This window comes from Pseudomonas sp. NPDC087615 (genome assembly GCF_044743445.1).
In the GTDB taxonomy this organism is placed as follows: domain Bacteria; phylum Pseudomonadota; class Gammaproteobacteria; order Pseudomonadales; family Pseudomonadaceae; genus Aquipseudomonas; species Aquipseudomonas baetica_A.
In genome coordinates, this window is sequence record NZ_JBIUWM010000017.1 from 1 (window position 1) to 94,797 (window position 94,797).

The 94,797-nt window shown below is 58.5% G+C and carries 91 protein-coding genes, 1 tRNA gene and 2 pseudogenes; 48 read left to right on the top strand and 46 right to left on the bottom strand.

Going from position 1 to position 94,797, the window contains the following annotated elements; genetic code table 11:
• Positions 1 to 161: 161 nt before the first annotated feature.
• Positions 162 to 851 carry a crotonase/enoyl-CoA hydratase family protein gene (locus ACIOU6_RS10700; protein ID WP_221733898.1) on the bottom strand — a complete coding sequence of 230 codons (690 nt, stop codon included), beginning with the start codon at positions 849 to 851 and terminating at the stop codon, positions 162 to 164.
• Between the two features lie 309 nt (positions 852 to 1,160).
• On the opposite strand from ACIOU6_RS10700, the gene ACIOU6_RS10705 reads away from it, so the two are divergent.
• Both ACIOU6_RS10705 and ACIOU6_RS10710 read left to right on the top strand, forming a co-directional pair.
• Positions 1,161 to 1,250 (top strand) — tRNA-Ser (locus ACIOU6_RS10705).
• Between the two features lie 196 nt (positions 1,251 to 1,446).
• Positions 1,447 to 1,665 carry a hypothetical protein gene (locus ACIOU6_RS10710; RefSeq protein WP_401135991.1) on the top strand — a complete coding sequence of 73 codons (219 nt, stop codon included), beginning with the start codon at positions 1,447 to 1,449 and terminating at the stop codon, positions 1,663 to 1,665.
• Between the two features lie 168 nt (positions 1,666 to 1,833).
• Here ACIOU6_RS10710 and ACIOU6_RS10715 read toward each other — a convergent pair whose 3' ends face one another.
• A complete protein-coding gene (locus ACIOU6_RS10715; RefSeq protein ID WP_401135993.1) occupies positions 1,834 to 3,828 on the bottom strand; it encodes a hypothetical protein in 1,995 nt (664 codons plus the stop codon).
• A gap of 269 nt (positions 3,829 to 4,097) precedes the next feature.
• Between ACIOU6_RS10715 and ACIOU6_RS10720 the strand changes: the two genes are divergently transcribed.
• Together ACIOU6_RS10720 and ACIOU6_RS10725 are read left to right on the top strand one after the other, a co-directional pair.
• Positions 4,098 to 4,337 carry a hypothetical protein gene (locus ACIOU6_RS10720; protein ID WP_401135996.1) on the top strand — a complete coding sequence of 80 codons (240 nt, stop codon included), beginning with the start codon at positions 4,098 to 4,100 and terminating at the stop codon, positions 4,335 to 4,337.
• Positions 4,334 to 4,582 (top strand): hypothetical protein, encoded by a 249-nt coding sequence (locus ACIOU6_RS10725; RefSeq protein ID WP_401135998.1) that lies wholly within the window; start codon positions 4,334 to 4,336, stop codon positions 4,580 to 4,582. Before ACIOU6_RS10720 ends, ACIOU6_RS10725 begins: the two co-directional genes overlap by 4 nt.
• Here the strand turns inward: ACIOU6_RS10725 and ACIOU6_RS10730 are convergent.
• From ACIOU6_RS10730 to ACIOU6_RS10765, 8 genes are all read right to left on the bottom strand, one after another.
• The gene (locus ACIOU6_RS10730) at positions 4,566 to 5,750 is read right to left on the bottom strand and encodes an Arm DNA-binding domain-containing protein (protein WP_401136000.1); all 1,185 of its coding nucleotides are present in this window, start codon (positions 5,748 to 5,750) and stop codon (positions 4,566 to 4,568) included. The genes ACIOU6_RS10725 and ACIOU6_RS10730 overlap by 17 nt on opposite strands.
• A gap of 266 nt (positions 5,751 to 6,016) precedes the next feature.
• The gene (locus ACIOU6_RS10735; RefSeq protein ID WP_401136003.1) at positions 6,017 to 6,268 is read right to left on the bottom strand and encodes a hypothetical protein; all 252 of its coding nucleotides are present in this window, start codon (positions 6,266 to 6,268) and stop codon (positions 6,017 to 6,019) included.
• Between the two features lie 65 nt (positions 6,269 to 6,333).
• Positions 6,334 to 6,627 carry a hypothetical protein gene (locus ACIOU6_RS10740; protein WP_122594901.1) on the bottom strand — a complete coding sequence of 98 codons (294 nt, stop codon included), beginning with the start codon at positions 6,625 to 6,627 and terminating at the stop codon, positions 6,334 to 6,336.
• 15 nt (positions 6,628 to 6,642) lie between these two features.
• Positions 6,643 to 9,441: a toprim domain-containing protein gene (locus tag ACIOU6_RS10745; RefSeq protein WP_401136005.1), complete on the bottom strand. Its 2,799-nt coding sequence runs from the start codon at positions 9,439 to 9,441 to the stop codon at positions 6,643 to 6,645.
• Between the two features lie 2 nt (positions 9,442 to 9,443).
• Positions 9,444 to 9,677, bottom strand: a complete 234-nt coding sequence (locus ACIOU6_RS10750) for a hypothetical protein (protein ID WP_150730524.1) — start codon at positions 9,675 to 9,677, stop codon at positions 9,444 to 9,446.
• Positions 9,678 to 9,751: 74 nt separating this feature from the next.
• Positions 9,752 to 10,117: a hypothetical protein gene (locus ACIOU6_RS10755; protein WP_401136008.1), complete on the bottom strand. Its 366-nt coding sequence runs from the start codon at positions 10,115 to 10,117 to the stop codon at positions 9,752 to 9,754.
• Entirely contained in the window at positions 10,114 to 10,593 is a 480-nt protein-coding gene (locus ACIOU6_RS10760) for a YmfL family putative regulatory protein (protein ID WP_401136010.1), read from the bottom strand. Before ACIOU6_RS10760 ends, ACIOU6_RS10755 begins: the two co-directional genes overlap by 4 nt.
• A gap of 29 nt (positions 10,594 to 10,622) precedes the next feature.
• On the bottom strand, positions 10,623 to 10,823 hold the full coding sequence (locus tag ACIOU6_RS10765) for a DNA-binding protein (protein WP_123533214.1): 201 nt from the start codon (positions 10,821 to 10,823) through the stop codon (positions 10,623 to 10,625).
• A gap of 92 nt (positions 10,824 to 10,915) precedes the next feature.
• Here ACIOU6_RS10765 and ACIOU6_RS10770 point away from each other — a divergent pair, with 92 nt between their 5' ends.
• Positions 10,916 to 11,263 carry a helix-turn-helix domain-containing protein gene (locus ACIOU6_RS10770; RefSeq protein ID WP_185037020.1) on the top strand — a complete coding sequence of 116 codons (348 nt, stop codon included), beginning with the start codon at positions 10,916 to 10,918 and terminating at the stop codon, positions 11,261 to 11,263.
• A gap of 101 nt (positions 11,264 to 11,364) precedes the next feature.
• A complete protein-coding gene (locus ACIOU6_RS10775) occupies positions 11,365 to 11,550 on the top strand; it encodes a hypothetical protein (protein ID WP_401136012.1) in 186 nt (61 codons plus the stop codon).
• 52 nt (positions 11,551 to 11,602) lie between these two features.
• Here the strand turns inward: ACIOU6_RS10775 and ACIOU6_RS10780 are convergent, their stop codons facing one another.
• The 3 genes from ACIOU6_RS10780 to ACIOU6_RS10790 all read right to left on the bottom strand — a co-directional run bounded on the left by ACIOU6_RS10780 (position 11,603) and on the right by ACIOU6_RS10790 (position 14,770).
• Positions 11,603 to 11,860 (bottom strand): ogr/Delta-like zinc finger family protein, encoded by a 258-nt coding sequence (locus ACIOU6_RS10780; RefSeq protein ID WP_008084736.1) that lies wholly within the window; start codon positions 11,858 to 11,860, stop codon positions 11,603 to 11,605.
• A gap of 65 nt (positions 11,861 to 11,925) precedes the next feature.
• Entirely contained in the window at positions 11,926 to 12,777 is an 852-nt protein-coding gene (locus ACIOU6_RS10785) for a phage portal protein (protein WP_401136171.1), read from the bottom strand.
• Positions 12,716 to 14,770 carry a terminase large subunit domain-containing protein gene (locus ACIOU6_RS10790; RefSeq protein WP_401136014.1) on the bottom strand — a complete coding sequence of 685 codons (2,055 nt, stop codon included), beginning with the start codon at positions 14,768 to 14,770 and terminating at the stop codon, positions 12,716 to 12,718. Before ACIOU6_RS10790 ends, ACIOU6_RS10785 begins: the two co-directional genes overlap by 62 nt.
• Before the next feature lie 163 nt (positions 14,771 to 14,933).
• On the opposite strand from ACIOU6_RS10790, the gene ACIOU6_RS10795 reads away from it, so the two are divergent.
• The 24 genes from ACIOU6_RS10795 (at position 14,934) to ACIOU6_RS10910 (ending at position 32,182) form a co-directional block, all read left to right on the top strand.
• The gene (locus tag ACIOU6_RS10795; protein ID WP_401136017.1) at positions 14,934 to 15,851 is read left to right on the top strand and encodes a GPO family capsid scaffolding protein; all 918 of its coding nucleotides are present in this window, start codon (positions 14,934 to 14,936) and stop codon (positions 15,849 to 15,851) included.
• Position 15,852: 1 nt separating this feature from the next.
• Positions 15,853 to 16,872: a phage major capsid protein, P2 family gene (locus ACIOU6_RS10800; RefSeq protein WP_401136019.1), complete on the top strand. Its 1,020-nt coding sequence runs from the start codon at positions 15,853 to 15,855 to the stop codon at positions 16,870 to 16,872.
• Positions 16,869 to 17,594 carry a phage terminase small subunit gene (gene gpM / locus ACIOU6_RS10805; RefSeq protein ID WP_401136021.1) on the top strand — a complete coding sequence of 242 codons (726 nt, stop codon included), beginning with the start codon at positions 16,869 to 16,871 and terminating at the stop codon, positions 17,592 to 17,594. The genes ACIOU6_RS10800 and gpM overlap by 4 nt, the downstream gene beginning before the upstream one ends.
• A gap of 98 nt (positions 17,595 to 17,692) precedes the next feature.
• On the top strand, positions 17,693 to 18,154 hold the full coding sequence (locus tag ACIOU6_RS10810; RefSeq protein ID WP_401136174.1) for a head completion/stabilization protein: 462 nt from the start codon (positions 17,693 to 17,695) through the stop codon (positions 18,152 to 18,154).
• On the top strand, positions 18,151 to 18,597 hold the full coding sequence (locus tag ACIOU6_RS10815; protein WP_401136023.1) for a phage tail protein: 447 nt from the start codon (positions 18,151 to 18,153) through the stop codon (positions 18,595 to 18,597). The genes ACIOU6_RS10810 and ACIOU6_RS10815 overlap by 4 nt, the downstream gene beginning before the upstream one ends.
• Positions 18,584 to 19,267, top strand: coding sequence for a phage virion morphogenesis protein (locus ACIOU6_RS10820; protein ID WP_401136026.1), 684 nt, complete (start codon positions 18,584 to 18,586; stop codon positions 19,265 to 19,267). Before ACIOU6_RS10815 ends, ACIOU6_RS10820 begins: the two co-directional genes overlap by 14 nt.
• A gap of 11 nt (positions 19,268 to 19,278) precedes the next feature.
• Positions 19,279 to 20,394 carry a DUF2586 domain-containing protein gene (locus ACIOU6_RS10825; protein WP_401136029.1) on the top strand — a complete coding sequence of 372 codons (1,116 nt, stop codon included), beginning with the start codon at positions 19,279 to 19,281 and terminating at the stop codon, positions 20,392 to 20,394.
• A gap of 5 nt (positions 20,395 to 20,399) precedes the next feature.
• Complete coding sequence (locus ACIOU6_RS10830; protein WP_064392733.1) at positions 20,400 to 20,849, top strand: phage protein; 450 nt, start codon at positions 20,400 to 20,402, stop codon at positions 20,847 to 20,849.
• The gene (locus ACIOU6_RS10835; RefSeq protein WP_401136032.1) at positions 20,849 to 21,061 is read left to right on the top strand and encodes a TraR/DksA family transcriptional regulator; all 213 of its coding nucleotides are present in this window, start codon (positions 20,849 to 20,851) and stop codon (positions 21,059 to 21,061) included. Before ACIOU6_RS10830 ends, ACIOU6_RS10835 begins: the two co-directional genes overlap by 1 nt.
• Positions 21,058 to 21,264 carry a hypothetical protein gene (locus tag ACIOU6_RS10840; protein WP_064392730.1) on the top strand — a complete coding sequence of 69 codons (207 nt, stop codon included), beginning with the start codon at positions 21,058 to 21,060 and terminating at the stop codon, positions 21,262 to 21,264. The genes ACIOU6_RS10835 and ACIOU6_RS10840 overlap by 4 nt, the downstream gene beginning before the upstream one ends.
• A complete protein-coding gene (locus tag ACIOU6_RS10845) occupies positions 21,261 to 21,794 on the top strand; it encodes a lysozyme (protein WP_401136035.1) in 534 nt (177 codons plus the stop codon). The genes ACIOU6_RS10840 and ACIOU6_RS10845 overlap by 4 nt, the downstream gene beginning before the upstream one ends.
• Positions 21,794 to 22,249: a lysis protein gene (locus ACIOU6_RS10850; RefSeq protein WP_401136038.1), complete on the top strand. Its 456-nt coding sequence runs from the start codon at positions 21,794 to 21,796 to the stop codon at positions 22,247 to 22,249. Before ACIOU6_RS10845 ends, ACIOU6_RS10850 begins: the two co-directional genes overlap by 1 nt.
• A 43-nt stretch (positions 22,250 to 22,292) precedes the next feature.
• Complete coding sequence (locus ACIOU6_RS10855) at positions 22,293 to 22,586, top strand: putative phage tail assembly chaperone (protein ID WP_064392723.1); 294 nt, start codon at positions 22,293 to 22,295, stop codon at positions 22,584 to 22,586.
• A 23-nt stretch (positions 22,587 to 22,609) separates the two neighbouring features.
• The gene (locus ACIOU6_RS10860) at positions 22,610 to 22,750 is read left to right on the top strand and encodes a DUF6890 family protein (RefSeq protein ID WP_163005298.1); all 141 of its coding nucleotides are present in this window, start codon (positions 22,610 to 22,612) and stop codon (positions 22,748 to 22,750) included.
• 7 nt (positions 22,751 to 22,757) lie between these two features.
• Positions 22,758 to 24,743, top strand: a complete 1,986-nt coding sequence (locus ACIOU6_RS10865) for a phage tail tape measure protein (protein WP_401136042.1) — start codon at positions 22,758 to 22,760, stop codon at positions 24,741 to 24,743.
• Positions 24,740 to 25,057 carry a DUF2590 family protein gene (locus ACIOU6_RS10870; RefSeq protein WP_401136045.1) on the top strand — a complete coding sequence of 106 codons (318 nt, stop codon included), beginning with the start codon at positions 24,740 to 24,742 and terminating at the stop codon, positions 25,055 to 25,057. The genes ACIOU6_RS10865 and ACIOU6_RS10870 overlap by 4 nt, the downstream gene beginning before the upstream one ends.
• Entirely contained in the window at positions 25,054 to 26,229 is a 1,176-nt protein-coding gene (locus tag ACIOU6_RS10875; protein WP_401136048.1) for a baseplate J/gp47 family protein, read from the top strand. Before ACIOU6_RS10870 ends, ACIOU6_RS10875 begins: the two co-directional genes overlap by 4 nt.
• Positions 26,222 to 26,746: a phage tail protein gene (locus ACIOU6_RS10880; RefSeq protein WP_401136051.1), complete on the top strand. Its 525-nt coding sequence runs from the start codon at positions 26,222 to 26,224 to the stop codon at positions 26,744 to 26,746. The genes ACIOU6_RS10875 and ACIOU6_RS10880 overlap by 8 nt, the downstream gene beginning before the upstream one ends.
• Positions 26,747 to 26,754: 8 nt before the next feature.
• On the top strand, positions 26,755 to 28,344 hold the full coding sequence (locus tag ACIOU6_RS10885) for a phage tail protein (RefSeq protein WP_401136053.1): 1,590 nt from the start codon (positions 26,755 to 26,757) through the stop codon (positions 28,342 to 28,344).
• Between the two features lie 8 nt (positions 28,345 to 28,352).
• On the top strand, positions 28,353 to 29,060 hold the full coding sequence (locus ACIOU6_RS10890; protein WP_401136056.1) for a hypothetical protein: 708 nt from the start codon (positions 28,353 to 28,355) through the stop codon (positions 29,058 to 29,060).
• Positions 29,057 to 29,980 carry a hypothetical protein gene (locus ACIOU6_RS10895; protein WP_401136059.1) on the top strand — a complete coding sequence of 308 codons (924 nt, stop codon included), beginning with the start codon at positions 29,057 to 29,059 and terminating at the stop codon, positions 29,978 to 29,980. Before ACIOU6_RS10890 ends, ACIOU6_RS10895 begins: the two co-directional genes overlap by 4 nt.
• Positions 29,977 to 30,531, top strand: coding sequence for a DNA-binding protein (locus ACIOU6_RS10900; RefSeq protein WP_401136062.1), 555 nt, complete (start codon positions 29,977 to 29,979; stop codon positions 30,529 to 30,531). Before ACIOU6_RS10895 ends, ACIOU6_RS10900 begins: the two co-directional genes overlap by 4 nt.
• Entirely contained in the window at positions 30,528 to 31,220 is a 693-nt protein-coding gene (locus ACIOU6_RS10905; RefSeq protein ID WP_401136064.1) for a hypothetical protein, read from the top strand. Before ACIOU6_RS10900 ends, ACIOU6_RS10905 begins: the two co-directional genes overlap by 4 nt.
• Positions 31,205 to 32,182, top strand: a complete 978-nt coding sequence (locus ACIOU6_RS10910; protein ID WP_401136066.1) for a hypothetical protein — start codon at positions 31,205 to 31,207, stop codon at positions 32,180 to 32,182. Before ACIOU6_RS10905 ends, ACIOU6_RS10910 begins: the two co-directional genes overlap by 16 nt.
• A gap of 17 nt (positions 32,183 to 32,199) precedes the next feature.
• Here the strand turns inward: ACIOU6_RS10910 and ACIOU6_RS10915 are convergent, their stop codons facing one another.
• The 3 genes from ACIOU6_RS10915 to ACIOU6_RS10925 form a co-directional block, all read right to left on the bottom strand.
• Positions 32,200 to 33,162, bottom strand: a complete 963-nt coding sequence (locus ACIOU6_RS10915) for a DUF4238 domain-containing protein (protein WP_401136177.1) — start codon at positions 33,160 to 33,162, stop codon at positions 32,200 to 32,202.
• Between the two features lie 65 nt (positions 33,163 to 33,227).
• Positions 33,228 to 33,524, bottom strand: a complete 297-nt coding sequence (locus ACIOU6_RS10920; RefSeq protein WP_401136069.1) for a hypothetical protein — start codon at positions 33,522 to 33,524, stop codon at positions 33,228 to 33,230.
• Positions 33,525 to 33,532: 8 nt separating this feature from the next.
• Complete coding sequence (locus tag ACIOU6_RS10925; RefSeq protein WP_401136071.1) at positions 33,533 to 33,721, bottom strand: hypothetical protein; 189 nt, start codon at positions 33,719 to 33,721, stop codon at positions 33,533 to 33,535.
• Between the two features lie 1,643 nt (positions 33,722 to 35,364).
• Between ACIOU6_RS10925 and ACIOU6_RS10930 the strand changes: the two genes are divergently transcribed.
• Entirely contained in the window at positions 35,365 to 35,640 is a 276-nt protein-coding gene (locus ACIOU6_RS10930; protein WP_401136074.1) for a hypothetical protein, read from the top strand.
• Here the strand turns inward: ACIOU6_RS10930 and ACIOU6_RS10935 are convergent.
• Both ACIOU6_RS10935 and ACIOU6_RS10940 read right to left on the bottom strand, forming a co-directional pair.
• On the bottom strand, positions 35,627 to 35,926 hold the full coding sequence (locus tag ACIOU6_RS10935; RefSeq protein ID WP_401136077.1) for a hypothetical protein: 300 nt from the start codon (positions 35,924 to 35,926) through the stop codon (positions 35,627 to 35,629). The genes ACIOU6_RS10930 and ACIOU6_RS10935 overlap by 14 nt on opposite strands.
• A pseudogene (locus ACIOU6_RS10940) lies at positions 35,923 to 36,344 on the bottom strand (phage tail protein). The gene ACIOU6_RS10935 and the pseudogene ACIOU6_RS10940 overlap by 4 nt, the downstream one beginning before the upstream one ends.
• A gap of 598 nt (positions 36,345 to 36,942) precedes the next feature.
• On the opposite strand from ACIOU6_RS10940, the pseudogene ACIOU6_RS10945 reads away from it, so the two are divergent.
• From ACIOU6_RS10945 to ACIOU6_RS10955, 3 genes and pseudogenes are all read left to right on the top strand, one after another.
• Positions 36,943 to 38,019: pseudogene (locus tag ACIOU6_RS10945) on the top strand (methyl-accepting chemotaxis protein); the annotation flags it as partial.
• A gap of 78 nt (positions 38,020 to 38,097) precedes the next feature.
• Complete coding sequence (locus ACIOU6_RS10950) at positions 38,098 to 38,877, top strand: methyl-accepting chemotaxis protein (RefSeq protein ID WP_401136180.1); 780 nt, start codon at positions 38,098 to 38,100, stop codon at positions 38,875 to 38,877.
• 145 nt (positions 38,878 to 39,022) lie between these two features.
• Entirely contained in the window at positions 39,023 to 39,802 is a 780-nt protein-coding gene (locus tag ACIOU6_RS10955) for an EAL domain-containing protein (protein WP_221733857.1), read from the top strand.
• 6 nt (positions 39,803 to 39,808) lie between these two features.
• Here ACIOU6_RS10955 and pseH read toward each other — a convergent pair whose 3' ends face one another.
• Positions 39,809 to 40,360, bottom strand: coding sequence for a UDP-4-amino-4,6-dideoxy-N-acetyl-beta-L-altrosamine N-acetyltransferase (pseH, locus tag ACIOU6_RS10960; RefSeq protein WP_401136079.1), 552 nt, complete (start codon positions 40,358 to 40,360; stop codon positions 39,809 to 39,811).
• 133 nt (positions 40,361 to 40,493) lie between these two features.
• On the opposite strand from pseH, the gene ACIOU6_RS10965 reads away from it, so the two are divergent.
• Positions 40,494 to 40,703, top strand: a complete 210-nt coding sequence (locus ACIOU6_RS10965) for a hypothetical protein (protein ID WP_221733855.1) — start codon at positions 40,494 to 40,496, stop codon at positions 40,701 to 40,703.
• Between the two features lie 3 nt (positions 40,704 to 40,706).
• Here ACIOU6_RS10965 and ACIOU6_RS10970 read toward each other — a convergent pair whose 3' ends face one another.
• The 6 genes from ACIOU6_RS10970 to ACIOU6_RS10995 all read right to left on the bottom strand — a co-directional run bounded on the left by ACIOU6_RS10970 (position 40,707) and on the right by ACIOU6_RS10995 (position 46,023).
• Complete coding sequence (locus ACIOU6_RS10970; protein ID WP_221733854.1) at positions 40,707 to 41,498, bottom strand: transporter substrate-binding domain-containing protein; 792 nt, start codon at positions 41,496 to 41,498, stop codon at positions 40,707 to 40,709.
• Between the two features lie 58 nt (positions 41,499 to 41,556).
• On the bottom strand, positions 41,557 to 42,426 hold the full coding sequence (gene copD / locus ACIOU6_RS10975; RefSeq protein WP_401136082.1) for a copper homeostasis membrane protein CopD: 870 nt from the start codon (positions 42,424 to 42,426) through the stop codon (positions 41,557 to 41,559).
• 3 nt (positions 42,427 to 42,429) lie between these two features.
• Entirely contained in the window at positions 42,430 to 42,804 is a 375-nt protein-coding gene (gene copC, locus ACIOU6_RS10980; protein WP_221733852.1) for a copper homeostasis periplasmic binding protein CopC, read from the bottom strand.
• Positions 42,805 to 42,859: 55 nt separating this feature from the next.
• Positions 42,860 to 43,729, bottom strand: a complete 870-nt coding sequence (locus tag ACIOU6_RS10985; RefSeq protein ID WP_221733851.1) for a copper resistance protein B — start codon at positions 43,727 to 43,729, stop codon at positions 42,860 to 42,862.
• A gap of 11 nt (positions 43,730 to 43,740) precedes the next feature.
• On the bottom strand, positions 43,741 to 45,438 hold the full coding sequence (locus ACIOU6_RS10990) for a copper resistance system multicopper oxidase (RefSeq protein ID WP_221733850.1): 1,698 nt from the start codon (positions 45,436 to 45,438) through the stop codon (positions 43,741 to 43,743).
• Between the two features lie 102 nt (positions 45,439 to 45,540).
• The gene (locus tag ACIOU6_RS10995) at positions 45,541 to 46,023 is read right to left on the bottom strand and encodes a hypothetical protein (protein WP_401136087.1); all 483 of its coding nucleotides are present in this window, start codon (positions 46,021 to 46,023) and stop codon (positions 45,541 to 45,543) included.
• Positions 46,024 to 46,188: 165 nt separating this feature from the next.
• On the opposite strand from ACIOU6_RS10995, the gene ACIOU6_RS11000 reads away from it, so the two are divergent.
• The 3 genes from ACIOU6_RS11000 (at position 46,189) to ACIOU6_RS11010 (ending at position 49,355) form a co-directional block, all read left to right on the top strand.
• Positions 46,189 to 46,854, top strand: a complete 666-nt coding sequence (locus ACIOU6_RS11000) for a ribonuclease T2 (RefSeq protein ID WP_221733848.1) — start codon at positions 46,189 to 46,191, stop codon at positions 46,852 to 46,854.
• A gap of 358 nt (positions 46,855 to 47,212) precedes the next feature.
• Positions 47,213 to 48,781 (top strand): diguanylate cyclase, encoded by a 1,569-nt coding sequence (locus ACIOU6_RS11005; protein WP_401136090.1) that lies wholly within the window; start codon positions 47,213 to 47,215, stop codon positions 48,779 to 48,781.
• A gap of 133 nt (positions 48,782 to 48,914) precedes the next feature.
• Positions 48,915 to 49,355 carry a carboxymuconolactone decarboxylase family protein gene (locus ACIOU6_RS11010; RefSeq protein ID WP_221733846.1) on the top strand — a complete coding sequence of 147 codons (441 nt, stop codon included), beginning with the start codon at positions 48,915 to 48,917 and terminating at the stop codon, positions 49,353 to 49,355.
• A 62-nt stretch (positions 49,356 to 49,417) separates the two neighbouring features.
• Here the strand turns inward: ACIOU6_RS11010 and ACIOU6_RS11015 are convergent, their stop codons facing one another.
• Positions 49,418 to 50,185, bottom strand: a complete 768-nt coding sequence (locus ACIOU6_RS11015; protein WP_401136093.1) for an AraC family transcriptional regulator — start codon at positions 50,183 to 50,185, stop codon at positions 49,418 to 49,420.
• 101 nt (positions 50,186 to 50,286) lie between these two features.
• Between ACIOU6_RS11015 and ACIOU6_RS11020 the strand changes: the two genes are divergently transcribed.
• The 3 genes from ACIOU6_RS11020 (at position 50,287) to ACIOU6_RS11030 (ending at position 57,834) form a co-directional block, all read left to right on the top strand.
• Entirely contained in the window at positions 50,287 to 51,420 is a 1,134-nt protein-coding gene (locus ACIOU6_RS11020; protein WP_401136096.1) for an MFS transporter, read from the top strand.
• A 108-nt stretch (positions 51,421 to 51,528) separates the two neighbouring features.
• Positions 51,529 to 53,256, top strand: coding sequence for a ShlB/FhaC/HecB family hemolysin secretion/activation protein (locus ACIOU6_RS11025; RefSeq protein WP_401136099.1), 1,728 nt, complete (start codon positions 51,529 to 51,531; stop codon positions 53,254 to 53,256).
• Positions 53,257 to 53,367: 111 nt separating this feature from the next.
• Entirely contained in the window at positions 53,368 to 57,834 is a 4,467-nt protein-coding gene (locus ACIOU6_RS11030) for a hemagglutinin repeat-containing protein (RefSeq protein WP_401136102.1), read from the top strand.
• Between the two features lie 80 nt (positions 57,835 to 57,914).
• On the opposite strand, the gene ACIOU6_RS11035 is transcribed toward ACIOU6_RS11030, so the two are convergent.
• Positions 57,915 to 61,808 carry an amino acid adenylation domain-containing protein gene (locus ACIOU6_RS11035; RefSeq protein WP_401136105.1) on the bottom strand — a complete coding sequence of 1,298 codons (3,894 nt, stop codon included), beginning with the start codon at positions 61,806 to 61,808 and terminating at the stop codon, positions 57,915 to 57,917.
• A gap of 378 nt (positions 61,809 to 62,186) precedes the next feature.
• A complete protein-coding gene (locus tag ACIOU6_RS11040; RefSeq protein WP_401136108.1) occupies positions 62,187 to 63,338 on the bottom strand; it encodes an MFS transporter in 1,152 nt (383 codons plus the stop codon).
• A gap of 167 nt (positions 63,339 to 63,505) precedes the next feature.
• On the opposite strand from ACIOU6_RS11040, the gene ACIOU6_RS11045 reads away from it, so the two are divergent.
• Entirely contained in the window at positions 63,506 to 64,486 is a 981-nt protein-coding gene (locus tag ACIOU6_RS11045) for a diaminopimelate epimerase (RefSeq protein ID WP_401136111.1), read from the top strand.
• A 34-nt stretch (positions 64,487 to 64,520) separates the two neighbouring features.
• Here the strand turns inward: ACIOU6_RS11045 and ACIOU6_RS11050 are convergent, their stop codons facing one another.
• The 8 genes from ACIOU6_RS11050 to ACIOU6_RS11085 form a co-directional block, all read right to left on the bottom strand.
• Positions 64,521 to 65,627: a hypothetical protein gene (locus tag ACIOU6_RS11050; RefSeq protein ID WP_401136114.1), complete on the bottom strand. Its 1,107-nt coding sequence runs from the start codon at positions 65,625 to 65,627 to the stop codon at positions 64,521 to 64,523.
• 31 nt (positions 65,628 to 65,658) lie between these two features.
• Positions 65,659 to 66,768, bottom strand: coding sequence for a hypothetical protein (locus ACIOU6_RS11055; RefSeq protein WP_401136116.1), 1,110 nt, complete (start codon positions 66,766 to 66,768; stop codon positions 65,659 to 65,661).
• 125 nt (positions 66,769 to 66,893) lie between these two features.
• Positions 66,894 to 68,003 (bottom strand): hypothetical protein, encoded by a 1,110-nt coding sequence (locus ACIOU6_RS11060; protein WP_401136118.1) that lies wholly within the window; start codon positions 68,001 to 68,003, stop codon positions 66,894 to 66,896.
• Positions 68,000 to 71,245: a phospholipase D-like domain-containing protein gene (locus ACIOU6_RS11065; protein WP_401136121.1), complete on the bottom strand. Its 3,246-nt coding sequence runs from the start codon at positions 71,243 to 71,245 to the stop codon at positions 68,000 to 68,002. The genes ACIOU6_RS11060 and ACIOU6_RS11065 overlap by 4 nt, the downstream gene beginning before the upstream one ends.
• Before the next feature lie 2 nt (positions 71,246 to 71,247).
• Complete coding sequence (locus ACIOU6_RS11070) at positions 71,248 to 73,665, bottom strand: type VI secretion system tip protein VgrG (RefSeq protein ID WP_401136124.1); 2,418 nt, start codon at positions 73,663 to 73,665, stop codon at positions 71,248 to 71,250.
• 240 nt (positions 73,666 to 73,905) lie between these two features.
• Entirely contained in the window at positions 73,906 to 75,144 is a 1,239-nt protein-coding gene (gene codA / locus ACIOU6_RS11075; RefSeq protein WP_221733272.1) for a cytosine deaminase, read from the bottom strand.
• A gap of 13 nt (positions 75,145 to 75,157) precedes the next feature.
• Positions 75,158 to 76,429: a cytosine permease gene (gene codB / locus ACIOU6_RS11080; RefSeq protein WP_401136129.1), complete on the bottom strand. Its 1,272-nt coding sequence runs from the start codon at positions 76,427 to 76,429 to the stop codon at positions 75,158 to 75,160.
• A 230-nt stretch (positions 76,430 to 76,659) separates the two neighbouring features.
• Positions 76,660 to 77,409 carry an ABC transporter substrate-binding protein gene (locus ACIOU6_RS11085; RefSeq protein WP_221733311.1) on the bottom strand — a complete coding sequence of 250 codons (750 nt, stop codon included), beginning with the start codon at positions 77,407 to 77,409 and terminating at the stop codon, positions 76,660 to 76,662.
• Between the two features lie 146 nt (positions 77,410 to 77,555).
• Here ACIOU6_RS11085 and dnaX point away from each other — a divergent pair, with 146 nt between their 5' ends.
• From dnaX to ACIOU6_RS11110, 5 genes are all read left to right on the top strand, one after another.
• Positions 77,556 to 79,673, top strand: a complete 2,118-nt coding sequence (gene dnaX, locus ACIOU6_RS11090) for a DNA polymerase III subunit gamma/tau (RefSeq protein WP_401136132.1) — start codon at positions 77,556 to 77,558, stop codon at positions 79,671 to 79,673.
• A gap of 67 nt (positions 79,674 to 79,740) precedes the next feature.
• Positions 79,741 to 80,079, top strand: coding sequence for a YbaB/EbfC family nucleoid-associated protein (locus ACIOU6_RS11095; protein ID WP_042558527.1), 339 nt, complete (start codon positions 79,741 to 79,743; stop codon positions 80,077 to 80,079).
• A 264-nt stretch (positions 80,080 to 80,343) separates the two neighbouring features.
• Positions 80,344 to 81,378, top strand: a complete 1,035-nt coding sequence (locus ACIOU6_RS11100; protein WP_401136135.1) for an NADP-dependent oxidoreductase — start codon at positions 80,344 to 80,346, stop codon at positions 81,376 to 81,378.
• Between the two features lie 66 nt (positions 81,379 to 81,444).
• Entirely contained in the window at positions 81,445 to 82,047 is a 603-nt protein-coding gene (gene recR / locus ACIOU6_RS11105; protein ID WP_221733276.1) for a recombination mediator RecR, read from the top strand.
• 193 nt (positions 82,048 to 82,240) lie between these two features.
• Positions 82,241 to 83,389, top strand: a complete 1,149-nt coding sequence (locus tag ACIOU6_RS11110; protein WP_221733277.1) for an acyl-CoA dehydrogenase family protein — start codon at positions 82,241 to 82,243, stop codon at positions 83,387 to 83,389.
• A gap of 135 nt (positions 83,390 to 83,524) precedes the next feature.
• Here ACIOU6_RS11110 and ACIOU6_RS11115 read toward each other — a convergent pair whose 3' ends face one another.
• From ACIOU6_RS11115 to ACIOU6_RS11155, 9 genes are all read right to left on the bottom strand, one after another.
• Entirely contained in the window at positions 83,525 to 84,073 is a 549-nt protein-coding gene (locus tag ACIOU6_RS11115) for an adenine phosphoribosyltransferase (protein WP_221733278.1), read from the bottom strand.
• Between the two features lie 78 nt (positions 84,074 to 84,151).
• Positions 84,152 to 84,886: a fumarate/nitrate reduction transcriptional regulator Fnr gene (fnr, locus tag ACIOU6_RS11120; protein ID WP_221733279.1), complete on the bottom strand. Its 735-nt coding sequence runs from the start codon at positions 84,884 to 84,886 to the stop codon at positions 84,152 to 84,154.
• Positions 84,887 to 85,067: 181 nt separating this feature from the next.
• A complete protein-coding gene (gene hemN, locus ACIOU6_RS11125) occupies positions 85,068 to 86,450 on the bottom strand; it encodes an oxygen-independent coproporphyrinogen III oxidase (RefSeq protein ID WP_221733280.1) in 1,383 nt (460 codons plus the stop codon).
• Positions 86,451 to 86,582: 132 nt separating this feature from the next.
• On the bottom strand, positions 86,583 to 87,266 hold the full coding sequence (locus ACIOU6_RS11130; protein WP_221733281.1) for a sulfite exporter TauE/SafE family protein: 684 nt from the start codon (positions 87,264 to 87,266) through the stop codon (positions 86,583 to 86,585).
• The gene (gene ccoS, locus ACIOU6_RS11135; protein ID WP_221733282.1) at positions 87,259 to 87,471 is read right to left on the bottom strand and encodes a cbb3-type cytochrome oxidase assembly protein CcoS; all 213 of its coding nucleotides are present in this window, start codon (positions 87,469 to 87,471) and stop codon (positions 87,259 to 87,261) included. The genes ACIOU6_RS11130 and ccoS overlap by 8 nt, the downstream gene beginning before the upstream one ends.
• A 27-nt stretch (positions 87,472 to 87,498) precedes the next feature.
• A complete protein-coding gene (locus tag ACIOU6_RS11140; RefSeq protein ID WP_401136142.1) occupies positions 87,499 to 89,949 on the bottom strand; it encodes a heavy metal translocating P-type ATPase in 2,451 nt (816 codons plus the stop codon).
• Between the two features lie 128 nt (positions 89,950 to 90,077).
• The gene (locus ACIOU6_RS11145) at positions 90,078 to 90,617 is read right to left on the bottom strand and encodes a FixH family protein (RefSeq protein ID WP_401136145.1); all 540 of its coding nucleotides are present in this window, start codon (positions 90,615 to 90,617) and stop codon (positions 90,078 to 90,080) included.
• A gap of 11 nt (positions 90,618 to 90,628) precedes the next feature.
• A complete protein-coding gene (gene ccoG / locus ACIOU6_RS11150) occupies positions 90,629 to 92,044 on the bottom strand; it encodes a cytochrome c oxidase accessory protein CcoG (RefSeq protein WP_221733285.1) in 1,416 nt (471 codons plus the stop codon).
• A 256-nt stretch (positions 92,045 to 92,300) separates the two neighbouring features.
• Positions 92,301 to 92,477, bottom strand: a complete 177-nt coding sequence (locus tag ACIOU6_RS11155; protein ID WP_221733286.1) for a hypothetical protein — start codon at positions 92,475 to 92,477, stop codon at positions 92,301 to 92,303.
• A gap of 327 nt (positions 92,478 to 92,804) precedes the next feature.
• Between ACIOU6_RS11155 and ACIOU6_RS11160 the strand changes: the two genes are divergently transcribed.
• Entirely contained in the window at positions 92,805 to 93,809 is a 1,005-nt protein-coding gene (locus ACIOU6_RS11160; protein WP_401136149.1) for a metallophosphoesterase family protein, read from the top strand.
• 55 nt (positions 93,810 to 93,864) lie between these two features.
• Here the strand turns inward: ACIOU6_RS11160 and ccoP are convergent.
• Positions 93,865 to 94,797, bottom strand: a 933-nt coding sequence (ccoP, locus tag ACIOU6_RS11165) for a cytochrome-c oxidase, cbb3-type subunit III (RefSeq protein WP_401136152.1), incomplete at its 5' end; no start/stop codon positions are given.

Here is a 94,797-nt window from a genome sequence, read left to right on the forward strand (position 1 = left end):
AAAAGTCAGCGTGTAATCGCGCTGACTACGTTTTGCGCCCGTATCCATTGCACCCTCCTGATAAGAAGCCAGAAGGTGTAAACCTTATTCAGGACTAGACAGCTTGCAGGAAAAAGCCCGACACGACGGTCGGGCTTTTCTTCAATGCTGGAACCGGGTGATTAACCCAGATGCTCCTGATCCTGGATGATGGCGTTATCCAGGGTTTCCAGCAGAGCCTTACGCACCTTCAGCTTGGTGTTTTTGTGCGCAGTCATGTTGATCTTCTTCAACTGACGCGCGGCAGCGAGTGCGGCACCTTGCAACTCCTCGGCGCAAACCACCTTGTCGAGGAAACCGGCATCCACAGCGCTTTTCGGATCAAACATCTCACCGTTGATCACCGAACGGTGGAATGCCGAACGACGCAGTCGATCACGGGCCAGTTCGATACCGGCGTGGTGCATGGTCATGCCGATCTGCACTTCGTTCAGGCCAATGCTGAACGGGCCATCGACGCCGATGCGGTAGTCGGCGGACAATAGAATGAAGGCACCCTTGGCCACGGCATGACCCGGGCAAGCGACGATCACCGGGAACGGGTGAGAGAGCAGACGGCGAGCCAGCGTCGAACCTGCGGTCACCAGCGACACGGCTTCTTTAGGGCCAGCGGTCATCACCTTCAGGTCATAACCACCCGACAGAATGCCCGGCTGACCGGTAATGATCACGATGGCACGATCAGTCACAGCCTGATCCAGCGCCGCATTGAACGCCGCAATCACGTCCGGGGAAATGGCATTGACCTTGCCGTTGCTCAAGGTCAGGGTCGCGATACCGTCTTCGAGGTGGTAGGAAATCAACTCACTCATGACGCTATTCCTTGTAAGAAAGATAGGCAGACGTTACTCACCGACGTAAGCCAGGTAAAGCGCCGTGACTGACCCGCCAGTCACCGTTTCCCGGCTTGCCCAGCGTAGCGCGCCAGATGGCTGACGCTTCGCCTTCTATATAGAAAGGCCGCGCCCACCGAAGATTGGCCGGTTTGCCATGGCCTGTCGGAGCGTGGAAACGACTTCTTCTCTTAACCGCATGAAAATTCTGAAAAAAAAGTTTGCCATCGGAAAAGCTTTCGACTACATTAGCGCGCCTCGACAGACAGAACATGTTTGAAGAGATACGGTGAAGTGTCCGAGTGGCTTAAGGAGCACGCCTGGAAAGTGTGTATACAGGAAACTGTATCGAGAGTTCGAATCTCTCCTTCACCGCCACATTCAGTAAACGCAAACCCCTGATTTTCCTAGAGAAAGTCGGGGGTTTGTGGTTTTTGGCGTCTGAAAAAAGGTCATATGGGACTGAGATGGGACTGGGGCACTGTTTCGGTGCATAGATGAAGCCTTATGATTGGGTACCCGGTACGGTCGCACGGACTAATCTTTCCATACCCTTCACTCCAGGACGTATTCCATGCCAAACAACTCAGACTCTAATATCGCTACGGCAGATGCGCTGACTCTGCTTCTGCACAACCAACATGCTCTGGGGGCGGCAATTGAAGAGGTAACGAAATGGCTTTCAGAGAGTGGTGCAGCGAGCGTTGCAGATAATGCTCTCGCAGCTATGGAAACCTTGGACAAAAATGCGCGAGCGATTACAGATGCAATCATACATCTCCGGCGATCCTAGGGAATTGCCACAACGGGGAGCAAGGCTAAGGCGCGCGTACGCAGGTCGATCTGAATAATACGCGGCGATTAAGGTTCGATTGGGATAAGAGTTTTAACGTTGTAGGCTGAGGAGTTCAGCCTACAACGACATCGATTGTTATTTGGGGGAAGGGAAAAAGCGCGCTAACTATTCTGCTAGCAATGTATCAAGTTTATTGAAGTGAAGGCGCAGTTGTGTGAACTCGTCTTTTGAAAGGTTTTTAGCATGAGCTTCAGGTCGCCCAAAGAGATTTATTTCTTCCAGCATTAACACTAGCTTGGTTTTTTCAATTTCCAGAGATTTATCAAAGATTGCCCACTCGCGCTTAATGAGATTTATTAGTTCGAGGAAGAAAAGTGGGGATTTGTCTCGGTCAAGAAGTGAGTTTATGTTTGCTCCGGCAAACGCTGTCCTACGAGTTTCTGGTAATGCAGATAGGACCGTGGTGGCTGCTTTTACTGGGCCGTAAGTGATTTTCAATACATTGCGCGCAAGAGTTCTTAAGTTTTTTTCTAATAAATTTCGGCGAACCGAAACCTCTTGTACCATTTCTTCGTTTGTGAGGTTTATTTTTTCATTACTATGTTTCGTTTTTAAAAGCTCGGAGATCGCTTCAAGATTGAATGCATAACCATCAGCTCCCTTCTGGATTAATCCATATCCAATTAAGTGGCGGGTTAGGCTGGCATTATCAAATGCAAAGTTCTCGAAACTTTCTTGATCGCCTTGCGCAAGAAAGCGAAGCATTTCATACTCGTCCGGATACCACTCACTTAAAACTTGGAGCATCATTTCCAGATAGTCTTTGGAGTGAAGCTTGAATTCTTCTTTGGCTTTGTTGTAGATGACTTTGTCAATTATGACGGGGCGATTGATTCCGGCCATTTTATGGATGCAGCTGCACATTTGGCGAATCAGAAAAGGATGACCGCCGAAGTCATCGGTAAGCTTTGCAGCTATGAGATCATCAAATTTTAAGCCCATATAGTCGCCCAGTCTGACGACCATTTGCTTAACTTGTTCTACTGAAAAAGAAGGAACGTATTGACTCGGTATCGAAGCATATATCGGGTTGTCATGTCCTACGACAGTAGCGGATTCGACACAGCTAGGGTTTGTGCCGACAAGCATGTAGCAGAAAACCTCAGGGTTTTTTTGATAGAAACCACGAAGTGTTTGCCAAAAATAGAGAAAATCTGTGTTACTGCGCCAGTGATCTGAAGAGGCTGTGCCAGGAGATATACGTTCGATTTCGTCGAAAATAAACAACATGCTTGAGGGTTTTTTAGACTCAAAGATCCTCATCATGTCAGTTTCAAAACTATCAGCAGCATCCTTTTCTGCGTAGCGATCCTTTGTGTCGACTTTGATCTTTGTCTGCTTTGCCTTTGCGTATAGATTGACGAGCTTTTCTAGTAGTTCGTTCCACCGACAAAGATGGATGGAAGGACTTTCGCAATCTAAAAGTAGAGCATGTTGGCCTAGTGAGGCTAGCTTGCGTTCTATAGCATAAACGATAGATGTTTTACCGCTTTTACGTAGTCCGAATAAGCTTGTATGTTCGCCGGACTGGTAGCGGTTAATTAGTTCGGCTATAAGGTTTGAACGACCGAAAAAGTAGATGTCCTTTTTGAGTGGTGATAAAAAGCTGAAAAGATCGCGAGAGTAAAAATGCTTTCTGAATTTATTTTCTAAGATTCTTATGCAGTCGTGGTTTAGTAACTCTTGATAAGTTGCTGGAATAACTATTGAGTGTTCGGGATCGGACTTTAGAAGACGTTCGACTTTTTCCTCAACAACATTGGCACGACTGATCAATAATCCGCAAACTGTCTCTGTGCGCATTTTTGGTAATGATTGAAGTACTTTGTCGAAAATGTCAAAGCTTCGCGGCTCAAAATATTCATAGTCGCTAAAAACGCAAATTATTTCGCGTTCTATGTTAAACATCTCCGAAGTTCTTTGGCTGGGCTTCATTAAGAAGTAAGAGTAGCGCGATTGGGCTACGCGGATTTCTTGACCGGAATTGGTTAAGTACCAATCCTTGGATAAATTCAGAAGAATCTTCCTTTCGTCTTCTGAGTAATTCTCCATTAGAAATTGTTTGTGAATCCCTGGGTTTGTTATTGATTTGTCAATCATTGCGCTTAGTCCTTCAAATCCAAAAATCCAATGTCCCGAAAGCTATTTTAATCAGGGATGATGTATTTTTGCCATCACTCGAAGGAGTCTTTTTTAAGAAAACGGGTGCAGGAACTTCAACTGTTCCCTCAATTCCGGCCTATGTTCAATCGGCCCCCACACCTGACCCAGGTGTGGGGGCCTTTTTTTGTGGCCGTGGAAACCAGTCCCCCCAGGGCTGGTCTACCATTCCCTTATTGTCTGGCTGATGTCTGAACGTGGGAGTGAGCATGACTGATACCTTGGCGGCACTGAACCTGCCGCACGCGGTGGAGATTCAAACTCTGAAACTGCTGCAGCAAATTGCCCTGGCGCACACGGCGGACGATCTGTTTCGCGCCAGTGACCGCGCCGACGGTTTTGTGCTGGGTTTGGAGACGGTCAAGGTACTGAACGCGGCGAGCATCGAAGGCTTATATAAAACCTTTGAGGCGGCCGCCACGGCGCGGCGTCAGGAGCACGAACAGTGATCGGCGAAGGCATTCACGAAGAGGTGTTGCGCGCCCTGGTTGAACAACACGCGGTGCGTGAATGCCTGGTGGCCAGGATCGACGGCGGTCCCGACTGGGGCCTGTCGATTCGCCTGGGCGGCAGCGGGGCGCGCTGGGTGCCGGTGCGCTCGCGCCGTGAGTCGCTGCGCACCTGGGCCAGTTTGACCGCCGTAGGACGTTTTGCCGAAGGCGTGGGCCTCAATGGATTCAGTGTAGAGCTGTAACAGGTGACAGCTTCAAGGCCATTTGCAGCATGCCCACCACGTCCGGTCCGTCTTCATTGATCCACGTCCCGTAGTGCTGGCGGATCATGTTGCCGTTGGTGTGGCCCATCTGTTCGGCGATCCAGTCGATCGACGCCACACCGGTGGTCAGCAGCTGACTGGCGTAGGTGTGCCGGCATTGCCCGGGTCCCCGATAGCGCACGCCGGCGGCCAGCAAGTGGGCTTTGAAGAAACGATCGCGCACCACGAAGTCATTGGCGTGCGGCAACCCGCTTTTGCTGTTGAGGAACACAAAGTGCAGCTTGTGTGGCCGCACCGTCTTGTTGTCCCGCTCGACGATCTCCACGGTTTCCGCCTTGCGTTTGCGCGTCAGCGCATCGATCTTGCGCAGGGCGTCCCACGCCGGGGCCAGCAGGCGCACCCGGCGCATCGATCGGCGGGTTTTCGTCACCCGGTAGGCGCCGCGCACCTTGGAGCGGCGAAAGGTCACCGTGCCTTGCGCTAGGTCGACATCCTCCCAGGCCAGGGCGATCGTCTCCGACACACGCGGGCCTGCCCATAACATGAACTGCACCATCAGCAGTTCGTGTGTGCGGTGGGTGGGCGTGTCGAGGATCTGTTTGATTTCCGCCCGGGTGAACGGATCCGGGGCTTCCGGATCGGGCAGGCGCACCATCAAGCCCTCGGTCGGGTCGTGCGCGACTTTCATCCGCGTGCGGTACAAGCGAAACACCTGGCGCACGTTGCTGATGATGTCGCGGATGGTCTTGTTCTTCAGGGTTTTCGACAGCGTGTCCTGAATCCATACCTGCAGGTCGAGGTGATCGATCTGGTTGATCGGGATCTTGCCCCAGCGTGGCCGCACATGCACTTCGGCCTTGTTGGCGTAACCCCGGTAGCTCGAGGCCGCGACGCTGTTGGCTTTGATCTTCAACCACAGATCCAGGTAATGGCCAAAGGTGTTTTCCACCAGGCGCGGCGAGTTTGGAAAGTGCCGGGCGTAATCAAAGGTGCCGGTCTGGATCTCGTATTCTATGATGTCGGCCAGGCGCTTGGCCTGGGCCACGGTAGCCGGTGTGTTGGCGCCCGGGACCGTTTCCCGGCATTTCTCTCCGTTGTATTGAAAATAGATTCTCACGGACTTGCCGCGAGCTTCGACCCCACTCATGTAAACCCCTAACGCTGTACTCGTATGTCGACAGTCTGACGATCGGAAACAAAAAGGCCCGTTTCCGGGCCAAGTATCTGCAAGCGCGTTTTCTGGTGGACGCGGTTTATGGTTTGGGCCTGTGCGGGCGCAGATGGGCGTTCAGCCGCTGGCGCCGGCGACTGCAGGCCTGGTGATTGCCTTGGGCGCGCCACTTGCCGCACTGGTCGCACACGCTGGTGAGATCAATGTTCCAGGGAAAACGCCGAGTCGGTGTCGCGGCGGGGTCATTGGTCATGGCGGGACGCCCCCCGTGCGGCGGGGCGGGCGAGCAGTTGGTTGATCACGGCGGCATCCGTGTCGCTCAGGTCGCCCAGAGTGCTGGCCATCTGACTGAGGCTTTCCAGGCGGGTGCGGGACTCGGGGGTTTTGTGCACCAGGTAGCCGATGACGGCGGCGCCGATGATCGCGGTGGCGACCAGGTGCCGCGCCGGTGTGGTAGCCTTCGCGCCGCTGCTGCTGTAGTTCTGTGCTTGCATGGTATAGCCCTCGGTAGTGGTTCGGTGTCGAGGAGCTGCAACTCCTCGGCACTGTTTTTTTACGATCAGTCCTTGCGTGCCAGGTGAATCACCAGGCCGTCAAAATCCGGCTCATGTTCCACACATGATTGCCATTCCAGTACCCGCAGGATCTGTTGCCGGCTGCAGTCGTCCACCAGGATCTCGCGCTGGCCAGCGGCCACCCGCACTTCCAGAATCTGCAGCAAGCCTTCCTCCCCGTAAGCACCGGCCTGAATGATCGGTCCGCTTTGCCCGGTAAATTCCAGACGGCTTTGCACCCATTGGAGCTTGCTGGTTTTGCCGTCGCCGGCATTGCCCATCAACACTTGGATCTGCATCGGTCTTGCTCTCCTTTACGCCTTGAATGTCCAGCACTTGACCGTGGTCGGTCGGGGTTGTGAAACCGGGTTGCGGTGGTTGAACGCGGCGCGCACGGCGCTGTGCACAGCCTTGTTGCTGTCGAGGAATTTGCGCGAGCGCGACTCCTTGAGTAGGTCGCGCAACGTGGCCACGTCGGCCAGCTTCTGTTTGTGTTCGGCGGCGCGTTCGCAGAATTCGTTGAGGTTGATGGCGATAACGCCCGGGTCACTGCTGTGGTCGACCACCGGATCTTCACTGAGCGATTCGAGGTAGTCGTAAACCTCCCAAAATTCCGCCACGGCCGGGTGGTCGGAACTGATCGACGCTTGGCGCTCGATGGCCATTCGCACGATCTGCCGCTGAGTGGCGGCAACTTGTGGATCATTCAGTTTCAGGACCAGGCGCAGGCCATCCAGCAGCGAGAGCAGCTGTGCGTGGTTCTTGCTGATGCGCTCGACACGGATGTAGCCGCGCAGGTCATAACCGCAGCTGCTGCAGTTACCCTGGTCGCTGATATAAGCCGTGCTGCAGGCAAAACAATGGGTGTGCAGGCGGCGCAGCTTGGCTTCATGTTCCGGCATGCGCTGGGCGAACAGATCGAGCACGGCGGATTCTTTGCCCACCGCTTTCAGCAGAAAATGACTGAGGGTGCCGCCATCCAGCGCGTTCAACTGATCAGCGGCCGCACGGCTTTCCGGGGTGACGGTCGGACGCACAAAGTGCAGTTTGACGATGCGCGTCATGATCGCTTCGTGAGCCACCACGGCAGCGTTCTGGCTGATGGCGATCGTTCCGCGAAAGGGCGGTTCGTAGGTCTCGTTGCCGGCAGTTTTCACGCCTTTGGTGGCCAGGGTGCCGCCGCCGTAGAAGTCTTTGAGCTCGTCCCATTCGAAGGTTTTCGCGTGTGCCCGATCGTCACTGTGGCGATCGGCCTCGAGGAACACCACCGGCATGCCGGAGACCTGGCCCATCAGGCGCGAGCGACCCGCCTTGGTCGACTTCATCGGATCGAAACCTTCATAACCTTCGCGGCCCAGCAATTTCCACAGCAGGTTGAGGAGGGTGGTCTTGCCGGCACCGGCCTCACCGGTGGCTTCCAGAAACGGGAAGGACTGGTAACGCGCGCGGATCTGTTCGCAGAACAGCGAGCCGAAAAAGAACACTAGGGCGACGAATCCCTGGGCGCCGAAGCAGGTCCAGAGCAGCTTTACCCACTGCTCGTTGAAGTCCTTGCCGTCACGTTGCAGCTTGATCGGCACACCTTTCTGCAGGGTTTTCAGGCGCAGCTTGCCGAACTCGAAATAGTCTTCGCTGTTGACCTTGTAGGTGCTGCCGTCCTTGATCGCGATGTCGCCGTAGACGTAGCAGGCGTATTCCTTGCTGTAGCCCACGTAGTCGATCGTCGACACGGTTTTGATGCCGAACAGTTGATCCTTCATCAGCTTGTCGAGCTGCTGGCCGCTGCCGGTAAACATGGCGCCGGCGGCCATGCCGAGCAGGCGCTTTTTGAATTCACTGGCGGCGGAAAGTTGGCCACTGGTGAAAGTGTTTTTCACGCTTTCGGAGTCGTGAGGGAAGTCCACGCGTAGGTAATACCAGGACTCGTCGGTGACTTCGTTGCGCTGAAAGTACAAGGCTTGCGGGTAGCAGTTGGCAATCTCTACGACGCTACCGGACTGCTGCAGTGCCTTCTCGCGCTGTTGCGCCTGGTTGAGCAACTGGTCGTCGTGGTTCTCGCTGTCCTCGATGTCGGACATGGCCCGGTTGAATTTCTCCATGTCTAGCTTGAACCAGTACAGACGGCTGCCAAAACCCAGGTGAAATTCCCCGCGCTTGTTCCAGTCGTACATGAGCAGGGCTTTTTCCGCTGCGCTTTCTGCCAGCAGCAGGGCGCCCTGGTGCCGGGCCTGTTTGAGGTCCGTTGCGATCTGTTCGGCACGCTTGGCGTCGTCCTGGATGAAGCTCCAGCGCTGATGCAGATCGTTCCAATCCGCCTTGCGGCCGTCGCGCTGGGAGATCTGCGCGGATTCGCAGATGAAACCCAGGGCGCGGGCTTCGCGTACCCATCGACGGGTGTAGGCGTTGGCGCTCGGCTCGTTGTCCAACGCCCACACCAGCTTGGGCAGCTTGCCGCCCTCACGGATTTTGATCAGCGCCTTCAGCGAGTCCCCCGGGAACGCATTGGACGACATGGCCGATACCGCTGCGATGTCGTTGTGCACCAAGGCGATGGCATCAAAGATCCCTTCGACGATCCAGATTTCCTTGACCTCGAGCAGGTCGACGCAGGGCGGGCACCACCAGACGCCGCGATAGCTGTCCTTGGATTTGAAGCGCGCCTTCATCTTGCCAAAGCGGTGCGGCTGATCGATCAGACGTTCCCACCATCCGCCTTTTTCCAGAGCGAAACGCACCGTGGCGCTGCCGGCGTTGTGTTCAGGGGAATAGAAGCTTTCCTGCGTGAACCAGCCCTGAATCAGTTCAAATCGAAAGCCTCGGGCGTATTCCAAGTAGGCCCGTGCGGTGGCGTTGGGGTGTTGGTCGGTCGCCGGTGCGCGCTTGCTCCAGTCCTCAAACAGATCGTCGTACAGCTCTTTTACGTGCAGGGTATGGCCGCACTTTTCCGGGCGGCCACAGATCACCATCCATGGTGTATCGAATCGAGAATACAGCTCCTTTTTCTTGCACTTGGGGCAGGTGCCACCGCGCATGTAATCGGTGCCTACGCGGTGCTTCAGTCCGAAATCGAACTGGAGGCGTTGCAACACGTCGTGGCGGAGATCTTCTTTCATGATTACTTCACTGCTTTGAGGCTGAGGGAGAGGGCGGCCATCAGGCGTTTCTGGGCGGCCATCACCGGAGTTCTTTCGAGGATCGAGCTGTGCCGTTTTTCTTGCGGGACATACCGGTATTCATCCGCGTACCAGTAGTCGTTGAGGCTCAAGCGGTACTGCTCACGCATTACAGCCAGAAGCGCTTCGGCTTCTGCAGCTGGCAATTGGGTGGTCAGAATCACAGCGTTTCCCATCTTGAAACCTCGATTTCAGGCGCAGCTCACCCAAACCCACAGGGTGTGGGGCAGGCGTTCGTTTGGAGTTGGTGTTACGAGTTGGCTAAGCGGAAACGGCCAATGTCTGGCGCGTTGATGATTCGCTCGTAGATCAGGCTGACCGGCACGGCCCATTGGCTGCCGGTGACAGGGTCGACGATTACGGTGTGCGTCGACGTGCTGCTCTGGATGTTCAGGCGCTGCCGATCGCGAACGGCGACCATGCTGCTGTTGGCCAAGTGAACGATCCTTTCCGCGATCTGCGTTTGCACGTCGTAATCCGCAACCAGGTGTTGAACGGCTCGGCTGAACAGTTGCTGATCGTCGCTCAGGTGTTCGCAGTGGTGACGCTCCAGGAACAACAGTGCGGCGCGCTGCAGCATGTCTTGGTATTCATTCGCTTCGGGCACGGCAGTCATTTGTCTTTCCCCGGCTTTGATGCGTGCAGTTGGATGACCGCGAGAACTTCGGCGTGTCTAGCCGCGAGGTGCAGTGAGTCCGCGTGAAGGATCGCTTCGGCCTCGGCCTCGCTGATAATTTCGTCTTTCAATGCCTCGGCGATTAGGTGGTCGACGGTGCCTTTCTTGGCTGAGGCTTGGACGCAACGGGCGTACATTTCGACGTTGTCCAACGCTTCAGGCTCAACCACTGGAACGAACATCCCGCCGTACATTGCTGCGATGTACTCGGATAGGAAGGTGGTCCCGGTCTCCAGCTCGAGTAGGTGGATCTGTGCGTCGGTCAGTGGGCGGCAGTTGTTGTTTTCGTAAGCGTGGTTGTCGAACTTTTTGAGCGAGAGACCGATACGAGCGGCGGCGCATTCGCGTCCGCCTGGATAGGCGCAAATAATTGCGCTGACTACCTGACGCCGAGTTTTTAGAACTGTGCTTTTCATGTTCTGCTTTTCCCTGTGGCCCGGTGCCGTTACTGTTCAATCACGCCGTCTTTGATACCCAGCAACACCGCGGCGCGATGTGCCTCCCCACGGCGACCTTTGATCCGACCGTTCAACAGGTCGCTGACCAAATTTTTGTTCAGTCCATGCTTTCGGCTGAATTCCGCAATGCTGATCCCTCTGCGATTCAGAGCCTCTCGGGCTTGCTCCGGCGTAACTGTGGCGGGCATAGTGCGCACTCTGTTCAGTTGTGTTTGTTTGCGTTTGTCTGTGGTGATTCTTGGTCAAAAAAATGATCAAGTCAATGATGGTGAATAAAAAAATGCTCATAGCGGATCAAGTAGGTGAACGCCTAAGGGAAGAGCGCGAGCGCCTAGGCCTGAATCAAACAGAGTTTGGAGTACTACTTGGCGTCAGCCGGGGGACTCAAAAAAACTATGAGTTGGGAGCTAATTCGCTCGACCTTCGCTACGTGGCGGCACTGGAAAAATGCGGCGTAGATGCGGCATTTGTGCTGACTGGCCGACGTTCTACGCCACTCGGTCAGCTTTTTTCGCCAGAAGAAGAAAAGTTGATCGGGCAGTACAGAAGCATCACGCCCTTTGACCAGGAGGCGATCCGTCGTTTTCTGCAGGCGATGGCCGACGACGCCGCTCGGAGCCAGAAGTAAACAGCAACACTGCAAATAAGACATTTGTCGCCCCTCAGTACCAATGCCAGCTTCCGCCCCGATAACGTCGATTTAGCAATGCACTTTATGGAGTAGTACGCATGTTGGATCGCAAGAAAAAAGAACTCGTTTGTGTTAGTTACCATGAGTTCGACTGGCTCGGGCTGACCTCAATTGAACGTCGCCTGATCGGGCTATACCGACTGTTGAGCGAGCAAGAACAGCTTCAATTACGCCGGCTTTCTGAGGTGCTTGCCATAAAGCACGAAGACGTTGTTACCGACTGATAATCGTCCCATTTAACCGATCGCCGACATCTTCGAGTCGGCGATTCGCGTGTCACGCCACGGCCTGTGATCCCAATTGCTCGAACAGCTCCCGCTGTTTCGCCCTGGGCATATCCCGCAAATGATCGAACAGCATCCTTTCGAAAGACTGAGCCGATGGGCTCAGCGTGTGCGAGAACGTCAGATTTGCGACCCACGTGTGCCCGCACTTTGCGTCCAGGCACTGGCAGTACAGCTTCGCAAACTCCGTCGATAGCTTCTCCCGCGAAGCGATCCGACCTCTGTGTCCGCATTTGCATTCAACTCTCATTGTGTCCCTCCCCAGGGAAGCCAATCGCCACTAGTTTGCCATAATATGTAGTGGCAATCTCTTAGCTAAGTTCCGGATGCAGTGGGATCAACTGAAATATCCGCTTCTCTCCAGTTGATTCGCCTGTCTGGTCGTAAGGTGTCATTGACTTGGTTGAACAGCTGACAGATCGGCCGGATCTCGTTGCTGGTGTAGACCCGGTCAATCTTTTCGATGTCGCCAAAACCACCGCTGTTCTCCGGAATGATGCCGGCGAGCGCTGGGTTCATTCGCCAAGCGGCGATAACGTCGTTGCGGGTGATGTTCTTCACCTTCTCCAGCTCGTCTTTGGCTTGGAAGTCGCCCACGGGGATGATCTGGATCGCGTTCTCTTTGCCGTTCGGGATGTTGACGAACATCGAGCGGAAGTTGCCCACGCCCTTGCTTGAGCTGATCTGCGCGCGCAGGTTGTCTTCGTCCTCCTCGGTCAGGTCCGGATCGTTGGTGTAGAAGATGTAACCGGCGTGAGCCCCGTTGCTGTAGTAACGCCGGCGGAACAAGGTTGCGGCTTCGTTGAGCAGCAGTGCCTGCATGCCGCCCAGGTAGTCCGGCACTCCGTAGATGTTCTGTTCCACGTCATAGTCGAGGACGTGCTCGATCTCGTCCTGGTCGAAGTCCATGAACTTGTTGTCAGGCAGCAGCATTCGAAAACCGCCGTCGACTTTCACCCGCATGTTGATCGACGCCAGGTGCTGCAACTCCAGGACTTGGCCGAAGGCGTTGGTGTCGCGATAGAAGAAGGCTTCGCCGAACACCATGTAATCCAACCCCGCACAGCCCATCGTTCGGGCGCTGCAGCCGGCCGAGGGAATTAGCTCACGCAACAGCAGGTTGCGCTTGAACTTCGGGATTGCGCCGTGGTGCGCGTTTGCGCGCAGCAGCTTGGCAAGGCCGGGACGCGACACCGGCGGCTTGTAGATCTCGCCGTCGTCGCTGAGGAACACCCCCAGGTACTCGCCGATGTTGCCCGACAGCACCTGCTCGGGTTCGCCGAACGTAAACGCCCGCATGGGCTGATGCTGTTGCGCCTGCTGGTTGACCGGGCGATTTCTGCGTCGATGCTTGGGCATTGTTTCCACTCGTGACGTAGCGGCTACGACGCCGCTTGTTGGTGTTCAAAGGTTCGTTGGCCAAGGCGTGCATGACCGCCCAAGCGATATCGGCGTGGCCGGTCGCGTCGGTGCGCGAAGCGCTGTAGGTGACCTGGCCGCTGTTGGTGGTGCCGCGTTTGATGGTTAGGAACGCCTGGGCGATGTCGGTCCATCCGGCATCCCACTCGATGCGGCTGCCTTGGATCGTGTCCTGGGCTTTGAGCACCAGGGCATTCTTCGCCTCGAGGCTGTAATGAATCGGCGTCGCTTTGGCGTAGAAGTCGCGCACCAGGTCAAACACGCCGTAACCCACGCCGGTGACATCGATGCCGATGTGCTGGACGTTGAAACGCTCGGTCAGCTTCTTGACCTGAGCGGCCTGGTAGGTGAACGAGTGACCACGCCAGCTATGCTTTTCCAAGATCCGGAACTTCGCACCTGGCTCGAGCGGCGGGGCGATGACAACGCACGTCGCGTCGTCGCGAGTCCGGCTCGGGTCGTAGCCCAGCCAGACCGGGCTGTTGCCGAACGGTCGTTCCTCGTCGGGCTTGTAGTCCTCCCACAACGACAGGTCGGAATAGCACCGCTCCAGATCCTTGAGGCCGAACGCGCTCTGTGTGCTGTCGATGAACTTGCAGTAGAAGAGCTGCTGAAACTTGTCCTCGTCGTACTCCAGCTGCAGTTGCTCGAGGTCGAACAGATCGCAGCCGCCGTCGATCGCATCCTGAATAGTGATGGTCTTGCGCCATTGGCCGTCCGGACAAAGCGCACCTTGGGTATACGCCGCCTCGATCGGCCAGGTGCCGCCGGCCTTTTTCCCGCGCTTGCTGTTGCGGAATTCTTCTCCGGTCCAGAACGGGTAGGCCTGGTGCGACACCGCGCTGGGCGTCGAGAAATAGGTCTTGCGCCATTTTTTGTGGGTGCCCATGGCGCTGGCCACGGTGCTGAGTTTTTCGAAGTCGCGGATCCAGAAATATTCGTCGACGTAGACGTGACCGTGGTAGCCCTGAGCGGTGCTGCTGTTTGTCGACAGGAAGCGCAGTTCGGCGCCGTTGCTTAGCACGATCGGGTTGCCGGTCAGCTCGATGTCGAACCACTGCTTGGCGAACTGGATGATATAGCTGCGGAAGATCTCGGACTGCGATCGGCTGGCCGACAGAAAGACCTGGTTGTCGCCGCTCAACACCGCGTCCATGAACGCTTCGCCGGCGAAGTAATAGGTCAGGCCTACCTGCCGACTTTTGAGAATGTTGCGGATTCGGCAGGTCAGCGGGTTCTGTTTGGCCGCGAACAGCTCCTGCTGGTAGCGGTACATTTTGCTGATGAACTTATCTAGGAAGTCGACTTCGGTCAGCCCGCTGATGTCGTTCTTGGCCTTCTTCTCTTTCTTCTTGCCGCCGCCTTCACCACGGCCGGAACGTTCGCCACGCGGTCGCTGGCGAGCTTCCGTGGAATCGCCTGTCTCGTCTCCGATCGATGCCGCCGGCGCCGGTTTCGCCGCTTGTTTGAGCAGCCGTTCGCGCACCACTGTCAGCCGGTCCAGCTCGTTCAAATCGTCCTTGGACAGACTGCCGACCTTGTCCAGTAGCAGCGTGATACGTCGGCCGACAGCGGTGAGCGGTTCTTCGTCCGACAGCATGTCTTCCCAGCCGCCCTGGCGAATCCAGTAATAGACGATCCGGATGTTGGGCAGGTTGAGTTGCGCCTGAATTTCCTTGGCCTTACAGCGGCGCAGAAACAGGCGTTTGGCGGCTTCTTTAACTTCGGTCGAGTAGTACATGGGCCGCAGTCTATGCGGCGAAAACGGTGAAAACGCGGGGTTAAATTCTGCGATTTACCTAGAACGGGAATCTAGGAGGAACGCGCAATTGAACCGTTTGTTAGGGGGCGTTTTGCTCCATATCTTGGCGGCTCAAACCACCGATTGAGCGCAGTTATCGCCCATGCCCCGTTCCCTTGTTTCGTTCTGGAAACGTGTCGCCACCAGCGGCACCACCGCCGATGGTCGCGAGATCCTTCCCCAGGAACTGCGCGATATCGCTGAGACCTACAAGCCGTCCAAATACACGGCTGTGATCTGGTGCGACCACGAACGCTGGAGTGGTTCCCACGGCACTGTTTACGCCGTGCGCCTGGTTGAAGAGGGCGATGATCTGGAAGAGGGGCAGATTGCTCTCGAAGCCCAGCTTAAGCCTAACGACCGGTTGCTCTACCTGAATGACCAGGGCCAGAAGCTTTTCACCAGCATCGAGATCACTCCCAACTTCGCCGGTAGCGGAAAAGCCTATCTGACCGGCTTGGGCGTAACCGACGAGCCCGCCAGCCTTGGCACCCAAGAACTCTATTTCTCGAGGAAAACCCACAAGGACGCTTTCTACGCCGCGTCCGTCGAATTGGGCTCCTTTGAAGAGGAACCCCAGGGCGAAGTTGGCAAGCTGATTGGCTTGCTTACCGGCCTGTTCAAGCGCTTTGCAGCGGACGCCCCGCCCGCCGAACCCACCACCCCAACCGAGAGCAAACCCCCAATGGATGAAGCTACAGCAACGGCCCTTAAAGCCCTGCTGGCTCAATTGCTGATTGTCGCTGCTGGCATTCAGGCTGTGATTGAGCCCGTCGCGGAAGAGGCTCCTGAGCCTGAAGCCGCACCGATCGATGACGTGCAAGCGGCGGTCGACGGCATCGTGACCACTGCCGAGGAGGAGCGTGAGTTCGGCCGCAAGGGCGGCGCCACGAACAAAGCCCTGCTCGCCAGCATGGCCGCGCTGCAGAAGCAATTCTCTGCACTCCAGAACACCCCAGCCGGCCGTCAGCTGCCACGCAACCCCGGTCCTGTGACCCCTGCCAAAAAGCGGGTGCTCTGACATGGGCCAGCCATTGAGCGCCAAAGGCGCCAAGCAGTATTCCGCGCTGCAGGAAGCGATCGCCGAAACCTACGGTATTGAGCGCGCCAGCAAGACGTTCAGCGTTGAACCGTCGATCGCTCAAGAACTGAACGACTCGATCACCGCCAAGGCCGACTTCCTTGAGCGCATCAACGTCGTTCCGGTCAGCGAGATCAAGGGCGAAAAAGTGTTCATTGGTGTCAACGGCCCTGTGACCGGCCGCACCAACACCAAAACCACCGACCGCGAAGCCAAGGATGCTTCTGCGCTGGAAAACACCACTTACGAACTGAGCGACACGCAGTCCGATGTGGGTTTGCCATACGCGAAGATCGACGCCTGGGCGAAGTTTCCGGACTTCCAGGATCGCTACTCTGGCGCGGTGCAGAAGCGTATTGCCCAGGACCGAATCGTGATCGGCTTCCACGGCACGCACGCGGCAACCCAAACCGATCTGGCTGCGAATCCCAAGCTGCAGGACGTGAACAAAGGCTGGTTGCAACAACTGCGTGAGCAGGCCCCGCAGCAAGTGCTCAAAGAAGGCGCCTCCGCTGGCAAGGTCAAGCTGGGCGCAGGCGGCGACTATGCCAATCTCGATGCTCTGGTGCATGACACCAAACAGATGGTCGACGAGATCCTGCGCGAAGACGGTGACCTGGTCGCGATCATCGGTTCCGACCTGTTGGCGGCTGACAAGGCCAAGCTGTACACCAAGCAGGGCGACACCCCGACCGAAAAAGAGCGCATCGAAAACCTGCAGGTCATCGCGACCTACGGCGGCTTGCCTTCGTTCAGCGTGCCGAACTTCCCGGTCAACGCCGTGTTGGTCACCAGCTGGGACAACCTGTCGATCTACTTCCAGGACTCCAGCTGGCGTAAGCAGGCGGTCGACAACCCGAAACGCTCCCGCGTCGAGGACTACAACAGCCGCAACGAAGGTTACGTGATCGAGCAACTGGAAAAGATCGCGCTGACCGAGAACGTGGAGCTGGTGGCGTGAGCCTGGCCCTGGCGCACAAGCGCCGCACCTTGGCCATGGGTGTGACCGCTGTTGCTGCAGCCCTCTCAGGTGCGGCCATGGCTTACACCCCGGCCGACGCGTTGAGCAGTCCGGCAAATGCCCGCAAGCATCTGCTGCTGCAGGAAGCGGCATTGGATCAGGATCTGGCTCGTATCAGTGCCATCAACGGCCTTGCCGGTCGCCAGGCACTGAAACGCGAGGAGCTGCTGCCCAAGTACCAGGAATACGTCCAGCGCTACTGCGAATCGGGACTGAATTTCCCGAACCGCGTTGCGGTGCAGGTGATGGTCTGGCTGTTCGATACCGTCCAGTTTGACGACGCCCTGGAACTGGCGGACTTCCTGATGGAGCAGGGTCAGCAGATGCCTGAGCGCTTCAAGCGCCGGGATATCCAGACCTTTGTTGCAGACGCCGTGTGTGAGTGGGCGTACGCCGAATACACCGCCCAGCGCAGCCCTGAGCCGTACCTGTCCAATCTGCTGCCGTTTGTCGACGGAAAATGGGAGCTGACCGAACAGATCCCGAGCAAGTACCACAAGTTGATCGGCATGCGCGCCATTGAGGCGAAGCAATGGGATGTCGCGCTCAAGCATCTGGAACGTTCGACGGAGCTGTACGCCCAGGCCGGCAACAACACCCGTATCAAAGAGGTCCGCAGGGCCTTGGAAAAACAAGCGGCCGCTAACCCGGCTTCCGAATAACCGACTACCCCCCCCAGCGGGAACCTGTGGAAGTGCGCCGACCATTTATGGACCGTCCCACTGAAAACAGGCTTCCCGCCCTATTCGAGTGGCCAGCAATGAGCTTTTCCGGGAAACCCACCACTTTTGTGGAACAAGCGATCGAGAACGACGGCTTCTGGCCGGACCTCTCCGTGACCGAGTTTCAGAAGGGTTACCGCCTGCCGGCGGAGCACCTGGTAGAGATGCTGGTCATCAACCTGGCTACGGCCATGACCGAGGTCAACAGTGATCTCGCCAAGTTAAAAGCGCGCTTGCAGGGCGCTGGAGTGTCACGCGTTGAATCTGCAGACACCACCGTCCTGCCGGAGCGCACCTATCAAGCCGAGACGTACAAGCGCGCCGTGTATTGCCGCGCTAAGGCCAGCTTGCTGCCGGAATTCGCCTCGATCATCCGCCGCGAAAGCGCGGAGAACCTGGGCAAGGAAGTCCCCGAGCGCAAAGAAACATTCCTTGAGTTCAGCCAACAGGCCGTGCGTTCGCTGCAGGGCCGTGGCCGCATTACGGCGGCACTGCTGTGATCAAGCTCCGCGCTTTGACGGCGTATTTGATCGAGCGCCGCCTGGTCGAGTCCGAGCAGCTCGACAGCTGGACCAACCAGGTGAATCTCGAGCTGATCTGGAAGCCCGACGTCGGTGGCATGCGCATGGGAGACATGCGCTACAGCGCCACGATCGCGCTGGAGCGTTTCGCCGATCACCCTGGGCGCCTGATGGCGTTGGTGGGTAGTTGGCTTGAGGGCAACGACCAGGAGCGCGACGAACTGCCGGCGGCGAAGTTCGACATCACCATGCTCGACAACGATCTGGCCGACGTCGACATCACCCTAGAGTTCGTTGAGCCGCAGTACCTGGCCGAGGATCCGGAGGGCGAGATCGAAGCCTTCGGCACGGCCTGGTCGTTCATCCCGTTTGACCTGTGGATCGCCGAGCACGGCGAGGTGTCGAGCCATGGCCGGTCGTAGCACCGTCGACCTCGATGTCCGGGGACTCCTTGGCGCCCAGGAACAACTGGCTTTGCTCAGCCTGCCGCCACAACTGCGCCGGCGTTTGCTGAACAACGTCTCCAAGCGCGTGCGATCCATGAGCCGCAAGCGCGTGCGTGATCAGCAGAATCTCGACGGCACGCCGTTCGAGGCGCGCAAGGGATCAAGCAAGGGCAAAAAGAAGATGGAAGCCGGCCTGGCGAAGCTGATGCAGGTCACCAGCGTCAGCGCCGACGAAGCCGTGCTTGGTTGGAAAAATGCCCTGACCAGTTGGGTCGCGGCGCAACAACACAACGGCGTCAGTGAGCGCCGTACGGCCGCTCAAATGAAGCGGTGGAACACCGTTCCCGCCGGCCTGGCTGCCACGGAAAAGCAGGCTAAACGCCTGCGCAAGTTGGGTTTCAAAGTTCGCCAGGCGGGCAAGAAGTCTCTGACCAGACCGTCAGTGGCTTGGATTCAAGAACACGTCAACTACGCCAGGGCGGGGCTACTGATCCGCATCTTGGACGACGAAAAAACCGAGAGCAGCGGCGCACAAAGCTGGGAGATCACCTTGCCCAAGCGCCAATTCATCGGCGTCGGTACCGAAGGCGATACCGCCTCGCTGCTGAACCAGGTGCTCCAACAAATCCTAAATTCACCCCGCTAGCGAGGCACTGCATGGCACTCGGCAAAGTCAGCGTTAACAACCTCAATCTCGGCCAGGGTGCCGTGACTGAGATCGAACGCTATTTCCTTTTCATCGGCACCGCCGCCAAAAACGTCGGCCAGTTGCTCGCACTCAACACCGACAGCGACCTCGACGGGTCGCTGGGTATTCCGGCCAGTGATCTGAAAACCCAGATCACGGCCGCACGTCTCAACGGAGGCGATCGCTGGGCGTGCCTGGCTGCTCCGATCGCGGCCGATGGTAGCTGGTCCGAAGCACTGACCAACGCCCAGCAAAAAGGCTTTTCCGTCGAGGCGGTGGTGATTACTACCCCAGTGGATGCCGGCAATGAACTGTCAGTCATGCATGACGCGGCGATCGCACTGAACAACACCTTTGGCCGTCGCGCTTTTGTCATGGCGGCAAGTGCCGGCATAACTGTGCAGCAGACCTGGGCGGAATACCTGACCGAGCAGAAAGCGATCACCGCCGATCTGGCTGCGCCGCGTGTCCTGGTCGTGCCGCAGTTGCACGGCAATGACCTGGGCGTGCTGGCTGGCCGACTGGCCAACGCCGCCGTGAGCATTGCCGACAGTCCGATGCGCGTGGCGTCTGGTGCTCTGCTGGGCCTCGGCACCGTTCCTGTCGACAAGGAAGGCGTGCCGTTGCCGTCCGCCATTCGCGCCGAGCTGGATGCGGCTCGTTTCTCCGTGTCGCAAACCTATGCCGATTACCCGGGCGTGTTCTGGGGCGACGGCAACATGCTCGATGCGCCGGCCAGTGACTTTCAGGTGGTCGAGTACCTGCGCCTGGCCGACAAGGCCGCTCGCCAAGTCCGCCCGCTGCTGATCCGCCGTGTCGGTGATCGTCGCTTGAACAATTCGCCCAACAGCATGGCTGCCGCTATCAGCGCATTCATGAAGCCGCTGCGCCAGATGGCCAAGTCCACCACCTTCGCCGGCGAGGTGTTCCCGGGCGAGATCGAATCGCCAAAAGACGGCGACATCGTCCTAGTGTGGCACAGCAAAACCAAGGTTGAGATCTACATCAAGATCCGGCCGCTCAACTGCCCGAAAGACCTGACGGCGAACATCGCCCTCGACCTTTCCAGCGAAGATTCGGAGTAACCCTTATGTCCCGTATTGGCGGTAAAAACTTCGACATCAACCTGGGCGATCTGCAGATCCATGTCGAAAGCTGCACCCTGGATATCACCGACAACACAGCCGTGGCGCAAACCCGTGGCGTGCCCAACGGCACCGTCGACGGCGATGTGTCCGCCAGTGGTGAGTTCGAGTTCGACACCAACAACTTCAACCTGCTGATCGAGGCGGCACGGTCTGCCGGCAGCTTCCGCCAGTTGGAGCCTTTCGACTCGGTGTTCTTCGCCAAAGCAGGCGATGAAGAGCTGCGCATCGAGGCGTTCGGCTGCAAGTTGAAGGTGTCCAGCCTGCTCAGTGTCGACCCGAAAGGCGGCGAGAAAACCAAGCACAAGGTGCCGTTCGACGTTTCTAGTCCGGACTTCGTCCGCATCAACGGCGTGCCGTACCTGGCTGCGGCCGAGATCGAGGGCCTGCGCTGATGGTCTGCCCGTTCGACCGCGCCCAGGCATTGGAGCAACGCCAGCGTGATCAGGCGATCGCTGCTCAGCTGGCCCGCACGCGGCCGATCGGGCCAAGTCTGACCCATTGCGAAGACTGTGATCAGCCGATCCCGGAAAAACGCCAGGTGCTGGGCGGTATGACCCGCTGCGTGCCGTGCCAAACCATTTTTGAGAAAGAGGTTCTGCGATGAGCGCGAATCAGGTCGCCCAGGACACCGCCGTTGCGCTGGCCAAGGCGTCGCCGGCAATCGGCGTTGCCGCTACAGGTGTAACGGGCGCCGTCGATTGGTCGGCGGTCGCTTACATGCTGACCGCGCTCTACATGGTGCTGCAGATCCTTCTGCTGATTCCCAAGTATCGCCAGATGCTGCTCGACTGGAAGGGCAAGTCGTGAGCCTGCGCACCAAGATCGCCGCCGGCGCGATTGTGCTGGCCAGCGCGCCTTTGCTCGCGTTCCTGGGCAAGTGGGAAGGCAACGGCCAGAACGTGGTGTACGCCGATAAGTTGGCCCGTGGCCTGCCTACGGTGTGCAAGGGCATCACCCGTTACACCAGTCCGTATCCGCTGATCGTCGGTGACTACTGGTCGCCGGCACGCTGTGCCGAGGTGGAGCAGCTGGTGATCGAGAAAGGCCAACTGGCTCTGGCTGACTGCCTGAGCAATCAGGCGATCGGCCAGAAGACCTTCGACGCCCTGAGCAGCCACTCGCACAACTTCGGCGTGGCCAGTACCTGCGCCAGTCGGGCTGTCGGCCTGATCAATGCCGGTCGCATCGCCGAGGGCTGCAAGGCGTTGGCCTGGGCCCCGGATGGCAAAACACCGGTGTGGTCGTTTGTGACCGATGCCCAAGGCCGAAAACAATTTGTACCAGGGCTGCACGCTCGCCGGCGGGACGAAGCCACCGTGTGCGCTGAGGACTTGTGATGCTGCGCGAGCTTCTGTTTCCACTGCTGGCCTGCCTGGCGGCGTTCGTTGGGTTCGACATCCTGCAGGGACAGCGCGACACCGCGCGGGCCGAGCGTGATGCAGCCCAGTACGAAGCCAGCGGCCTGCGTGAAGCGGCCCGAATCACCGGCGAGATGTTGGCCGCCCGAGACGCGATAGACCGTAACCGTACCCAGGAACTGACCGATGCACGCACTGAAATCGATGCTTTGCGCCTTGACGTTGTCGATGGCCGTCAGCGGCTGCGCGTCAAAGCCACCTGCAGCAGCACCACGCCAGACACCACCGGCGCCGGCGGCGTGGCTGATGCAGGTACCGCCGAACTCGCAGCAGACGCTCGACCGGATTATTTCACCCTCAGAGATCAGCTCGCCCTCAGCAAGCAAATGATCCTGGGCCTGCAGGACTACGTCAGCCAGGTGTGCCTGCGCTGACCCGAATCACCCCTTTAACCCAACCACCAAAACGGACATGAACATGAGCCAGATCCAATCCCGCGAAATCACCCTGGAAATCGGCGAGAAAGAATTCGCCTTCAACCTGACGCCCCAGGACGTGACCAAGTACTTCAACGCCATGACCGCCAACAACAAGGTTGCGCCGTCCTTCAACTTGCTGAGCACCACCGTGCTGCCGGCGCAAAAGGCCGATCTGCGCGAGCTGATGGTTAACCCGGTTAACACCATGCAGATCGCCGGCGCGCTGCTCGAGGAGTACGCCCCTGACATCGGGATCATCGTAAAAAAGCCCTTGAGCACGCTGACCGCCTGACCGAGGACGGGCTGGGCCAACTGATGGCCCTGACCAACCGTTGGCTGCCTGGTGCCGAGCCCACCATCGAGAACATGGGCACGGCCAAGTGGCTGGAAGACGAACACTGGAAGCGCATGGAATTTGCTGTGGCCAACGGCATTGCCCATGCGCTGAACGGATAGGACACACATGGCCGACCGTAGCGCCCGCCTGGACTTCATCCTGGCCCTGACCGACAAGGTCACTGCACCGTTGGGCAAGGTGAAAACAGGTTTTTCCGACCTTGCCGAGCAAAGCGAAAAGAACATCAAAACGATGGGCATGGGCTTGGCCGGTGTCACGGGGGCTTTCGTCGGTATCAACGAATCGCTGCAGCCTGCGCTGGAAATGAACCGCGCCCTGGGCGAGGTCAAATCTTTGGGCGTGGCCGAGGACGCGCTCACGGCGCTGAATCAGAAATCCCTGGAGTTCTCGGTGAACTACGGCGAGAACGCCCGGGATTTTGTCGCGTCGGCGTACAGCATCGAAGGTGCGATTAAGGGCCTGACCGGCAGCCAGTTGGCCACCTTTACCAACACCAGCAACCTGCTGGCCAAGGCCACCAAATCCGACGCTGAAACCATGGGTGCCTATGTGGGCACCATGTACAACCTGTTCAAGGGCCAGGCCGACGCCATGGGCAAGGGCGAATGGGTTGAAAAACTCGGTGGCCAGACAGCTTTGGCGGTGCAGCTGTTTCGAACCGACGGCGCCCAACTCAAGGACGCCTTCAAGGAAGTGGGCTCGATCGCCTCTGCTGCCGGCGTGGATATTGCGGAGCAGTTCGCGGTGATCGGCTCGCTGAGCAGCACCATGGAAGGCGGCGACGCCGGAGGCCGCTACAAGGCGTTCTTCGAGAACCTGGGCGCCGCCTCCGAGAAGATGGGCATGACCTTCACCGACTCCAACGGCAAGGCGTTGCCCATGCTGCAGATCATGGAAAAGCTGCAGGGAAAACTGGGTGACCTGACGAGTGCTTCGGCCAACACCAAACTGACGGAGGCGTTTGGCGGGGAGGGTGCGCAGGTGATCACGTCCCTGGCCAAGGACACCGATCGGCTGCGCAACGGCATGGATAAGTTGGGCAAGGTGCGCGGCCTCGAGGACGCCGAGCACATGGCCAAAGCCATGGTGGACCCGTGGCAACAATTTGCAGCAGCGGTGGAAGCGCTGCGCATCGCCTTCGGCCAGGCACTGATCCCGATCCTGACGCCGCTGATGGCCAAGCTTTCCGGCATTGCCGGCACCATGACGCGCTGGACTCAGATCTTCCCCAACATCACGCGGGTGATCGGCATCGTCTCGCTGACGATCCTGGCGCTCATTGCCGCCATGTCCCTGCTGACGTTTGCCGTCGGTGCCGGCCGTATGGCGTGGATGGCCATGGTGACGGTCTGGAAAGTGGTGCAGCTGCTCAATCTGCGGGCCGTGGCCGGGTTCATTCTACAGGTGGCGGTGATCGCGCTGTACGTCGCGGGCCTGACGATTCTGTACACCACGATGGGGATCATTCGCACAGCCATGCTGCTGTGGCAGGGCGCGATCTGGCTGGTCAACGTTGCTCTGACGGCCAACCCTATCGGCGTAATCGTGATGGGGATCGCCGCTCTGATCGCGCTGGTCGCCGTCGCCATTTACTACTGGGATGACTGGACGTCTGCGCTGATGAACACCGAGGCGTTCAAATGGGTCAGCGCGCAGCTCAAAGCACTTTCCGACTGGTTCACGTCCATGGGCGGCTGGAGTGGCATGGCGAAGGCGGCGTGGGACGGCATCGTCGCGATCTTTCACAAGTCGATCAACAACCTGATTGAGCTGCTGAACAAGATCCCCGGCGTCGACATCGAGACCAAGTTCGGCGCAATGCCCGAGGTGCCCGGTACCGACATCGGCGTCAACACCGCAGAAAGCGCTGCAGCGGCGCAAAAGGCCCAGCAGACGATCAACGCGGCCATTCCAACCCTGTCGCCGGTGCGTCCCAACGCCGTGCCACCGGGTGGCTTGCTGACCAGCATTCAGAACAACAACAGCAGCCAGAACAAGGGCACCCATGTGGAAACACTGAACATCAATACCGCCAAACCCATGACCCCGCTGGAGCTTGAAAACATGATGAGCATGGCGGTCCCGGGATGAGCGAATACATCGACCTGCTGATTCACGACAACGACCTGGTGCTCGATCCGTCCCGCCAGCCCGAGCTGATCAATGACCGGGCCAGCATCGCCCAGGACATCGCCCACATGATCCGCGACAGCGGCCTGCTGGTGACGTTGGTGGCCGAGCGTAACCGCCTGAAACAGCGCGACTGCATTCAGCAATTGGAGCTGCTGGTCGAGGCGGACGAACGCCTCGTACCAGGTACGGCACTGATCACCCAGCTTGAGCCTGGGCAGTTCCTGGTGACGGCCACAACCCTGAAATTCGGCAGCATCGAGGTGACGTTGTGAGTGACGTGGATTTCAAACAGGCCCTGTCCGACGCCGGCATTCCGACCACTGAGGCCGGTCTGCGCCAGGCGTGGGAAGCGGAAGTACTCGCCCAGGGCAGCAAGCTGAGCAACACCAGCACCTGGTCGCCATTCTGGCGGGTGGTCACCGCGTTGGTGACCAAACCCGTGCTGTGGATTCTCGACTTTTTTGTCGCCACGGTACTGCCGAATTTCTTCGTCAAAACCGCCGTAGATGCTTGGCTCGACATGCTGGCCTGGGGTGTGAATGTCGAGCGCAAGGGGGCTACCAAAGCCAGCGGCATGTTGCTGTTCACCCGTGTGGCCCCGGGCGGGGCGCTTGAGGTCGCGAAAGGCACGGTGGTGCAGTCCGCCGCGATCAATGGCCACGTTTACCAGCTGGTCACCACGGCGGTCGGCACCTTCACCGATGGCCTGATGCAGTTGCTGGTACCGGTCGAAGCGGTGGACGTTGGCAGTGGCTTCAACTTGGCGCCCGGCTATTACGCCGTGTTACCAGTGCCGATTCCAGGCATAGCCCAGGTGGTCAACGCGGACGGCTGGTTGACCACACCAGGCGCGGACAGGGAGCCCAACGACGAGCTGCGTCTGCGCGTGCGCAATCAGTTCTCGGCGGTCAACCAATGGCACACCGACGCGGTGTATCGAGCGATGATTTCCGCGTTCCCGGGCGTGCGTCCGGATGGCGTGTATTTCGAGCATGGCGCGCCACGTGGTCCGGGCAGTGCCAACGCCTTTGTGCTGTTCGATGCCGACGTGCCGGCAGCGACTTACCTGGAGCAAATCAATTCGCACATCCGGGACCAGGGCAACCATGGCCACGGTGACGATCTTCTGGTGATGGTCATGCCGGAAACCCTGCACGCGTTGCGGGTGACCCTCTGGCCGCGCTCCACCCTGAGCGATGCCCAGCGGCAAACCCTGCAGGACGAAACCGCGCTGTTCATCCGGGCGGCGTTTCGCGAAAGCACCACCAGCGACTACCAGCCGACGCTGACTTATCCCCAGTCGCGCTTTTCATTCAGCCGCCTGGGCGAAGAGCTGCACCAGCAATTCCCGGGGATCGAGTCGTTGCACTTCGACAACGACGACATCCTGTCAGAGCTGAACATCCCCCGGATCCAGAGTCTGGAGGTGCTGACCAATGATTAAGCTCGAGCTGAAATTCTGGTTGGCCGGTACCGAGCTGACCAAGCTCAAGGATGCCGCGCAGTCCTGGTGGGGCAAGGTCGAGGGTTGGTTGCGCTGGCCGCTGCTGCAGCTGGACGCTGACACCTGCCATTTGACCATGCTCGATTTGCTGGCCTGGCAGCGCGACATCACGCGCTTCAAAGGCGAGCCCGAAAGCCTGTACCGCTTGCGCGTGAAGTTCGCCTTCATCAACGCGGTCGACGCCGGCAGCACCGCCGGGATGAAACGCATCCTGCAGCGCCTGGGCGTCGGCTACATCGAGATCGAGGAGCGGATGCCCGATCGGGATTGGGACGTCGTGCTGCTGCGTTTCTCCGACACCCAGCTTTCACAGAACCCGGAACTGCTGCGGGTTTTGATTCAGCAATACGGCCGCACCTGCCGCCGTTATGACTTCGTGACCATCACGCCGGTGCCGTTTCGCATCGCTCTGGTCGACTTCAACGACGACCAGCAAACGCTGGTTGCCAGTCTTTAGGAGCCCCCATGGGAGCCAGTATTACCCTTGCGGGTGAAAGCCTGATCGCACAGAAACACGCCGCCCAGCTGGGCCTCGATGTCACGCGCTTTATTTTTGCCAACGTGCCCGGGCTTGACCCGAGCGGGCCGGTTGATCGCGCCGCGCCGAAACCTGCCGCCGCGCAGATCGTTCACGTTTACGACATTCCCAAGGAGAACGCCGGCTACGTGAACCCCAATCAGGTGGTCTACAGCTCGCAGATCGGCTCCGACGTCGGCGACTGGGACTTCAACTGGATCGGACTGGAGACGGCCGAGGGCGTGCTGTTCGCTGTGGCGTATGTGCCGCTGCAGATCAAGCGCCGCAACATCCCGCCGCTGCAGATCGGCAACAACCTGACGCGCAACTTTCTGGTGGCGTTCGACGGTGCCCAGGCGCTGACCGGCATCACGATTGATGCCAGCACCTGGCAGCACGACTTCACTGTGCGCTTGGCCGGCATCGATGAGCGTGAACGACTGAGCAATCGCGACATCTTTGGTCGGGCGTGCTTCTTCGGCGCTTCGCTGCAACTGGTGAAGGTCGGCAGCGCTTATCAGCTGCAACCGGGCAGCGCCTACGTCGAAGGCATTCGCCTGGTGCGCTCCGCCGCGCTTGCGGTAGTGCCGCCGGCATTCCCCACCACGGCGTGGCTGGACGTCTCCCTGCAGCGCGAACTCAGCGATGTCGTGGCCAACTGGAACGTGGTGTTTGCCGCCGATCGCCCTGACTACACCGACAGCGCCGGGGTACGCCATTACTGCGTGGCACTGGCGGATTTGCCGAACGCCGGCACCATCACCGATCGCCGAAGTGTCGAGCTGATCGACGGGCCGCTGGTGAAGCACTTCGCGGCGCGCACGGGTGATTACGAATACCTGCGCGCACGGGCGACCACCAAAGAAGACGTGGACCTGGGCAATCTGCCGAACGCCAAGAGCGACGACCCCAGCACAAACAGTAGCGAAATTCTGGCTACGACGGCGGCACTCAATAGGCTCCAGCAACAGGTCGGCGAATCGTTAACGGGCATGGTGGCCTCGTTCGCGATGAGTACAGCGCCATCTGGCTGGCTCAAGTGCAACGGCGCCGTGGTGTCGCGCACGACCTTTGCCAGCCTCTTTGCGCGTATCGGTACGGTGTTTGGGGCCGGTGACGGCACCACTACCTTCGGCGTACCTGATCTGCGTGGCCTGTTTCTTCGCGGCCTGGACGATGGACGTGGCATTGATGCCGCTCGGGTACTTGGCACTTATCAAGAAATGATGCATCAGTCCCACACTCACACGGCTTCGGCCGGTGCAGGTGGTAATCACGTCCACTCTGCGTGGACCGATGTCCAAGGGGCGCACACCCACGCGACTGCAGGCGCGCCCGGTATTGGTCAAGGTGCGCCCGGCGTCAACTCGGTGCAACAGTCGAGCGGTGCGCATGAAACTGCATGGGCTGGAGCCCACTCGCACAACGTAGGTATGAATGGCAGCGGAAACCACTCTCACGCGATCACCGTTAATGCTGCCGGCGCCGCCGAAACGCGGCCAAAGAACATCGCCCTTCTTTTCTGCATCAAGTATTGAGACCGAGCATGACTGACAAACTCGTTTATCAGACAGACCATCTGGGTATGTTCATTGGTACCACTGAGGCTGACGAGTCGCCTCTTGAGCCTGGTGTGTACCTAATCCCCGGCGGCTGCGTTGAAACACCTCCACCTGCGGCTCCCGAACATCAAGTTGCTTGCTGGAACGGCGAGAATTGGCAACTGGTGGACTACTTGGGCGGCGTGGTGGTTTACAGCACGGTGTCCGGCGAGCCCCTTACCCTGGAAGGGTTTGAGCGGATACCGTCCGGATACACCATGAAAAAGCCCGGGCCGAATCAGGTCTGGAAAAACGGCGCTTGGGTGGATGACATCGACGCAGTGTTGACTGCGCTGCAGAGCCAAAAACTGCTGATGATCGAAGCGGACTACACGGCTTTTATCGCCGGTGGCTTCAGCTCCAAGGCTTTGGGTGAGGTGCACCGCTATAGCAGTGCCATTGATGACCAGGTGGATCTCAATGGTCAGGTGCTGCTGGGCGTGGACGACGTTTATCCATGTTGGGACGCCGAACAGGTGAAGGCATTCCGACCGCACACCATCGCCCAGTTGCAGCGCGTCAGTCAGGACCTGGTGCGTTTCAAGCAGAGTGCTCAGCAGCACGCGGACAGCTTGCGTGAAGCCTTGGACAAAGCTCGGCAAAGCAAAGATCTCAAGATGATGAAAGCCGTCACCTGGAAGCTTTCAGCATGACCTGGTTACCGGTGACCATGCGCTGGCCAGAACAAGCCACTCAATGGATGGAAGGACTGAGCGCGGCTCAGGATCTGGCCGGCGGCGAGCTGGCCAGCACTGCGTTTCGTCTGGCGAGCCTCGACGGCATGACCAGCACGAACCCGGGTCCAGTCGGTGACGCGGCGAAAGGCGCAATCGCCGCCGGCCGTGCAGCGATGGCGGGGCAGTTGGGTGAGGCGCCGGCGTGCCTGGTGGTGACACCGTTCCAGAGCGGCATTGGTCAGGGACTCGGCAATCAGCGTTTTCTGTCTGCGCCGAATTTGCTGCAGCAGCTGGCCGGCAAACTGATCGACGCCACCGACACTGGGCGTCCCACCGGCCCGCAGTACGCGTTGTCACTGATGTTCTTGGGCACCAATTACGCCCAGCTGGCCGCCACGCTGTCGCGCTTCAATGCGCTGCTACCGATCCCGGACCTGGTACGCACCGAGCGTCGGGCCGGACATCTATCGACGCTGGAGACAGATAAGTGGGTTATCCCCAGTTCTGGCCCGCTGCCGCGTTGGCAATCGCTGCCGCTTGAGCGCTGCACGTTGGTCAAAGCCGCGAAGCAATCGATGTCTGGTCAACTGGCGGTGCTTGAGAGTTACGCGGCCGACAGTTCGCCGATGGCCGATCTGGCGGCGCTGGCCACACGAAAAGCGGCGCAACAGCAGGGCCGGGATCAACAGCTGAATGACCTCAAGGCGCTGCTGGCCGGAGGCTCGGCTGACACCAGCATGCGCGCACGGCTGATCGGTCCGGGGGATGTCAATGAATTGCGTCGCTCGCTGCTCGAGGGCGAAGCACCAGGTCATGAGTGGGTGCTGTCCGCCGGCGTGCTGCTGGTGGGGTCGCTGGAAGGCTTGAGCTTCGTGCGGGAGTTGGTCGGCCTATGACGCTATTACTCGACGGCGAGCAGGTCCTGGGCAAACGGATGAAGATCACCGCCAACCTGCGCATCGAAGCCGATGACATGTCTGGCCAAACCAGCAACACCGAGACTGCCCACAAGGGCTTCAAGCCGAAAACCCTAGCGGTGTCGCTGATGATTCCCTTCGTCGATTCGGTGCAGATGCGCACGATCATGCGCCTGGCCGAGGCCACGGCAGGCGGTGGCCAGCTCAAGATGTACCGGATCGTCAACGACACCGCCGCCGCGTTTGGCATTCGTGAGGTGCAGTTTTCGGACGGTGTCAGCGCCCGGGAAGACGACACGCTGGCCGCTTGGCTGGTCCAGTTCACACTGTCGGAAAAAGCCTCGAACCCCGAGAAGGTCGAACAGCGACGGGCAGCCAACGGCGTCAGCGCGCAATCAGCACCCGGCCAGGCGGTCGGCGGCGCCGCAGGCGGCGCGGCCGGTGGTGGGACTGGAAGCGAGGCCCAAGAACTGAGCGGCTTTGAAAAGACCCTCAAGAAGCTGGATGACTACCTGGCGCCGAAAACATGAAGCTGCATAAGGTTTTGACGATCGCCGGCCAGGTCTACCCGCTGATCAAGGACGAAGTGCGCCTGGACATCAAAAGCCCTGGTCGTGCGACGTTCACGGTGCAGGCCGGTGAATCCTTGAAAGGTCTGGTGACGTTGGATATCGGCTATAACGAGCGCACGCTGCAGCGTCACTTCCTTGGCTACGTCGAACGGTCGACCGCCGCCAACAGCACCCAGCAGTTGGTGGCTTGCCGCGAGTTGTCCTCGATCCTGGCCAACCCGTTGCCGCTGAACCTGCGTCACGTCGACCTGCAGGCCGTGCTGGCCGAAATCAGCGATAAAACCGGACTGGGCTTTCGGGTTCCGGACAAGGCTTATGCCAAGGTCAAAGCACCGTATTTCTACAGCCTGGCGGCGGGCTATTTGGCGATGGACAGTCTGGCCAACGTCTTCAACATCCCCGACTTCATCTGGCAGCAGCAGGGCGACGGCGAAGTATTTGTGGGCAGTTGGGCCGACAGCTTCTTCGGTACCCGCACTGCGCTGCAACTGCCGGTCGAACTGTTCGACGGCTACCAGGGCAATCAAAGCGCGGTGATCGCGCCCCTTCCGGGGCTTCGACCAGGCGCAACTATCAACCAGGGCGAACGGATCACCAGCGTGACGCTCGCCGGCAATCAAATGGCGATCAAATGGACGACGCAATAAAGCGCAGCGTAGCGCGCCAATTTCCTGAATTGAGTGGCGGTTATCACCTACCGCGCTTTGGCCGTGTGGTTGCGGTACCGGATGCGCCGGCGGCGCCCGGGCTGTGTGACGACTTCCGGCCGCGCTTTGGCGTTGATGTCGAAGTGCTGCTGGCCGATGGCGAGCCTGATCCGGATCTGCCGATCCTCGAAGGCCTGCCATTGCCGGCGCCGATGGGCGGACAAGAAGCGGGGATGTTTGGCTTTCCGGAGGAGGGCACCACCGTCGTGATCAGCTTCGCTTACGGTCTGCCACACAAGCCATTCATCACGCAGATCCTGCCGCACGGTCTGAGCCTGCCCCGGGTGCCGAAGGGCGACCAGGTGTGGCAGCACAGCGAGGCCTGCCAACAGCGCGTCGACGCGGACGGGAACTGGCTGCGCCAAACCGATGGCAAGATCCGGGACAAGGCGATCGAGCGCGAGGTCGAAGCCCTGGACAACACCGAGGCCTTCCAGAACCACACCAGAACAGTGGACGACCATTCGACCGAGTCAGTGGGTGGTATTAAAACGATCGAGGCGCTGGGTGCGCTCAAGCTGTTGTCGGGGGGATCTGCGAGCTTGGCGGCGGTGGATGATTTGCACCAGGCGACTGGCCGGGATCTGAACGTAGTCGTGGGTCAAAAGCACAACGCTACGGTAGGCGGGGACATGCAGGAGCGGATCGAGGGGTTGCGTAAAAGCGTGGCCGGCGTCAGTCAGCGTTTGCAGGCGCCGAAAAACTGGATCGGATCTGAAAGCGTGAACTTGTTTCGGGTCGTATGCGACACACTCGATTTGCTTCAGCAGATGAACGCCCAGCTTGCGACTCATACGCACGTACCTGGGCCAACGCCGAGTCCAACCGATGCGGCGGCATTTACTGCTAAAGCCGCTCAAGCCTTGGCGCTAGCGACCCCGGTGAAACCGATCACTCTTTAACTGGAGAGCCTTGTTCGTTAGCGATATCCGCGTCTTGCATCCTTGATCGCGTCTCTTGAGGTTCCATAAATACTCAGGTGGGAGTTGGAAGCCATCTGGGTGTTAAGAAGTTTAACCGTTTCCTCATCTATTGATGATGCAAGTTCGTTGTATTGGTTTTTTGGACTGCTGATATACGCAATCTTTGGAGAAATGGGGAAGTAAAGATCCAGCGCCTCAGGCGGCTTTCCCGGAATCCCTGATGACTCATGAAGATTGATTACTGGGAAGTCGCTGGTGATAAAGTCGATGTCGGTAGTGTTTGTTATTAGGGTGTGATGATCCGTAGAAGCGGTAGCGCACAGAGAAGAGCCCACGTTTAGTGCGATTCTGTAGCTAAGAAGCCACCAGTTGCGTTCGACTAATGAACTGAACGTTTTTTCGAGTTCAGTGTTTCTAGCGAGCTCGCGCATGCCGTCTATGCATTCTTCCTTAATTTTCTTGGTTCTAAAAAGTTGCTGAGCAAGAAAATTGCAAAAGCTTGTCATGTATTTGCCCTGTTCGAGGCACTTAGCGTTTCCAAGTTTAAGTTCGTCTATTACAGGTTTGGCAAGTCTCTCAATCGCACTATGCGTGTTTTCGAAAACACCAAACTGAATAGCTTCTGAAATATTCTTTAGTTCGTCGTATTCCTTTAAATGCTCACGCCCTACGTGCGTATCGATTAAGGCTGAAGCTTTTTTGAAAAAATTGATCTGCGATTTATGGAAGCTCTGAAGTGCAGGACTGTTGCTGCTCGGCCAAAGCTCTATAAAAGCTATGTCAATATCGCTTAACGGGTGGATCTTGTTGAAATCATCTTCTCTGGAGAGTCCTTTTACGCTGTCCTTGCTAATTTTCCCTTTCGACGTCTCATGCCAAATACTTTTGTCTTTCTCCGTTGACCAGGCACTGAGGTAGTAAGCCCAGACATAGTGATGTTTGCGAACTACTGGAAACATTCCTTTCAATTTCAGATCTCCTCAAGACCGCACTGGCTGGGTCTGATGGAAACAAGCATGCCCTGCTATTCAAGCCTGCACCACCAGGATTGCGCGTAGGCACTGCCATCGATGTACTCAATTCCGCTTAGAACAAAACCAGTCACTGCCATCCCTGCCAGTGTGGCTTCGAGCAGCGGCGGTAGTGGATCTGGATCGAGCGGCATGCCAACGTCCACACGGGCAACATTCGCGGCCCGACCCAACTCGCTCGACATAGTAGAGTTCACCATGACGTTGCCCCGGATCGCCGGATAACGACGCCGCTCTTTGGCATCCAGCGCGACACCGCGTAGGCGCATTGGTGTAACCAGTACATGCATGTCGCCTCCTACCCGTCAGTGTCGATATCAAGTAGCGCTTCGATCGCATAGGCCAGCGCTGCGTCCGCTAGCTCCAGCAACTCACTGAGTTCGTCAGCATCGATCACCTGATCCTGGTGAAGCGCATGTGCTTGCCTGAGTAACGCCTTGTGATGGGCTCCTGGCATTGCGAGCAAGGACAGCTCATCACGCAGCATGATCCGCCAGAGCTCTGTCCTGGACGGCTCTGGGATTGCGATTCCCGCAGACTCTCTACTCATCGACCTGCTATCCATATGAATACTGTATATGCAGACAGTATATCGACTAAGGCAGTCCTCAACATCGCATAGCGACTGACGGCAATTCGCGACCTCTGGACGCCGGCCGCAGACGAGGCTTTGGGCGCTGTTTGCTTGGGCGCTGGAAAATCGTGCAGCCAAGAAAAAAACTGCTGAAAAAGCACTTATCCCCCTCCCGCCGACGGGCTTAGCGTCCCTTTTTTGTGCAAAAGCCTGAGCGGTGCAAACACCTGCTCTGCCTAGGCCTGCTGCGGGGGCTGTTGGCGTCGTAGCGATTGCACGCAGTGCAAGGTTTTGCAAAAAAGAGCAAAGGCAGTTGCACTGCGTTACGGAGCGTCGACGAGTTTGCCAAGGGAGTGAACGCCCGGTGCGCAGGGGCTACGGCCTGAAAAACCTGCCGCACAGGATGTTTTCGTTTTCGGAACTGGTCGCCCCGGCAGGGAATCCGACACCGCCCAGTTCGCTTGCAAAACGGCTGTAAGGCCTAGCCTGCTTGGCTCTCCGGTATTTTCTGGTATTGCACAGCGTCACCAAGGATTTACTTGCGACCAGTGCCAATTTGCATGATGTGAAAAACGTCAAAAAGGGACGTCGCCTTGGCCATTTTTCAAACGTGGGCTGGGAAAAAGGTAATTTTGGTAAGCGAGGTATAGAAATTGGCTACAGCCCTTGTGGTGCGTGGCCTTCAGTCATTACCTCAAGAGGTAATTTTAGGTAATGGTTAAGGTAATAATTTCTGAAGTGCCCAATTTTACTGGGTTTGAGGGCTAGCAGGGATTACTCATAGGAAAGGTAATTTTCTAACCTCATACTTTCCAAATTATTACCTTTGAGGAATTCTCTCAACGCCCCGATTTTCATGGCTTCCAGAGGTCGGCTTACGCTGCATTACCAAAATTACCTTTTTCCCATGGGTCAACATGAAACGTCGAAATGGCTTTCGCGACCCTGTTCTGTAACCTGGTGCGCAAAACCCATGGGACTGACATGGGACTGAGATTAAAAATCTCGCTCCTCTGCAGCCCTTATAAACCGGGGGGGGGGTGCTCGGAAAACCGCAAACGGGTAGTTTCGAATCTCTCCTTCACCGCCATATTCAGTAAACACAAACCCCTGATTTTCCTAGAGAAAGTCGGGGTTTGTGGTTTTTGGCGTCTGGAAAAGGGCGATATGGGAACGATATGGGACTGGACGCCTATTTTTGGCCTCTCATTGTTGTGCCTTGGTGCCGCTTGGTGACTGCCCCGAGAATGGCGAGAGGGCGAATCGTTCACAGATTAAAAACGGCCTAGAGAGGCCAATCGACTGATCCGGTGGCGGCGGCTAAAAGCCGATTAGCCTGCTTACTATCCGCGCCAATGGTGGCGCCATGTGTGGGGAATTTCAGTCTTGTCGGTTTGTAGAACCAACCGTTACACAATAAAAATTTGGTTATTCATAGCAGCATTTTGATGCCGAATAAGTATTGCCTACTGTCAGGTTTGACAGGTGCCACTCTCCATGCTTTCAGTGATTATTTAGCGGCTTGATCATGTTAATTATCTTGGAGGTAAAAGTTTATGGAAAAAATAATTAGCGATAAAATATTAAGCTCTTTAATCTCAAATGCAGCGGACGCGGTTTCTTTAGAGTCGTTGTTGTTGGAGCGTGAGCGTTTATCAACGGGGCAACGTGTCAAAGTTGAATATGAGGGCGCGGTTTATACAGGTAGTGTGACGGATTATTTTACAACTTCTAGCGGGGACTATGCGCTAGGGGTAAATATTGATGTTGATGCTGGGCTGCAGGTTAAATACTTTCTTGCTCGGAAAGAACCAGTAATTACACGTTTGTAAAGGAAGTCTGCATGAGGTGTCTGAGCAATCCATTTTTGATTAAATCAAGGTTGGCATCTGTAAAGCCCAGCACCTCACGCTGTTCATAACGCACCTCTGTCGTCATGCGCTCGGCGCAATCCTTTCCGCGCAGCTTGTGCTTTTTCCGCCGCGCGTATTTGAATGATTCGTTGCCGCTGGCTGCGTCGCAACGTTTGACCGAGACTGCGGGCCAGTTTGTTGCGTGATGCCGGTTCAAGCTGTCCAAGCAATCCTGCTGCCCAATCCTCCAGCGTTGGTTGGTCATTTCGGTAGCCCCCATTCGCTACCGGTGCCCTGAGCGCCAGGTATTCAGTTCGGATGAGGAATTTGGCAGTTCGTTGGAGTTCCCCGGAATGACGGATAGTGGTGTTGCCCTAATCGTCTTTGCCCAACACTACGCGCTCGGTCAGGGGCAAAGTCAGGCTCATATCGACTTTGCTGTTGTCGAGAATGTCTGCCTCGAACTGAATGCCATCCGCGGCTTTGCTGAGGTTCTCCAGCAACTCGGATTGGTGGACGCTCAACCAACCAAACAAGTGCAACATGACGCTGTCGGGATGACCGGCGAAGTCGATGAAGATGACTTGCAGATCGAAACTGTATTCGAAAGAGAGCGTCTACGCGGCGATGTAACGAACCTTGCCATTGTCGATGAAAATCAACAGTCGGTCGGGGTTGTTCATGGCTGGGCCTGATGATGTTGGTAATTCATGTCCGCTCTACCTTGCGGGTGAAAAACGTCTTGGCTGCTCGGGGTTGGCTTCGAGTACTGCTTAGGTCACGCCGGCGGTGCGGCCTTAGTGACGCCAGCACAGTTCGTCGATGCTTGAGATCAGGTCGTCGGCGTTCTGGTTACCGCTGTTTGTGCTGTCATGGGAGCGGTAGTCGACATTTTCAGCATCGTTTTGCGCCAGTAGCGATGTGCCATATTGCGTGATGGCAATGCGTCATCACGCGCTTCTAAAAGTTCAATGATTATACAAAAATAAAAAGTTGTACAAGTTTTCCTAAAGTTTATAGCATCCCTTCCAGATACCTTTGCTGAATCGATCAACCTTGCGTGCAGGCACCCTGTTTGCGACGTGTTGGTTTGTCTGCCGATGCTCGCGTCGGGTTTCTCTTTGATGCATCAACAGCATCGCATTTTGCATTTCCGGGACAGCTGGAGTGTTCCGTAACACGCCTTGGATGACGACCCCCGAATATCTGGACGGTGACTGCAGTTGCCGAAGATCTATTTTTTGTGCCTGACGTTTCGCGTCAGGGCGTTTGAGGCTGAATATGGCAGTAGCATCGAATTTCCTGGGTGACATCAAGGTTTCCCGCAAGCTGGGAACCGGTTTCGGCATTCTTTTGCTGGCTGTTTTGGCCGTTGCTTTCATTGGCTATAACAGCAACAACGTGCTGGTTGATCGCTTGAGTACGACGCGCCTGATTGGCACGTTGAATGACGCTACGCAAAATATGCGATTGTCCGAAAAACAGTACGAAGCTGCGGCTGACGCTGCTTTCGTTGATTCTTATCACGCTCAGCTCAATGTCTTGCAGGGCTTGGTGGGCAGGGCACTGGAAACGTTGACGCGTGCCGAAAACCAACAAGCCTTGAAGGCTTTGCAAGCGTCTATCCTTGCCTATGATGAAAAGGTGAAGCGGCTGATCGATGCCGACAAGTCGACGACGGATGCCTTGAAACCGCTGAGTGCGCTGTCCGACAAGTACGCAGACACGTTTGCCGGGATGCTTGAAAGCACCACAACCAGCGCTCTGGCGTCAGCCGATAGCGAGCGCGTTCGGGAGTTACGTACGGTGGCTGACTTGCGCAACGGCATGACCTTGTTTCGCATGATGTTGCGTCGCTACATCGCGGTGCCGAATGAGGTGAACAAAAATGTGCTTATGGCGACGACCGACACGTTCCTGAGCGATATCACTGAAGCGCGTACCCGTTTGCCGGCGACCCTGTCGAGCCAGGTTGAAGAAGCGCACGCCGGGATGCGTCGTTATCGCGACGTCTTGGTGGAAGTGGCCGGGCTGTTTGCGCAGAAGCAGAGCATGCGTCAGCAGGTCGATCAGGAAAGCAAGGCGATGGACAGCATCATGAACGGTCTGATGGATACCCAGCAGCGCCTGGCGCTTGAAGATCAGCGCTCAGCGTTTATTCAGATGGCGGTGTTGACCCTGTTGGCGCTGTTGGTCGGGTTGTTCGCTTCGGTGGTTATCTCGCGCCAGATCACTGCGCCGCTGGCATTGACGGTTGATCTGGCTCGACGAATTGCCAAGGGCGATCTGACGGTACAGGCCAAATCAAATCGCAAAGATGAGTTGGGCGATCTGCAAAACGCGATGCAAGACATGGCGCAGAACCTGAACACGTTGGTGCAAGGCATCGGCAATGGTGTCACGCATATTTCGACCTCGGCGGAAAAACTTTCGGCGATGAGCGAGCAGACCAGCGCGGGTGTTCGTCAGCAAAAAAGTGAAGTCGATCAAGTCGCCACGGCGATGCACGAAATGGCCTCGACGGTGCAGGAAGTTGCGCGTAACACCACCGATGCGTCCGCGGCCGCGACGTTGGCCGATCAACAGGCGCGCCACGGCAGTACGGTGGTGAAACAGGCGACGGTGCAGATCAGTGAGCTCGCTGTGGCCATTGAAGCGTTGGGCGGTGCGATGAACGTGCTGTCTCAGGACAGTGAGCAGATCGGTAAAGTGATCGATGTGATCAAGGCCGTCGCCGAACAGACCAATTTGCTGGCGTTGAATGCCGCTATCGAAGCAGCGCGGGCGGGTGAGCAAGGACGTGGATTCGCCGTGGTAGCAGACGAAGTACGCTCGCTGGCCCAGCGCACACAGGACTCGACCAAGGAAATCGAGGCACTGATCATTACCCTGCAACAAGGCACGCAAGCGGCCTCTACGCTGATGGCCTCCAGCCGCGAGCGCACCCTCGATACGGTGGTGTTGGCGCAAAAAGCCGAGTTGGCGATTACCGAGATCAATCAGTCCATCGGTACGATTCAGGAAATGAGCCTGCAGATCTCGGCCGCTGCCGAGCAGCAAAGTGCCGTGGCCGACGAGATTAATCGCAGCATCGTCAGCGTGCGTGATGTGGCCGACCAGTCGGCGGTTGCCAGCGAAGAGAGTGCGGCAGCGACGATTGAGCTGGCGTCGCTGGGGCAGGACTTGCAGCGAATGACTGCGCATTTCCGCACCTGATTATGCGAACGATCAGTCCACGGCACCTTCAAATATTCAGGCGCCGTTGGGCTAAAGTGATGCTTGGGTTGGCAGATAACCCGGCTCAAGCGCTGTTTCTTCATTTATCACCACGGACGGTTGCAACCCGTTATTAGGGGGCGTCATGACCGACTTTCCAAAAACATCCGCCTCACCCGGCGGCTGCCAGGGCTGTAAAAACAAAGGCGCGCCGGATCTGGAATTCGCCTTTGCGTTTCAGCCCATTGTGGATCTGCGCGATCAAACAACCTTTGCCCATGAAGCCTTGGTTCGCGGCGTGAATGGTGAGGGCGCGTTGTCAGTTCTGGAGCAGGTAGACGATCAAAATCGTTATCGATTCGATCAACTGTGTCGTGTTCGGGCTATTTCCACGGCGGCTCAGTTAGGTATGACCGAGTACCTGTCGATCAACTTTTTGCCGAATGCTGTTTACCGTCCGGAATTGTGCATTCGCAGCACGCTTGAAGCGGCGCGCGCTCACGGGTTCCCGCTGGATCGTTTGATCTTCGAGGCGGTTGAGGGCGAGCACGTTGAAAAGAACAGCCATCTGACGAACATCTTGCGTGAGTACCGTGAGTTTGGTTTCAAGACGGCGATCGACGACTTTGGTGCAGGCTATTCCGGTCTTAACTTATTGGCGGACTTTCAGCCGGACTTGATCAAGCTGGATATGGCGTTGATCCGGGATATCCACCTTGACCGAGTTCGTCAGACCATCGTGCGTAACGTCGTGAACATGTGTAGAGAGTTGGGCGTCGAGGTGATCGCCGAGGGCATAGAAGAGGCGCAGGAAAGAGATTTTCTCGCTGATTGCGGCATTTATCTGATGCAGGGTTTCTGGTTCGCCAAACCTGCTTTCAAGTCACTGGCGCAGATTCCCAAGGGTGCGTGGCTCAAGCGCTGAGCTCTTTCAGCTCGCACTGATCCGCTCGATAACGGGGGCCAGCGCCGCGCGTTTGTGTAGCCACTCAGCTTTGGTAATCCCCAACAACACGACGTCAACTCGCACCCCATCTTTCACCACGTTCTGTCGCCGCACGCCCTCCACTTCGAACCCGAACTTCTGGTGCATTTTGACCACCCCCGAATTCATCGCCAGCACTTCGCAATTCAGCTTTTCAAGCCCCGCGACTTTAAAGGCGTAATCCAGCATCCAGAACTCAACAACACTGCCCAGTCCTTTACCCTGCAATCTGACATCCAGATAAAACGCCCAATCGGCGGTTTTGTGCATTGCATTGATCGCATTCAACGAAACAACCCCGGCCGCTTGTTGATCCTTGATCACTACAAACACCTGCTGCCGTGGGTTCGCCTGCAAGGAGGCCAGCCAGTTGGCATGTTCCTGTTCGGTGATTTCGTGGGAGGTGTACATGTATTTGCGCACGTCTTGCTGATTGCGCAGGTGGCGGACGTGCGCCTGGAGGTCGGGGCTGGCTTCGGTCAAGGGAAGAAATTGCATGCTGATGTCCTTGTCTGGCGCTGTTTGTCTGAACCGGCGCTGTCGATCACGAAAGTTTCATGTTGCCGGGGACGGCGCGGGCCTAGGATGCTGACACAAGATCGTTGCTTTTCATCCCGAGGGGAGTCGTGCCATGAGTCTGAACGTCGTCAAAGTGCTGTTGATTGCGGCTGTGTCGGTGTTGAGTGCGTGTTCGGGGGCGGGAGGGTTGACCACGACAAGTTGTTTCTCCAGCGACTGTCAGTCGCCGCAGGGGCGTAATGCCAACACCTTGAAGTTTGGCGGGAGCAATATGGCTAACAGCTTCAACCAATACAGCTCCGGCCTGTTGCATGACGACTGATGGTTACTGCTCAGGTGTTACGGCAATCCATTCACTCAGCACTTTCTGATATTGGCCAGTGACCTTGCTCAGATGCAGCCACTGATCGACGTACAGTTTCCAGCTGATGTCATCGCGCGGTAGCAGGTAGGCTTTTTCCCCGTACTGCATGAATTGGTGCGGGTTGACCGCACACAAACCGGGTTTGAGCTTCTGCTGATAACGCGCTTCCGAGGCGTCGGTGATCATCACGTCGGCCTTGTTGTCGAGCAGTTGCTCAAAGATCGTCACGTTGTCGTGCAGGGCCAGTTGCGCCTTGGGCAGGAAGGCATGAACGAAGGCTTCGTTGGTGCCGCCGGCAGGCTCGACCAGTCTCACGTTGGGCTGGTTGATCTGTTCGAGGGTCTGATATTTGGATTGATCGGCGCAGCGCACCAGCGGGATCTTGCCGTCGACGTCGAGGGTGTTGCTGAAATAGGCCTTTTTCTGCCGTTCCAGGGTCACCGAAATACCGCCCATGCCGATGTCGCACTTACCGGCCTGCATGTCGGGCATCAGGGTTTTCCAAGTGGTCTGCACCCATTGGACTTTGACGCCGAGGCTCTCGGCCAGCGAGCGCGCCATACTGATGTCGATGCCTTCGTATTCGCCGTCGTCGCGTTTGAAGGTGTAGGGCTTGTAGTCGCCGGTGGTGCAGACGCGCAGTTGGCCTTGTTGCTGGAGGGTGTCGAGGTGTGAGGAGTTTGGCTCAGCGTGAGCGCCTGCGGTCAGGGTCAGTAGGCCGCAGAAGATCATCGTGCTTTTTAGCTTTGTCATGGTGATCGGGCTTATGCAGGGAAAGTTTGCCCAGTGTAGTGAAAGCCTTTGCCGTGTGTCATCCCGGCTCTGGACTCAAGGTGCCGAGCCATCCAACCAGCCCCACGATTAGCAGTGCAATTGCCAACTCAAGCAAAACACTACGCCTCAGAGCATTCGCGGCTATGAGATGCCGGCCATCGCGCAGAGACTGTTGCAGCAACGGTCCCAAGTGAAAGCGATTCAGCGCCGCTAATACCAGCATACCCCCGAACAGCAATACCTTGACCGCGAGCAGTATCCCGTAAGTGCCGAGTAACACGTCATCGAGTTTCGGGCCGACGATGAAGAGGTAATTCACCACGCCTGTCACAGTGAGCGTCAGCACAATCACTGCGCCTACTGATTCGAAACGTTTGACGGCATAAGCCAACTGTCGAAGACGCGTTTCATCAACGTGCCTCCGAGCCATCAACACCAGCGCCAGCAGTGCGCCAAACCATGCCCCAGCAGCCAGCAGGTGTAGGATGTCGCTGAGGAAATGCCAGATCCGCCGCCATTCTTCGTCCATCGCTCCATGCCCGCTCCAGGCCAGCGAGGCGAGGGCGATTGCGCCGGCAATCGACGCGATCCACAACCCCGGGCTGATCACCACGACGATCAGCGCACACATCCGCGCGGCCCACGCCAGCCCCATGTCTGTTTCAAACAGCATCATTTGCAGATGCGGCCACAGCGCTGAGAGCTCGGTTTCCCCACTCATGGCGCTGGTCATCAGCAGGCCTCCAGCCAGCGACAGCAATATCCCGAGCAGCGCCATGGCGCGCAACATCGGCCGAAACGGCAGCACCGCATTAACGCTATACACCCCAAAGAGCGCCACCCCGAACAACAGCAGCAAGTCCACATACAACACCAGTCGCAGGATGATGTTGCTCAGGTCGCCCATCGCTTACTTCACTTTAAACGTGACGTTGCCGGTGATCGGGTGGGTGTCTGAAGACACCGCGCGCCATTCGACTTTGTAGGTGCCGGCCGGCAACGGGTCGAGCGGAGTGATGAACATGGCTTTCGGGTCGCTGCCGGCGCTGACTTTGGCTTTCATCGGCATCGGTGAATGGGCCATGCCGGGCATTTCGGTCATGACCAGTTTGGCACCGGAGAATTGGGTCATCAGGTTTTCCGAGAAGTGCAATTCGATCTTGCCGGGTGTCGCGCCGTCCGCACCTTCGGCCGGGGTCGACGAGAGCAGTTTCGGATGGGCCTGGGCCAAGCTGCTAAGGAGCAGGCCGGTGGCGAGTGTTACGGCGGTTTTCAATGTGCGCATGCAAGGCCTCTTACCGCTCTTAGGCGGTGATTGTCTGGGTGTTGAATGGAGGGCGTCAGAACCACAGCCGCACGCCAAGGACGAGGCGCGCTTCACTGCGATCCTCGCCTTCCTCTCGTGCGTATTCGGCGGTGTTGCCGTAGGTGCGGTTCCAGGTCACACCGATGTAGGGAGCAAATTCACGGCGGATTTCATAGCGCAGGCGCAGGCCGGCTTCGGTGTTTGACAGGCCGGAGCCGATACCCCGTTGCGGATCGTTTTTGCCGTAGACGTTAACTTCGGCTGTGGGCTGCAGAATCAGGCGATTGGTCAGCAGAATGTCGTAGTCACCCTCCAGCCGAACCGCACTTTGGCCACCTTCACCGATAAACGCGGTGGCCTTGGCCTCGAAGTTGTACAACGCCATGCCCTGTAAACCGAACGCAGCCCAAGTTTGTGGCGCGCCGGGTTTGAAGTCCTGGCGCACCCCGCTGACCACGTCCCACCACGGCGAAATCGCGTGGCCCCACAAGGCCTGAATCTCGGCGTTCTCAGTCTTGCCGTTGCTGCGTTCGCCTTCGGAGCGCAACCACAGCCGATCGATGTCGCCACCGATCCAACCGGACAGATCCCAGGCCAACTTGCTGGCATCATCGGCGTCCTGCCATTCGAGTTTGTCGGCAAGGAAGTAGCTGTTCATCGCACTGTCATGCACTTGATGGCCGCCTGGGCTTTTGAACACGGCGGCGCGGTCGGCGTCGGTCAGCGCGGGAATCGGTGTGCGACTTTCAGGCGGGGCGGCGGGCTGCATCATGCCGTCGTCCATGCTTTGCAGCGACGAATGATCCATGCCGGGCATCTGACTGTGATCCATGCCCTGCATCTCGCTGGCGGCCATGGCCGAGCTGCCGATTAGCAGCAAGGACAACGCGGTGAATCGAGTCATGATCAGCCCCTTCATTCTTCCACCCGTACTTCGCGGAACATGCCCATTTCCATGTGGTACAGGAGATGGCAGTGATAGGCCCAGCGGCCGAGTGCGTCGGCAGTGACGCGATAGCTGCGACGTGTGCCGGGTGGCATGTCGATGGTGTGTTTGCGAACCTGGAAGTCGCCGTTTTCGTCTTCCAGATCACTCCACATGCCGTGCAGATGGATCGGGTGCGTCATCATCGTGTCGTTAACCAGCACCAGGCGAATGCGCTCGCCGTACTTGAGGCGCAGCGGCTCGGCATCGGAGAACTTGATGCCGTTGAACGACCAGGCAAACTTTTCCATATGGCCGGTGAGGTGCAACTCGATGGTGCGGCCCGGGTCGCGGCCGTCCGGGTCTTCGAAGGTGCTGCGCAGGTCGGCATAGGTCAGCACGCGGCGGCCGTTGTTGCGCAGGCCGATGCCGGGGTCGTTGAGTTTCGGCGCGGTGGTCATAGCTTGCATATCCACCAGCGGGTTGTTCTTTTCGCTGTCGGGATGCGCTTGCATCGGCCCCATGGCCGAGTGATCCATGACGCTCATGTCCATCGAACCGTGATCCATCCCGCCCATGCCCATGTCGTCCATCGATACCAACGGTCGTGGATCCAGCGCTGGCACCGGGGCCGACAAACCTGCGCGAGTCGCAAGGGTGCCTCGAGCGTAACCGGTCCGATCCATGGCTTGGGCGAAGAGTGTATAGACCTCTGCGTCAGGTTCGACGATCACGTCGTAGGTTTCCGCCACCGCGATGCGCAGTTCATCGACTACAACCGGTTTGACGTACAGACCGTCGGCGGCGACCACCGTCATTTTCAGTCCTGGAATGCGCACGTCGAAATAGCTCATGGCCGAGCCGTTGATCAGGCGTAACCGCAGTTTTTCGCCGGGGCGGAACAGACCGGTCCAGTTTGTGTCGGGCGCGAGCCCGTTCATCAGGAAGGTGTATGTGGCGCCACTGACGTCGGCGATGTCAGTGGGGTTCATGTTCATTTGCGCCCACATCTTGCGATCAGCGACGGTGGCCTCCCAACCGTTTGTGCTGACGTCGTTGACGAAGTCGCCGACGGTGCGTTTGTGGAAGTTGTAGTAGTCAGATTGTTTTTTCAGGGTCTTCATCAGGTGGACCGGGTCTTCATCGGTCCAGTCGCTGAGCATCACCACGTAGTCGCGGTCGTACTGGAATGGCTCGGGATCCTTCGCCTCGATCACCAACGGCCCATACACGCCCGCTTGCTCCTGAAGCCCTGAGTGGCTGTGGTACCAGTAGGTGCCGTTCTGCCGAATCTTGAACTGATAGACGTACATGCCGTCCGGCTCAATGCCGTGAAAACTCAAGCCCGGCACACCGTCCATGTTGGTCGGCAACAGAATGCCGTGCCAGTGAATCGAGGTGCTGTCCTTGAGCCTATTGCGCACCCGCAGCGTCACCGTATCGCCTTCGCGCCAGCGCAGCAGGGGACCGGGAAGACTGCCGTTGATGGTCATCGCATTGCGCGGCTTGCCGGTGAAGTTGACCGAGGTTTCGCCGATGAACAACTCGAACTCGCTGCCGCTCAGTTCGTTGAGCAGTCCGGGGCTGTTCAGCGCCCAGACCGGTGCGCGCCAGAGGCCGAGGCCACCGAGCAAACCGCCGGCGGCCAGGCCTTTGACGAAGGTGCGTCTTGAGGTGTTGGAAGGCATGCGCGATGAGTTCCCGTGTGATCCATGACGGGGAGGCTAACCAGTGCCAGCTTTCAGTAGGCTGAGGGGCAGATTACAGTTTTGACAGTTTCAGCGATGGCCCTACAGCCCCAACCCTTCCTGCACCACCTGCAACAGGTTGTTTTCCGTCAGTGCAATCGCATCCAATTGCTGCCCGGTTTCCATAGACTGCAACCACCAATGGCTTTCGTGGTGCTCATCGACGGTGCGCAGCAGGGACGTGTCTTTGCCTGGCAGGGTAATCTGCACACGACCGCAACCATCCTCGGTAAAGCGTGCGATGGGATCAAACGTGAGGCTGTGGTGGTTGGCCTCGATCATCAGTTGGTCGATGGCGTAATCATGGGTTTGCCCGTCGGGCGAACTTTCGCAAACGTGGGTAGGGTTGCGCCGAATTTTCAGGCCGACTTCGGTCACCGGTTGCAGCCACGCTTCGATGCGGTGGTACAGGTCATAGACCTGCGCCGGCCAGCAATCGATCTCCAGTTCCGCGCAGGTAATGTCGTCCGCTTGGGTGTGCCGGGTTTGCTGGAGCTTCGCGGCGAGTTCGTCTGCTTTACTCATTTCGGATCCCTGTGTTTGATGTCTGCTTATTAATCGTAGACCTTTCAACGGGGTACAGCGTTGCCTTGCGTCATGCGCTTGCAACACAAGCGTGTCGAAATCATGGCTGACCAAGTCTGGTCAGGATCGGAAACCACGGACGCAGGCGTCCCAAGGAGCGGGTATATGAAAAAGCTGTTTACAATTTTGGCGGTGATTGCGCTGACGGCCGGTAGTATCGGCCTGAGTTCAGCGCGCCAATCCCAGGCCAGCAAGGTGCAAGCGGAATCAGTGGCGGGGGTGTTTGATTACTACCTGCTGTCGTTGTCCTGGTCGCCGACGTTTTGCCTTACACACAAGGACGATGTGCAGTGTTCCGGCAAAGGTTACGGTTTCGTGCTGCATGGTCTGTGGCCGCAATACGCCAAGGGCGGCTGGCCAGAATCCTGCCCGCCGATGGCCACGCTGTCGGCAGCGCAGAGCAGCAAGGGCATGACGCTGTTCCCGACCCGGAAATTGCTTGATCACGAATGGTCGAAACATGGCACGTGCAGTGGTCTCGGCGCGATGGGCTATCTGGATGCGGCGGATAAAGCGGTGGGCGCTGTGAAAATCCCGCAAGAGTTGCAACCGTTCAATACGTCCTATTACTTTGAGGCGCAGGAGATTTCCGACTTGTTCCGCAAGGCTAACCCTGGGATTGCGGCGGATGGCATCGCGGTGATTTGCAGCGGCCCGGAATTGTCGGAAGTGCGTGTGTGCATGGGTAAAGACTTACAGCCTGGCGCCTGTGGCAAGGGTGTGAAAACTCAGTGCCGGGCAGGGGATATTCGGGTTCCGCCATCGCGGTGATGTGATCGGCAATGGCTCAAGGAACGGCGCCTGAATGGGCGCCTTTTTTTGCTTGAAGATTTTTCAGGTCTGCAACATCAAGATTCTCGCATCCACCCCTTCACACTTTCTTGCGACTGACCAACGCCAGTTCTTCGGCGCCGGATCCGGCAAATCCGTATACACCTCAAGCTCTGGCAACACCGCCGAAACCAGAAAGCGAAAATAAATATTCGAACGGCGATCATCCAAATCCACTGTGCGCCGATACAACTGGGCGGGAGCGGGGCGTTTGCCCCGTGCATACCCGTGAACTACGCTCACAAAACACAAGGATTTCGGGCTTAGTGCCCCTGTCGTACCTGTCCAGGACACGCTTTTGCCTATCCCCGTTCACGATCCGCATCATGTCCCCGGCACGCTCAAGCGCTTGCCGTTACGCAAAGCTGCGGTGCTGTTTATCGTGGCGGTGTGTTTGTGCCTGTTCGGGTTGTTGTATCTGCAACTGGAGCAGTCGCGGCGTCAGGATCTGGCGGTGGCGCAGGTGGCGTCGAGTAACCTGACACGGGCGATGGCGCAGCAAGCCGAGGACACGTTCCTGGCGGCGGATCTGGTGCTGACCGGTCTGGTTGACTGGGTTGAGGACGATGGTTACGGCGCCGCGCAAAAACCTCGGTTGCAGAAGACGTTCGCTCGGCGAGTGCAGCAACTTGAGCAGTTGCATGGCATGTTCCTGTTCGACAGCAAGGGGCAGTGGTTGATTACCTCGTACCCTGACTTGCCCATTGGCGAGGACGTCGCCGACCGCGAATATTTCCGGTTTCATCAACAGAATGCCTCGAGGCAGGCGCACATCGGCCGGGCGATTCGCAGCCGTGAGAACGGCGAGTGGATCATCCCGATCTCCAAACGGGTCAACGATCGGGCCGGCCATTTTCAGGGTGTGTTGATGGCCGGGATCAAGATGTCGTACTTCGACCGGTTCTTCGAAAGCTTCAGCCTCGATGACAAAGGCATCATGTTTCTCGGCCTGACCGACGGCACCTTGCTCGCACGTCGACCGTTTGACGAAAACCTGATCGGTTCTTCGTTGGCGCAAGGCAGCATTTATCAGACGTTGCTGCCCCAAGCCCCGTCTGGCACTGCGATGATCAATTCGGTGGTCGATGGGCTGGAGCGTTTGTACGGTTACCGGCAACTGGCGTCGTATCCGCTGGTGGTTGCCGCCGGGACGTCGCGCGACACGATTCTCAAGGGGTGGTACGGGCGGGCGTTTCAGTCCAGCGTGATCATTGCGCTGGTAATGCTCGGCGTCGGTCTTTTCGGGTGGGTGTTCATCCACCAGGTGCGCGACGGTGAGCGGATCGAGAAAAACCTGCGCAAGGCGCAACAGGCGCTGGAGCAGATCGCGACCCACGACAGCCTTACCGGGCTGGCCAATCGGCGCCTGTTCGAGCGCTCGCTGGAGATGGAATTTGCCCGAGGGGCCCGGCAGGTCAGCCCGCTAAGCCTGATCATGCTCGATATCGATTTTTTCAAACGCTACAACGATGCCTATGGCCATGTCGCGGGTGACCATTGCCTGACACAAGTCGCCCAAGTGCTCAAGGCTTGCTGTCAGCGCAAGACCGATCTGGCGGTGCGCTACGGCGGCGAAGAGTTCGCGGTGCTGTTACCGGACACCGATATCAACGGTGCATTGGCGATTGCCGGGCAGATTCGTCGCAGCGTGATCGACAAACACATCATCCACAGCGGATCACCGACCGAATACCTCACCGTGAGCCTGGGCTGTTACGCCTTCATTCCAAGTGGCAATGACGACCCCGAAGTGTTTATTCAGCGGGCGGACGCGGCGCTGTATCAGGCGAAAAATGCCGGGCGCAATCGTGCGGCCGTGCTGTCGATGGATGGTGCTATTGCAGAACTGATGCGCTCCGACCGCTAAGTCGATCACCTGCTTGCTGTAGGTCGCCACCTCACGTCTGAGTGGCCTCCTGTTCTTCTGGAATATTGGCTATTTGTCGAACCACGCGCCGGGGCTAACGTAGTCACACATTCACTCGCCCCGGAAAACCACCATGAAAGCTCGTACCGATTTCTACACTGCTTCCCCCGACGCCCTGAAAGCGATGATTGCCCTGGAAACTGCCGTGTCCAAGTTGCCGCTGGAAAAGCCTTTGGTTGAACTGGTCAAACTGCGTGCTTCGCAAATCAACGGCTGCGCGTTCTGCATCGACATGCACACCGCTGATGCGATCAAGGGTGGCGAAACTCCACGTCGCCTGTTCGCCGTGACCGCATGGCGTGAAGCGCCGTTCTTCAGCGACCGTGAGCGCGCCGCACTGCTGTGGACTGAGTCGTTGACGCAACTGAGCCTGACCCACGCCCCGGACGAAGATTACGAAGTCGTCGCGGCGCAGTTCTCGCCCAAGGAAATGGTCGACCTGACCGTTGCGATCAGCACCATCAACAGTTGGAACCGACTGGCTGTGGGCTTCCGTAAAACCCCGCAGGCCTGAGGCCTATCCGCAATGCCTTGTGGGCGCGGTCATTGAGCGTGGCGCCAGGCATTTTCAGGTGCTTACTTGAGCCAATGGCCGGGCGTGCTTCCGGTCATGGCTTTGAAAAACGCGATGAAGGCGCTGTCGCTGGCAAAGCCTAATTCAAAACCGCAATAACCGAGGCTGCGCCCGGTGGCGAGCAATTCCATGGCGCGCATCAGGCGCCACTGCTGGCGCCATTGCTGATAGCTCATACCGGTCTCGCGCTGGAAGATCCGGCCAATGGTGCGGCTGCTGGCGCCGATCTGACGTTCCAGCATTTGCAGTTCCGGTGGCAGTTTTTCCGGTGTCGCCAGCAGTGCCATCAGGCGCTTGTCCCGGGGCAGGGGCAAGAGCATGGGGTGCTGTGCTGCCTCGCGAATCTCGCTCACGCACAGACCCAATAGATGAACGAATTTACCTTGCTGCCAATCGCTGTCGAAATCTGCCAATGCCATCGGTTCCAGCACCGCACGCAGCAGCGGGCTGACTTCAATCACGCACACCCGTTGCGGTAATTCACGGCACAGTTCGGGAGTCAGGTAGATGGAGCGGTAATCCACGCTCTGTTGCATCACCGCGCGATGGATGACACCGGGCGGAATCCAAGCGGCCCGCGACGGTGGCAGCAAACACAACTGCTGCGCCAGGGTGATACGGGTGCAGCCCTGGCGGGTGTAAAGCAGTTGCCCGCGTTGATGGCGGTGTAGACCGGAATCGTGATCGCCGCCCAGGCTGGAGGCGATGCCGATGACCGACGCGCAATAGCGATCAGGGTCAAAATTCGTGTGGGCATTGAGCCAGGCCATGGTTTGTCCGATATCAACGATAAGTTGTCAGGATTTTGATAATACGTCATTCGTTGCTCCCTAAACTCCTCGGCAGTTTTTGTATGAGGAGTAACGGTGAGATGAACAACAGACATTTATTGGTGTTGGCGATTGCGCTGCTGATGTTTCCGCAAATTGCCCAGACCCTCTACAGCCCGGCGCTCGGCGATATCGGCCGTGCGTTTGGCGTTGGACCGCAAGCGGCTGCGCAGACCTTGTCGGTGTATTTCCTGGCGTTTGCCTTTGGCGTGGTGACGTGGGGGAGGGTGTGCGACCGGATCGGTCGGCGCCCGTCGATGCTTGCCGGTTTGGCGATCTACGCGGTGGCTTGCGTGATCGGCTTGAGCGTGCAGAGTTTCCAGGGATTATTGATCGCCCAAGCCTTGGCGGCATTTGGCGCCGCTGTCGGTTCTGTGGTGACCCAAACCCTGTTGCGCGACCGCTTTCAAGGCGCAGAACTGGCGCAGGTGTTTTCGCTGGTGGGCATGGCACTGGCAGCCAGTCCGGCGCTAGGGCTGTTCACCGGAGCAGGGCTGGTTCAAGGGTTTGGCTATCGCGGCGTACTCGGTGCGCTGTTGCTGATTGCAGTGGCTTTGTGGCTGTGGAGTTGGCGCGCCTTGCCGGAAACTCGTGCGCAACCATTATCCAGCGTGGGCCTGTTCGAAACCCTTGGGCGCATGGTGCATGACGTTGGGATCTGGCGCTCGGCCTTGTGGATCGCCTTGTTCAACGTGTCACTGTTCAGTTATTACAGTCTCGGCCCCTTTGTGTTTGAACGTCTTGGTTTGAGCGCAAGCATGTTCGGCTACAGCGGCGTGATTCTCGCGCTTGGCTCAGGTTTTGGAGCATGGCTGAACAAACGTCTGCTGCGCCGCGGTTTCAACGCGCTGCAATTGATTCGACTCGCCGCACTGAGCGGTTTGCTCGGTGGTGCAGGTGTTTGGGCGATGCAGGACAGCGGTGCGTTCATCTTGCCCATGTTGCTGGTGGTGCTGGCGTTCGGTATGGCGATTCCGAATATCCTTGGCTCGGCGCTGGTCAATTACACGGATCGCCTGGGCACCGCAGGGGCGTTGTTAGGGCTGCTTTATTACCTGCTGATTGGCGCAGGATTGATGCTCGCCGGTTGGTCGCAGGCACTCGGGGAAACCCTGATAGTGTGCAGCGGCGTGGCGTTGCTGCTGACATTCAACGCTAGTAAATCAATTGTTTAAGAAGTGTAAGCGATGTAGGAAGCGTCTTGCATTTGTGTAGGAGGGCTCCGACTATCACGATCATTGATAGGGTGGCATTGCGCCATTTGATGATCGCAAGGAAGTTGCGTGCCGTATTCGTTCCACGTTGTTTATCGTCGTCGATTCACGCTTTGCCCGCTGCTGTCGGCCTTTGTGTTGAGCGTGTGTGCCTCCTCGCTTGAAGCGGCCGAACCTGTCACGCCGGGCCAGGAAGTATTGCGCCAGCAACAACAGCAACAGCGCGATTTGCAACAACTGCAACTGGAACAAAGAAAGCGGCAACTGGAGCGCGGCGCTTTCGGCCCCGCGTCGGTAACCCCAGCCATTCCCCAAACCATCACCCCCGATGAGCGTTGCTGGCCACTCAGCGGCACGCGCATCGGCGGCGTCACGCTTATCGACAGCGCCAAGCTCAACGCACGCATCAAACCGCTGTTGGCGCCCTGCATGGGCGTCGGCCAGATCAATCATCTGCTGGCGACCATCACTGCGATCTACGTCGAGAAGGGCTACATCGCCAGTCGCCCGTACCTGAGCAGCGCCCCGGCGGCAGGGCAGTCGCTGGATATCGTGGTCGACGAAGGCTACATCGAGTCGATCGAACTGGCTGATCAGAGCCTGCCGGTTTCGTTGGGCGGCGCCTTCCCGGGAATGCTCGGCGGACCGTTGAACCTGCGCGATCTGGAGCAGGGTCTGGATCAGTTGAACCGTTTGCGCTCAATCGATCTCACCGCCGACATCGCCCCCGGCACTCAGCCTGGCGCCTCGCGGATCATCTTGCGTTCACGCACCTCTGGGCAGTCGCGTTGGGCCTTGAATGCCGGGCTCGACAACCTCGGCAGCGCCAGCACCGGGCGTGATCGCGACAGCGTCAGCCTGAGCCTCGACAGCCCCTTGGAACTCAACGATCTGTTGAGCCTCAGCGCCAGCGACACGGTAAACCAGGGTGATCGCTACAGTCGCAACGCCAGCCTCTACTACGCGATCCCTTATGGTTACTGGACGTACAGCGTGTTCGCCAGCCATGCCGAATATCGTGCGCCGTTCAAATTGCCCATCGTGACCTTTCACAGCACCGGCATCACCGATCAGATCAGCCTGCGCGCCGACCGCGTGTTGTGGCGCGACCAGAGTCGTCAGCTCAGCGCCAACCTGCAACTGGCGCACAAGGACGTCGACAGCTATCTGGAAAACGTCCGGCTGGGCATTCAGAGCCCGACGCTGACTGTGGCCGAGGCCGGACTGAATCTGTTCTGGCTCGACCGCGCGGTGTGGAACCTCGATGTCAATTACGCCCAGGGTCTGCGCTGGTTCGGCGCCGATGACGACTCACAGCATCAGGTCAACAACCTGCCCAAGGCGCAGTTTCGCAAGTACCGCGCCGGCCTCAGCCAATGGCGCAACGGTCAGCTCGGCGCGCAAGCCTGGCAGTGGCAGAGCCAGCTCAACGTGCAGTACAGCCCCGATCCGCTGCCGGCCATCGAACAACTGCTCGGCACCGACGATTCGGCGGTGCGCGGTTATCGGGTCAGCAGCGCCTCCGGTGCCAGCGGTGCGATCTGGCGCAACACGTTGCGCCTGCCGCTGCGCAGCGAATGGCCGGTGCAGATTACCCCGCGTGTCGGCCTCGACCATGGCTGGATCAAGGCCGATCACGGCGCACAGGGCCAACGCCTCAGCGGCGCGAGTGTCGGGCTGAATCTGGGCTGGAAGAACCTGCAAGTGGACCTCGATTACCAGCGCGCCCTCAACATCCCGAACGGTTTGCAGCACGAGCCGCCCACCTGGCTGATGCGCGTGGGCGTGCAGATATGACCCTTGTTTAAACCAACAAGCAGTGAACAAACAGCCGTCGGATCTGAGCGCGACAGCCACGGCCAAGAAAAATCGCGTGACGTGATGCCGTCCTTCCATGGAGACGTTTTTATGCCAGCACCTACCTTTGCATTTCATCTTTCTCCTCGGGGCAAACTGCGCTGGGCGATTGCCAGCCTGTTCTTCGCCATCCACCTGCCAAGCGCATTGGCCGGCGGAGTCGTGGTCGCCCCGGGCCCCGGTGGCACCGCGCAATTACAAACCCAGGGCGGTGTGCCCATCGTCAACATCGTTGCGCCCAACGGCTCGGGTCTGTCGCACAACCAGTTCCTCGACTACAACGTCGATCGTCAGGGCCTGGTGCTCAACAACGCGTTGCAGGCCGGGCAATCACAACTCGCCGGGCAACTGGCGGCCAACCCGCAACTGCGAGGTCAAGCGGCAAGCGTGATCCTCAACGAAGTGATCAGCCGCAACCCCTCGGCCATCAACGGTGCGCAGGAAATCTTCGGTCGCGCTGCCGACTATGTGTTGGCCAACCCTAACGGCATCTCGGTGAATGGCGGCAGTTTCATCAACACGCCGAACGCTAATCTGGTGGTCGGTCGCCCGGAATTGAACGACGGCAAACTGCAGGCCTTGAGTACCCGTGACGTCAGTGGTCAGTTGCAGATTCAGAGCGGCGGCCTGCGTAACGGCGAGGGTTCGATCAACCTGATCGCGCCGCGTATCGACAGCCAGGGCGCGATCAATGCCCGCGATCAATTGAACCTCACGGTCGGGCGCAATCAGGTTGATTACGCCAGCGGCCAAGTGAAAACCGTAGACCCTGCTGGCAGCACTGGCGATCAACGCATTGATGCCAGCCTGTTTGGCGCGATGCAGGCTGGACGCATCAATATCGTCAGCACGGCCGAAGGTGCGGGTGTAAGGGTTGGTGCAGTACAAGTTGCGGGGCGCGACGGCGTGCAGATTCGTTCGGCCGGTGACCTCAGCGTCAGCGGCGAAGCTGTACCCAACAGCCTCGAAGTGACGCGTGCGGGCATCCGCAGCAGCGCTGGCGACGTGGGTTTGCACAGCGGCAAGGATCTGACCCTCGCCGCCACCGATGTCAGCGGCCGTGACGTTACGGTCGACGCCAAACGCAACCTGACCTTGACCACGGTCCAGAGCCGCAAGCTCCAGGAAAAGCGCGAGAACTGGAGCAATAGCACGATCGGCATCACCTGGGAAACCTACGACCGAACCCAAACTGACACTGATTCGCGTCAGCATGGCAGCCAGATCATCGCCAGCCGTGACGCCAAACTGTCGTCAGGCAAAGACACCGAATTGAAGGCCGCCAAGGTCGAGGCAGCGAACAATCTCAGCGTGCAAAGCGGCGGCGATCTGCGCCTGACCGCCGCCACCGAAAGCCACACCCAGACCGATCAAGGCAACCACCGCAAACACCTGTGGAAAGCCAATTGGAACACCAGCAGCGAAGAGCAGCGCAGCGTCACCACCCAGTTGAAGGCTGGCAACATCGCCTTGCAAACCGCTGCGCTGTTGCGTTCTGAAGGCGCCGAGCTGGATAGCTCGGGCGACCTGCAACTGGCTGGCAAGCAAGTGGAAATCGCCACTGCCACGCGCACCCATCGCAGCAGCGACAATAGTTACTCTGGTGATCTGGTCGGCGGTGGTTTCTTCGGCAAGACCGGCGACGCCGACAAGGGCCAGACCCAGCATCAGGGCAGCACAATCAACGCGGCCGGCAAACTGATCGTCAAGGCGGACGACGTACGCATCAGCGGCAGCCAGGTGCGTGGCGGCACCGACGCCAGTGTGATCAGTGACAAGGATTCGCTGGTCATCGACGGCGTACAGGACACCTCGCACAGCAACAACCACGACAAGGACAGCAAGTTCTTCGGCATCACCAAGGACGAGTCGCGCCAGAACGCCAAGGACAGCACCACGGTGCGCAGTGAACTGGTGTCCGACAGCAACCTCAAGCTCAAAAGCGCCAAGGACATCGAAGTGGCCGGTTCCACGGTCAAGGCTGACGGCGCGCTGACGGCCGATGCGGCGGGGGATGTGAACGTGCATTCGGCGCAGAACACCCACGACAGCACCCATAGCACGCAGACCCGCGGCTTCGACGCTTACGCGAAAGAGCAAACGCCAGAGCAATATCGCGCCGGGATTCATTACGAAGACAAGCAGCAAACGGTGACCCGTAATGACGTCACCCAGCAAGGCTCCAGCCTCAGCGGCGGCAGCGTGCAGGTGAAGGCCGGCGGCGATCTGACGATCAAGGGCGGCGAGGTCAAATCCACTGCCGGCGACACCAGCCTGAGCGGTAAAAACGTGTCGTTGCTGGCCGAGCAGGACAGCCACAAAACCTCCACCGACAAGAGCAGCACGGGTGGCGGCTTCTACTACACCGGCGGCCTCGACCGCGCCGGCAGTGGCGTCGATTTCGCCCACAGCACTTCGCAAGACACCACGAGCAAAACCACGGCGCAAACCAGCAGCGTGCACAGCAGTGGCCACCTGACGATCAATGCCGACAAGCTCGCCACCGAGGGCGCTCAAGTGAAGGCTGGCAGCGGCCTGAATGTCGCGGCCAACGAAATCGACAACCGCGCCGCCAGCAACACCGAAAGCAGCAGCCACAACGAGAGCAACTGGTCGGCGGATATCGGCGCCAACGTCGAATACAAAGACATCGCCCGGCCGATTGCCGGCGCCATCAAAGACGTGCTCGGCGGCAAGCTGCCGGACAAGGATGCATTGGCTAATGTCGGTCAGCCGAACGTCGGTATCGACGTCGCAGTCGGCCACGGCACTGCCAGCAAAACCGAGCAAACCAGTAGCGCGGTGGTCAGCCGTTTTGAGGGCGGTAATGTAGACGTCAACGTGGCTGGAACGCTGCACGATCAGGGCACCGAGTACAACGCCACTGCCGGCAAGGTGAACATTACGGCAGACAAACTGGTCGCCGATGCGGCAAGCGACACCCACAGCAGCACCGATAACGCCGTGGACGCCAAGGTCGACGTGCGCGTCTACACCAAAACCGGTGAAGACGTGAACGTTGCCGGCAGCGGCGCGGGTGGCAGCAGTGCGTCCAGCAAGGACAGCTCCACCGCCGTGGTCGGCGTTTATGCCGGCAACCAGGGCGTGAACATCAAGGTGGGCGGCGACGCGCAGTTCGAAGGCAGCCGTTTCGACGGTGGGCAGGGCGGCGTCAGCATCAAGACTGACGGCAACCTGGCGCTCAATCAGGCCAATGATCGCCAGAGCAGCGACACGTCCAGCCTGCGCGGCAACGCTTCGCTGACGGTCGGTACCTTGCCGGGCACCGATGGCACCAACGTCGATCTCGGCGCCGGGTTCCAACTCGATCACAGCGGCAAGCAAACCACTGACACTCAGGCCCACGTGGCGAGCATCAGTGGCAATGGCGTGCAACTGAGCAGCGGCGGTAATCAGATCCAGCAAGGCACGAAAATCGACAGCGCGGGCGCCATCGATTTGCATGCCGATGGCAAACTTGATCTGCAAGCCGCCAGCGACACCCACACCGCCACCGGCAGCAATCTGGGCGGTGGTTTGAAGGGCGGCGGCAGCAAAACCAGCAGCGAAAAGAGCCGTGATCAGGGCGGTAATCTGAGTGGCAACTTCAACATCGGTCGGGTCAACGAGAACTCGCAGACCCTGACCGGTGGTCAACTCAACAGCAAAACCTCGGTCGCACTGAGCGGTGATGCGGTGCATCTGCAAGGCACTCTAGTCAGCGCACCCAACGTCAGCATCGACGCGCAGAAGGGCGGTTATGTGCAGGAGTCGGCGCAGTCCACCGACAGCCGCAACAACTGGAACGTGGCCCTGAATGCCGGTGGCAACCTGAGCAACAAAACGCCGACATCAGCCGATGAAAAAGCCAGCAGCGATCACGGTTTTAATGCCGGGGCCAAGGTTGGCGTGGATTACCTGCAAGGCACCACGCAGCAGAACAGCCAGATCAAGGCTGACAGCGTGATGTTGAATAGCGCGGGTGATGCGCAACTGGCGGGCGCGCGGATTGAGGCGAAGAACGTCGGCGGTGAAGTCGCCGGTAATCTGAGTGTCGAAAGCCGTCAGGACTCGCAGACCCACGCCAAGGTCGACGTCGATCTGGGGCTGACAGCGAAGAAAAACCCACCCAGCGACAAGGAAAAACTTGCCGGCACCGACTACAAGCCAACGCTGAAAGCGCAGGGTGAATACGCGCACAAGGACAGCGTGAAGCAAGCTTCCGGCATCAGTGCTAGCCAAGGTGTGAATCTGACTGTTCGCGGCGCCACGCAACTCACTGGCGCGCGGATTTCGGCGAGTGAAGGCAAGGTTGATCTGGGGGGGGCGAAGGTCAGCAGCACCGACCTGAGCAACCTCGATTACGGCGTAAAAGCCGGGCTGGATCTGCCACAGAAAAAGGAAGAAAACGCAGCGAAGGTTTCCTTTGAGAACGGCAATCTGAAAGTCGGCCCGGTCACCCTGAGCGGTCATCTGGACGGCCAGCCGCTGCAGGCAGGGATCGACGAAAAAGGCTAATGACCCACCACCCCATGCAAGAGCGGGCTCGCTCCTGCATGGGGTCCTCGCCGGGCACCGCAATGGTGTCCAGTGAGCCCTTACACGCTGAGGATTTGCTGTTCCTTATGCGTGTTCGTTACCTGGCGCTCCAGCAACGCCTCGACAAACTGCTTGCCGAATTGTTCCAGATACTGCCGCTGCAATAGGCATTCATGCGGTGCCTCAACGTCGTGCTGGATCAACTCACCGCTGATGTACGGCGCCCACAAGGCTGGCTGTTGTTCGTTCTGACGCAGGATGTCGGTGGTGGCGCGGATGAACAGCAAATCACCGTTGAACACCTCGTACTGCGTACGTCCGAGCAACTCCAGCATCCACTTTGAATCGTCTACCAGACGGGTCAGGAACTCATCGCCGATGTGCCGGCTACCGAGCACTTCTTCCATCGCACTTTTCAGCCCCTTGAGCCCTGCACGGGGCGTGCCGACGATGGCGCGGGTCATGCGGCTGATGATCATCGCGTCGTCAAGTTTCAACGAAGCCGGGCCACCTTGTAGCGGGTAGCTGTCGAACATGCAAAGGAAGCTCACTTCACGCCCGCGCGCCTGCAGCATCGCGCCAATACGCAGCGCGAGGTTGCCACCTACCGACCAACCGGCCAGTTGATAAGGCCCCTCGGGATGCAGGTCGACGATGCGTTGAAGGTATTCCGCGGCCAGATCATCCAGTGATTCGATGACCCGCGTCGGATCGCGCAGGATCGGTGATTGCAACGCGTACAACGGCTGATTTTCCGGCAGAAACGGCAGCAGACCGGCATAGGGCCAGGCAATCCCTCCGCCCGGATGGATACAGAACAGCGGCGGCCGTGAGCCTTCGCTGCGCAGCGCTAGAACGGCGTCGAATGGATCGCTGTCACCGCTGTTGTTTTGCAGACGCTGGGCCAGTTGTCGCGGGGTGGGGGCTGCGAGGAAATCGGCGATGCCCAGAGCGACACCAAACCGCTCCTTGATCCGGCTGATCAGTTGCAGCCCTAGCAGCGAATGGCCGCCGAGGTCGAAGAAACTCTGGTTGGCGAACACTTCGTTGCAGTCCAGCGCTTCGGCGAACAGCTTGCACATCGCCGCTTCTTCTGGCGTCTGCGCAGGTGACAGTTCACAGGCGTCGTAGAGTACCGCCACGGGCAGACGATCCATCGCCAATTTACCGTTGGGCGTCAGCGGGAATTCGGCGACGCACATGATCACGCTCGGCACCATGTGCTGCGGCAGATGCCGGCCCAGTGCCTGTTTGAGCTGCTGACTGTCGAGACTGGAGTCCTTGCTGGCGACATAGCCGACAATGGCCGGGCCGTGGACAAGTTCACGCAACATCACCGCGGCGTCGTCGACTCCAGCGCAACCAAGCAGAACGTTTTTGATTTCGTCCAGTTCTATGCGCAAACCGCGCAGTTTGATCTGATTGTCCTGGCGGCCGAGGTAGTGAATGCGCCCGGCGTGATCGAAGAACACCCGGTCACCTGCACGGTACATCGTGCTCGCGCCGTCGAGCAGATCGGCAACAAAGCCTTTGGCGGTGAGGTCGGGACGGTTGCGATAACCGCGCGCAACGCCCGGGCCGCCGATGAACAGATCACCCCAGGCCCCGGGTGGCAGCAAGCGCTGCTGGCCGTCGAGCACATACAGGCGCGTGTTGGCAGTGGCCGGCCCGATCGACAGATCCCCCGTGCCATAGCAGGCGTTGATCGAGGTGGCGAACGAGGTTTCCGTCGGGCCATAGACGTTGAGCAGGCGGCAATGCGAGAAGCGCGCGAGCAACGCCGGTGTACACGACTCACCGCCGAGCATGAGCACGGTGTCCTGCGGAAAGTCTTCGGTCTGATGGCAGGCAAGCAGGCTCGGGGTCATCACCAAAAGGTTGATGCCTTCACGCTTGACCAGTGTGGCCAAAGCTCTTCCGGGGGTACTGCTGACTTTGTCGGTGATCACCAGTTCAGCGCCGGCGAGCAAGGTCATCATGATTTCCAGCACCGACATGTCGAAACCGGCAGCGATGAATTGCAAGACTCGCGCTTGCGGCTTTAATTGCGCTGCATTGATGGCGGTGCGGGCGATCGGCACCAGATTGCGCTGCGTGACTTCGACGCCTTTGGGCTTGCCGGTGGAACCTGAGGTGTAGATCAGATAGCCCGGCAGTCCTGCATCGAATGGCGACAAAGGCTCCGTAGCCGCCGGTAGTTGCGCGAGAGTTTCGGCAGTCAGCCATAGCAGTTTGTCGGCAGCGATCTCGACCTTGAGTTGACTGCCCGGTGCGACGATCACCACGGTCGGGCTGGCATCGCTGAAAATGTGTTCGATGCGCGCCTCGGGCAGATCCGGATCGACCGGTACATAGCAGGCGCCAAGTTTGAACAGGGCCACGGCGGCTACTGCCCATTCGAGGCTGCGCGAGAACATCACTACCACGCAGTCCCCGGCCTGCACACCACGCTCACGCAGATGTACCGCAAGGCGCGTGGCGTCATCGTCGAGGCGGGCATAGCTCAAGGTCCGTGCGCCTTGCGACAATGCCGGGTGCTCGGCGTAATCGCGCACAGCGTCGGCAAAGGCCTCGGCGAATAACGGGAGTTTTTCCTGATGTGCAGGCAGTGCGTAATGGCGATGCTGCTCGTGGGGCAGGAACAAGTCGTAGTCGGCCGCAAGGGTTTGGGGCGAATTGGCGAAGTGTTCGAACAGTGCCGTCAGGCGCTGATAGTGCAGTTCAAGAGCCTCGGCAGAATATAGATCGGCATTGGCGTTGAATCCGATCTCCAGCCGACCATCGTCGTGGCGGTCGAAAATATCGATGCCCAAATGATCCGCCGGGCCATTGGCCACGTTCTGGATGGTCGTGTCGCAACCGGCAAAACCCGGACCTTGATCGTACGCAACGATGTTCAGCAGCGTGTTGAACAGCGGCTTGTTACCACGCTCGGTGTGCAGGTCGCGGATCATGCTTTCGCTGCGATAGTTTTGGTGCAGAAGGTGATGGCGCAGTTGTCGTTGCACGTTCGCCGCCACCGTCAGCACAGTGCTTTGAGGCGTGAACGACAAGTGCAGCGGCAGGATGTTAGCGACCATCGACGGCACATTGCGCAATGCCTTGAGCTGACGCGCTGCCACCGGCATGCCCAGGGCCAGTTCGTTTTGCCCGGTCATGCGTTGCAGGTATGTCGCGCACAGCGCCAGCAGAATGCTCGACAGGCGTAGCTTATGTTCGCCCGCCGCCGCGCGCAGTTGTAACAGGGTTTCACCGCCGAACACCTTGCGCAGACGATTGAGTTTGATCAGCGGCGCATCGCCGGGCACCAGTTGTGTCGGCTCGGGCATCTTCAGGCAGTACTGGCGCCAATAGGTACGATCCTTGGTGTACATGTCGCTATGGCGATAGCCCTCCTGCGCATCAAACACGCTCGACAGCGGCGCCAGTTCGAGTTTTTCGACCGCCTCGCCACGACTGAGCGCGTTGTAATGGGCCGTGATGTTGCCGAACACAATGCCGTGGCTGAAACCGTCCACCACCAGGTGTGAAGCCAACTCGATCATGCGGTAGTGCTGTGGTGCGAGGCAGATCAGCACGTAACGGGTCAGCGGCCCGTGTTGCAAATCCATTTCCTGATGCAGCAGGTACTCGAGCAGATCTTTGTAGGCGTTCAAAGGATCGGCTTGATCACTGACGTCCAGGCTTTCGAACGCCTTGGCGGGAAGGGCATCGGTAGGCTGAATGTGTTGTGCGTAGGTGCCGGTAGCCGGGTCTATATCGAAGGTCGCGCGCAGGGTGTCGGTTTGCAGGAATTGCGTGCGGATGGCGGCTTCGAGCCACTCCAGATTCAGCTCGCCGCGCAATTCAATGACGTCGCACAAGTGGTAGTTAAGATTGCTGTGGCTCTGGCTGATCGCCAGGCAGACTTCCTGTTGCGCCGTGGAAAGCGGGCACGGGTGTACGTCACGCATAAGAGTCATCCTTTCTTCCGTTGCGTCGGATTTTTTGCAGGCAATAGCGTGCCCATTCCACTTGGCGCAAAAGCGACAGAGGCGGAATCGACGGCAAGCGCCGTTTCAGTTTTTTCAGGGGTGCGCCAGGTGAGTCAGGCGGGGCTGGAACCTTTGCTTGACGCCAATCCTTGGCGGTGTTTCTTGTTGTTGGCTTGACGCATTTGGTAACACGTCGGCACTTAACTTAGGTGCAGGAAATGCCGCTGTCAACTAACTGATTTGTGAGTTTTGACAGGGGGCAATTTTTGCAGGCGCTGACGGAGGCCGCCACTTTTTGACCTTTGCGTTAGAACAGCACAATCAAAAAGTCCTCCTGATCCGGCAGGTGCACTCGGTTCAGACCTTCAACACTTTGCCACCAATGGCCACGGCCACCAGCAACACCGCCATCAACCCGAACGCAAAACTCAAACTGCTGGCATGGGCAACAAAACCAATCACCGCCGGCCCGGCCAGAATTCCTGCATAGCCCAGTGTGGTGATCGCTGGCACGGCGATGCTTTCCGGCATCACGGTTTGTTTACCGACGGCGGTGTAGAGCACCGGCACGATGTTCGAGCAGCCGGCGCCGACCAGCGCATAACCGACCAGCGCGGCTTGCCAGCTCGGCGCGAAGGTCGCCAGAAACAGGCCCGCCGCCGCCAATAGACCGCCGAACAGGATAATGCGCGTGGCGCCGACAATGCGGACGATCCGGTCACCCATCAAGCGTCCTGCGGTCATGGTCAGGGCAAACGCGGCATAACCCAAACCGGCGTACGCGGTTTCGATCCCGCGTTCCTGCGTCAGGAACACCGCACTCCAGTCCAACGCCGCGCCTTCGGTGAGAAACACGATGAAGCACATCCCGCCAATAAACAGCACGATGCCGTGCGGTACGGCAAATGCCGGGCCGCAGCTTTCGCTACCGTAAGGCAGCATGTGGGGCACGCACTTGCACAACGCGGCAATCAGCACCGCCACCACCACCAGCATTGCCGCCAGCGGTGTCAGCCCAAGGCCGAGCAGGGCGCTGACGCCGGCCGCGCCTACAATCCCGCCGAGGCTGAACAAGCCGTGAAATCCCGACATCATGTTCTTGCCGCTGGCGCGTTCGACGATCACCGCTTGCAGGTTCACCGTCGAATCCACCGTGCCCAGCCCTGCGCCGAACATGAACAGCGTGGCGACCAATGCCGGTATCGATGACACCGTCGCCAGCAACGGCAACGCCGCGCAGATCAGCAGCGTGCCGCCGGTTGCCACGCGGCGACAGCCGAACCGCGCCGCGAGAATCCCCGCCAATGGCATCGCCAGAATCGAGCCGACGCCCAGACATAACAGCAACAGCCCCAGCATGCCCTCATCGAGCCCGGCCCGAGCCTTGGCGTACGGCACCAGCGGCGCCCACGCGGCGATGCCGAGCCCAGCGATGAAAAACGCGATGCGTGTGGAGATCTGTTGCAGGCGTCCGGGGACGAAGGTGTCTTGGGGGGTGAGGCTGGTCATATCGATCCTTGGTAAAAAACATCGCGTCCCCGAAGGACAGTGACTGGGCGTCGAGGTTCGATCGCGAGCCTTCGGGGACGTGCAGCCCACATCCTAACCTGCTCCCACATGGATCGTGCCAATCGGTAAAGTGGTGTGCTTTGCAAACGCGAATTCAGGAGCCAGTGATGACGCAGTTCTACGATGCTCGAGGCAACCTCTATGGGGTGATTTCGCCCCAAGCGCTGCGTGAGGCCGGTATTGAGTTACCCGCCAGCGCCGCCGACTGTGCGTCATCACGGCAGGCGTGGAGTCATCTGGCTGTAGCGCTTTGTTGCGACTGGCCCGAGGGGCAGGCACCTGAGGGCAGCAAATCCCACCGCAGCGACGGGTTGCTGGTTGGCCCGTTTCAGGCCTTGCCGCCGTTTGATGTATTGATCGTCAACACCGACGGCACGCTCGCCGAACGCAGCGGCAACGGCCTGACGATTTTCTCCCAAGCGCTGACCGAGCAAGGTGTGCTGCCGACACAAGGGGCACTGCTGCGCGTCCATCACGACAAGGGCCAACCGGTGGAAACCTCGGTGAAACCGGCCGAAGTCGAAGGCGTAAAAGGCTTCTGGCTTGACCTGGGCCAACCCGGATTCGGCCCATCGGCAGTCGGTGCGAAGAATGTCGAAAGTCGTGAGCTCAATGGGCGGGACGTGAGCCATGTTCCTGCCTTGGCGCAACTCGATCCCGCGTGGCGCCACAGCCAGTTCGTGCGTATTGGCAATCCGCATTGCGTGACGCTGGTCAACGATGCGGCCGCTTTGCCGAGCAACGATCAGATGCGCGTTTCACCGTTGACCGAAGGCCTGACCCGGATTGCCTACGCGATGCCGACCGGCGTTGGCCAACCGTGTCCGGCGGGTGTGAACCTGCAATGGGCCGCACGCGAATCAGCGCAGCGGATCATCGCGCGGGTATTCGAGCGAGGTGAGGGGCCGACCGCGTCGTCGGGCACCAGCGCCAGTGCGGTGGCTTGCGCGGCGTGGCGTGCAGGCTGGGTCACGGCCGCAGAAGTGTACGTGGAGATGCCTGGCGGCACTGCCCCCATTTTGCTGCAAGCACACAAGGGTGAACTGAACCGCGTGCGTTTGTTCGGAACGGCACGGTTAACTGATTAGCCGGTTACCCACATTTGTATGGCGGGTGATGCGGCTATTGCGAGCTTATGCTCTGCGTCAGTTTCAGAAACTTCGGGATGACGGCCTCGGGCGCAGGCGTCAGGTCCTTCAAACCGTCAGTGCCTTTTTGAAAGGTGAACATCTGCGCCGCAATCAACGGACTGACCAAACCGCCGACATGGGCTATGGCAAACCAGGCGCGATCCTGCTCGGCGGATTCCGGTCGAGGGTCCAAGCGCCAGCCTTCGAGGGTGGTCATGCGTTTGCCGATGTAGAACTTTTCCATGATCTTCGACTTTTTCCAGTTTTCCGCGTCGTAGCCGGGGCGGTAGTCGGTGTCGTAGGTGCCTTCGGTAGGTTTGGCCTGTTCCCCTTGCGAGGCATTGATCAGGCTCATGATTACGTTGGGCGTGCTGGTAAAGCGAAGGCTGTTCTTCACGTTGAAACCGGTGTTGCCGTTGTCATGAATGAAACCGTAGGGCATGCAAACGCCTGGACCTTCGGGCACTTGATAGAGGTCGCGGGCTTCGAAGCGGGTGGCAAGGTCTTTGATCCGCTGCGCCGTATTCTCGGCGGGTTTGTTCATATGGAAATAGAACACCCGGTTGTTGCGCCACAGCAGGAACTCGTAGGGCGTCTTTTCGCTGCCCAATACATGTGAATCAGGAATTCCCAAGTCATGCTCGTGTTTTTTTATTTTAGGTATTTGCTCTTCTAGATTTTTTATTATGGCTTCCTGTTTTTGGATGGTGTCGGGGAGGTAGTTCATTTCCTTGATCGATACCAAAAGATGCTTGTTGGTATCAAGTTTTTCCTTTAGCCGGTTTTTGTACATTTCGGTTTCGTGAACAATGGCATTGCGCTGCCTATCAAATTCTTCACGTGTTGTGATATCGCTGACTCTGACGGTAAGTTCATCATAGTCGTAACTGACGTAGTCACCCACAGCGTGAACATTTTTTGAAAAAACATGCCCGCCAGCGCCTTTTATATTGCTGCGCTCAATTGGGAACGTTGCCCATTCGAATGCTTCCGGTGACTGGAATTTGGTACGTCCCAGGCATTCTTGCAAGGTAGCGTCAGCAGATGCGGACTGTGCGGCCAGTAAAAGGCTGGCGAGTGTGATGATGACTCGTGTCATGAACTGTGCTCATTTCGAAGCGAGATTTCTGTTATTGCGAGCTGATGCTCTGCGTCAGTTTCAGAAACTTCGGGATGACGGCCTCGGGCGCAGGCGTCAGGTCCTTCAAACCGTCAGTGCCTTTTTGAAAGGTGAACATCTGCGCCGCAATTAACGGACTGACCAAACCGCCGACATGGGCTATGGCAAACCAGGCGCGATCCTGCTCGGCGGATTCCGGCCGAGGGTCCAAGCGCCAGCCTTCGAGGGTGGTCATGCGTTTGCCGATGTAGAACTTTTCCATGATCTTCGACTTTTTCCAGTTTTCCGCGTCATAGCCGGGGCGGTAGTCGGTGTCGTAGGTGCCGGTAGTGGGTTTTGTAGGGTCGCCTTGCGAGGCGTTGATCAGGCTCAAAATCACATTGGGCGTGCTGGTGAAACGCAGGCTGTTCTTCACGCTGAAACCGGTGTTGCCGTCGTCGTGAATGAAACCGTATGGCATGCATACGCCCGGGCCAGTAGGCACTTGGTAGAGGTTGCGAGGTTCGAAACTCGCGATCAGATCCTTGATGGCGTTCTTCCGTTCTTGATCCAGTGTTTTGAAATTGAAGTAATAGATTCGGTTGTTGCGCCAAAGAAGAACCTCGGTTGGCGTTGTCTGACTGCCGAGGACATGCGAGTTGTTAATGCCTAGGTCATGTTCTTCGATGGCAGTTTGGGCAACGGATTTTTCCAGATCAGCGATTATTTTTTTCTGTCGATCTAAGACTTCTTGGCTATATCCCATCGTGCTGATGCTCTGCAGCAGCTTCTTGTTCGTTTCGATTTCCTCCATTACCTCACTTTTAGCCATCTCACCCTTATGAACAATGGCATTACGTTGTGTCTGGAAATCTTCAATGGTTGTGATGCCACTCACTCTGACCGTAATTTGGTCATTGTTGTAGCTAAGGTACTCATGCTCGGCACTTATGTTGTTGCTGAACGTATGCCCGCCACCCTCGCTGATCAGATGCTTAGCGGTGGGGTAGGTGGCCCACTCCATGCTTTCGAGCGCATTAAATGTAGTCCGCCCGATGCATTCTTTTTTCGGCTCTTCAGCGCTGCTTATTTCACACGAGCCAACCAAACTGACAATCAAGAGACAGGTATACGATTTCATGAGTGTTTGATTTCCTCTTGCGTTGGCGCGTCCACACAGGCCAGTGCGCGATCATCATTTTTTACGGAACATTGGCGATGACGGTGATATTCAAGCCCGAATTGTTATTTTCATGAAGCGTTCAGCTATTGCGAGCTGATGCTCTGCGTCAGTTTCAGAAACTTCGGGATGACGGCCTCGGGCGCAGGCGTCAGGTCCTTCAAACCGTCAGTGCCTTTTTGAAAGGTGAACATCTGCGCCGCAATCAACGGACTGACCAAACCGCCGACATGGGCTATGGCAAACCAGGCGCGATCCTGCTCGGCGGATTCCGGCAGAGGGTCCAAGCGCCAGCCTTCGAGGGTGGTCATGCGTTTGCCGATGTAGAACTTTTCCATGATCTTCGACTTTTTCCAGTTCTCCGCGTCGTAGCCGGGGCGGTAGTCGGTGTCGTAGGTGCCTCGGGTAGCTTTGGTCGGGTCGCTTTGCGAGGCATTGATCAGGCTCATGATCACGTTGGGCGTGCTGGTGAAACGCAGGCTGTTCTTCACGCTGAAACCGGTGTTGCCGTCGTCGTGAATGAAACCGTATGGCATGCATACGCCCGGGCCGTTGGGTACTTGGTAGAGGTCGCGGGCTTCAAATCGGGCGACGAGATCTTTGATCCTTTGCGCGGCATTCTCGGTCGGTTTGTTCATATGGAAGTAAAACACCCGGTTGTTGCGCCAGAGGAGAAACTCGTAGGGAGTTTCTTTTGTGCCCAAGACATGGGCGTCCGGAATGCCCATGTCATGTTCGTATTTTTTGGTTTGTTGTATCTGCTCTTCGAGTTTCGTGATTTCTTTTTCTTGGTTTTTGACGATGTCGGCGGAGTAATTCATTCGCTTGATCGATGCGAGCAGGCGCTCGTTTGTTTTCAGATCGGCCTGCAATATTTTCTTGAAACTTTCGGTTTCATGAACAATGGCATTGCGTTGCCTATCAAATTTTTCATGTGTTGTGACATCGCTGACTCTGATGGTCAGTTCGTCATAGTCGTAACTGACATAGTCACCCACGGCGTGAACGTTTTTTGAAAAGACATGCCCCCCAGCGCTTTTTATTTTGCTGCGCTCAATCGGGAACGTTGCCCATTCGAATGCTTCCGGTGATTGAAATCGGGTTCGTCCGAGGCACTCTTGCAAGGCCGTCTCCGCAAAAACTGGGAAAGTCACAAGCTGCGACAAGCTAGCGGAAATAATGATGACTCGTATCATGAATTGTGCTCAGTTTGATCAGGCGCCTTGCTTGCGCTTGCGATGTGAACGTCGTGTTTTGTGTCGGTGTGAGCAATGATTGTCAAGTTTAATCCCGAGTCATTGTTCTCGCCTTTAGTCCAAAAAATGGGTAATGCAGTGATGAATCCTTCAACACCAGCGGGAGCGGGATAAGTCTTTACGCCTGCTAAGGTTTTGCTCTCCCAAAAGCTTTGCTCATGTGGCAACGGTTCAGATACTTGGCCTCCAAGATCAAAATGCAGAGTTGAGCGATAATTCCAAGTTGGCCAAATAGGAGCCGGAAAGCCTTCCTGATAAATTTGTGCAGTTGACAGTTCGATCACTTGTGAACGATTGAAATTTTGCGGGATGAAACTGAAAGATAATTCATAAGCTTTAGAGTTACTGCTGGCTTGGTTTTGAATGGTTTTCCAAGTTTTCTCTGCTGCAGGTTGATTGAGAAAGTCTTCTGTGACGTTAAAGGGCCCCACAGGCCCATTCTTTATAGCCTGACTCATCCCAAAATGCTTCTTCCACAAATCCTTGCGCAACTTATTGATAGTTTTCCCTACCTTTTGATTATGCGTGCCGTCGAGCTTGGCATCAGTCGATTCACTATCCCTTACAATCACCGCCAATTCCGAGTCACGTGTACCACACAGGCTGCGGTCATTGATGTTGGCGCTGCCCAGAATGGCGACGCGATCGTCTGCAATCAACAACTTGCTATGTATGTAAATCTGTTCGGTGACAACTCTATCACCGAGGGTATCCCACGTTCGAAGGTTCAATAGGGTCAAGTATTTCGTCCAGTCTTGCTGTGCGTAGACGGGGTTTTCGTTGATGTCCAAACGCTCAATGATTTTCGCGGCTTCCTCCCGGGTCGCGCCACGATCCATCATTGCTTTCATCGCCATATGTCGCTGAACACGCTTGACCAGACTCTGCTCACCAAATACCAGACTTTGCATGGTCAGGTGAATCTGATGCATGAGGTTCAGCACATTCAATGCGCCCTCCGGGTGTACCGGCAAAATCAGGTACACGTGAAATGGGCGGTTTTCTGTAATCGCTCGCCCAATCCGGTCGGCGAGTGCTTTGCCGATGCTGTTGGTGAGCTTTTGTTCTTTCCCCAACTTTTGGGTCAGCCAGCCCTGCGCATTGGTTTGCCAGATGGAAAGGAAACTGTTGAGAAACTTGTGTGCTTCTTCCCCTGGTTCCTTCCCGATGGCATTGACTTCCTTCCAGTCGATTTTGGTGAAGTCCTGATCTTCGAGAGCTTCGCGCAACTTAACCCGGGCGACGTAGCCCTGGTGCAGGGTGGCCGGGTCGCGCAGGCTGGCCATCGGCCCCGAAAGTTGGCCGTCTTCGGACAACTCTGCCTCATCCCCAAAATCAGTCTGAAAAAACTGGTTCTCGATGTAAATGAAGTGTTGGGCACTGGAAATGGTCTGCAGCATGGCGCGCAGGCAGTTGTCCTGAACGCCGCCAGTGTTGAATCCGGCGGGCAGCGGCAAATTCACTTTGGCTTTGCCTCTGCCCTTGGCTTCCTGGCTGCTCATGGTGGCCGAAGCACTACGCAATACCTGTACGCTGACTTTGCCCGTCAGGAGGGCTGGCGGTGTCGGTAATGTCGCAGCCTGGTCGATCCATACTGGCTTGGGCATCGGCAACTTCAGGTTGATCTGGTTGCTGGCGTCCAGGTGGTGGGGCAGGCCGGCGCTTCGGGCGAGGGTATTGACCCATTCCATCAGGGCAACGATCACGTTGGTTTTTTCCAGGCTCTTTATTTCGGCAATGTAGGCCTGCTGACCGTTCCAGCGGTCGATGAAGTTGCGCGACAGGTCATAGACAGACGGACCTTCGATGCGGCTGTGAACATCCTGCCAAGGCATTCGCGGCTGGTCGTCGGCCAATCGGCTGTAGTCCGACGAGGCCAGTGGCTGTGGTGTGTGTTTGAGATAGGCGAACGGCTCCTGATGATTTTCCAGACGGTTTTGCAGCAGCGCGTAGAAGTGCCCGAGCAACGAGGTGGCGATCTGGCCGATGTCGCTCAGCCAGCCCATTTTTTCCGCCGGCATGGCATCGTAGCCTTTGTCGCAGAACATGGCGATCATGCGTCCCAGGTCGGTCGTGCTCATCCATTTGTTGATCAGTTCGTAGCTCTTCAGGCGCAGCCCCGCCTGCAACTCTTCTGCACTGGCCTCCACCTCCCGTATCCAGACCTGTGCCTGGCTTCTGAGCGGTTCGGCAATGGGCAGGCGCGTCCAGTTGTGTTTGATCAGTGCGGTGATCTGGCGGATGGCGGTGTCGATCAGATACTGCCGGGGGGAGGCCAAAGGGTCGATGGCCCCCACGTACTCCTTCAGGCTATTGCCACCCTTGGCCATCCAGTCGAATACCGGCAAGGGCGGGCTGGCAAAGAAGTTCTGTACGGTCGCGCCGATATTGATCAGGGTGTCGCGCCGTGGCAGTTCGAGCTTGATGTTGACGCTGTCAGTGCCCAGGGTTGCGGCGGCGATGGGTTTGGATAGATCGAACAAGCTGCCAAGGAGCAGGCCTGTACGACTGACATGTTTGTGCATGTCCATCCAGCCCAGATGCGGAATTCCCGGGTTGTACGCGTCGTTGCCCTTGCGATCGCGGGCATCAAGGCTGAAGTTGTTGTCATCACGACGCCCGTAAGCCAGATCAATGCCGCCGACGTAGCCGATCTTGTTGTCGATCACCACGCATTTCTGGTGGTGAGAAAATGTTGAACCCAGGCCTTTCATGTCGCTTTGCTGGATGGCCGGTGTACAAAATGCGCGTGCGCCGCCGAGCCCTGCGTTGAGCTGGAATACCGCGAGCATGGTTTCGAAGTCGTGGGTGCCGACGCTAGCTGCGGGACTCAGCCACGGCATGACGAAGACTTTGAGGGTCGGCGTTTTCACCAGTGCGGCGTGCAGGCATTCCCAAAGGCTTTGTTTGCCGTCCAGCGTGACGTCGTAGTTGATTTGCCAGCCCGTGATGAAAATCGAGGTTTGGGCATTGCCGATTTCAGTGGCCAGATCCTTGTAGTAGTCCTCGCCGGTGGTGAAGAAACGCACGTCATTGCCGCTGCGCTTGGGTGCGAAGGCCGACTCGTCCTGGATGAAGAAGTCCGGCGCGTTCACCGCTGGCAGGGCCTTGCCCTGAGCTGTATTGATCTGGCTGATTTCTTTGTGGCGAATGCCGTTGTAAGGCGTTGCTGAGTCCGTCATGGTCATTCGTCCCTGGTTTGCAACTGGTTGTACGGATTGCCGCCGGCGAGCAGATCCTGTTTGCTGCGTTCACTGTTCGCCGTACTGATCCGGCCATGTTTGGCGCTGTCGTGAAAGTCGAGGGCGGCGAGGGCGAAGCGCTCCTTGTCGGCTTCCGAGGGTTCGTCATGCAGCGCCACTGGCACGCGTTGCCCCGGATAGCAGAGCCACAGAGGGCCCTTGGTCGCATAGGCTTGGGACAACTTAAAACGCTGGGTTTCATCGATGTTGACCCGTCCGTCGTCGTCGGTTTGACCTTCTAGCAAGGGGGCCTGCTCGCCGTCCTGAACAATCGACCAAGCGGTGTGTGCCAACGGGAAACCTTCGTCCCCCGGGACGTCAGTCAACTTGATATCGAAGAAATACTCCCTTGGCTTGGCCGGTGGTGCGATGACGCCGGGTTGGGCGGTGTCGAGCAAATTACCGGGTTTGGCTGAAGGCGGTGGTATCGGCAGTTTCGGCAGCAAAATCGCAATCCCTGACCCGGTTCCCGCAGCCCCCCCGGCATTGATTTTCACCACCGGCCCAACCACCGTCACGCCGCCAGCATCAAGCTTGATAAAGCTCCCGCCACCCAACACGGTCAGTTCCGTTCCCGCCTCGATCACCATTTTGTCGCCAGACTTCAGGTGGATTTCTTTCCCGGCATGGGTCAATTGAGCGGTGCCGAGTTTGATGTGCTGGTTTTGGGTCACGGACAGGTGATCGTCGGCCTTCACTTCAATTTTTCGGTCGGCAATCGTGGTGCGGTGTTCTTCAGCCTTCAACTCGGTGTAAGTGTTCTTCTCGACAGTGTCGTGGCGTTCATTACCGACCCGAATCTTCTGATCGTGCTCAACGTTTTCATCCCAATCACGCTGGGCATGAATGTAGATCTGCTCCGCACCTTTTTTGTCTTCAATGCGCAGTTCGTTGTACCCACCACCACCCGGCGAGCTAAGCGTTTTGAACACGCTGCGCGTCTTGTTCGCCGGCAGTGCGTACGGCACCGGGTTTTCCTTGTGGTACAGGCAGCCGGTGACGAGGGGTTGGTCGGGGTCGCCTTCGAGGAAGGTGACGAGGACTTCCATGCCGATGCGCGGGATGCTGATGGCGCCGTAGCGGTCGCCCGCCCAAGAGCTGGAGACGCGCAGCCAGCAGCTGGTTTTGTCGTCGGCCTGGCCTTCGCGGTCCCAGTGGAATTGCACCTTGATGCGGCCGTATTGGTCGCAGTGGATTTCTTCGCCTTTGGGGCCGGTGACGTGGGCGGTCTGGCTGCCGAGGACGCGGGGTTTCGGGTGTTCGAGGGCCGGGCGGTAGAACACGTCCCACGGGGTGGCGAGGAAGGTGTTGCGGTAGCCCTGATGGAAGTCGTCCTTGTTGTCGGTGGTGTCGCTGGTCACGCCTTCTTCGAGGACTTGCGGCTGTTTGCCTTCGTGGACGATTTCGGTGAGCAGCCACAGGTCGTTCCACTCGGTGCGCGGGTGATCAGACATTTCCATGAAGTGGCCGCTGACCAGTGTGGTCTGGTCGCCGCGACCTTCGGCCTGGCGGTAGTCGGCGCGGTGGCGTTCGAGGGCGCGTTGGCTGAGGAATTTACCGCGCGCGCGGTCGATGAAGCGGCCGGGGTAGTCGTAGTCTTCGAGATCCGGCTCAGTGCTCTCGCCTTCAGGCTTATAAGCAGCTTCCATTTGCAGGCGCGGTTTTTCGAAGTCGTAATCGCGGCGGGTGACGCGGCGGGTGCGGGTTTCCAGACGCAGCTTGAAGCCTTTGATCACCGGTTCGTCGGCGACCATGCCGCTGCCTTGCACGTAGGCGGTCGGCTGCCCGAGTTTCGGGAACACGGTCTGGTCGTCGCCGAACACCAGCAGGTGGGCTTTTTCGCTGTGCTGGAAGTGGTAGTGAATGCCTTCCTCTTCGCACAGACGCTGGACGAAGTGCAGGTCGGTTTCGTCGTATTGCACGCAATAGTCGCGATCCGGGCACGGCTGGCTCAGCTGGAAGCTGTAGGCGTTGCCCTTGATGCCGTGTTCTTCAAGGATCAGCGCGATGATTTTCGGCGCCGACATTTGCTGGTAGATGCGCTGGTTGGTGCGGTGATGCAGGTATTGCAGTTGCGGCACCATCGACACTTTGTAGCGGGTCAGGCGCTTGCCGGCATCGCCCTGGGCGACGCGGTAGATTTGGCCGTGGATGCCTGAGCCCTGCGGATCGAACGCCAGAAACGCCTGCTTGTGCAGAAGTTTTTCCAGGTCCAGATCGGGGTTTTCGCTGACCAGTTCGAGGTCGAAACGATACGGCTGGCTGATGCCTTCGGTGCCGACAAACGACAGCACTTGCAGGTCGCCCACGTAGTCTTCGACCTTGAGGCTGAAGTGGGTTTCGTTGGCCAGGTTGAACATCTCAGACTCCTTGAGACAGCGCCGGTAATCCATGGGCGTAGTGCATCTGTGTAGGGGGGACGCAGATGGGAGCTGGATGTTAAACGTAAAAAGTTGCGCAAAAAGTTGCGCACATACGGTGAGGGCCCCGTTTTATGGGGGTTCCGGGAAAGTAATGCGAAATATTTCTTGGCGATGTGCCATCAGCTAGCCCAGCACAGAGCATGCTTTGCTGGGCAGTCGAGGGCATTTTTCAGCCGCTCAGGCGCTGAATTCCACCACCGGCATCTGCCGCTTCATCAATACCTTGGCGCCGCGAATCGAATACAGCGGCAGACCCTGGCTACGAATCACTTCGTAATCACTGTCCGCCGAAAGGATCAACAGGTTCGCCGGGCGCCCCGGTTCAAGGCCATAACGCTCGCCCAGATGCATGGCTTTGGCGCTGTTGTCCGTCACCAGATCCAGCGCACTTTGCAGGTTGCGGTAACCGAGCATGTGGCAGATGTGCAGCCCCGCTTCAAGCACGCGCAGGATGTTGCCGTTGCCCAGTGGGTACCACGGATCGACGATGGAGTCCTGGCCGAAGCACACGTTCATGCCGGCCTCCAGCAACTCGTTGACGCGGGTCACGCCACGGCGTTTCGGGAAGTTGTCGAAACGGCCTTGCAGGTGAATGCTTTCGGTCGGGCACGAAACAAAACTGATCCCGGAATGGCCGAGCAGGCGGAACAGTTTGGCGCAGTAGGCGTTGTCGTAGGAGCCCATCGCGGTGGTGTGGCTGGCGGTGACGAGGGCGCCCATGTCACGGCTGCGCGCTTCTTCGGCAAGCACTTCGAGAAAGCGTGAGTGCGGGTCGTCGGTTTCGTCGCAGTGCACGTCGACCAGACAACCGGTGCGCTCGGCCAGGTCCATCAGGAACTTCACCGAACTGACGCCCTGATCGCGGGTGTATTCAAAATGTGGAATCCCACCGACCACGTCCGCGCCCATGCGGATGGCTTCTTCCATCAACTCGCGACCGTTGCGGAACGACTCGATGCCTTCCTGCGGGAACGCGACGATTTGCAGGTCGATGAGGTGACGGCTCTCTTCGCGCACTTCGAGCATGGCCTTGAGTGCGGTGAGTTGCGGGTCGGTGACGTCGACGTGGGTGCGTACGTGTTGAATGCCGTGGGCGGCCAGTGCCTGAATGGTTTTCTTGGCGCGGGTCTTGGTGTCTTCTTCGGTGATGGTGACCTTGCGCTCGCCCCAGCACTCGATGCCTTCGAACAGCGTGCCGCTCATGTTCCAGCGCGGCTCGCCAGCGGTGAGGGTGGCGTCGAGGTGTATGTGCGGCTCGACGAAGGGCGGCACCACCAGGTTGCCGCCGGCGTCGAGGTCGTCGAGGCCCAAGGACGGGGCTTCTGTCTGGCGGGTGATGCTGTGGATCAGCCCGTTTTCGAGGTGCAATTGGTGCAAACCTTCCTGGTTGCGCAATCGGGCATTGATGATGAGCATCAGGCTTATCCTTTTATAGGTCTTGTAGTGGCGCGCTGGCGCAGCGGGCGCCGAGCAGGCCGGTAACGATGACATACGTTAGCGCGGCAGCGGCAATGCCGACCAGCGGCGCGACCCATGGCGAACTGAACGCGGCCACGGTGCCGACGGCGTAAGCCCCGAGCCCCGGCCAGTTGAAGGCTGGCAGTTGTGCGTCGACCAGCCGTGGATAGCGTCCGCGCCAACGGTAGAAAAAGTCAGCCATGATCACCCCGCCAATCGGCGGAATCACCGTGCCGAGCAGAATCAGATAGGGCACCAGCATGTCGTACATGCCCAGCAGGGCGAGCAGGGTGCCGATTACCGCGCCGGCGAGGGTCACGGTCTTGCGCCGCCCTGTGCGCAGCAAGTTGCAACCGGCGACGGCGAAGTTGTAGATGGTGTTGTCCTGTGTGCTCCAGATGTTGAGCAACAGCATCGCCATCGCCGCCATGGCGAAGCCTTGCAGCAGCAAGACTTCAACCACATCCGGCTGCTGATAGACGATGGCGCCGTAGGCACCGATCAGCACCATCAGGCCGTTGCCGATGAAAAAACCGATCAGGCTGGCCAGTACGGCGACTTTTGCCGAGCGCGAGAAGCGTGTCCAGTTGGTCGCCTGTGTTGCGCCGCTGACGAAGGTGCCGAACACCAGCGTGATCGCCGTCGACCAGTCCATCGAGCCGCTCGGGACGATGCTGAGCAACCCCTCGAAACCGCCGACCTTCACCGTCGCCACCCACATCGACAGCAACAGCAGCAACATCATCGCCGGCACGGCGATGTAGGAAAGAATTTCCAGTCCGCGATAGCCCACATATGCCGTGGCGCAGAACATCAGGCCGAACAGCACCATCAAACCCAGCACCGTGCCTTGATCAAGATCGAAATATTTGCCAATCACCACCGCCGCCGTCGCGGTGCCCCAGGCGTACCAGCCAATTTGGGTGAAACCGAGGATCAGGTCGCTGAGTTTGCTGCCGACCTCGCCGAAGCAAAACCGGCCCATCAGCACCGAGTTGAGACCGCTCTTGAAGGCGATGTAACCCAGGCCCGCCGCGTAGAGGCCGAGCAGCAAGTTGCCGACGATGATCACCGCCATCATCTCGCTAAAACTGAACGCCACGCCGAGCTTGCCACCGGCAAACATGGTGGCAGTGAAAAACGTGAAGCCCAGTAACACTATCGCCGTCGAGGCCAGGCCTTTGCGCGCGTGCATGGGGACTTCGCTGAGGGGGTAATCGTTGCCGGCATCGTTCTGCGTCATGGGGCGGTCCTTGCTGAAAAGGGGAAGACGCGGGAGGGTTGCAGTGCTCGTGCCAAATGCGGGTGGGCGCGATTATGTATAGACGAGTCGCGAGGAATGGCACGAAAGCGGTGCAGTTGAACGCACCGAGGCACAATCTGGGAGCTGTCGAAGGCGGTGGGTCTTCCGATGCACAGCGCGAAGGTTTGAGCCCGAAAAGTCCAGGCATGGAAAAAAGCGGTGGAGGCTGTTTAGTGGTGAACTTCAGAGTTGCCGGTATAGAGCCGGATAATCTGATCAATCTCCCCCGACATTTTCATCCTCAGCAACGTGCGTAAAACGCGCTGCACTGGCACCTTTGGATCATTCCTGACATAGCAGCCCACGCTCTGCTCCTGCAGTATCGCGACACCTTGCAGTTGCTTTTCAGGCGTCAGGCGTTGGTTGAACCAGTCCAGCGTCCACTGATTGCTCACGGCATAGCGGTAACGCCCGGCCAGCAGTTTTTCCAGTACCTGTTCCTGATTTCGGGCGTCTTCGCGATGCAGTCGATCAGCATCGAACAGATTTTGCAGGGTCGGGTAGGTGTAACCGAGCACGGTGCCGATGGATTGGCGTGGCAGTCGGTTAGTGTCGACGCGGGCAGGCTGATCCTGGCGGCTGATCAGCAAATCACGCTGAAAAAACAACGGAATGCTCCAGATGTAATCCCCGGACTGATTCGGCAGCCAGGATTGTGCGGCAAAGCAGCGCACGTCGACTCCGCCGTGTTCCATGGTGCTTTGTGCGCGAGTCCGGGGCAGGACGTGGAATTCTGCCGGCACGCCGACCTGAGTCGCGAGGCTGAGCATCATGTCGTACAGAATGCCCTGGGTCGGACGACCGCGTTCAAGTTGCACCATCGGCATGGCCCAGCTATCCGGCACGGCGAAGCGCAGTGGTGTTTGCGCTGCCGTCACGCTCAAGCTGATTCCCAGCAGTGCCCCCAAGGCCCAACGCATAAACGCTCCGGTCATTCCCCGATCCCGAGCCGATAAAAGACTCCGCTCATGCAGCTTAGCCACATTAGACGAGGACACCGGATGCAATTTTGCCCTTGCTCCGCTAGCATTAGCCGCTTCAGCTTCCTTCGTTGCGACGGTTTTCGATGAGTTATCAGGTTCTTGCACGTAAATGGCGTCCGCGCTCGTTCCGCGAAATGGTCGGCCAGACCCATGTGCTCAAGGCTCTGATCAATGCCTTGGACAGCCAGCGGCTGCACCATGCGTACCTGTTCACCGGTACACGCGGGGTGGGTAAAACCACGATTGCGCGGATCATTGCCAAATGCCTGAACTGCGAGACAGGTATCACTTCCAGCCCCTGCGGCGAGTGCTCGGTGTGTCGTGAAATCGACGAAGGCCGTTTTGTCGACCTGATCGAGATCGACGCCGCGAGCCGCACCAAGGTCGAAGACACCCGCGAACTGCTCGACAATGTGCAATACGCGCCGAGTCGTGGGCGCTTCAAGGTCTACCTGATCGACGAAGTGCACATGCTCTCCAGCCATTCCTTCAATGCGCTGCTGAAAACCCTCGAAGAGCCGCCGCCGTACGTCAAATTCATCCTGGCGACGACTGATCCGCAGAAACTTCCGGCAACGATTTTGTCGCGTTGCCTGCAGTTCTCTCTGAAAAACATGACGCCTGAGCGTGTGGTCGAGCATTTGACGCACGTCCTCAGTGCCGAAAACGTGCCGTTCGAAGACGATGCACTGTGGTTGCTCGGTCGCGCCGCTGACGGTTCGATGCGTGACGCCATGAGCCTGACCGATCAGGCCATTGCTTTTGGTGAAGGCAAGGTTCTGGCCACCGACGTGCGAGCGATGCTCGGCACACTGGACCATGGTCAGGTCTATGACGTCTTGCATTCGCTGATCGAAGGTGATGCCAAGGCGTTGCTCGAAGCCGTTCGCCACCTGGCCGAGCAAGGCCCGGACTGGAATGGTGTGCTCTCGGAAATTCTCAACGTGCTGCACCGCGTCGCCATCGCTCAGGCGCTGCCCGAAGGCGTCGACAATGGCCATGGCGATCGCGATCGCGTGTTGGCATTGGCTCAGGCCTTGCCGGCCGAAGACGTGCAGTTCTATTACCAGATGGGCCTGATCGGCCGTCGCGATTTGCCGCTGGCGCCTGATCCGCGCGGTGGTTTTGAAATGGTGTTGTTGCGGATGCTGGCCTTCCGGCCCGCCGACACAGTGGACGCCCCGAGGCAACCGCTAAAGCCAGTGGGGATCAGCCAGGCCACAGTTGATTCCGCAAACGCCGTGGCTGCCGCGCCTAAAGCTGCGCCGGTGGTCGCTGCGGCTATTGCGCCGGCTCCAGGGCCGGTTGCTGCACCCGCGCCGGCTCCCGAGCCAGCGCCGGTGATTGCTCCTGAGCCGGAACCAGAACCAGAACCAGAACGAGATCCTGTGCCCGAGCCCGAGCCCGAGCCCGAGCCAGTCGTCGTCGATGCCGTCGTCGACTTGCCCTGGAACGATCCGGTAGAGCCCGAACCCGAACCGGCTCAGCAGCCGGCGGTCGACCCCGTGCTGGAAACCGCTGCCGAGCAGCCTGATCTGCCGCCGATGCCGCTGCCCACCCCGGACAGCGTTGTACCGGACGCGCCGGAGTGGGCCGCCGTACCGATTCCCGAGCCGTCGGTCGCCGACGTCGATGCCGCCACACCGGGCATCGACATGGATGACGAGCCGCCGCTGGACGAGGATTACATCGAGCCGGACATGGATTCGGCTTACAGCTATCTCGACGAACTGGCGAGCGAGCATGCTGCAGAACCGGCCCCGGAACCCGAGCCGGAGCCCGCAGCGATGCCGGCCACCGGTCTGGCGCTGCAATGGCTGGAACTGTTCCCGAAACTGCCGATCTCCGGCATGACGGGCAGCATCGCCGCCAACTGCACGCTGATCGCGGTTGATGGCGATCATTGGCTGATGCACCTGGACCCGGCTCACAGCGCCTTGTTCAACGCCACTCAACAGCGTCGTCTCAACGATGCGTTGAACCAGTTCCACGGTCGCACGCTGAGCCTGACCATCGAACTGATCAAGCCCGAGCAGGAAACCCCGGCTCAGGCCGCGTCCCGTCGCCGTGCCAACCGTCAGCGCGAAGCGGAGGAGTCGATCCACGGCGATCCGTTCATCCAGCAGATGGTTCAGCAGTTCGGCGCAGTGGTGCGACACGATACTATTGAACCCGTCGACGCCTTGGTCGCCCAAGGCTAATAACTGAAGGCGCTCGTTCTCGAAGGCCGGGCGCTGTTTTGATCCAAGTACTTTTGAGGTGATTCCCATGATGAAAGGTGGCATGGCCGGCCTGATGAAGCAGGCGCAGCAGATGCAGGAAAAAATGGCCAAGATGCAGGAAGAACTGGCCAACGCCGAAGTCACCGGCAAAGCCGGCGGCGATATGGTCACCGTGGTGATGACCGGTCGTCACGACGTCAAAAGCGTGAGCATCGACCCAAGCCTGGTTGAAGGCCTGAGCGAAGACGACAAAGAGATGCTGGAAGCCGTGGTGGCTGCCGCCGTCAATGACGCCGTGCGCAAGATCGAAGCCAACAGCCAGGAAAAAATGGGCGGCATGACCGCCGGCATGAACCTGCCAGCGGGTATGAAACTGCCATTCTGATTCGCCATTGCGCGACAGATGAGCTACACAAAGTGCCAGGCATCGCGCCTGGCATTTTTGTTTCTGGCTGATTGTTTTGCGGTGGCAGGGCTGACGCCTTCGCGAGCAAGCTCGCTCCCACATTTGAAATGCGTTAACCCTGTGGAAGCGGGCTTGCTCGCGAAGAAGTCGACTCGGTCGATCCGAATAAACATCGAACCCATCACCGCCACCCACGGTCTGCTTCCTATATCCCCGAATTCCCCATTCAAAGGAGATGCTGACATGTCCGACCCTCTCACCCTCAATCAACGTGTCGTCCTGGCCTCGCGCCCGGTTGGTGCGCCGACCCCGGAAAACTTTCGCCTTGAGCGCGAAGCCCTGCCAGAGCTTGAAGACGGGCAGGTGTTGCTGAAAACCCTGTACCTGTCGCTTGATCCCTACATGCGGGGGCGCATGAGCGACGCTCCGTCCTACGCTGCGCCGGTAGAAATCGGTGAGGTGATGACCGGCGGCGCGGTCAGTCGAGTCGAACGTTCGACCCATCCCAAATTCCACACCGGTGATCTGGTCGTTGGCGCGACCGGTTGGCAGAGCCACAGCATCAGCGACGGGCGCAATATCATTCCGATCCCGGCGGGGTTGCCGAGCCCTTCAATGGCCCTCGGTGTGCTGGGTATGCCGGGGTTGACCGCGTACATGGGCCTGATGGATATCGGTCAGCCAAAGGCTGGAGAGACGCTGGTGGTCGCGGCGGCATCCGGGGCTGTCGGCTCAGTGGTCGGCCAAGTGGCGAAAATCAAAGGTCTGCGCGCGGTCGGTGTGGCTGGCGGTGCCGAAAAGTGCAAATACGTGGTTGAGACGTTGGGTTTCGACGCCTGCGTCGATCACAAGGCTGCGGATTTCGCCGAGCAACTGGCGAAGGCTTGTCCCGATGGTATCGATGTCTATTACGAGAATGTCGGCGGTCATGTGTTCGAGGCCGTGGTGCCATTGCTCAATCCCAAGGCACGCATTCCGCTGTGTGGTCTGATCGCGGGCTACAACGCCCATGAAGCCCCGCAAGGCCCGGATCGCCTGCCGATGCTGCAACGCACCCTGTTGACCAAGCGTGTGCGGATTCAGGGCTTTATCGTGTTCGATGACTACGGTGATCGTCAGCCGGAATTCATCAGCCACATGGTGCCGTGGGTGCGTGAGGGCAAGGTGAAATTCCGTGAAGACGTGGTCGAAGGCCTGGAGCAGGCGCCCGATGCGTTTATCGGTCTGCTGGAGGGGCGCAACTTCGGCAAACTGGTGGTGCGGGTCGCCCAGGACTGAGTATTTGACGCTGGCCAGAGGCGCGGGTATAAACCGCGTCTCGTTGTTTTGTCGGACTTTTTACCCATGAGCTTCAGCCCTTTGATTCGCCAACTGATCGATTCCCTGCGCGTTCTGCCGGGTGTGGGTCAGAAAACCGCCCAGCGCATGGCGTTGCAGTTGCTCGAGCGTGACCGCAGCGGCGGTCTGCGTCTGGCTCAATCTCTGAGTCAGGCCATGGAAGGGGTCGGTCACTGCCGTCAGTGCCGCACGCTGACCGAAGACGATCTGTGCCCGCAATGCGCCGATACGCGCCGCGATGACACGCTGTTGTGCGTGGTGGAAGGGCCGATGGATGTCTATGCGGTCGAGCAGACCGGGTTCCGTGGGCGTTACTTTGTGCTCAAAGGTCACCTGTCGCCGCTGGACGGCCTCGGGCCTGAGGCAATCGGTATTCCGCAGTTGATGGCGCGGATCGAAGAGGCGGGCACTTTTGCTGAGGTGATCCTAGCCACCAACCCGACGGTGGAAGGTGAAGCGACGGCGCATTACATCGCGCAGTTGCTGAACAATAAAGGCTTGATCGCTTCGCGGATTGCCCATGGTGTACCGCTGGGCGGCGAGTTGGAACTGGTGGATGGCGGCACCCTGGCGCACTCGTTTGCCGGGCGTAAACCAATCGCCCTCTGACATTTGTGTTGTCTGATCTGACGCCTTCGCGAGCAAGCCCGCTCCCACAATGGTTTTGTATACGCTACAAATCCCCTGTGGGAGCGGGCTTGCTCGCGAATGGCGCGGCTCGGTCTATCTGAATCAAACAATCCTGTTGAAAACCAAGCAAGCGCTCGGTTAACGTCGGTCAACCCTTCAGTGGAGTTTGCCGATGCCTGCCTTCCAGGAATACTTCGACCCCAGCCACCAATTGGTTCGCGACAGCGTCAGACGTTTCGTCGAGCGTGAAATCCTGCCGGACATCGATCAGTGGGAAGAAGCCGAAAGCTTCCCCCGTGAGTTGTATCTGAAGGCCGGTGCAGCCGGGATCCTTGGTATCGGCTACCCCGAAGCGCTGGGTGGCAGCCATGAAGGCGATGTGTTCGCCAAGGTTGCCGCCAGTGAGGAATTGATGCGCTGCGGTGCTGGCGGCCTGGTGGCGGGGCTGGGCTCGCTCGATATCGGCCTGCCCCCGATCGTCAAATGGGCGCGTCCCCAAGTGCGCGATCGCGTAGTGCCGCCGGTGCTCCGTGGCGAGAAAATCAGTGCGCTGGCCGTTACCGAGCCCGGCGGCGGTTCTGATGTCGCCAACCTGCAAACCCGCGCTGTGCGTGACGGTGATTTCTACCGGGTCAGTGGCAGTAAAACCTTTATCACCAGTGGCGTACGCGCCGATTTCTACACCGTCGCGGTTCGCACCGGTGCGCCGGGTTTTGGTGGCATCAGCCTGTTGCTGGTCGAGAAGCAAACGCCGGGATTCACCGTCGGCCGACAGCTGAAGAAAATGGGCTGGTGGGCATCGGACACGGCTGAGTTGTTCTTCGACGATTGCCGGGTGCCTGTCGGTAACTTGATCGGCGCCGAGAACATGGGCTTCGCCTGCATCATGGGCAACTTCCAGAACGAGCGACTGGCGTTGGCGCTGATGGCCAACATGACTTCACAGTTGGCGTTGGAAGAGAGCCTGAAGTGGGCGCGCGAGCGTGAGGCCTTTGGCAAACCGATCGGTAAATTCCAGGTGATCAAGCACCGGCTCGCCGAGATGGCGACGGCGCTGGAAGTCTCGCGAGAGTTCACCTATCGGCAGGCGGCGAAAATGGCGGAGGGGCAGAGTGTGATCAAGGAGATTTCCATGGCGAAGAACTTTGCCACGGACACTTCGGACCGAATCACCACCGAAGCAGTGCAGATTCTCGGCGGGCTGGGTTACATGCGCGAGAGTCTGGTGGAGCGGCTTTATCGGGATAACCGCATTCTGTCGATTGGCGGCGGGACGCGGGAGGTGATGAACGAGATCATCAGCAAGCAGATGGGGCTTTGAAGGGTAGGTGAGGCTACCGGCCTCATCGCGGGCAAGCCCGCTCCCACAGGTTTCTTAGGTGTGCACAGTATTTGTGAACGAACGAGATCACTGTGGGAGCGGGCCTGCCCGCGAAGGCGTCAGTACAGGCGCTACTTACTTGTCGGTCAGGGCAAACTGCGTCAGGCAGAACGTTGGAATCCCCATGTCCTCCAGACGCTGCGAACCACCGAGCTCCGGCAGATCAATGATCGCCGCCGCCTCATGCACCCGCGCGCCCATCCGGCGAATCAGATTGGCCGCGGCAATCAACGTTCCGCCGGTGGCAATCAAGTCGTCAAACATCACCACCGAATCGCCCTCACACAGGCTGTCGGCGTGCACTTCAAGGAGCGCTTCGCCGTACTCGGTCGCGTAACCCTCGGCCAGCACGTCCGCCGGCAGTTTGCCTTGCTTGCGGAACAGCACCAGCGGCTTGTTCAACTGATAAGCCAATACCGAACCGATCAGAAAACCACGGGCATCCATCGCGCCGATGTGGGTGAAGTCGGCTTCGACATAGCGGTGAGCGAAGCTGTCCATCACCAGACGCAGGGCCGTTGGCGACTGGAAGAGCGGGGTGATGTCACGAAAGATCACGCCCGGTTTCGGAAAGTCGATCACGGGGCGGATCAGGGATTTGATGTCGAAGGAGTCGAAGACCATCGTCGAGGTGTCCTGGCAGGGCTGCAAACGGCGCAGTATACCCGCGGCTGAAACGCTTCGCTCAACCGCGGATCGAGATCAGCCTTCGAGCGAGCCACCCGCCAGCGCACACAACTGAATCGGGTCGAGGATGTGAATTTCTTTGCCCTCGGCGGCAATCAGTTCGTTTTGCTGGAAGCGGGTGAACACCCGGGACACGGTTTCCACCGCCAGCCCCAGGTAGTTGCCGATTTCATTGCGCGACATGCTCAAGCGGAACTGGTTGGCCGAGAAACCGCGAGCGCGGAAGCGGGCGGACAGGTTGACCAGGAAGGTCGCAATACGCTCGTCGGCAGTCTTCTTCGACAGCAGCAACATCATTTGCTGGTCGTCGCGAATTTCGCGGCTCATCACGCGCATCAACTGGCGGCGCAGTTGCGGCAACTGCAGGGCCAGTTCGTCGAGGCGTTCGAAAGGGATTTCGCAGACAGAGGTGGTTTCCAGGGCTTGGGCGGAAACCGGGTGTTTTTCGGTGTCCATGCCGGACAGGCCGACCAGTTCGCTGGGCAGGTGGAAGCCGGTGAGTTGCTCTTCGCCGGTATCGCTCAGGCTGAAAGTCTTCAGGGCGCCGGAGCGTACTGCATAAACGGAATCGAACGTGTCGCCCTGGCGGAACAGGAACTCACCCTTTTTCAGCGGGCGGCCGCGTTTAACGATTTCGTCCAGCGCTTCCATGTCTTCCAGATTCAGAGAAAGTGGCAGGCATAGAGGGGCCAGGCTGCAATCCTTGCAATGAGCCTGGTTGTGAGCGCGCAGTTTAACTGGCTCGGACATTTCTTTAATCCTTGTGGGAAAACACACATAAGCCGTAAGGGTAACTCACGGGAGGACATTCAGGCCAGCTTGTGACGAGATTGCCCCGCGGGCACAAAGCCGCAGGGCAAGCGACAGACGGGGTGTTATCGGGTGAAGCCTGAGCAATCGGTTTCAAGACGTTTACGCAATCAACGACGGTTCAGATCACCCGGGAAAAACGCTGGCGGTTCTGCTGTTCAAGATAGGCGTCGAATACCATGCACACCGAGCGCACCAGCAGGCGTCCGGCCGGTAGAACCTCAACACGCTCGCGATCAAGCGTTATCAGGCCATCGTTGGCCATGCCTTGCAGTTGTGGCCACAGCGCGCCGAAATACCCCTGAAAATCGATGTTGAACTGCTGCTCGATTTCGGCGAATTCCAGGTTGAAATTGCAGATCAGTTGCTGAATCACTGCACGTCGCAGCCGATCATCGGCATTGCACAGCAGTCCGCGACTGGTCGCCAATTGCGCGGCGGCGAGGGTGTTTTGGTATTCGTTGAGATCGCTGCTGTTCTGGCAATACAGATCGCCGATCTGGCTGATGGCCGACACGCCCAAGCCAATCAAGTCGCAATGTCCGTGGGTGGTGTAGCCCTGGAAATTGCGTTGCAGGGTTTGTTCTTCCTGGGCGACCGCCAGTTCATCGTCGGGCAGGGCGAAGTGGTCCATGCCGATGTAGCGGTAACCGGCGGCGGTCAGTTGCTCGATGGTGCGTTGGAGCATGTGCAGTTTTTGCGTCGGGGTCGGCAGCTCATTGTTGTTGATCCGCCGCTGCGGCATGAAGCGTTCTGGCAGGTGCGCGTAGTTGAACACCGAGAGTCGATCCGGCTGCAGGTTGATGACTTCCTCGACCGTGCGGGCGAAGTTGTCCGGGGTCTGCTTGGGCAAGCCGTAAATCAGGTCAATATTGATCGAGCGAAATTGCAACGTGCGCGCCGCGTCGATCACGGCGCGGGTTTCTTCCAGGCTTTGCAGGCGATTGACCGCCCGCTGCACCGCCGGATCAAGGTCTTGCAGGCCAATGCTGACGCGGTTGAACCCCAGTTCACGCAGCAGGCCCATGGTCGACCAGTCGGCTTCACGCGGGTCGATTTCGATGCCGTAATCGCCGGAGTCGTCATCCAGCAAATTGAAGTGTTTGCGCAGGTGTGCCATCAGTTGGCGCAGTTCGTCGTGGCTGAGAAAGGTCGGGGTGCCGCCGCCGAAGTGCAACTGCTCGACTTTCTGCGCCGGGTCGAGGTGGCAGGCGATCAGCTGGATTTCCTGCTCCAGGCGTTGCAGGTAGGGCAGCGCGCGGCCGCGATCCTTGGTGATCACCTTGTTGCAGGCGCAGTAGTAGCAAATGTTCGCGCAGAACGGCACATGCACATACAACGACAACGGGCGCTGGGCCTTGCGGCTATCGCGCAGGGCGTGGAACAGGTCGAAGGTGCCGACCTGACTGTTGAATTGCACGGCCGTCGGGTACGAGGTGTAGCGCGGCCCCGCCAAGTCGTAGCGGCGGATCAGATCTGTGTCCCAACGAATGGCGTCGAGCATGCGGGCATTCCCCCGGGTAGGCTGGCAGTGTTGGCGAGTCTAGGGGAGAGGGCGCGCAGGCATGTTGATTTGCATCAACAGGGAGATAGGTGTGGCGGGTGCGGGCTTGCCCGCGAAGGTTGCGCCGCCAATTCAATGCCCCATCAGCCAATGCTGATGCGGACCGGGCAGGGTCCAAATGCCGAACAGCATCACTAAAATCCCACCAGTCATGCGTACGCTGCGTTTGCGCAACAGCGCCGTGACGCGCTCGGCGGCGAGGCCGGTTGCGAGCAGCACCGGCCAGGTACCCAGCCCGAATGCGAGCATCAACAACGCACTGTCCAGCGCATTGCCCTGGCTCGCCGACCACAGCAGCGTGCTGTAAACCAGGCCGCAGGGCAGCCAGCCCCATAGCGCACCGAGCAGCAAGGCGCGGGGCAGGCTCGACACCGGCAGCAAGCGGTTGGCTACCGGTTGAATGTAACGCCACAAGCCGCGACCGAGGCTTTCGATGCGGGTCAGCCCGCTCCACCAGCCGGCCAGATACAAGCCCATCGCGATCAACAGCAAACCGGCCAGCACGCGCATGAACAGCGCGGCCGGGCTATTCGCCACCGCCCAACCGGCGAGGCCGATCAGCAATCCGGCGGTGGCGTAACTGAGGATTCGACCCAGGTTGTAGGCCAACAGCAAGCGAAAGCGTCGGCTGCGCTGTTCCTTGGGGATCGCCAGCGTCAGCGCGCCCATCAAGCCGCCGCACATTCCCAGGCAATGGCCGCCGCCGAGCAAACCGAGGATCAGCGCCGACACCAGCAGGGGCGCCAATTCAAGCATGGGGCGGCGCCTTGTCGTTCGGTTTGGCTGCGTTGGCTTCGTCCACCGCAGCGGTGTGGTTGGGGTCCTGATCGTCGAACAGAATGCTGTGGGCCGGGCCGTCGAGGTCGTCGTACTGACCGCTGTCCACTGCCCAGAAGAAAATGTACACGGCGATGGCCACGATCAGCAGTGCGGCCGGGATCATCACGTAGAGAGCTGGCATCTGTACTCCACTCCATGCTCGCGCGGCTCAGGCCGGTAGCGGGCGGGTTTCTGACGGGGTGCGGGCGGGCGGCGCGCTCGGCAGGCGAGTCAGACGCAAGGCGTTGAGCACCACAGTCAGCGAACTGATCGACATGCCGACCGCTGCCCACACCGGGGTGATCCAGCCGAGGGCGGCGAACGGCAACATGAAGCCATTGTACAGCGCGGCCCACAGCAGGTTCTCGATGATTACCCGGCGGGTGCGTCGCGCCAGCGTGAAGGCTTGCAACAGTGCGTCGAGCCGATTGGACAGCAACACGGCATCGGCGCTGGTTTTTGCCAGGTCTGTGGCCGAGCCCATGGCCACGCTGATGTCGGCGGCGGCGAGCACCGGCACATCGTTGACGCCGTCGCCGAGCATCAATACTTTGCGACCTTCCTGGTGCAACTGGTGCAGCACTTGCAGTTTGTCGTCCGGGCGCAGACCACCATGGGCCTCTTCGATGCCCAGTTCTGCGGCAACACTGGCGACCATCGGCGAACTGTCGCCGGACAACAGCAATGTGCGCCAGCCACGCGCCTTGCAGGCGGCGAGCAGGGCCGGTGCATCGTCGCGCAAACGGTCATCGAGGACGAACCAGGCCAGTGGCCCCCGGGTGTCGCCGAGCAGCAGCCATTGCCCGGGTTCATTCGGCATCGCAGGCGCAGTAGCGCCGCTAAGGGCGCAGACAAATTCCGCCTGACCGATGCGCAAGCGTTGTTCGCCGACCAAGCCTTCGAGACCAAGCCCAGGCGTGCTGTGGACCTCTTCGGCCGCCAGCGGCGCACGGCCGAACGCTCGGGCAATCGGGTGTTCCGAACGGTTCTCCAGCGCAGCGGCGAGGCTCAGGCATTGATCGCTGTCCAGTGCGCCCAGTGGGCGAATCGAGCGCAATACCAGCCGGCCTTCGGTGAGGGTGCCAGTCTTGTCGAAAATCACCGTGTCGATCTGGTTCAGGCCTTCCAGCACATGGCCGCGGGTCAGCAGCAAGCCGAGTTTGTGCAACGTTCCGGTGGCGGCGGTGAGGGCGGTCGGTGTTGCCAGCGATAGCGCGCAGGGGCAGGTCGCCACCAGCATCGCGAGGACGATCCAGAATGCGCGTGATGAATCTAGCTCCCACCACAGCAGGCCAATGGCGGCAGCGGCGATCAGCGACAACAGCAAGAACCATTGCGCGGCGCGGTCGGCGATTTCCGCCAGTCGTGGTTTTTCGGTCTGGGCGCGGTCGAGCAAACGGACGATGGCCGACAGTCGCGTGTCCTGTCCTAGCGCGAGCACTTGCACGGTTAACGCACCCTCAACGTTCAGGGTGCCCGCTGTGACGGCATCGCCCAGCGTGCGCGGTTGTGGCAGGTATTCGCCGGTCAGCAGCGATTCGTCGATGCTCGACTGGCCATCGAGGATCTTGCCGTCCGCCGGCAGGGTCGAGCCCGGTGGCACCAGAACGTGATCGCCCAGGCGCAGCTCGCTGAGCAGGATGCGCTCGCTCTGGCCGGCATCATCGAGGCGCAGGCACGAGGCGGGCAACAGGTTGACCAACTGTGCGGTGGCAGCGGCGGTGCGCTCCCGCGCGCGACGCTCCAGATAGCGCCCGGCGAGCAGAAACAGCGCAAACATGCCGACCGCATCGAAATACAACTCGCCGACGCCGGTGATCGACGTCCATATCCCGGCAATGTAGGCACTGCCGATCGCTAGCGACACCGAAACATCCATGGTCAGGTGGCGCGTACGCAAGTCACGCATCGCGCCTTTGAAGAACGGCGCGCAACTGTAGAACACGATCGGCGTGGTCAAAAACAGCGCGACCCAGCGCAGGATGGTGTGCAGTTCTGGGCTGAGGTCGATGTTGAATTCCGGCCAGGTCGCCATGGTCGCCATCATCGCCTGGAACCAGAGCAGCCCGGCCACGCCCAGTTGACGTAGGGCGAGGCGGTTTTCGCTGGCCATTTGTTCGCTGGCACGATCGGCCTGATACGGGTGGGCGGCGTAACCGATGTGGCGCAGTTCGGCGAGCAATCGGCTCAGCGGCAATTGCCCATCCGCCCAGCGAACGTGAAGTCGATGGTTGGACAGATTCAGTCGGGCTTCGGCGACCGCCCCAAGCGTGCGCAGATGTTTCTCGATCAGCCAGCCGCAGGCGGCGCAACTGATGCCTTCCATTAACAGCGTGGTTTCGGCCAGTTCGCCTTCGTGGCGGACAAACGGTTGCTGGACATCGGCGCGGTCGTACAGCGCCAGCTCATCGACCAATTGCACCGGCAGCGCTTCGGGGTTGGCCGAGGCTTCGCTGCGGTGTTGGTAGTAGCTTTCCAGGCCGCCGGCAACGATAGCTTCGGCCACAGCCTGGCAGCCTGGGCAGCAGAATTCGCGGGGTTCCCCGAGTACGACGGCGGTAAAGCGGCTGCCGGACGGGACGGGCAGGGCGCAGTGGTAGCAGGGGATTGGGTTGGTCATCAGATTTTCATTAATATCGATGTCGTCCGCTCGAGCCTCTTTGCGAGCAAGCCCGCTCCCACAGGTTATGTGGATACTGGCGTTCCACTGGGGGAGCGGGCCTGCTCGCGAATGCGCGAAGCGCGGCGTTACTTCTTCAGGTCTTCGGCGCCCTGGAGCGGTTCGTCACCGAGCAGCAGATCCGTATCATGGCTGACCAACTCTTCTTCGAACATGCGCCAGATCTGATCATCCTGCGATCCCAGCAATTCGACAAACCGGCGGCCGTCGACCTTGTCGCTCAACTGACCGATGTAGCGCCCTGTCTCAGTTTCGCTGCGGGTCAGGACGATCTTGCGATCCTTCTCCGGTTGGGTCGGCGAGATCAGGTTCAGTTCCAGTGTCTTGGGCTGGCTGTCGCCGCTCAAACGCACATCGACTTCACCAGTCACATCATCCAGATGCACAGCGGCGCGCATCTTCAGGTTCTGTGCGAGCAGTTCGCGATCCAGTGAACGGTTGATACCTTTGCCTGCCTCGTAGTAGTTGTCGTTGACGAGGTTGTCCGGGTTGTTCACCGCGATGGTCACCATGGACAGGGTCAGCGTCACCGAACAGGCCAGAATCGCGATGATGATCCATGGCCAGAGGTGCTTGTACCAAGGACTTGCGGCGTTTGCTGCGGGCATGTTCAGTTCTCTTAACGGATTTGTGGGCCGATGAATCGGCTCTTGGCTTCAACGTGGACGCTGTTGTCATCGGCATCCTTGAGGATGAATTTCACCTCGTTGGTGCTCGACGGCAGTTGTTCCGGTGCGCTCGACAGTTCGACTGGCATGCTGAAAATTTCTCCGGCTGCGACCTTGATCTCGCGTTTGCCTTGCAGGCGCAGATCCGGCAGGCCAGCGGCTTCCAGCACGTAGGTGTGGTCGCGCTGATCCTTGTTCATGATCTTCAGGCTGTAGACATTTTCGATCCGGCCTTCGGCGTTCTCGCGATAGAGCACGCGGTCTTTGCTGACATCGAAACCGACCAGTGAACGCATGACGAACGCGGTCACCAACAGGCTGATCATCGCCAGCAACACTACGGCATAGCCGATCAGGCGTGGCCGCAGTTTATGGGTTTTCTGGCCCGACAGGTTGTGTTCTGTGGTGTAGCTGATCAGGCCGCGCGGGTAGTCCATCTTGTCCATGATGCTGTCGCAGGCGTCGATACACGCGGCGCAGCCGATGCACTCGATTTGCAGACCGTCGCGGATGTCGATACCGGTCGGGCACACCTGAACGCACATGGTGCAGTCGATGCAGTCGCCCAGGCCCATGGCCTTGTAGTCGACGCCTTTCTTGCGCGGGCCACGGCTTTCGCCGCGACGCGGGTCGTAGGAAACGATCAGAGTGTCCTTGTCGAACATCACACTCTGGAAGCGAGCATATGGGCACATGTAGATGCACACCTGTTCGCGCAACCAGCCGGCATTACCGTATGTGGCAAGGGTGAAGAAGCCGACCCAGAAGTACGACCAGCCATCGGCTTGCCCGGTGAAAAACTCGAACACGAGTTCGCGGATCGGCGAAAAGTAACCCACGAAGGTCATACCGGTGACGAAACCGATCAGCAGCCAAAGCGAGTGTTTGGCGAGTTTGCGCAGGAGCTTGTTGCCGCTCATCGGCGCCTTGTCGAGCTTGATGCGCTGGTTGCGGTCGCCTTCGGTGACCTTCTCGCACCACATGAAAATCCACGTCCACACGCTTTGCGGACAGGTGTAGCCGCACCAGACTCGGCCGGCATACACGGTGATAAAGAACAGACCGAACGCGGCAATGATCAGCAGGCCCGAAAGCAGAATGAAGTCCTGCGGCCAGAAGGTGGCGCCGAAGATGAAGAACTTGCGCTCCGGCAGGTTCCACCACACGGCCTGATGGCCACCCCAGTTCAGCCACACCGTGCCGAAATACAGCAGGAACAGTGCGGCACCGCCCATCATCCGCAGATTGCGGAACAGACCGGTAAAAGCACGGGTGTAGATTTTTTCTCGTGAGGCGTAAAGATCCACGCTGTTGTTCGCGTTTTTGCTCGGTGGCGTGACGTCGTGTACCGGAATCTGGTTGCTCATCGTTGCATCCCACGGCAGTGGAAAAATGCCTCGGTCGATACGTGCCGGCCGGGGTCGGAAAGGGCGTTGCAGTGGCGCAATGATACGCCTGTCACGCCTGCGAACGGGTGCGACCTTTGGTCGCGTTGGGGGCGGGCTGTAAATGGTGTAGCAGATGTAACAAGTCCTGATCCAGATCAATTGACTATAGACGATGCATGAGACTCGCTCGGGCGAGTGAGTCTCATGCATCGTCTCGGCAGGCAATCTGCAGGCATCAGTCCAGCCTGCCGCCGCCGAGACTTTCGAGCCCGCCGTCTTTGGGTTTCTTCACCTCGTGGCCAGCGGTGGCATCGTCGCTGGTATCGGGGGACGCAGTGTCGGGCTTGATACCCGGGTCGGCAAAAGTGAAATCTTCGTGGGATTGCACACAGTCATGATCGGATTCTCGCATGGCTTTCTTCCTTGATATACAGCGGTATAGGGGGTGGTCTGACGAACCATCGGCAGACGGAAAGAAAAGTTACAGGCCGATGAAGATTGAGTCTATTGAGCATTTGCCTCAAATCGTGAACGCCTTCTGATCGCAAGGTCCGCAAGCCCCAGCGGCTGATTGTTGATTGCTTTTTAATTGTTGTTTTTAGTTGTTTTTTAAAGGATTGGACACAAGAGTAATTAATTAATCATGTTTGTGTCTTTGAGGTTTTAATGGCTTTCGAATAAGTTGGTGGCTGGCGACATGAGGTCGCCAGCATAAGTTATTAAATGGAAGTGAAATATCATGACAGGTAGTAAAGTTGCAGCTTATATTCTGGGTGTGTGTTTGTTGCTGTCGGTAGTTTCGGCTTATTCTGCGGAGCCTGCGCCGAAGCACATGGTGTTTGCATCGGATACGCAATACCCCTGGACAGACAAGACAGACAGTAGAACGCCTGAGTCTGATGAGGCGTTTACAAAGCGTTCGAAGTGGTTGGTGGAAACTCAGTTGGCAAGTATTGCCGCTTTTCGAAATGCTCAGGGTGGACAAGCGAAAGTACCATTGATGATCAATGGAGATATCACCGCTTTCGGCCATGACTGGCAGCGCTCCTATATGAGAGAGGTGCTGGCTAAGCACTTCGGTGGTGAGTACCTGTATGGTTTGGGTAATCATGACTATGAAAACAACGTGGATGATTGTTTCAGTAATAGCTGTGCGGCGGGCAGCATTGTTGAGTTCAGAAAACATCATGAAAACAGGGTGGACAACTTTGATGTGAGGTCCACGCAAGGTTTCTGGGGTAATACGTATTCAGGAAGTCTCGCTTATTCAAAGACCATCGGCGACGTCCACATGGTTCAACTCAACAATGAGCCGACGTACACGACCCGGATTGCTCATTTCCTGAACCCGACGACGTTCGAGATCAATAGTGCACTGGACTGGCTTGAGACTGACCTTAGTCTGGCGAGAGCTCAGGGGTACGCCATTATCATAAATATGCACAAGCCGTTGGAGATGAAGGGCGACAGTGCGCAGCAAAAACGCTTTCGCGACATGATCGTCAAATATCAGGTCACTGCAATATTCGCCGGTCATTTACATCGGGACGGCGGTGACTCCTACTGGGTGGGAGATGTGCCGATGTATCTGAGTGGCGCCACGTCTCAGCAAACTTACTTGATCACCAGCTTCACCGAGGATCGCAAGCAGTTGCAGATTTATCTGGTGAAGGACAATCAATGGCAGGAGCGAACGCTCATCGACACGGTGACGGTGAAATCCATCTCGGCCAGCCGTCCATGAAAAAGGCCCGGCCAATTGTCATTGGCCGGGCCTTCCTTTGCATCAAGCGTGGGCCTTACTGCGCCTCGGCTTCCGGCATTTTTTCGCCGTGGGACAGGCTGTAAACGTAAGCGGCCAGCAGGTGAACCTTGTCGTTGCCTTGCAGTTGTTCCTGCGCCGGCATTTGGCCCTGACGGCCGTAACGGATGGTCTGCTGCAATTGCGCGAAGCTCGAACCGTAGATGAACGCGCCCGGGTGGGTCAGGTTAGGCGCGCCCATGGCCGGGGTGCCTTTGCCTTCCGGGCCGTGGCAAGCCACGCAGTTGACGGCGAACAGTTTCTGGCCGTTGACCGGGTCAGCCTTGGCGTCTTGCGGCAGCTTGCGGCCATCGAGTTGCGTCACCACATAGGCTGCCACGTCGGCAACGCCTTGCTCGCCGATCACTTCGGCCCAGGCCGGCATCACCGCGTGACGACCGCCCATGATGGTGGTCTTGATGGTTTCCGGCTCCCCGCCCCAACGCCAGTCGGCGTCGGTGAGGTTCGGGAAGCCATAAGCGCCTTTGGCGTCGGAGCCGTGGCAGACCGAGCAGTTGGAGGCGAACAGGCGGCCACCCATTTTCAGGGCTTGCGGATCCTTGGCCACTTCTTCGATCGGCATGGCGGCGAACTTGGCGAAGATCGGACCGAACCTGGCGTCCGAGCGAGCCATTTCCTTTTCCCATTCGTGTACGCCGGTCCAGCCGGTCTGGCCGTTGGCGAACGCGGTCTGTTTGTCGTTATCGAGGTAGTTGTAGCCCGGCAGCAGGCCTTTCCAGTTACCCAGACCCGGATACAGCACCAGGTAACCCAGCGCAAAAATGATGGTGCCCACGAACAGCATGAACCACCATTTCGGCAGCGGGTTGTCGTACTCCTCGATCCCGTCGAAGGAGTGCCCGACCGTCTCGTCCGTCTGCTCGCTGCGCTGGCCCTTGCGGGTCGACAGCAGCAGCCAGGTCAGGGAAAA

Coding starts and splice junctions, on each gene's coding strand:
- ACIOU6_RS10700 (WP_221733898.1), bottom strand. CDS start 851: ATGAGTGAGTTGATTTCCTACCACCTCGAAGACGGTATCGCGACCCTG.
- ACIOU6_RS10710 (WP_401135991.1), top strand. CDS start 1,447: ATGCCAAACAACTCAGACTCTAATATCGCTACGGCAGATGCGCTGACT.
- ACIOU6_RS10715 (WP_401135993.1), bottom strand. CDS start 3,828: ATGATTGACAAATCAATAACAAACCCAGGGATTCACAAACAATTTCTA.
- ACIOU6_RS10720 (WP_401135996.1), top strand. CDS start 4,098: ATGACTGATACCTTGGCGGCACTGAACCTGCCGCACGCGGTGGAGATT.
- ACIOU6_RS10730 (WP_401136000.1), bottom strand. CDS start 5,750: ATGAGTGGGGTCGAAGCTCGCGGCAAGTCCGTGAGAATCTATTTTCAA.
- ACIOU6_RS10735 (WP_401136003.1), bottom strand. CDS start 6,268: ATGCAAGCACAGAACTACAGCAGCAGCGGCGCGAAGGCTACCACACCG.
- ACIOU6_RS10740 (WP_122594901.1), bottom strand. CDS start 6,627: ATGCAGATCCAAGTGTTGATGGGCAATGCCGGCGACGGCAAAACCAGC.
- ACIOU6_RS10745 (WP_401136005.1), bottom strand. CDS start 9,441: ATGAAAGAAGATCTCCGCCACGACGTGTTGCAACGCCTCCAGTTCGAT.
- ACIOU6_RS10750 (WP_150730524.1), bottom strand. CDS start 9,677: ATGGGAAACGCTGTGATTCTGACCACCCAATTGCCAGCTGCAGAAGCC.
- ACIOU6_RS10755 (WP_401136008.1), bottom strand. CDS start 10,117: ATGACTGCCGTGCCCGAAGCGAATGAATACCAAGACATGCTGCAGCGC.
- ACIOU6_RS10760 (WP_401136010.1), bottom strand. CDS start 10,593: ATGAAAAGCACAGTTCTAAAAACTCGGCGTCAGGTAGTCAGCGCAATT.
- ACIOU6_RS10765 (WP_123533214.1), bottom strand. CDS start 10,823: ATGCCCGCCACAGTTACGCCGGAGCAAGCCCGAGAGGCTCTGAATCGC.
- ACIOU6_RS10770 (WP_185037020.1), top strand. CDS start 10,916: ATGCTCATAGCGGATCAAGTAGGTGAACGCCTAAGGGAAGAGCGCGAG.
- ACIOU6_RS10775 (WP_401136012.1), top strand. CDS start 11,365: ATGTTGGATCGCAAGAAAAAAGAACTCGTTTGTGTTAGTTACCATGAG.
- ACIOU6_RS10780 (WP_008084736.1), bottom strand. CDS start 11,860: ATGAGAGTTGAATGCAAATGCGGACACAGAGGTCGGATCGCTTCGCGG.
- ACIOU6_RS10790 (WP_401136014.1), bottom strand. CDS start 14,770: ATGTACTACTCGACCGAAGTTAAAGAAGCCGCCAAACGCCTGTTTCTG.
- ACIOU6_RS10795 (WP_401136017.1), top strand. CDS start 14,934: ATGCCCCGTTCCCTTGTTTCGTTCTGGAAACGTGTCGCCACCAGCGGC.
- ACIOU6_RS10800 (WP_401136019.1), top strand. CDS start 15,853: ATGGGCCAGCCATTGAGCGCCAAAGGCGCCAAGCAGTATTCCGCGCTG.
- ACIOU6_RS10810 (WP_401136174.1), top strand. CDS start 17,693: ATGAGCTTTTCCGGGAAACCCACCACTTTTGTGGAACAAGCGATCGAG.
- ACIOU6_RS10820 (WP_401136026.1), top strand. CDS start 18,584: ATGGCCGGTCGTAGCACCGTCGACCTCGATGTCCGGGGACTCCTTGGC.
- ACIOU6_RS10825 (WP_401136029.1), top strand. CDS start 19,279: ATGGCACTCGGCAAAGTCAGCGTTAACAACCTCAATCTCGGCCAGGGT.
- ACIOU6_RS10830 (WP_064392733.1), top strand. CDS start 20,400: ATGTCCCGTATTGGCGGTAAAAACTTCGACATCAACCTGGGCGATCTG.
- ACIOU6_RS10835 (WP_401136032.1), top strand. CDS start 20,849: ATGGTCTGCCCGTTCGACCGCGCCCAGGCATTGGAGCAACGCCAGCGT.
- ACIOU6_RS10840 (WP_064392730.1), top strand. CDS start 21,058: ATGAGCGCGAATCAGGTCGCCCAGGACACCGCCGTTGCGCTGGCCAAG.
- ACIOU6_RS10850 (WP_401136038.1), top strand. CDS start 21,794: ATGCTGCGCGAGCTTCTGTTTCCACTGCTGGCCTGCCTGGCGGCGTTC.
- ACIOU6_RS10855 (WP_064392723.1), top strand. CDS start 22,293: ATGAGCCAGATCCAATCCCGCGAAATCACCCTGGAAATCGGCGAGAAA.
- ACIOU6_RS10860 (WP_163005298.1), top strand. CDS start 22,610: ATGGCCCTGACCAACCGTTGGCTGCCTGGTGCCGAGCCCACCATCGAG.
- ACIOU6_RS10865 (WP_401136042.1), top strand. CDS start 22,758: ATGGCCGACCGTAGCGCCCGCCTGGACTTCATCCTGGCCCTGACCGAC.
- ACIOU6_RS10870 (WP_401136045.1), top strand. CDS start 24,740: ATGAGCGAATACATCGACCTGCTGATTCACGACAACGACCTGGTGCTC.
- ACIOU6_RS10880 (WP_401136051.1), top strand. CDS start 26,222: ATGATTAAGCTCGAGCTGAAATTCTGGTTGGCCGGTACCGAGCTGACC.
- ACIOU6_RS10885 (WP_401136053.1), top strand. CDS start 26,755: ATGGGAGCCAGTATTACCCTTGCGGGTGAAAGCCTGATCGCACAGAAA.
- ACIOU6_RS10890 (WP_401136056.1), top strand. CDS start 28,353: ATGACTGACAAACTCGTTTATCAGACAGACCATCTGGGTATGTTCATT.
- ACIOU6_RS10895 (WP_401136059.1), top strand. CDS start 29,057: ATGACCTGGTTACCGGTGACCATGCGCTGGCCAGAACAAGCCACTCAA.
- ACIOU6_RS10900 (WP_401136062.1), top strand. CDS start 29,977: ATGACGCTATTACTCGACGGCGAGCAGGTCCTGGGCAAACGGATGAAG.
- ACIOU6_RS10905 (WP_401136064.1), top strand. CDS start 30,528: ATGAAGCTGCATAAGGTTTTGACGATCGCCGGCCAGGTCTACCCGCTG.
- ACIOU6_RS10910 (WP_401136066.1), top strand. CDS start 31,205: ATGGACGACGCAATAAAGCGCAGCGTAGCGCGCCAATTTCCTGAATTG.
- ACIOU6_RS10915 (WP_401136177.1), bottom strand. CDS start 33,162: ATGTTTCCAGTAGTTCGCAAACATCACTATGTCTGGGCTTACTACCTC.
- ACIOU6_RS10920 (WP_401136069.1), bottom strand. CDS start 33,524: ATGCATGTACTGGTTACACCAATGCGCCTACGCGGTGTCGCGCTGGAT.
- ACIOU6_RS10925 (WP_401136071.1), bottom strand. CDS start 33,721: ATGCTGCGTGATGAGCTGTCCTTGCTCGCAATGCCAGGAGCCCATCAC.
- ACIOU6_RS10930 (WP_401136074.1), top strand. CDS start 35,365: ATGGAAAAAATAATTAGCGATAAAATATTAAGCTCTTTAATCTCAAAT.
- ACIOU6_RS10935 (WP_401136077.1), bottom strand. CDS start 35,926: ATGACCAACCAACGCTGGAGGATTGGGCAGCAGGATTGCTTGGACAGC.
- ACIOU6_RS10950 (WP_401136180.1), top strand. CDS start 38,098: ATGAGCGAGCAGACCAGCGCGGGTGTTCGTCAGCAAAAAAGTGAAGTC.
- ACIOU6_RS10955 (WP_221733857.1), top strand. CDS start 39,023: ATGACCGACTTTCCAAAAACATCCGCCTCACCCGGCGGCTGCCAGGGC.
- pseH (WP_401136079.1), bottom strand. CDS start 40,360: ATGCAATTTCTTCCCTTGACCGAAGCCAGCCCCGACCTCCAGGCGCAC.
- ACIOU6_RS10965 (WP_221733855.1), top strand. CDS start 40,494: ATGAGTCTGAACGTCGTCAAAGTGCTGTTGATTGCGGCTGTGTCGGTG.
- ACIOU6_RS10970 (WP_221733854.1), bottom strand. CDS start 41,498: ATGACAAAGCTAAAAAGCACGATGATCTTCTGCGGCCTACTGACCCTG.
- copD (WP_401136082.1), bottom strand. CDS start 42,426: ATGGGCGACCTGAGCAACATCATCCTGCGACTGGTGTTGTATGTGGAC.
- copC (WP_221733852.1), bottom strand. CDS start 42,804: ATGCGCACATTGAAAACCGCCGTAACACTCGCCACCGGCCTGCTCCTT.
- ACIOU6_RS10985 (WP_221733851.1), bottom strand. CDS start 43,729: ATGACTCGATTCACCGCGTTGTCCTTGCTGCTAATCGGCAGCTCGGCC.
- ACIOU6_RS10990 (WP_221733850.1), bottom strand. CDS start 45,438: ATGCCTTCCAACACCTCAAGACGCACCTTCGTCAAAGGCCTGGCCGCC.
- ACIOU6_RS10995 (WP_401136087.1), bottom strand. CDS start 46,023: ATGAGTAAAGCAGACGAACTCGCCGCGAAGCTCCAGCAAACCCGGCAC.
- ACIOU6_RS11000 (WP_221733848.1), top strand. CDS start 46,189: ATGAAAAAGCTGTTTACAATTTTGGCGGTGATTGCGCTGACGGCCGGT.
- ACIOU6_RS11010 (WP_221733846.1), top strand. CDS start 48,915: ATGAAAGCTCGTACCGATTTCTACACTGCTTCCCCCGACGCCCTGAAA.
- ACIOU6_RS11015 (WP_401136093.1), bottom strand. CDS start 50,185: ATGGCCTGGCTCAATGCCCACACGAATTTTGACCCTGATCGCTATTGC.
- ACIOU6_RS11020 (WP_401136096.1), top strand. CDS start 50,287: ATGAACAACAGACATTTATTGGTGTTGGCGATTGCGCTGCTGATGTTT.
- ACIOU6_RS11030 (WP_401136102.1), top strand. CDS start 53,368: ATGCCAGCACCTACCTTTGCATTTCATCTTTCTCCTCGGGGCAAACTG.
- ACIOU6_RS11035 (WP_401136105.1), bottom strand. CDS start 61,808: ATGCGTGACGTACACCCGTGCCCGCTTTCCACGGCGCAACAGGAAGTC.
- ACIOU6_RS11040 (WP_401136108.1), bottom strand. CDS start 63,338: ATGACCAGCCTCACCCCCCAAGACACCTTCGTCCCCGGACGCCTGCAA.
- ACIOU6_RS11045 (WP_401136111.1), top strand. CDS start 63,506: ATGACGCAGTTCTACGATGCTCGAGGCAACCTCTATGGGGTGATTTCG.
- ACIOU6_RS11050 (WP_401136114.1), bottom strand. CDS start 65,627: ATGACACGAGTCATCATCACACTCGCCAGCCTTTTACTGGCCGCACAG.
- ACIOU6_RS11055 (WP_401136116.1), bottom strand. CDS start 66,768: ATGAAATCGTATACCTGTCTCTTGATTGTCAGTTTGGTTGGCTCGTGT.
- ACIOU6_RS11060 (WP_401136118.1), bottom strand. CDS start 68,003: ATGATACGAGTCATCATTATTTCCGCTAGCTTGTCGCAGCTTGTGACT.
- ACIOU6_RS11065 (WP_401136121.1), bottom strand. CDS start 71,245: ATGACGGACTCAGCAACGCCTTACAACGGCATTCGCCACAAAGAAATC.
- ACIOU6_RS11070 (WP_401136124.1), bottom strand. CDS start 73,665: ATGTTCAACCTGGCCAACGAAACCCACTTCAGCCTCAAGGTCGAAGAC.
- codA (WP_221733272.1), bottom strand. CDS start 75,144: ATGCTCATCATCAATGCCCGATTGCGCAACCAGGAAGGTTTGCACCAA.
- codB (WP_401136129.1), bottom strand. CDS start 76,429: ATGACGCAGAACGATGCCGGCAACGATTACCCCCTCAGCGAAGTCCCC.
- ACIOU6_RS11085 (WP_221733311.1), bottom strand. CDS start 77,409: ATGCGTTGGGCCTTGGGGGCACTGCTGGGAATCAGCTTGAGCGTGACG.
- dnaX (WP_401136132.1), top strand. CDS start 77,556: ATGAGTTATCAGGTTCTTGCACGTAAATGGCGTCCGCGCTCGTTCCGC.
- ACIOU6_RS11095 (WP_042558527.1), top strand. CDS start 79,741: ATGATGAAAGGTGGCATGGCCGGCCTGATGAAGCAGGCGCAGCAGATG.
- ACIOU6_RS11100 (WP_401136135.1), top strand. CDS start 80,344: ATGTCCGACCCTCTCACCCTCAATCAACGTGTCGTCCTGGCCTCGCGC.
- recR (WP_221733276.1), top strand. CDS start 81,445: ATGAGCTTCAGCCCTTTGATTCGCCAACTGATCGATTCCCTGCGCGTT.
- ACIOU6_RS11110 (WP_221733277.1), top strand. CDS start 82,241: ATGCCTGCCTTCCAGGAATACTTCGACCCCAGCCACCAATTGGTTCGC.
- ACIOU6_RS11115 (WP_221733278.1), bottom strand. CDS start 84,073: ATGGTCTTCGACTCCTTCGACATCAAATCCCTGATCCGCCCCGTGATC.
- fnr (WP_221733279.1), bottom strand. CDS start 84,886: ATGTCCGAGCCAGTTAAACTGCGCGCTCACAACCAGGCTCATTGCAAG.
- hemN (WP_221733280.1), bottom strand. CDS start 86,450: ATGCTCGACGCCATTCGTTGGGACACAGATCTGATCCGCCGCTACGAC.
- ACIOU6_RS11130 (WP_221733281.1), bottom strand. CDS start 87,266: ATGCTTGAATTGGCGCCCCTGCTGGTGTCGGCGCTGATCCTCGGTTTG.
- ccoS (WP_221733282.1), bottom strand. CDS start 87,471: ATGCCAGCTCTCTACGTGATGATCCCGGCCGCACTGCTGATCGTGGCC.
- ACIOU6_RS11140 (WP_401136142.1), bottom strand. CDS start 89,949: ATGACCAACCCAATCCCCTGCTACCACTGCGCCCTGCCCGTCCCGTCC.
- ACIOU6_RS11145 (WP_401136145.1), bottom strand. CDS start 90,617: ATGCCCGCAGCAAACGCCGCAAGTCCTTGGTACAAGCACCTCTGGCCA.
- ccoG (WP_221733285.1), bottom strand. CDS start 92,044: ATGAGCAACCAGATTCCGGTACACGACGTCACGCCACCGAGCAAAAAC.
- ACIOU6_RS11155 (WP_221733286.1), bottom strand. CDS start 92,477: ATGCGAGAATCCGATCATGACTGTGTGCAATCCCACGAAGATTTCACT.
- ACIOU6_RS11160 (WP_401136149.1), top strand. CDS start 92,805: ATGACAGGTAGTAAAGTTGCAGCTTATATTCTGGGTGTGTGTTTGTTG.